Consider the following 112,502-nt stretch of genomic DNA (forward strand, 5'->3'; position numbering starts at 1 on the left):
GCGCTCTCGCTGTTCGGCGCGGGCGCCGTCTCCACCTCCTCGTTCCTGCTGCACGCCGTCATCCACCTGGCCCGGCAGCCCGAGCTGGCCGAGCGGCTGCGCCGGGAGCCCGCGCTGATCGGCCGGGCGGTGGACGAGCTGCTGCGGGTCAACCTGTCGATCGGCGACGCGCTGCCCCGGATCGCGCTGGCGGACGTCCGGGTAGGTGAGGTGCTGGTGAAGGCGGGGGAGCTGGTGCTGGTCCTGGTCGAGGGGGCGAACTACGACCCGGCCGTCTTCCCGGACCCGGAGCGGATCGACTTCGACCGGGTCGACAACCCGCACCTGGCCTTCGGCGCGGGCCGGCACTTCTGCCCCGCCTCGGCACTCGGCCGCACGCACGCCGAGATCGCCATCACGGCGCTGGTCGAGCGCCTGCCGGGCCTGCGGCTGGCCCTGCCGGTCGAGCAGCTGGCGTGGCGGCCCGGTTTCGTCAAGCGCCTGCCGGAGCGGCTCCCGGTGCTCTGGTAGCCGGTGCCGGCCGGGCCGGCGGTGCGGCCAGGCGGCCGTGCGGCCCGCAGGCCCGGCCAGCTTCTGGCCCCTACCGGCCGAACAGCACGGCGCGGGCGCGCTCCCAGCACTCCGGGTCGGCGGCGACCAGCAGGCCCTCCTCGCCGCCCGGGGCCTCCGGCCGGTAGGGCTTGCCGTCGAGCCGGGCGGAGACCCCGCCGGCCTCGGTGACCAGCAGCGAACCGGGCGCGTGGTCCCACGGCAGGGTGCGCCAGTAGAGGATGAAGTCCAGCGCGCCGTCGACGAGGTCCGGGTACTCGATCCCGGCCGCGTTGCGGCCCGGGGTGATCTCGCCGAAGCCGGCCGCGGCGTTCGCCTCCAGCGTCCGGCGCAGCTCCGGCTCCAGGAAGCGGCTCTTCAGCGAGCCGCGCCACTCGGTCGGCGGGCCGGCCGCGAGGGGCCTGGTCAGCCGCTCGCCGTTGCACCAGGCGCCGGAGCCGAGCTCGGCGGTGTAACAGGTGGCGGTGGCCGGCTGCCAGATCCAGGAGGCGACGGTCTGCCCGGACCGGACCAGCGAGGCCATCACGGCGTAGTCGGGGCGGCCGGCGATGAAGTTCGAGGTGCCGTCGACCGGGTCGACCAGCCAGGCGGCGGGCTCCGTGTGCAGGGCCAGCGCGAGCGACGGATCGGCGGACACGGCCTCCTCGCCGACCACCGGGACGGGCAGCAGCTCGCGCAGCCGCCGTTCGATGATCACCTCGGCCTCGCGGTCCGCGATCGTCACGACCTCGCCGGGGGCCTTCTCCATGACCTCGCCGGCTGCCAGCGCGCGGAACCGCGGCTCCACCACCTCGGCGCACGCCTCGGCGAGAATCTCCGCCACCCTGTCCATCAGCACGTTGCGCGCTCCCTTCGCTGGCTACCACTTTCGCACGTCAGTGCGGTGTTGACCTTCGCCAGCCCCCGGAGCGCCCGTCTCGGGCGCCGGGCGCCGGGCCGGGGGACGCGCTCCCGGTCCGCCGCCCGGCCGCCGTCAGCCGTCCTCGCCCAGGTAGTGGAAGCCCGGGCGGGGGTGCATCAGGAATTCGTGGTGCGAGATGTTCCACGCGTAGGCGCCGGCCATCGCGAAGAGCACCCGGTCCGCGGTCCGCAGGCCCCGCGCCGCCGGGGCGGCGTGCGCGAGGACATCCTTCGGGGTGCAGAGCTGCCCGGCCAGGGTGGCCCGGCCGGTGGTGACGGCCGGGCGCGGCCACGGGTGCGGCCAGGCGTCGACCGGCAGCACGGCGAACGGCTGGTCGTGCCCCCGGGTGGCCGGGGTGCGCAGGTGGTGGGTGCCGCCGCGGACCACCGCGAAGTCCGCGCCGTGGCTCTGCTTCACGTCCAGCACCTCGGTGGCGTACCAGCCGCAGTACGCGGTCAGCGCGCGGCCCGGCTCGATCCGCAGGGTCGGCCCCGGGTGGCGCTCCAGCAGCTTCGCCAGGCCCTCGCCGAAGGCCGTCCAGTCGAAGCGGGCCCGGGGGTCCGCGTAGTCGACTGCCATGCCGCCGCCCACGTTGACCTCCGCCAGCGCGAACCCGTGCCGCCGGGCCGTGCGGGCCGACCACTCGACGATCTGCCCGGCGACGGCGAGCTGCTCCGCCGCCGCCAGCCCGCTCGCCAGGTGGGCGTGCACGCCGCGCAGCCTCAGCCGGGGGAGCAGCGGGCCGAAGGGCCCGAGCGGGTCGGTCAGCAGCCGGGCGCAGGCCTCGGCGCGGTCCGGGTCCAGCCCGAACGGGGTCGGGCGGCCGCCCATCGCGAGCGCCACCGTGTCCAGCGCGCCCGCGCCCACCGGCAGGTTGACCCGCAGCAGGACGTCCACCGCGGCGTCCGGCCGGTCGGTCAGGGCGGCGGCGAGCCGGTACAGCTCCTGCTCGCTCTCGACGTGCCAGCGGTGCACCCCGGCGTCCAGGGCGGCCACGATCTCGGCGGGCGTCTTGCCCGGTCCGCCGAAGGCCAGCGGCGCGTCCGGGACGGCCTGCCGCACGTGGTCCAGCTCGCCGCCGCTGGAGACCTCGTAGCCGTCGACGGCGGCCCGCAGCGCGGCCAGCACGGGCGCCTCCGGGTTGGCCTTGGCGGCGTAGTACAGCTCGACGCGGGCGGGCAGCGCGGCCCGGACGGCGGCGGCGTGCGCACGCAGCGCCGCCAGGTCGTAGACGTACGCGGGCAGCGCCTCCGGGGCGAGCGCGGCGACGTGCCGGCGGACGGCGTCGGTCATCGGTGACTCCAGGTGGGGACGGCGGCGGTCGGGCGGCGGGCGGGCCTGCGCCGCACCCGGTCGGCGGTCGGGGGGCGGGCGGGGCTCACCGGCTGCTCCAGGCCGGCGTGCGGGCGGCCGGCAGGCGCAGCCGCGCGGCCTCCGCCAGGACGGAGCCGGCCAGCGGCGAGGGCAGCCGGACGTAGCCCGCCTCGCGGTCGGGGCGGCGCTCCCAGCGGGTGAGCAGATTCGCCTTGGCGGGCAGCGGCACCCCGGCCAGCAGGGCACGCAGCCGGGGCGGGCGGCCGTGCGCGTCGGCGTACTCCTGCAGGGTGTCCCGGACGGCCTCCCACAGGGCGCCCTCCGCCTCCGGGTGGCGGTCGGCGAGCGCGGCCAGCAGCTCGGCGACGTGGTTGACCAGCAGGCAGTAGACCACCCGGTCCCAGCCGCGCTCGGCGTCGTAGGCCATCGGGCCGGCCACCTCCGGCGGCAGCGCGGCGAGCAGCGCGGCATTGCGGTCGGGGACGAGCTTGGTGCCCTCCAGGTCGCGGAAGAGCACCTGGGCGGGCCGCCCGGCGGCGTCGACGCCGATCAGCACGTTCTGCAGGTGCGGTTCCAGCACCACGCCGTGGTCGAAGTAGGCGGCGAGCACCGGCGGGACGAGCAGCCGCAGGTAGTCCGTCCACCAGGCGAGCGCCTCGCGGGCGTCGGCGTCCCCGCCGAGCAGCCGCGAGATGTGCGCGGAGCTGGTCGGGTGCTCGTCGGCGACGGCGGCGGCCAGCAGCGGGGTGACGCCGGGCCGCAGCACCCCGGCGAAGCCCTCGCGGACGATCAGGCCCAAGCCCTCGTACAGGGCCCGGTCGGGGAGGCCGTCCGCGCCCGGCAGGGCCAGCGTGCGGAAGGCCGGTTCGCGCAGCATCGCGGCGTTCGGGTACCGCTCGGCGAGGTCGCCCAGCGCGGGGGCCAGCAGCCGGGTCAGCGCGACGGCGCCGGTCAGCTCGTACGCCGCGTTCTTGCGCAGGCAGTTGGTGATCCGCACGTTGAGGCTGAACTTCAGGAACGCGCCCGCGCCGTGCAGCGTGCGCACCGAGGCGGTCGCGGCGAAGGGCTCACCGCCGGGCCCGAGGTCCACGACGTCCCCGCGCTCCAGGGCGCCGCGCAGCAGCGGGTGGTCGGCGAGGAGTTCGTACTGCCAGGGGTGGACGGGCAGCAGCCGGTAGCCGACCGGGGCCCGGCCCAGGCCGTCCAGCAGCGCCGTCGCCGAGGCGTCCAGCGAGGACTCCGCGATCAGCTCCCGCCGCACGGCGAGGTGCCGCAGCCGGAACGCGGCGCGCGACTCGGGGGCGTAGGCGCGCCAGTCGCCGCGCTCGGCCGAGCGGGACTTGGGCGCGGGGTGGAAGCGGTGGCCGAACAGCAGGGCCTGCTCGGACTCCAGGTAGCGGTCCGGGCCCGGGGCCGGCCGGTTCTCCAGCCCGGCGCGCACGCCCGCGTGACTGGACGCCAGCTGGTCGAGGAACTCCTCGTTCACCGTGCCGGTGCGCAGCTCCAGCTCGTCCTGGACGTGCCCGGCGAGCTCCCGCCAGGCCAACGGGACCCAGCCCGCGGCCCGTTCCTCCTCGACCGGGCCGGTGAAGCGGTGCGCGCCGAGCAGCGAGGTGCGGCGCAGCGCGACCCGGAGCAGGACGCCCCGGCGGGGCAGGCGCAGCAGCAGCCGACCGTCGGTGACCGCGGTCTGGTGTTCCGGTCCCGAGACCTCCCGCAGCAGGCAGTTGAGCAGGGTGTGGGCGACCGCGTCGTCGGGGGTGGGCAGTTCGTGGTCGGTCAGGTCGTGTGTCATCGGCGACTACTCCAGCGGATGCGGGTCGGGAAGACGAGTGTGGCGGCCGCGGTGGCGGCCAGCAGTGCGGCGGCGGTGCCGACCAGCACGGGGGCGGCGGCGCCGAAGCGGCCGTTGGCCAGCGCGGCGACGGCGCCGGCGGCCACCGCGCCGCCCTTGGAGACGAATTCGAGGGTGCCGAACATCCGCCCCGGTGCCCGGCCGCGGGCGGCCTCGGCGGCCAGCACGGAGAGGCAGACCAGGCCGAGGGTGAGCCCGGCCCCGAGCAGCAGCCGGACGGCGACGAACGCCACCAGCGAGTGCGCGGCGGCGTGCCCGGCGAGGCCGAGCGCGACGAAGCCGAAGCCCAGCGCGATGCCGGCGTGCGGGCGGGCGAGGAAGGCGGTGTGCGTACGGGCGGCGAACGCCAGGTAGCACAGGTGCGGCAGGGCGAACAGGATGCCGGTCGTCGTGCCCGAGACCCCGGGCAGCCGCTCCTGCGCCAGGGATATCAGATAGGGGAACGAGATGACGGTGGCGAAGACGAACACGAACTCGAAGGTGTAGAGCAGGCCGATCGGGGCGGGTCGGGCGGCCGCGGCGCTGGGGGCCCGGTCGCTGCCGGTGTCGGTACTGGTGTCGGTGGCCGAACCGCCGCCGCCCCGGGCGGCCGGGTCGGGCTCCGGCAGGAGCGACAGGAACAGGGCCGCGGTCAGCGGCAGGACGGCCATCAGCAGGTACTGCCGGTGCGGGTCGATCCACGGGGAGAGCGCGCCGACCAGGATCGGCGCGGCGACCAGCGCGGCCCGGGCGCTGCCCTGCATCAGGGTCAGCGCGAGGGAGAGCTTCGAGCCGTCCAGGGCGGCCGCCAGGTAGCCGTTGGTGGCGGCGAAGGTGCCGCCGAGGAAGCCCTGGAGGACGAGCGCGAGCGTGAACGCGGGCAGGCTGTCGGCGGCGCCGGCCAGCAGGAACGAGACGGTGAGGCCGAGTTGGGCGCGGAGCAGCAGCCGTTTGCGGCCGAACCGGTCGGCGAGCCGGCCCCAGAGCGGGGCACCGAGGGCGCTGAACACGGTCGGGACGATGTAGAGCACGCCCGCCCAGCGGCCCTGCGGGTCGCCGAGGGCCGGGAGGATGGCCGTCAGGTACGGCGGCAGGCCGAGGGCGGCGAAGGAGGCGACGAAGTAGCAGGCGGCCACCGCGTGCACCTGGCGCCGGCCGAGCCCCTCGGGGCGGGCGGTGCTGCCGGGGTGCTGTGGCAGGGTGTCGACGCTCATCGGGTGGCCCCGGCGCCGCCCGCCGGTGCTGCCGCGACGGCGTCCGGGCGGAGGTAGTTGGGCCCGTCGGTGTAGTGCTTGTTGATGTCGGCGGCGCCCGAGCGCTGCTTGGTGAGCAGGGTCCCGGCGGTCACCATCGCCTTGACCGGCAGTCGCTCGGCGTCCAGCAGGGCGGCGCGCAGAGGTGCGCCGGCCGGACCGATCCGTTCGGTGGCCTCCACCAGCCGTCTGCGCAACAGGTCGAGCAGGTCGCCCAGTTCGGCGCGGCCGTGGGCGGCGAGGCCGAACGCCAGGGAGCCGGTGCAGAGGTGGCCGGTGATGGTGGCGAAGAGGTCGGTCAGCGGCCGGTCGCCGTCGCCGAAGATCCGGGCGTCGTCGAACTCCGCCCGGCCGGGGCCGTGTTCGCCCAGCGTGGCGGCGAGCCGGCCGGCGTGGATCCGCGGCCCGTCGTCGTCCTTGTAGAGCAGCCGCAGGCCGCCGTCCTCGTCGAACACCACCGAGGTGTTCTGCTGGTGGGACTCCAGCGCGATGCCGTAGCCGAAGAGCGTGGCCTGCCAGTCGAGCAGCAGGTCCAGCAGGGCGTCGTAGAGGGCGACCGGGTCGCCGCCGTGGAAGCGGTCGGCCAGGTGGTCGATCACCAGGCGTCCGCCGGGGGCGGGGGCCAGCAGGGCGGCCAGCGGGACGGTCACGGCGCGGTCCAGGCCGGCGTCGGCGGGGTAGCGGCGGAGCAGCACGGCGAGCAGTTCGTGGCCGGCGTGGGCCCAGCTCTGCTCGTCGGCGTGCAGGATCCGGTCGGCGAAGCGGGGTTCGCGGGCCAGCACGGCCTCGATCAGCCGCTGCCCGGCGGCGCCGTCGACCAGCGTCCCCGGCTTGATGGTGCGGCGGTTGAGCCGGCCCAGGGTGGCGGTGGCGAGCGGGAGTTTGAGGTGGTGGCCGGGGTCGTCGGCGACGGCCACGGTGCGCATGGAGAGGGTGGGCACGACGGTCAGGTAGGGCCGGTCGGCGAGGACCGCGCGGCCGTCGAGGCCGGCCGCCCGCAGTGCCCCGGCGAGCGGCTCGCCCACCGTGAGCGGGTGCACGGGCAGGGTGGTCCAGGCGTCGTCACCGCCCGCCAGGTCGAGGCCGAGCCAGCTCGGGGTGGGCCACCAGCTGGGCAGCGGCCGGTCGCCGTGCACGGTGAGGGCACCGGCCGGGACGGCGAGCCAGCGCAGTTCGAAGGCCGGGTGGAACTCCGGTGCGTAGGCGCGCAGCTGCGGCTCGGTGAGACCGGAGCGGCCGCGGGCGGTGGGGTAGACCGGGTGGTCGAGGTGGGCGGCCAGGGCGTCGTGCCCCAGGGCGGCGGCGGGGCCGCTCCAGCGGGCCGGGTCCGCGCCGTAGAGGTCGGTGAGGGCGGTGTGCACCTCGGCCCGGGTGCGCTCGTGCAGCTCCATGGTGGCGAGGGTCTGCCGGCACTCCTCGGTGAACGCCGCCCAGCCGGGCCGGTCCGCCGCCTCGGCGAGGCCGGTCAGGGCCGCCAGGACGGCTTCCAGACCGGTCAGCGGGGCGCCGTCCAGCTCCAGCAGCGGGAGCCGGGCCGCGTACTCGCTCTGGAAGCCCTCGGCGACCACCGGCAGGGCGAGGCCGGCCGGGGCCAGCAGCAGCCAGCGGCCGTCCGCGCGGTCCTGCGGGGTGCTGCGGGTCCGCAGCCCGAGCACGTCCTCGCGCAGCAGCGCGGAGAGTACCCGCAGCGCCAACTGCTCGGCGGCGGTGGGGGTGCCGGGCCCGGCGTCGCACGGCGGGGCGGGGCGGGTGGCGGCGCTCACGGGGTGATCTCCCAGCGGTTGGCCGCGACGAAGCGGGCGACGGCGGCGTCCACGGCCTGCTGGTCGGTGCCGACGGCCCAGATCACGCCGAGGTAGTCGCGGTTGGTGTGGTGGAGCTCGTGGCGCTCACCGAGCGGGCGGACCGGCTGGTAGCTGAGCCGGACGCCGTCGCGCTCCTCGTGGTGCGGGCCGGGCGCGGCGGTGAGGGTGCCGGCCCGGTCCGCGCAGACCGCCTCGTTGCGGGCCCGCTTCGCGGTGGCCGCGCAGTGCTCCGTGAGGCCTTCGGGCAGCTCACGGCCGAGGTGCGCGGCGAGGATGTGCTCGAACAGCGGGATGTCGAGGATCTCGGCGAGCATCAGGTCGCACTGGTCGCCGATGGCACGGTAGTTGACCTCGATGATGCGCGCCCGGCCGTCCGGCTGCACGACGAACTCGGTGTGGCAGGCGCCGAGTCCGACGCCGACGGCGTCCAGCTGCGCGAGGATCTGATCGACCACCGGCCGCGGGTGGTCGGGGACGAACTCCAGCATCTCCTCGATGAAGTGCGGGGGAGCGGAGAGTCTGGTCCGCAGCCCGCCGAGGACGTGCCGCCGCTTCCCGTCGCCGAGCGTCTCCAGGGTGCACAACTGCCCGTCCAGGAACTCCTCGACGACCAGCGCCGCGCCGGGCCGCCGCCGCTGGATCTCGGCGCAGCGCAGCTCCAGCTCCGCGCGGTCGCCGACCAGCGAGACGTCCTCGCTGGCGACGCCCTCGCGCGGTTTCACCACGGCCGGGAAGGGGACGTCGAACTCCCGCAGCGCGGAGGGGTCCTGGCCGGGGTCGAGCTCGAAGGAGCGGACGGCGTCCAGGCCGGCGGCGGTCAGGTGGCGGCGCAGCTCGCCCTTGTTCTTGGCCCGCAGGGCCGCCTTCCAGTCCTTGGCCGGCAGCCCGAAGTACTCGGCGGCCAGGGCGGTCTGGGTCTGCAGGTGGTCGCTGTTGCTGAACACCGCGTCGGGGGCCTCCCGCCGGGAGATCAGCCCGATCACCTCGCGGAAGTCCCGGACGTCGCACTCCACCACCTCCGGCGCGGACGCCAGCGCGGCGTAGGCGTCCCGGTGCGGCTCGGCGTGGTCGGTGAGCACCGTGACGTCGAGCCCGAGCCGTGCGGCGGCCGGGAGGAAGCCCTGGGTGACCGAGTCGGTGGGGTTGAGGGCGAGCAGGTAGAGCCGCATGTCGGGTCTCTCCGTGACGGGGGCGAGGGGCGAGGGGCGAGGGGCGAGGCCTGGGGCCGGGCGGCCGGGCGACCGGGCGGGCGGCCACGCGGGGCGCGTGGCGCGGGGCGGGGCGGTGGGCCCCCGCCCCGCGCACCCGGGGCGGGCGGCTACTTGGGCGCGTCGACGCCGGCGGCCTTGGCGATGTCACCGAGCATGGCCTCGGCGGCCTGGACGCCGATGCCGGACATCCAGGTCTCGTCCGGCACGTTGAACACCTTGGCGTTCTTGACGGCGTTCAGGCCCTGCCAGACCGGCGTGCCCTGGACCTCGCTCTGCTTGGTCTTGGTCGGGTCGTCGGCGACGGTGACGAAGACCAGGTCGGCGTCGGCCTGGTTGATCTGCTCGGCGCTCACCTCGATGATGTTCTGGTCCACGTCCTGGGCGGCCGGGCGGCTCAGGCCGACGTCCTTCAGCACCACGCCGCTGTAGGAGGCCTTGGCGTAGAGGCGGGTCGGGCCGGCCACGAAGCGGACCACCGAGGCGGTCGGCTCGGTGCCGCCGTTCTTGGCCTTGATCGCCTCGCCGAGCCTGGCCGCGCGGGCCTCGTAGTCGGTCAGCGCCTTCTTGGCCTCGGCCTCCTTGCCGAGGGCCTGGGCGTAGAGGGCGAGGTTCTCCTTCCAGGGGAAGCCGGTGGTCTCGGCGAGCACGGTCGGCGCGATGGCGTTGAGCTTGTCGTAGACCTTGGCGTGCCGGACCTTCGAGGAGAGGATCAGGTCGGGCTTGAGGGAGGCGATCAGCTCCAGGTTCGGCTCGGCCATCGGGCCGACGTCCTTGGTGTCCTTGATCTTGTCCTTGAGGTAGTTCGGGAAGCCGCCCTCGGTCTTCATGTGCGGGGACACCGCGCCGACCGGGGTGATGCCGAGCAGGGTGACGTCGTCCAGCTCGCCGCTGTCCAGCACCACGACGCGCTTGGGCTGGGCCTTGATCTCCGCGGTGCCGGCGGCGTGCGTGACACTGCGCGGGAAGCCGGCCGCGGCGGGGGCGGACGCGGCGTCCCCGGCGGGCTCGGCGCTGTCGCCGCCGTTGCTGCCGCAGGCGGCGAGGAGCGTGGTGGAGAGTGCGGCGGCGAGGACGGCGGCGGGGACTCTGCGGGCGCGGGCGGAGCGGGTCATGACGGTTCCTTCTCTTCGGTGCGGGGGTGCCGGACGGTGCCGGCGGGGTGCGGCGGGGCGGCGGCGCGGTCCACGGGTGAGCGGGGCCGGCCGCGGGGTGGTCGGGCGGGTCAGCGGGCGGCGGCCCGCCCGGTCCGGGCTCGCGGGACGACCAGCGGGGTGCCGGTCTCCGGGTCGGGCACGACCTGGCACGGCACCTGGAAGACGGCCTCCACCAGGTCGGCGGTCAGCACCTCGGCGGGCGGTCCGGCGGCGGCCAGCCGGCCGTCCTTGAGGACGACCAGGTGGTCCGCGTAGCGGGCGGCCTGCCCGAGGTCGTGCAGCACCATGACGACGGTGCGGCCGGCCTCGGCGTGCAGGTCGGCGACCAGGTCGAGGACGTCCAGCTGGTGCCGGAGGTCCAGGAAGGTGGTGGGCTCGTCGAGCAGCAGCAGGTCGGTGTCCTGGGCGAGCGCGAGCGCGATCCAGGCGCGCTGGCGCTGGCCGCCGGAGAGCCGGTCCACCTGCTGGTCGCGCAGGTCGGTGGTGCCGGTGCGGGCCAGCGCGTCCTCGACGGCGGCCTGGTCGGCCTTGGACCAGGGGGTGAGCAGCCGCTGGTGCGGGAAGCGGCCGAGCCGGACCAGCGCCTCGACGGTGATCGCCTCGGGGGTGACGGGCTGCTGCGGGAGCAGGCCCATCCGCTTGGCGAGCGCCCGGGCGGACATCCGGTGGATGTCCGAGCCGTCCAGGGTGACGGTGCCGGCGGCCGGGCCGAGCAGCCGGACCAGGCCGCGCAGCAGGGTCGACTTGCCGCAGGCGTTCGGGCCCACGATCGCGGTGACGGCGCCGCCGGGCAGCTCCAGGTCGAGGCCGTCGACGATCACCCGGTTGCCGTAGCGCAGGTGCAGGCCGTGGGCGGCGAGGCGGTTGCCCGCCGGGTCGGGGGCCGTGGAGGGGGTCGCCACGTCGGGGGTCATCGGTCGCTCCTCTGAGGAAGCCGGCCCTGGCGGATCATCAGCGCCAGGAGCCAGGGCGCGCCGAGGGTGGCGGTGACGGCACCGACCGGCAGGCCGTGGACGGGGATCACATGGAGCACCAGGAGGTCGGCGGAGAGCAGCAGCACGGCGCCGGCGAGCGCGGTGAGGCCGAGCGTGCCGAGGGTGGGCGGTCCGGCCAGCAGGCGGACCAGGTGCGGGACGGCGAGCGCCACGAAGGCGACCGGTCCGGTGAGCGCGGCGGCCAGCGAGGCCAGCGCGATGGAGAGCAGCAGCAGGACGAGCCGGTCGCGGTTCGGGTTCAGGCCGAGGCCGCCGGCCGAGTCGTCGCCGAGGTCGAGCACGGCGACCCGTCGCTGGCTGAGCACCACGGCGACGACGGTGAGCGCGATGGCGGTGCCGCCGATCCAGACCTCGGTCCAGTCCCGTCCGTAGAGCGAGCCGGTGGTCCACTGCATCGCCGAGGAGGCCAGCTCGGCGGGGAACCGGACGATCATCAGGTTCACCGCCGCGGCCAGGCCCTGCTGGACCGCCAGGCCGACGAGCACCAGCCGGGTGACGGCCATCCGCGACCGCCAGGCGAAGCCGCCGAGCAGCAGGGCGGCGAGCAGCCCGCCGCCGAGCGCGGCGAGCGGGATCAGCTCCTGCGAGGCGCCGGTGGCGAGCATCAGCACCGCGCCGAACGATGCGCCGCCGGTGACGCCGATGGTGTCGGGGGAGGCCAGGGGGTTGCGGAAGAGCCGTTGCAGCATCGAGCCGGCCACCGCGAGCGCGGCGCCCGCGATCAGGGCGGAGACCACCCGGGGTGCCCGGAACTCCTGCACCACCAGCACGTTCCCGGCGTCGCCGAGCCCGACCAGGGCGCGCAGCGCCTCCCAGACCGACATCTCGACCTGGCCGGTGCCGAGCGCGATCCCGGTCAGCAGGACCAGCAGGGCGGCGGCGAGCAGCGACCAGGCGGCGGTGCGGGCCCGGCGCCGGGCCGCCGTGCCGACGGCGGTGGCGGGCACCGCCGGGGTCAGGACGCTCATCGGGCCACCTTCCGGGCCAGCACCGCGAGCAGCGGCGCGCCGAGGAAGGCCGTCACGATGCCGACCTCGATCTCGGACGGCCGGGCCACCAGCCGGCCCAGCACGTCGGCCGCGAGCAGCAGCAGCGGACCGGTGATCAGGCAGCCCGGCAGCAGCCAGCGGTGGTCGTTTCCGAGCAGCGGCCTGACCAGGTGCGGCGCCGCCAGCCCGACGAAGGCGATCGGTCCGGCGACGGCGACGGCGCTGCCGGCCAGCAGGACGACGGTCAGACCGCCGAGCACCCGGATCCTGGCCACCGGCACGCCGAGCGCCTGGGCGCTCTCGTCGCCGAGGGCGAGCGCGTTGAGCGAGGGGGCCACGGCGAACGCGCCGACCAGCCCGAGCGCCAGGAACGGCAGCAGGGGCGTCAGGGTGTCCAGGTGGCGCCCGGCGATGGAGCCGGCCAGCCAGAACCGCGCCTCGTCCAGCGTGCGGTGACTGGCCAGCATCAGTGCCGAGGTCCAGGAGGTGAGCACCACGGTGAGCACGGTGCCGCCGAGGGCCAGCCGGACGGGGTCGAGGTCGCCGCCCCGGCGGGACATCGCGTAGGCGGCCACCGCGGCGACGGCCGCGCCGGCGAAGGCGAACCAGAGGTACTCGACCGGCCGGGTGAGGCCGAGGGCGTAGATCGCGGCGACCACGGCGAAGCCCGCGCCCGCGTTGATCCCCAGCGTGACGGGTGAGGCGAGCGGGTTGCGGGTGACGCCCTGGGCGACCGCGCCGGCGGCGCCGAGCGCCGCCCCGATCGTCAGCCCGATGACCGTCCGGGGGACCCGAAGGCCCGTCACCACGTCGGCGTCGCCGCCGTGCCCGGCGCCGGTCAGAGCGTCGATCACGGTGGAGAGCGGGATGGAGCGGGAGCCGAGAGCGAGGCTCAGCGCGGCGCACAGCACGAGCGCGCAGACGCCGGCGGCCAGCAGGAGCGGCCGCCGTAGCGTCGGATGTCGGGGGACCGCCGGGGCCGTGGCGGCCGGCGGGTCGGTTCTCAGCACAGGGCGAGATCTTAGGTTAGGCAATCCTTATCTCGTCAAGTCCTGGCGACTTGGTACGGACCAGGCCGAGTTCGGCCCCCGTGGCGCGCGTACCGCGTATAAGGTGAGGCTCACCTTAGCCGATCTCGGGGAGTACCGATGATCTTGGGGGCCACACCCGTGCCCGCCGCCCCATGCGCCCCTTGTCCTCTCTACGCGGACTACCGGCGGCTGCTGGACCTCGCCCCGGCCCTGCGGGTCGACGTGCTCGGCGCGGTCGAGGCCGCGCCCACACGTGCTCAGGGCTGGTACTCCGCCGTCGAGCTGGCGGCGGATCCGACCGCGCTGGCCGACGCGCTGGCCGGTGAGGAGGCCCGGATCGCCGCCGAGCACGGCAAGGCCCCGCGCCCCCACGTCACCGCCTCCCGGCTGCTGCACCACTACCTCTGGTCGGTCTGCGTCCTGATCGCCGGCCCCTGGCACCTCGCCCGCCGGGTCCCCGTCATCGACGGCGCGGACCTCTGGATGCACGCCCCCACGGGTGACTTCGCACTCCGTCCACGCGCTCACAGCACGCTGCCGGGCGACGACGAACTGCGCGCCGAACTGCGCGCCTCCGTCGTCACCCACGTCGAGCCGCTGCTCACCGCCTTCTCGGGCGCCACCCGGCGCGGCACCCGCGCCCTGTGGGGCATGGTGACGGACGATCTGGCCTCCGCCGTCTGGTACCTCGGCCGGATGCTCGGCGAGGAGTCCGCCGCCGTCGCGGCCGCCGGAGCGGTGCTGCCCGGCGGCACCCAGCCGCTGCTCGGCGCCGCCGACTTCCGCCTCCTGCGCGGCGAGGACGGGCGCGGCCACCCGACCCGCACCCGGCTCGGCTGCTGCCTCTACTACGCGATCCGGCCGGACTCCGCCTGTATCACCTGCCCCCGGACGCCGGACGAGGAGCGGCTGCGGCGGCTCTGAGGCGGGCGCCCCCGGCCCCCGGGCTGAGGGGATGTCAGGTGCCCGGATAGGCTCGCCCGATGATCGATTCGACGATGCGGGTGCGGGTCGCCCGCCCCTCCCGGGACCTCGCCGCCGCCGAGCGGTTCTACGTCGACGGCCTGGGGCTCGACGTCCTCTGGCGCACCACCGAGCGGGTGTCCGGCGAGCACGACCTGATCATGGTCGGCCCGGCCGGCGGCAGCTGGCACTTCGAGCTCACCCGCGACCCGGAGCACCCGCTGGAGCCGACGCCGACCGTGGACGACCTCTTCGTCGTCTACCTGGGCGCGCCGGTCGACGAGGCCGCCGTGGCCAGGCTGGAGGCCGCCGGCGGCACCCGGGTCGCCGCGCACAACCCGTACTGGGACGAGTACGGCGTGACCGTCGCAGACCCGGACGGGTACCGGCTGGTGCTCTGCAGCCGGACCTGGGGCGCCTGACCCCGCCTGCCGGGTCCGGGCGTCGCCGCCGGAGTGGGAAGTCGGCCCGGCCGACTTCCCACTCCATGAGCGCCGTTGCTCCCGACTCGCCCCGGCCTCGGCGGCCCGGCCGGTCTCCCCGGGCCCCGGCGGCGGTCAGCCGACGGTGACCCGGACGTCCTTGACCGCCAGCACCTTGCAGGAGGCGGCGTTGCCGGGCTCGCGGCAGGAGGCCCGGTCGACGTAGTGCCAGGTGAGCGTGGTGCTGCCGGCGGCGGTCGCGGTCCAGGTCTGGCGGACGGTGTGGCCGCAGCCCGCGGAGTCGGGCGGGCAGCTGCTCAACTTGGCGTCCGCGTCCCGGTGCAGGACGGCGCGGTCGCCCTCGCCGGTCAGCTGCCAGCCGTGCGGCAGCGGGGCGGAGGTCAGGCTGACGCCGACCGAGCGGCCGACGGCCAGGTGGACGTCGGCCGGTTCGAAGGCCGGCTTGCCGCCGGCCACGGCCTCGGCCTCCAGGTCGGCGGGCAGGGCGAGGACGGTGTCCGGCCGCTCGTCCGACGACGGCCCGCCGGAGGACGAACAGCCGGCCACCGGCGCCAGGGCCAGCAGGGCGGCGGCCGCGAGGGCGAGCGGGCGGCGCGGGGATCGGGCGGTCACCGGGCGTCCGCCTCCCGGGCGTTGCGCCGCAGCTCGATCAGCGCCGCGACCTCCGCCAGCCAGCGCGCGAACAGGTGCTCGCGCCCGAGGTCGGCGCCGCTCGCGGCGGCGGCCTGCAGCCACTCGCGGACGACGGTCCGGCCCGGCTCGCCGATGACCGGCTCGGGCAGCGCGAGGGCCGCCGCGAAGCCGCCGGCGCGGACGTGCTGGGCCAGGAAGCCCAGCGGGTACGCGCCGATGCCCGCCGCCTCGGCGCGGTGGGCGGCCGCGATGGCGGCCTCGGTGAACAGGGCCTGGCGCGGGCCACCGGTGAGCAGCAGGCCACGGGTGATGGCGGCGGCGACGTCGAGGTCCGCCAGTTCGGCGTCGGGGCGGACGTTCGTCATTTCGGCAGCTCCAGCGCGGTCGACTTGTTGAGGGGGTGTTCACCGGGGGTCAGTCCGCCGAGCTGGCTGTTGACGAACTGCTCCTCGGTCACCCAGGAGGTGAAGCCCCAGGGGTTGTAGACCTGCAGCTTGTCACCGTCCCGCCCGATGATCATCATCTGGTGACCCGAGTCGTCGTTCCGCACGGTGATCGGGACGGGCAGGCCCTCGTCGACGGACTTCTCGATCCGCGCCAGCGCCGCCCGCCGGTCCTCGTCGCTCTCCAGCTCGACGTGCTCGTAGTCGGCGCCGGTGGCCTTGCCGAGGTCCTTGTCGGCCAGGTAGGTCTGGGCCTTCGGCCCGAGCCCGCTGTCCACCTGCGGGTAGACCTTCTTGTTCCCGTCGACCCGCTGGCCGTCCTTGTACTCGTTGAGGTACGTGTCCTGCAGCCGCTTCTCGAAGTTCTCCGGGGAGTCGGCGCCGGGGGCGTCCGGGGTGCCGCCGGTGGTCAGCTGGAACATCATCAGCGGGTCCAGCTTGGCCTGGGCGATCACGGTGGAGGCCGCCACGCAGTCGCTGACGTTGCGCTGCGAATAGAGGCCGTAGCCGTCGATGTTGACGTTCTGGCCGCCGTAGGTGACGTCGAGGTTGTCCGAGGACTCCCGGCCGGTGTCGCCGGTGCTGGTGGCCGGCACGAGGTGCTTGGCGAGCCAGGCCGGGTCGTCGCCGTGCGGGTGGATCTGGGCGTCGAACCGCTGGATGTCGGACACCGAGTGCCCGGCCGCCAGCGCCTTCCAGAGGTAGGCCGCCTCCTCGGGGGACTTCGCGCCGGACAGCAGCGCGCGGAACGCCGCCTGGTCGGCGCCGGTCATCACACCGAGGGTCTGGTTGGCCCGGTCGAGCTGGTTGGGCGTGAGGATGTAGCCGCCGTCCTCGCCCGCGCCGGGGTTCTTCTCGGTGGCCAGGACCACCGCGGCCAGCGGGTCGATCGAGCCCATCCCGGCGCGCGAGGCGCGCGCCGCGGAGGCCAGCTGGTTCAGCTTGCTGGCGGTGCTGGTGCCGGTGCTCTCCACCCGCCGGGCCGCCGCGAGCCGGGCGTCGACGCCGGCCAGCGCGGTCGCCATCGCGTCCTGGTCGAAGCCGCCCGGGTCCTGGCGGGCCCGCTCCCCGGCGGACCGCAGCTGTTCGCGGCCCTGGGTGTCGGTCTTCTTCGCCCAGTCCAGCTCGCTCGCCCAGGTGTCCAGCAGGACGGCGGCCTGGGCGAGGGTCTGCTGGGAGGTGGTGGTCTCCTCCGACATCGCGTGGATCGCCTGCGTCGCGTGCTCGGCCACCGAGCCGCTCCAGACCGCGGGCAGCTGGTTGGTGGCGATCCCGGAGAGGTCCTGCGAGGCCTGGCCGAAGGAGGCCGCCGCCTGTCCGTAGTCCTTGGCGCGGGCCTGCACGGCGCTCACGTCGCCGACCGGCTCCGGCACGGCCAGCGCCTGGTCGATCCCCTCCAGCAGGTGGAGGTTGGCGAACATGAAGTTCACCTTCTCGATGGTGTGCCGCGCCTTCTCCAGATCCTTGACCTTGCTCACCGGCCGCCGCCCGCCGGCACCAGCGAGGCCGTGATGGCCTTCTCCGCGTTGCGGTAGTTGGCCGTGGTGGTCGACATCTTCTGGGACAGCTCGTCCAGCGCGCGCTGGGTGACGGTGATCTCCTTCGACCAGGCGCTGTCGAAGGAGGACCACGCGCTGTCCATGCCGAACTCGCCGAAGGCGGTGGCCGCGTAGCAGACCGAGCCCGCGTAGGCGGTCTTGGCCGCGGCGATGTCCGTCGCCGTCTTGTTCAGTTGGTCCGTGACGCCGCTCAGACCGGCCACGCTGACGCCGTATCCGTCCCCGCCGCCGCCCGGCGCTGCTCCGTCGCTCATGCTTCCCCGTTCCCCCGTCTTCCGGTCCGTCGGTCCACCTGCCACCGGTGCCCGCGCGACGGTACGGCGCGGACACCGGGGAGAGAGCCTAACCTGTGGTGGGGGACAGGGTATTACGCCCGGGAGGGCCGGATCGGCTCCTCGCTTTCTTCACGGCCGGCCCGCAACGGCCGCACATTCGGGGCGTTCTGCGCGGTCTTCACCCCACGGGCCGGGGCCGGCTCGACCGCCGGGTCCAGGGTGTCCGCCTTCACCGGTACCGCTGCCGGCAGTGGTACCGCCAGCGCCGAACGGCGCGGGTAGCGGCGGTCGGTGGCCGTCGCGGCGGTGAGCAGCAGGGCGGCCGCCGCGGCGACGACGGTGATCCGGAACGGCGCTTCGGGCGCGAGGTGGTCGGCCGCCCAGCCGCCGAGGAACGTTCCCGCCGACTGGGCCAGGATGATCGCGCTGACCAGCGCCGCCATCGCCTCGCCGAGCCGCGCCGTCGGCACGGTCCGCTCCACCAGGCCGAACATGGTGATCATCTGAGGTGCGACGGCCATGCCCAGGCACCCGACGGCTCCGGCCAGGGCGAGTACGCCGCCGCCGGAGAAGAGCAGCAGGACGGAGGTGGCGAACAGCAGGACCGTTCCGGCCCGCAACCGGGCCGCCAGCTCCCAACGGGCCGGCAGCGCGGCGGTGGCGATGCCCGCGAAGGCACTGGTGAATCCCATGAAGCCGTAGATCAACCCCGCCGCACCGGGCCGGCCCAGCGCGTCCGTGGTGGCGGTGACCCCGACCTGCACCGAGCCGAAGCAGGCGCCCAGCAGCGCCATCCCGGCGAGCAGCAGCACGTACGGAGGGCTCATCAGGGGCTCGGCGGAGCGCCGCCGGGCGTCCGGTCCGGTACCGGGCGGCGCGGTCGGGTGCAGCGCGAACAGGGTGGCGCCGACGCCGACCAGCGCCGCCGCGGTGAGCAGCCCGGCGGCGGGGGAGACCAGGGTGGCGAGCAGACCGACCAGGGCCGGCCCGGTGGTGAAGCTGACCTCGTCCACGATGCCGTCCAGCGAGAGCATCGAGGACGTCAACTCCGCGTCCCCGCCCGCCAGCCGGACCCAGCGGCTGCGTGACAGCGGCCCGACCAGCGGGACCGAGAGGCCGATCAGCGCGGCCGGCGCGATCTGCGCGGCGAGCGGCAGACCGCCCTCGGACGCGGCCACCAGGGCGAGCACCGCGACCGTGTTGACGAGCGCGGTGACCAGGCCGACGGTGCGCTGCCCGCGCCGGTCCGCGAGCCGGCCGACCAGCGGCCCGCCGACCGCCTGACCGAGGGCCAGCGCCCCGGCCACCACCGAGCCGCGCCAGACGCTGCCGGCGTTCCGGGTGACCAGCAGCAGGGTGCCGATCGGGCACATCGCGTTCGGCAGCCGGCCGAGCAGCGACCAGAGCAGCACCCCACCGCCCGTCAGCTGCGCCGCCGAACGGAACCTCGTGACCACGGACATCGTGCTGCACCCCCACGCGGAGCCGGGGTGGGCGCCCGCCTCCCACCACCGGCCCGAGCCGGTACCGGCGGCCCGCGGGTGAGCTCCGACCGTACGACCTGGATGATCACCCGGGTAACCGTACGATCACCCAGCGCAGTCGAGTCGGAGCGTTCGGTCACCTTGGAGGACCGCCCAAGGGCGGCCGGAGGCTCGCCCGGCGCGGCGCGACCCGCCCGGTTCGGTGCGCCGGGTCCGAGGGCGGTCCGAGGGCGGCCGGACCGTGGTGCGGCCGGACCGGCTCAGCCGACCAGCGCGGCGCGGATCCGGTCCAGGATCTGCCCCGCGCCCGTGTAGCCGATGCCGAGCATCCAGAGGCCGTCGTCCACCTGGTAGACCCGCCCGGCGCGTACCGCGTCCAGGTTCTTCCAGAGCGAGCCGTCGACGATCCTCGCCCGGTCCGACTTGGCCGCGTCGCCGTACACCGAGTAGAAGATGACGTCGGCGGCCGCCTGGTCGACCTGCTCGGGGCTGATCTCGATCGAGAAGCCGGGCTTGTCCTGGTTGGCCGGGCGGCCCAGGCCGAGGTCCCTGAAGAGCGAGCCGACGAAGGTGTCGTTGAGGTAGAGCCGGGTGGGCGCGCCGGCCAGGAAGCGGGCCATCTCCACCCGGGTGGCCGCGACGCTCGCCGGGCCGCCGAGGGCGGTGACCAGCTCGGTCACCTTAACCCGGTACGCCGCCTCGGCCGCCTCGGCCTCGGCCCGGCGGCCGAGCGCCTCGGCGTGCAGCCGGGCGTTCTCCTTCCAGGCGGGCCCGGTGGTCTTGGTCAGGACGGTCGGCGCGATCTTGGACAGTTCGTCGTACCGCTTGTCGTCGCGGACCTGGTTGCTCAGGATGAGGTCCGGCCCGAGCGCCGCGATGCTCTCCAGGTTGGGCTGGCCGATGGTGCCGACGGCCTTCGTCCCGGCCAGCCGGTCCGCCGGCAGGTAGCCGGAGAACGGCGCGCCCTCGGCGGCGGTGGTGGCGCCGACCGGGGTGAGGCCGAGGGTGACGACGGAGTCCAGGGCGTCGGTGTCCAGGACGACCACCCGGGCGGCGCGCTGCGGCACGGTGCTCTCGCCGCGCGCGTGCCGCACGACCCGGGTGGCGGCCGCCGTGGCCCCGGAGCCGCCGCCGCCCGAGCCGCTGCCGCCCGAGCCATCGCCGGTCGAGCCGCCGCCGCCCGAGCCGCAGGCGGCGAGTGCGAGCCCGGAGGCGAGGGTGAGCACGGTGCGGCGGGTGAGCGCGGGGAGCATCGGGCGACTCCGATCCGGAAGGCGGCGCGGCGCCCGGATCCCTGCCCGCGGGAGGGTGCGGCTACGCCTGCGCGCGGGGCGTGCCGGGGTCGCCCCGGCCGTCCGCGTCCCGCCGGTCGTCCGCTCCGCCGTCCTGCCGGTCGTCCGTACCGCCGTCCTCCCGCTGCTCCCGGCGCTGGCGCAGCAGCCCGTCGTACTCGGCGTGCACCCGCCGGTCCATGGCCAGGGCGAACTGGGCGTCCGTGACCGTCCGGGCCAGTGGCCGCACCCGGAGGATCTGCTCGGTGAGGCGGGCCGCCTCACCGGGGGGCAGCGGGGTGTCGGCGGCGAGCGGGCCCAGGAGCTGGTCACGGGCCAGCGCGATGAAGATCTCGGCGATCGCGTCCACGTGCTCCTGGGCGCGGCGGCTGGCCTCCAGCACGACCGCGAGCGGCACGCCTTCGGCGACCAGGGCCGTGGTGGCGTCCATCAGCCGGCGGCTGACGTGGGTGATCCCGTCCTCCTCGACCGAGATGTAGCCCTGGGCGACGGACTCGGCGGTGTTCTCCTCGGTGAGCTGGTCGCCGAAGGCGGTCTTCAGCTCGTCCCAGTCGAGGTGGACGGGCGTCTCGTCCGACCAGGGCGCGATGATCGCGGCCTCCAGGCCGATCAGCTCGGCGACGTCCCGGCCGCTCTCCCCGGCGCCGATCAGCTCGGCGATGCCGCCCAGGGTGTGGCCGCGCTCCAGCAGTTCGGCGATCACGCCGAGCCGGTGCAGATGGGCCTCGCCGTACCAGGCGATCCGGCCCTCCTTGCGCGGCGGCTGGAGCAGCTTGCGCTCGCGGTAGAAACGCAGCGTCCGGGTGGTGATGCCGGCCGCCTCGGCCAGCTCCTCCACCCGGTACTCGCGTCGTCCGTCGCCCGCACCCGCTCTGACCTTGTCCACGGCGCTCAGCATAGGACCGGCGATCGCCGAAGTGACGTGGCCGGGCTTCTTCCCCCCGTCGGCGACAGGGGCTACTCTGCCAATCGTGCCAGTGATTGCTGGCATGGTTATCGCGACGGCATGACGGCACGATGGCAGGACGCACGACGGCACGTCGCGGCAGTGCGCACCTCACGGCCCCCACCCTCAGGAGGACGCCGCATGGCATCCAGCACGAAGCGCCCCCGCCCCGACGCGTCCGACCGGGCCCCGCTCGACGCCTCGACCGGCCCGGCCGACACCGCCCCGGACACCACCCCGGCCCCGGAAGCCACCCCGGCCGCACCCGACGCCCCGCACGTCCGGGTGGCCGTCATCGGCTCCGGCTTCGGCGGCATCGGCGCCGGCGTCCGGCTGCGCCGCGCCGGGATCACCGACTTCGTCATCCTGGAGCGCGCCGACTCGGTCGGCGGCACCTGGCGGGACAACAGCTACCCCGGTTGCGCCTGCGACGTCCCCTCCCACCTGTACTCCTTCTCCTTCGCGCCCAACCCCGACTGGCCGCGCAGCTTCTCCGGCCAGCCCGACATCCGCGCCTACCTGGAGAAGGTCACCGACGTCTTCGGCATCCGCCCGCACCTGCGGTTCAACGCCGAGGTCACCGAGGCCCGCTGGGAGGCCGACCGGACCCGCTGGCGGATCACCACCACGGCCGGCCAGTGGACGGCCGACGCCGTGGTCTCCGCCGCCGGGCCGCTCGCCGACCCGCAGATCCCCGACCTGCCGGGCCTGGACTCCTTCACCGGCAAGGTGTTCCACTCCTCCCGCTGGGACCACGACTTCGACCTCGCCGGCAAGCGGGTCGCGATGGTCGGCACCGGCGCCTCCGCCGCCCAGATCATTCCCAACATCCAGCCCGAGGTGGGCCGGCTGACCGTCTTCCAGCGCACCCCGGCCTGGGTCCTGCCGCGCCGCGACCGCGCGATCACCGACGCCGAGAAGTGGCTGCACACCCGGCTGCCCCTCACCGCCAAGCTCCGCCGGGGCACCCTCTTCGCGCTCCGCGAGCTCCAGGTGGACGCGTTCGTCCGCCGGCCCGGCCTGCTGAAGCTCGTCCAGCAGCTCGCCGAGCGGCACATCGCCCAGAGCGTCACCGATCCGGCGCTGCGCGCCAAGCTCACGCCGGACTACCGGATCGGCTGCAAGCGCATCCTGCTCAGTAACACCTACTATCCGGCGCTGGCCGCCGCCAACACCGAGGTGGTCGCCGCCGGCCTGCGCGAGGTGCGCGGCTCGACCCTGGTCGCCTCCGACGGCAGCGAGCACGAAGTCGACGCGATCGTCTTCGGCACCGGCTTCCACGTCACCGACATGCCCATCGGCGCCCGGGTGTTCGGGGCCAACGGCACCAGCCTGGCGGAGGAGTGGAAGGACGGTATGGAGGCGCTGCGCGGCTCCACCGTGCACGGCTTCCCGAACCTGTTCTTCGTGATCGGCCCCAACACCGGCCTCGGCAACAGTTCGATGATCCTCATGATCGAGTCCCAGCTCAACTACCTGGTCGACGCCCTCACCACGCTCGGCTCGGTCGGCGCCACCGCGATGCAGCCGACCGCCCGCGCCCAGCGGCACTGGAACCTCGAACTCCAGCACCGGATGGACCGGACCGTCTGGACCACCGGCGGCTGCCGCAGCTGGTACCTGGACAGCAGCGGCAAGAACACCGTGCTCTGGCCCGGCTCCACCACCTCCTTCCGCCGGGCCACCCGCAAGGTCGACCTCGCCGAGTACGAGCTGATCATGCGGACCGTGCCGGCCGACCGGAGCGCCGGGACGCCCGAGGAGGCGCTGGCATGAGCCCCGCGATCCCCGCCGACTGCGTCCCGCCCGCCCCCGCCGAGGAGTTGGTGATCCGCTCGGCCGACGGGAGCCGGCTGCACGCCGAGATCCACGGGCAGCCCGGCGCCCCGACCGTGGTGCTCGCCCACGGCTGGACCTGCTCGACCGTCTTCTGGGCGCCGGTGATCCACCGGCTCGCCGACCGCTACCGGGTGGTGGCCTACGACCAGCGCGGCCACGGCCGTAGCGAGGTCCCGCCCAGCCGGCTCCGCTACTCGACCCGGGCGCTCGCCGAGGACCTCTCCGCCGTGCTCGCCCGGACCGTTCCGGCGGGGGAGCGGGCCGTCCTGGTCGGCCACAGCATGGGCGGCATGACCGTGATGGCCGCCGCCGGCCGCCCCGAGGTCGCCGAGCGGACCGCCGCCGCGGTGCTGGTCTCCACCGGCCCGGCCGACCTGGTGACCGAGTTGCTCGTGCTGCCGGAGGCGGTGCGCCCGGCACGGCTGCGGCGCTTCCTGCACCGGCAGGGCCTGCGCTCCCGGCTGCCGCTCGGTCCGGTCGGCCCGGTCAGCCGTGCGGTGCTCAAGTACGTCACCATGGGGGCGGGTTCGCCCGCCGACCGGGTCGAGGCGACGGCCCGGGTGGTGCACGCCTGTCCGACCGCCGTCCGGGCCCGCTGGGCCGGCGTCCTGGACTCGCTCGACGTCCGCGCCGGGCTGGCCCGGCTCACCGTGCCGACCGCCGTCGTGGTCGGCACCGACGACCGGCTGACCCCGCCGGCGCACGCGCACCGCATCGTCGCCGCGCTGCCCGACCCGCAGGGGCTGCTCCTGCTGCCCGGGGCCGGCCACATGGTGCCGATCGAGCGGCCCGCCGAGGTCGCCGCCGAGATCGAGCGGCTCGCGACCGCCCACCTGCCCGCCGCCCACCGTCCTTCCCCCCAGAGGAGCCTGACCGCATGAGTGCCACGTTGCCGCTGTCCGCACAGGTCGTCGTCGTCACGGGTGCCGCGCGCGGGGTCGGCGCCGCCCTGGCCCGCAAGCTCACCCTGCAGGGCGCCAAGGTGGCCCTGCTCGGGCTGGAACCGGCCGAGCTCAAGGAGGTCGCCGCACTCTGCGGCCCGGGCGCCACCGCCTGGGAGGCCGACGTCACCGACATCGACGCGCTCACCGAGACCGCCCGCCGGATCAAGGAGCACTACGGCCGGATCGACGTGGTGGTCGCCAACGCGGGCATCGCCATCGGCGGCCCGCTACTGGACAGCGACCACCGGGCGTTCAGCCGGGTGATCGAGGTGAACCTGCTCGGCAGCGTGGCCACCGCGCGGGCCTTCCTGCCGGCCCTCGCCGAGAGCCGCGGCTACCTGCTCCAGATCGCCTCGCTCGCCGCGCTCACGCCCGCCCCGCTGATGAGCGCGTACTGCGCCAGCAAGTCCGGCGTCGAGGCCTTCGCCCACTCGATCCGCGCCGAGGTCGCCCACCAGGGCGTCAAGGTCGGTGTCGGCTACCTGAGTTGGACCGACACCGACATGGTCCGCGGCGCCGACCAGGACGCCGTCCTCAAGCAGATGCGCGACCGCCTGCCCTGGCCGGCCAACAAGACGTACCCGCTCGGCCCGGCCGTGGACCGCCTGGTCGCCGGCATCGCCCGCCGCTCCGCCCACGTCTACGCCCAGCCCTGGCTGCGCGGCATGCAGCCGGTCCGCTGGATCCTGCCCTCGCTGATCGCCGCCGTCGGCTCCCGCGACATCGCCCGGCTCGCCCCGCAGCTGGCCGCCACCGCGGCCTCCCGCCTCCGCCCGGTCGGCGCGGGCGGCGCCGCGGACAGCGCCGCGCACCCCGAGAAGCCCTGACCGCCGGGCCCGGCCGGCCCCGTCCCGCCGGGCCGGCCGGGCCGGGGCACCGCTCAGTTCGCCGGCTTCGCGAGCTGTTTCAGAGTGTCGTACGCCGACTGCACGAAGCGCCCGTCGAGCGCCGGACCGGTGTTGGTGAGGGCGGCCACCGCCGTCGCGGTCTGCGGGCAGAAGCCGACGACGACGGTGAACCCGCGGGTGGCGCCGGAGTGGAAGTAGAGATCGCGGCCGTCCGGCGTCCTGCGCAGGTTCCAGACCAGGCCGATTCGGTCGCCCGATCGGGAGAGCCGAAGCCATGGGCGCTGGACGTCGCGCAGCGCGTGCCCCAACTCGCCTTCCTCCGGCGACAGGTGGGCGCGGAGGAAGCGCAGCACATCGGCGCCGCCGGCCCGGACGGCGCCGGCGCCCGGCAGCCCGGGGATGAGCCACGGCGGGATCGGGCGACCGCGCCGGTGACCGGTGGCGCGGTGCGGGGCGTCGGGGGAGCAGGTGGCGGTGCGCAGGCCGAGGGGGCGGCAGAGGCGGTCGGCGAGCAGCTCGGCGTAGCCGGTGCCGCCCGCCTCGGCGAGCAGCCGGCCGAGCAGGCCGACCCCGTAGTTGGAGTACCCGTAGCGCGTACCGGGCGCGTGGCGCACGCTGGTTCGGGCCACGCCGGCGCGCAGCCGTCGGTCGTCGAAGCCCGCGTACGGATTGCGGGCCCAGCTGGGGAGGGCGGTCGCGAGCAGTCCGGGCGGGAGCTTGGGCAGGCCCGAGGTGTGGGTGGCCAGGTGCAGCAGCCGGATCGGGCCGCCGCGCCGGACGTCCGGCGGGCACCAGTCCGCTGGGAGGTGCCGCTGCAGCGGGTCGTCCAGGGCGACTTCGCCCCGTGCGGTCATGACGGCGAGCAGCAGGGCGGTGAACGTCTTGGTGACGGAGCCGAGTTCGTAGACGGTCTCGGGCGTGCAGGGCTCCCCGTCGAGGGCGGTCCGGCCGTGGCAGTGGACGGCGGTCCGGTCCCCGCGGGCCACGGCCAGCGTCACGGCGGTGGCGTACGGCGCGGCGGCCCGGACGAGGGCGGGGACCTGGTCCGCACCCGGGCCGCTGAAGCCGTGCAGGCCGCCCTCCGCCGCCCGGCGGGCGGCGGAGGGCGGGCCGGTCATCGTGTCCGGGTCGGTCATCGCGTTCAGGCCGCGACCGCGGCGCCGCCGAGTGCCCGCGACAGGGTGACGGTGCCGGCCACCACGGCGACGACGGCGGTGTGCTCGTGGTCGCGGAAGGCCTGCTCGGGGTCGTCCGAGACCGGCTCGGCGCTCTCGCGCGGGATCAGCCCGTCCTCGCGCTGGATCGCGGCCAGCGCCTCCCAGCCCTGCGTGCCGGTGACGGGCTCCCCGATGCACGAGTCGACCACCAGGAGTTCGCCGACGAGGTCCCACTGACCGACCTCCAGCCAGGTGTCGACCCAGACCGGCAGCCAGGTGCGGACGTAGTCGCGCATCGGTTCGGGCATGCCCTCGGGCCGGGCACCCCAGTCGGTGAGGTGGAAGACGGCGTGGGTGATGTGGTAGCCGGTCAGCCAGTCGATGGCCCAGGGTTCCGGTGTCGCGCCGAGCCAGGTCCGGGAGGTGAGGGCGTCCCAGTCGTCGGGCTGATTGCGCAGTCCGATCACCCGGCGCGCGTTGGCGAGGGCGAGCCGCCGGTTGGGCATCATCTCGATGGCCTGGATCCCGCGGACCTTCGTCAGGGACTCCAGGAGCTCCTCCAGCGGGGCGTGCCGGTAGCCGGACCGGGCGAAGTGGACGTACGTCTCCAGCGGGTCGGTCATCACGGGGTAGCGCAGCAGCCGCTCGTACAGGAGGTTCCCCTCCCGCAGTTGGGACCAGCCGAAGTCCAGGAGTTCGCGGGCGATGCGGGCGTCGTGGGGGCCGGTGACGCCGTCGCGCAGGACGAGTGACGCGGCGAGGGCGGACTCGGCGAGCGGCTTGTAGGCGTTGTTCGGATCGGCCAGGTCGATGGTGACGTCGTCGGGGAGTCGGCCGAAGCCGCGCTCGTGGCAGTCGTGCAGCCAGGCCATCGCACGCGATCCCAACTGCTGTGCGGAGGAGAGGAGCTGGTTATCGGTCATGAAGCCGCTCCGCTCAGCAGGTGTTCGGCCACAGCGAGTTCGAGTGCGGTGCGCGCACTGCCGTCACCCACGGCCCGGATCCGGTCCAGCATGGGTTCGACCTCCAGGGGCAGCGGCCGTCCGTCGGCGGCGAGCCAGGCGAGCCATCTGGTCAGCCGGGCGGCGACCCGGTAGTCGCAGCGCAGCAGCGAACGGACGGCGCCGCGGGCCAGGGCGAGACCGTGCTCGCGGGCCGCGTCGTGCACGGGGCCGTCGAGGCCGGGGAGGGCGAGGGCGGACAGCTGGGCCATCCGGACCGACCAGGCCTGCCAGGCGTGGGGCTCCGGCCGCGGGGCGTGACCGGGGTGGGGCACACCGCGGTCGTGCGCCGTGTCGCCGGCCGGTTCGGGGAACAGCAGGTCGGCGGCGGGTCCGGGCGCCCGGGCGAGCAGCACGGTGGTGGCCCAGTCCCGCCACGCGGCGACGAGGACGGCACCGGCCGCCCGGTCGTCGCCGGCGGACCGGGCGGAGACGGGGGACCCCGGTTCGGTGGGCGCCGGAAAGCCGGCGAGGGGGAAGGCCCGGTGGGCTTCGGTCAGCAGCAGGACGGCCTGTTCGTCGGCCCCGGCCACGCCCAGCACCTGCGGTGCGAGCACGTCCGGCCCGAGCACCCGGGCGGCGGCGAGGACCGGACGCGGCGCGGGGCCGGTGTCGGGCGCGGCGGGCGCGACCGCGCCCTCGACGCCACGGAGGGCGTCGAGGGTGCGGCCTGCCAGCCGCTCCACCGCTGCGGCGTATTCGTCGCGGAGCGAGAGATCGGCGGTTGGCATGGTGCGTACTTCTCCTTGAAGAGGGCTTCGCGGTGTCACGGGCCCGCTGTGCGCCCGCGGACTCCGCGCGGTGCCGGGTGCCGTCGGTCCCGGATTACCGGGTCTTCTCCTTCGGCGGCTTCGGCGACAGCAGCAGCGCTCCTGCCAGGAGCAGCAGGGCGGCGGCTTCGGGGCGGTACGTGGGCGCGTCGCTGACGGTCGCCTCGTCCTCCGTGATCAACATGCCTAGTGCGTCGAGCTCGGCCTGGGTGGCGAGCGTCGTCCGCGTGGTCTGAGTAAGCATCTGAGTGCCTCCTCATCGAAGTTCCATCGCCCGGTCCGGCGATGCCCCCTTCATCGACAATAGGAGCACGAACCATCCGGCGCCACCGCAGTACGCTCCGTGACCACCGTCACCGAGAGGTACCTCACGGGCGCGCAGCGAGAGCGCCAGGGGTGTCGCGGATACCCGCGAGTAGATACGGTCGCTGCATGACCACTGCCTTGATCACCGGCGCGACCGCCGGCATCGGAGCCGCGTTCGCCCGCCGGCTCGCCCGGAGCGGCTACCGGCTCGTCCTGGTGGCCCGGGACGCCGAGCGGCTGGAGCGCGCGGCCGCCGACCTGCGGGCGAAGTTCGGCATCGACACCGAGGTGCTCACCGCGGACCTGGCCACCGAGGCCGGTATCGCGGCCGTCGAGACCCGGCTGACCGACCCGGCCCACCCGGTGGACCTGCTCGTGAACAACGCCGGTTTCGGCAACAAGGGCGCCTTCCTGACCGTCCCGCTCCAGGACGAGCTGGACATGCTGAAGGTGCACGTCGAGGCGATCCTGCGGCTCACCACGGCGGCGCTGCCCGGCATGCGCGAGCGCGGCCGCGGCGCGATCGTCAACGTCGCCTCGGTGGCGGCGTTCCTGCCGCGCGGCACGTACGGGGCCAGCAAGGCGTGGGTGGTGAGCTTCACCCAGGGCGTGATGCGCGACCTCGGCGGCACCGGCGTGCGGCTGATGGCGCTCTGCCCGGGCTTCACCCGCACCGAGTTCCACGAGCGGGCCGGCATGGGCACCGGCAACATCCCCTCCTGGGGCTGGCTGTCCGCCGAGCGGGTGGTCGCCGAGGCCATGAGGGACCTGGCGCGCGGCCGCTCGCTGTCCGTGCCGAGCAAGCGCTACAAGCTCGCGGTCGCGATCGCCCGGGTGCTGCCGTCGGGCAAGCTCGGCGGGGTCTCCTCGAAGGCGGCGCGGACGTACCGGACCGACTGACGTACCGGTTCGGCGGGTCGGCGGGCCGGCGGGCGGGGCCGGCGGCGCCGGTCCCCCAGGGGCGGCCATGGGAATAGGAACAGTCTCACTATTAGCTTAGCTAACTATGAGCTATCCTCGCTATGCCGGTGGCCGCCCGACCGCCGTGTCCACCACGCCCGCCACGCCCGCCGCAGCCCCCGGCGGCGCCGTGCCCGCCGCGCGCCCGCGCGTCCGACCCCAGGAGGCCCGCCCTTGAGGCCCGACGGCATCAGCTGGACCCCGCCCGCCCAGGCCGAGGGAGAGCCCCGCCCGCCGGCCCAGTGGCGCCGCATCCTCGCGCTGTTCCGCCCGTACTCCGGCCGGCTCACCGTGGTCGGTGTGCTGGTGGCGGCCTCCGCGGTCGTCTCGGTGGTCACGCCGTTCCTGCTGAAGGCCGTGCTGGACACCGCCATCCCGCAGGGCCGGACCGGCCTGCTCAGCCTGCTCGCGCTCGGCATGATCGCCGCCGCCGTGGTCAACAGCATCTTCAACGTGCTGCAGACGCTGATCTCCACCACCGTCGGCCAGCGCGTGATGCACGACCTGCGCACCGCCGTCTACGGCCACCTCCAGCGGATGTCGCTGGCGTTCTTCACCCGCACCCGCACCGGCGAGGTGCAGTCCAGGATCGCCAACGACATCGGCGGCATGCAGTCCACCGTGACCTCCACCGCCACCTCGCTGGTCTCCAACTTCACCAGCGTGATCGCCTCGGTGGTCGCGATGGTCGCGCTGGACTGGCGGCTCACCGTCGTCTCGCTACTGCTCCTGCCGGTCTTCGTCTGGATCAGCCGCCGGGTCGGCAACGAGCGCAAGAAGATCACCGGTGAGCGGCAGAAGCAGCTCGCCGCGATGAGCTCGGCCGTGCAGGAGTCCCTCTCGGTCAGCGGCATCCTGCTCGGCCGCACCATGGGCCGCTCCGACTCGCTCGCCGCGGACTTCACCGGGCAGTCCGACCGGCTGGCCGAGCTGGAGGTGCGCTCCAGCATGGCCGGGCGCTGGCGGATGAACACCATCCAGATCGTGATGGCCGCGATGCCCGCGGTGATCTACTGGGCGGCCGGACTGGCCTCGGCCGGCGGTTCGCCGATCGTCTCGGTCGGCACCCTGGTCGCCTTCGTCTCGCTCCAGCAGGGCCTGTTCCGCCCGACCATCAGCCTGCTCTCCACCGGTGTCCAGGTGCAGACCTCGCTGGCGCTGTTCCAGCGGATCTTCGAGTACCTCGACCTCCCGGTGGAGATCGCCGAGCCCGAGCGGCCGACCGTCCTGGAGAAGATCCGCGGCGAGGTCCGCTTCGAGGGCGTCGAGTTCCGCTACGACCCCGAGCAGGAGCGGCCCACGCTCGCCGGGGTGGAGCTCAAGGTCCCGGCCGGCAGCTCGCTCGCCGTGGTCGGCGAGACCGGCTCCGGCAAGACCACGCTCAGCTACCTCGTCCCCCGCCTCTACGACGTCACCGGCGGCCGGGTGACGATCGACGGGGTGGACGTCCGCGAGCTCTCCTTCGACTCGCTGTCACGGGCGGTCGGCGTGGTCTCCCAGGAGACGTACCTCTTCCACGCCTCGGTCGCCGACAACCTGCGCTTCGCCAAGCCGGACGCCACCGACGAGGAACTCGTCGCCGCCGCCCGGGCCGCGCAGATCCACGACACCATCGCCGGACTCCCGGACGGCTACGCGACCCTGGTCGGGGAGCGCGGCTACCGCTTCTCGGGAGGGGAGAAGCAGCGTCTCGCGCTGGCCCGGACCGTTCTGCGCAACCCGCCCGTGCTGATCCTGGACGAGGCCACCAGCGCGCTGGACAACCGCACCGAGCAGGCCGTCCAGCAGGCCATCGACACCCTCGCGGCCGACCGCACCACCATCACCATCGCCCACCGGCTCTCCACCGTCCGGGCCGCCGACCGGATCGTCGTGCTGGACCGGGGCGAGGTCGTCGAACAGGGCACCCACGACGAACTGGTCGAGGCCGACGGCCGGTACGCGGCCCTGCTGCGCCGTGAGGCGCCGGTCCCGGTGCTCGAAAAGCGGTAGCCGCCGGGGCGGCCGGTCCGCGGCCCGGGCTCGGGTGACGGTCAGGCGGCCTTGGGGATCTCGTTGTAGGTCTCCGCGATCTCCTGGCCGGACAGCTGCTGGATCGCCCGCATCACCTCGTCGGTGACCTGCCGGCGGGCCTTGAGCGACCGGGCCTGCCCGTGCAGTTCGTCGAAGTGCAGCGGCTCGCCGAAGCGGACCGTCACCTTGCGCAGGCGCGGGACGCGCTTGCCGATCGGCAGGATCTGGTCGGGCCCCTCCAGCGCCACCGGCACCACCGGGACGCCGGCGGTGAGGGCCAGCCAGGCCACGCCGGTCTTGCCGCGGTAGAGGCGGCCGTCGAGCGAGCGGGTGCCCTCGGGGTAGATGCCGAAGGCCTTGCCGTCCTCCAGGATCTCCAGGGCCGACTCCAGCGAGGCCTGCGCGGAGCGGTAGGTGCCGCGCTCGACGGGCACCGCGCCGATCGCCTCGAAGAAGCCCTTGGAGAGCGCGCCCTTCATCCCGGTACCGGTGAAGTACTCGGCCTTGGCCAGGAAGTGCACCCGGCGCGGCGCGGTCAGCGGGATCACCACGCTGTCGATGAAGGAGAGGTGATTGCTGGCCAGGATCACGCCGCCCTTGCGCGGCACGTTCTCCAGGCCCTCGATGGTCGGCCGCCAGATCCCCCGCGCGAGCGGTTTCAGCACCAGCTTGGTGACGAGATCGAGCATGGTCCCTCCCAGGACGAGCGCGCCCGAGACGAGCCCGGGCCTGAACAGACGACGATCGGCGTTCGTTCCCCGGCCGGGCCGGGATCAGACCCGCAGACTACGACACCCACCCCCGAGCCCGTCCACTCCCGGCAGCCGTGGCGCTCACCACGGCCGGGTAGGGTACGGCCGTCGGAAACGCACATCAGCAGTCATGCGGATCATCGCAGGCATGCAGTTCCTCAGGAGGGGCCACCCATGGCAGACGTCGACACCATCCGCGCGGCGTTCGACAAGTACGACGTGAACGGCAACGGCCGGATCACCGCCGTCGAGTACGCGAAGGTCGCCCGCGAGCTCGGCGACCTGACCACGTCGATCTCGATGGCCGAGGCCATCATCAAGCAGATGGACACCAACCACGACGGCGAGCTGACCTTCGACGAGTTCCTCGCCGCGCGTCAGGGCTGAGCCGGCTTCGGGCCGAAGCCGGTACCGGGCCGAGCCCGGTCAGGGCCGAGTCCGTACCGGGCCGAGCCCGCATCGGGCGGGGCTCCGGGATTCCCGGGGTCCCGCCCGCCGCGTTCCCGGGCCGGTCGGTCCGGCCGGCGCCTGCTCGGGCCCGGCCGGCGCCTGCTCAGGCCCGGGTCGGGAACACCCGGCGGACCACCCGCTCGCTCGCCCCGCCGTCGTCCCACGGGCAGAACCGTTCGCGGAACTTCGCCCGCGCCGCCGGCTCCGGGTCGCCGGCCAGCAGCGCCGAGGCCAGTCCGTCGGCATCCACCGTCACCGCGCCCGGCGGCTCCGCGAAGAGGTCGAAGTAGACGCCGCGCACCCGCCGGTACTCCTCCCAGTCCGGCGCGAAGACCACGATCGGCCGGTCCAGCACGGCGTAGTCGAACATCATCGAGGAGTAGTCGGTGACCAGGACGTCCGCCGCCAGGTAGAGGTCCTCCACGGTCGGGTGCGCCGAGACGTCCACGATCGCGGCCGCGTCCTCACCCGCCGCCAAGTCGCCCGGGCCCCCGGTGTGGAAGTAGTGCGTGCGCACCAGCAGCGTGAAGCCGGGGCCCAGCCGCCGGGCCAGCTCGCGGACGTCCAGCAGCGGGACGTACCCGCCCCGGCCCTCGCGGTGCGTCGGCGCGTACAGCACCGCCGTGGTGTCCGGTGCCAGCCCGAACCGTTCGCGCATCGCCGCGACTTCGGCCGGCGGGCTGACGGCCAGCCGGTCGTTGCGCGGGTAGCCGGTGTCCAGCATCTCGTAGCGGCCGGGGAAGGCCCGGGCGAAGTGCTCGCTGGTGTGCGGGTTGGAGGAGACCAGGAAGTCCCAGCGGTCGACGGCCTCCAGCAGCCGGTCGAAGTCCATCCCGTCGGCGGCCACCGGGTGGTCCCGGAGGTCCATCCCCATCGCCTTCAGCGGCGTGCCGTGCTGCGTCTGGACGTGCACCGTCCCCGGCCGCTTCACCATCGTGCGCGGGAAGTTGACGTTGTTCACGAAGTACTTGGCGGTCGCCATCGCCTTCAGGTAGGCCGGTGTGTTGACGATCACGTAGGGCACCCCGGCCGGCAGCGTGGCCGCCTGCTTCCGGTTCTCCACCACCCACACGCCCCGTACGTCCGGGGCGAGTTCCCTGGCCTTCTCGTAGATCGCCGCCGGGCTGCACGCGTAACCCCGGTGCCAGTACGCCGCGTAGACCGCCAGGTGCTCGTCCAGCGGGAGCCGGCGGAACGCGTTGTACGCGGTGAAGCGGGCGCCGCTGCGCACCCCCTTCTTCACCGCCGGGGCGACGGCCCGCGCGCCCCGCTTGAGTTCGCGCGGCAGCCGGCCGGTGCGGCGCAGTTCCGCGTAGGCGACCCGGGCACCGCGCGCCGCCAGGCGGTACTGCACACCGCGCAGGCCGCCGGGGAACTGGTAGCCGGCCGGGCGGTGGCGGGCGAAGTGCTCGGCGATCCGCCGGAAGAAGTCCTTGCGCAGCCCGGCCGGGACCAGCCCGGGGGTGTCGTGGACGGTCAGCGCCTGCTGGACGGTCCGCTCGAAGACGAGGGTGCGCAGGGTGTCCGGCACCGGGCGGCCGGGCCGGTCCGGGCGGTCCAGGAACGCGAAGATCGCGTCGTACTGGGCGAAGGCGTCGGCGTGCTTGGGGGAGGCGGTGCTGGTGATCGCGCCGGGGCGGCCGCGCCGGTAGAAGTAGCAGACCCGGTCGAGGTAGCGCAGCCGTCCGGCGGCCAGCAGGGCCGGGTAGGTGACCGAGATGTCCTCGTAGAAGCCGCGCCCGAAGGAGACGTCGAGGCCGAGCAGGAAGTCGCGGCGGAAGACCTTGTTCCACACCGACATCACGGTCCGGAACAGCGCGGGGTGGTCGGCGAGGGTGCAGCCGTCGACCAGCGGCGAGCCGACCAGGACGTGGCGCCAGGGGTTCGGCTCGGTCCCGCCGTCGGGGTAGACGTGGGTGAAGTCGGTGAGCAGGACGTCGGCCGGGGTCTCGCGGGCGCGTTCCTGCGCGAGCTCGTCGAGGAGCGCGGAGACGGTGCCGTCCGGCAGCCAGTCGTCGCTGTCGACGAACCAGACGTACTCGCCGCGCACCTCGGGGAGGGCGGCGGTCCGGGCACCGCCGAGACCCTGGTTCTCGGTGAGGTGCAGCACGCGCAACCGCGGGTCGCGGGCGGCGTACTCGTCCAGGATCGCGCCGCAGCGATCGGGGGAGAGGTCGTCGACCGCGATCACCTCGAAGCGCGACTCCCCGAGGGGAGTGGCTTCCAGGATCGAGTCGAGGCAGCGGGGCAGGTAGCGCTCGACTCCGTGGACCGGGAGCACGATGCTGAGGAGGACTGGCACGCTGGCCGAGTCTACCGAGCGCCGCCGGGGAGCGGATTCGCGCGGGGTCGGGGCACGGGGTGGGGGTGCGGTGCGCGGTGCCGGGCGGGGGTGCGGTGCGGGGGTGTGAGATGCGTCGCGGGAGCGTGGGGGCGGGCTTCGGTCCGGTGCCTCGCTACCGGGCCGTACCGGAGGCCGTCCGCGGGCCCGGAACCGCCGGTGCCGGGCCCCGTACGGGGCGGCACCGGCAGCCTGGTGGCGGCCCGGCCGACCCTCACGGCCGGCCGCCCGTCCCAGCGCCTCCCGGGCCTGGCCACCGCAGCGTCGAGGTGGCCGGGCAGTGGCTCGGGGGAGCCGGAATTCTTCATCAGTCGAACGCACGATTGAGCGGTACTTGAGCGGGATCCGTGTTCGCGCGGTCGATGAAGATATTGCTTGGAGGTTTCCCCCACGTCAATCCCTCGATTGTGTTCACTTTCTGAACTGTCTCGTCCGAGTGGTCGGTGGCGCTCCGGTGGCGTGCGGGACGACCGCCGGTGGCGTCCGGGCCCCGCCGGTCGTGATCGACGGTGATCCCGCACGCCGGGCGCGTACCTCCCCGGCAAGCGCCGGGCGCGTACCCCCGAGGCACCCGTGACGCGCGGCCGGTCGTGCACCATCATTGATGCTCAGTCGTAACCGCTCCGGGCGGCCCCTGGTGCGGCGTCAGTTGACGCCGCACGATACGGTGGCAGCACACCAGGACGGTTGCGCGAAGGCCGTCTGTCACGGATAGTCTTCGCCTCACGGCCCTGGCGCCTCGTAGGGGTGGGAAAAACTGATGGAACACATGCAAGTGCGGTCCCGGCCCCGCGTGCCGGCGATCCAGTGCGGCGTCGGCGCGACCGGCCGTCGGATCGAGCGTCATCTGGCAGTGCTCGGCGCGCCCGCACTCCCGGCGGTGGACACCGCCGAGGCACTCGGGTTGATAAGGGAACTGACGCCGCGCGGCTCCAGTGCCCCGACCGAGCCGCGTCGCCATGCGCGGGTGTCGCTGCTGGCGCCGCTGCGCCGGCTGCGGCGGAGCCTGTTCGGCGGTCGCGGCTAGGGCCTCCAGCCCTCGCGCCCACCGGCATCCGGCCCGGCGGACCTCAGGGACCGTCGGGTCTTCGGCGTACCCGGGGCCCTTCGGCCGACCTCGGGCTCCTTGGGCCCAAGCCCTTGGGCCCAAACCGGGCCCGGGGCCGGCCGCCCGGTCGGGAGCAGCCCGAACCGTCCACCGTGCGGCCTCCTGCCCCCACCAGCACGGCGAGTCGGCGAGGCGGGCCCCGGTGCCCCCGGCGGTACGTGAGGATGGCGTTCATGGCGGACAACATCCACTCCACGCCCTTCCACACCACCACCTTCGAGATCACCACGGGCAGCCACGAGGTCGCCCTCGACATCACCGACCGCTGCGCCGAGTTCCTGAACGACCGGGCAGCCGGCCGTGACGGCCTGCTCAACGTCTTCGTGCCGCACGCCACGGCCGGAATCGCCGTGCTGGAGACCGGCTCGGGCAGCGACGACGACCTCCTCACGACGCTGCGCGAACTGCTGCCCGCCGACGACCGCTGGCGCCACCGGCACGGCAGCCCGGGTCACGGCCGCGACCACGTCGTCCCGGGCCTGGTCGCCCCGCACGCCACCCTGCCCGTGATCGGCGGCCAACTGGCGCTCGGCGTCTGGCAGTCCGTCGTCCTGATCGACACCAATCGAGACAACCCGCGCCGGACGGTCCGGCTCTCCTTCCTGGGCTGACCGGCCCGTACCCCGGCCGGCCGACCCGCCGGGGCCCGTGGCGTGGCTTCCGGTGGGGTGGCCGGCTGCGGTCGTGGTCGGCGGGTCGGCTATCGGGTGGCTGCGCGGTCGTCGGCCCGGCCGGGTGCGGGGAGGATCGGTGCGGTCGTCGGCCCGGCTGTCCTGCCTGGGGCCTGTGGCGTGGCTGCCCCGGTGGGGGAGGCCGCCGTGGCGACGGCGGCGAGGTAGCGCTCGATGGCCAGGTACTGGCAGAGCACCGCCACCGGGCGGCCGAGCCGCGCGTGCCAGGAGGCGAGCCGGGCGAACGCGGTCACCTCGAACCAGACCTCGCCCGCGGTGTCCATGGTCACCAGGAACGCCTCCTCGCCGCACTCCGGGTGCCCGGGGAGGGTGCCGTAGGCGAAGCCGATCCGGTCCGGCTCGTCCACCGTCCACACCACCCGGCAGGGGATCACCAGCCGGGGCCGCCGCAGCCCGGGCAGGCTCAGCCGCAGCAGGACGGTCGCGCCCTCCTCGGCCGGCGCGTACGGATGGACGGCGAAGCCGCTGCCCAGCTGGCAGCCCCAGCCGAGCACGTACCGCCCGGCCCGCTCCAGGACGTCGGGACCGTGCCCGAGGTGGATCCGCCGCCGCAGCTGGGCGTAGCCCTCGGGGAGCCGGGCCTCGCGGGTGGCGCCCACCTCCGGGTAGGTCGGGGCGGCGGCGCGAGCGGCGAGCAACCGCCGGTGGAGCGAGGCGGGGGAGGCGGAGGAGGCGGGCATGGGCCTCACGGTAACCGGGCCCGGCCGTCGGGACGGGGGTGGGGGTGGGCGGACGGGTCGCCCGTCGCACTCGCGGCGCCTCGGGCCCGTCCGGCCGGGCCTGGGCGGCGCTGGTACTGGTTCGGTAGCTCCGCCCGCCCGGCCGCCGGTGCCTCGGCCTCGCCGGCGGGGCCGCCCGCCCAGCGCTCCGGGCCCGTCCGGCCGGGGCCGGCCTTGCCGAGGGGTGGGGGCGCGGAGTATCAAGGCGGCATGAGCGAAGCGGTGAAGAACGAAACGGACCCGGTCTGCGCACTCGCCCCCGGTGGCGCCGGGCCGGAGGCCGCCCTGACGCACGACCCGGAGCTGACCGGGCCGCGCGCGGACTGCGTGCTGTGCGGGGAGCCGACCGAACTGCCCGCCGACCACCCCGGTGTCACGCTCTGCCCGGTCTGCACCTGGCAGCAGGCGCAGCGGATCGCCTGCTCCGGCTGACGGAGCGCACCCGACCGGGCGCGGCGCGGCCGTGGCGCCCCGGGCCCCGCGGCCCCCGGGCCCCCCCTCAGGCGTCCTCCCGCCCGGCGAGGGCGAGGGTGGAGCCCCGGCGGCCCTTGCGGACCATCAGCTGCGCCGGGATCCGGCTCCTCAGATCGGCGACGTGACTGACGATGCCGACCGCGCGGTCCCGCTCGCGCAGGCCGTCGAGGACGTCCATCACCTCTTCCAGTGCCTGCTCGTCCAGCGTGCCGAAGCCCTCGTCGATGAAGAGCGTGTCCAGCGGCATGCCACCGGCCTCGTCGGTGACCACGTCGGCGAGACCGAGCGCCAGGGCGAGCGAGGCGAAGAAGCTCTCGCCGCCGGAGAGCGTCGAGGTGTCCCGCTCGGTCCCGGTCCAGGCGTCCACCACCCGCAGTGCGAGGCCCGAGCGCTTGTTGCCGGTGCCCCGGCCGTCGCTGTGGACCAGGGTGTACCGGCCGCCCGACATCCGTACCAGGCGGGCGCTCGCCGCCGCCGCCACCTGCTCCAGCCGGGCCGCCAGGACGTACGACTCCAGCCGCATCCGCAGCCGGTTCTCGGTGGAGGTGCCGGCGGCGACGGAGGCCAGCCGGTTGATCCGGGCGTACCGGTCCAGGGCCGGGGCCAGTGATGCGGCCAGCTCCGCCAGCTGCCGCCCGATCCCGGCCAGTGCCGTGCAGCGCGCCTGCGCCGCCTCGTGGCCGGCGTGCGCCCGGCGGAGCCGGTCGGTGGCCGCCAGCAGCTCGGCCTGGGTGCCGGGCAGATCGGCCGGCGGGCGGCCGGCGGCCTCGGCCAGCTCGGGCCGGGCCAGCTCCCGCTCCGCCGCGGCCAGTGCCGAGCGGTGCCGGGTCAGCCGGGCCTCCAGCCGCTCGCGTTCCTCCCGAGGCAGCAGGACGGCCGTCGCCTCCTCCGGGCTCGGGAACCCGGCCGCGACGGCTGCCCTGGCCAGCTCGTCCTCGGCCTTCTTCCGTTGCAGCGCCGCGTCCGTGCAGGCCCGGGCCGCTCCGGCGAGTGCCGCCACGCTCCCGGCGAGGCCGGCCAGCGCCGAGGCCCGGGCGGACACCGACGCCGCGTCGCCCCGGGCCGCGGTCACCCGGCGGGTCAGCTCCTCCTGCTCGCTGCCGAGGGTCTGGATCCGGGCGGTCAGCGCGGCGGTGCGCTCACCGGCGTCGCGCAGTGCGGCGAGCTGGCGGGCCTGGTCCTGGGCCAGGCGTTCCAGCTCCCGGGTGACCGGGTCGAGGCCCTCCGCGGCCCGCAGCGCCTCGCGGTGCTCGCGCTCCAGCGCGCCCAGCGCCTCGGCCAGGGCCGCGACGCTCTCCGGCCCGGCCGCCCCGGCGGCGGTCGCCTCGCTCACCCGCAGGCCCGCCAGCTCCCGCTCGGCGGTGTCGGCCGCCTGCTCGGCCCGCGCCTGGGCGGCCCGGGCGGCGTCCTCCTCCTCCGCGCCGACCTGGCCGCTCGCCGGGAGGGCCGGCTCCGGGTGCTCGGGCGATCCGCAGACCCGGCAGGCCTCGCCCGACCGCAGCTGCGCCGCCAGCTCGGCGGCCATGCCGGTCAGTCGGCGCTCGCGGACGTTCTGGCTGTGCTCGCGGGCGTCGAGCGCCTCGGTGCGCAGGGTGAGCGCCCGGGGCTCGGCCACGGCGATCGATGCCCGCAGCTCGTCCCGGCGGCGGGCGGCGGCCAGCCGCCCGGCGAGCTCGGCCTGCCGGACGTCCAGCTGCTCGACCCGGGCACCCGCGGCCCGGGCGGCGGACTGCTCCTCCTGGAGCGTGGCGAGCCGGCCGTCGAAGTCGGCCAGCCAGTCGGCGGCCTCCTCGGCCAGCTCCTCGGCGCGCCGCCGGTCGGCCTCCAGCGACGCCTGCTCGCGGCGGAACTCCGCGCAGCGCCGCTCCTCGGCCCGGGCCGTCTCCAGCCGGACCACCTCGGCCCGCAGCCGGTGCTCGGCCGCCGCCAGCTCCTCGGCCTCCGCGCGGGCCAGCGCCGGGCCCTCGCCGTCCGGGGCGCCGGCCAGCGCGGCGCGCCGGCGGCGCTCCTCCTCGTGGGCCGCCCGGTGGGCGGCCTCGGCGGCCTCGCGCAGGTGCAGCAGCGACTCCACCCCGACGGCCGCCCGGGCGGCCGTCAGCCTGGCGGAGTCACGCTCCATCGCCGGTGCGCCCTCGGCGAGGCGGGCCGCCTCCAGGGCGGCCTCGCGGTGGCGGCGCTGCCGGCCGGCCAGCTCCTCCGCGTTCCCACGGTCCGCCTGGGCCCGGCGATGGCCGGCCTCGGCGCCGGCCAACGCGGACTCGGCGACGGCGAGCTGCTCGGCGGCGCCGCCGCGCAGGATCGCGGCCCAGCCGAGCACCCCGGCGGTGAGGTCCGCGGCGGGGTGCGCCGACTCCTCCTCGGTGGGCACCCAGCCGGCGGCGGGCTCGGCCTGCGGACCGGCCGCCTGCTCGGCCTTGCTGGCCAAGTCCCGCAGGCGCCGGCGGCCGGTCTGGACGGCGGCCTCCTGGGAGCGCCGCTGCTCGGCCAGCCAGGCCTCGACGTGCTGGAACCGCTCGGTGTCGAACAGCCGCCTGAGCAGCTTGCCGCGCTCCTCGGAGTCGCCGCGCAGGAAGCGGGCGAAGTCCCCCTGCGGGAGCAGCACCACCTGGCAGAACTGCTCCCGGCTCATCCCGATCAGCCGGTGGATCTCCTCCCCGGCCTCCTGGTGCGACTTGCTGACCGCCCGCCAGCCCGGCGTGCCGTCGCCGCTGTCGGCGGCCCACTCGCGCAGCAGCGTCTGGGCGCGTTCGACGGTCGTCCCCCGGCCGACCTTCTTGGGGCGCAGTTGCTCGGGCAGCCGGGTGATCTCCAACCGCCGCCCGCCGAGCGTCAGCTCCAGCCGGACCTGGGTGAGCCGCAGCGGTTCGGCGTGGTCGCTGCGCAGCCGGCTGGCCCGCCTGGCGCCGGGCACCTCGCCGTAGAGGGCGAAGCAGACGGCGTCCAGCACACTGCTCTTGCCCGCGCCGGTGGCCCCGCGCAGCAGGAAGAGACCGCCGGAGGCGAGCGCGTCGAAGTCCACCGTCTCGGTGCCGGCGAACGGTCCGAAGGCGGTGACGGTGAGGCTGTGGAGTCTCATCGCGGCAGCTCCGCCTTGCGGTCGTCGCTCTCCCGGACGGTCTCGAAGCCCTCGCGCAGCCAGCCGAGCTCGTCCGCGTCCGGCTCGGCGCCGGGGCGCACGTGCCGCAGGAAGCCCTCGGCGATCTCCAGGTCCGCCCGGCCGCTGACCCGGGCCGCGTACGAGGGGGAGGCGGCGGCCTCGCTCTCCTCGGGATCGAAGAGCAGCTGCAGGGTGTGCGGGAAGCGCCGGCGCAGCTGCTCCATCGGCTCGGCCGGGCGGCCGGGGTCGGTCAGGGTGGCCTGGACCCAGGACCGCTCGTGCTCGGCGTGCTCCGGGGCGGTCAGCAGCTGGTCGAGGCGGCCGCGCAGGCGGGCCAGCGGTCGCGGCCGCGGGCAGTCGATCCGCTCGGCGGCGACCGAGCCGTCCGCCGCGAGGTCGACCAGCCACATGGTCTTGCGGTGGGTGGCCTCGGAGAAGGAGTAGGCGAGCGGCGAGCCGCTGTAGCGCAGGTGCGGGGCGAGCGTCTGGCAGCCGTGCAGGTGGCCCAGCGCGGCGTAGTCCACACCGTCGAAGACGGACGCGGGGACGGAGGCGACTCCGCCGACCGCGATGTCCCGCTCGCTGTCGCTGGGTGCGCCGCCGGTGACGAAGGCGTGGGCCAGCACCACCGACCTGGTGCCCGCGGGGCGGCTCGCGAGGTCGGCCCGGACGGCGTCCATCGCCGCGCCGAGCACCGCCGCGTGGCCGCCGCGCGCCAGCCCGAAGCGCTCCCGGACCAGCGTCGGCTCCAGGTAGGGCAGACCGTAGACGGCGACCGGCCCGTGCTCGTCGGCCAGCAGGACCGGCACCGCGCACTCGCCCGGGTCGGTCCGCAGGTGGACGCCGGCCCGGCCGATCAGGCCCGCGCCCACCCCGAGCCGGCGGGCCGAGTCGTGGTTGCCGCTGATGAACACCGTCGGCACGCCCAGGTCGGCCAGCCGGTGCAGCACGTCGTCGAACAGGGCGACCGCCTCCAGACCGGGCAGCGCGCGGTCGTACACGTCGCCGGCGACGAGCACGGCGTCGACGCGCTCGGCCCGGACCACCGCCACGAGGTGGTCCAGGAAGGCGCGCTGGGCGTCGTGCAGGCTCTCCCGGTGGAAGGAGCGCCCGAGATGCCAGTCGGAGGTATGCAGCAGTCGCATGGTCCCCGACCATAACGTCCGGCACTGACAACGCGGGCCGGATCGGACGTCACACCCGTCCTCGGGGGCTCCGGCCGATCGCTCAGGGTGCGTTGTCGGTGACGGTGTGTATGTTCTCGATCGCCGGCCGCTCCGAGCCCGGGGCGGCGGCACGAGCCCCTGGGAGGGCCCATGTCCGTGCAGTCCCCGAACGTCGACGGCCGCCGCGCGGTCGGGTCCGTCGTGCCCGGGTCCGTGCCCGTGCCTGTCGTGTCGGCGTCCGCCGTGCCTGAGCCGGTCGGGCGGGACCGGCGCGGGCGCCCGGCGGCTGCGGGAGCGCCGCCGCCGGCGCGTGTCCGGTCCGGGCCGGGGCCGGGCGGCCCGTTCGCCGGCGGCCCGCCCGGTGGTCCCTCCGGCGGCCCGCCGGGTGGCCCCTCGTCGGGCGGCCGGGGCGGTGGCCGCGGCCCGGGGGGTCGGGCGGCCGGTGGGGGAGGCGGGGCCGGGCCGGGCGGCCCCGGCGTCCGGGCGCGGCAGCGGGGCGGCTCGCGCGGTGTGCCGCCGCAGCCGGTGGCGCTGGCGCTGGCCGTCCACGCCGCCGACTTCGCCGAGCTGGCCCGGCTCGGGCTGTTCGGCCCGCTCGGCTTCCGGGACTACCTGTGGCGGACGCAGGCCCGGCTCCGGGCCCTGCGCGGGCAGGGCATCGAGGTGCACCTGAGGGTGTTCGAGCCGGCCGACTACCGGGACTACTGCGAGGCCTTCGGCCTCGACCCGGGATCGGCGGCGGCACGCGTCGCCTACGCGGCCGACCCCGAGCTGGCCGGCGAGCCCTTCGTCTACGGCGGGGAGCAGCTGAGCGAGCTGCTCCCGGTCCTGGTCGACGACCACCTGGCCCGGGTGCGGATCTCGATCGCCTGCGCCGCGTTGCTGGACGCGGTCGGCGACGGCCCGTCCGGGCAGTCGCGGCTGGTGGCGGTGATGCACCACGTCACCGGGGTGTACCTGGCGCTGGCCGAGGGCGCCGGGGAGGGCGGCCACCTGCTGACCCTGCGCTGCCACGGCCCGGAGGACGGCGAGCACCTCACCGCCGCGGCGGACGTGCGCGGCGACGGCGGGCGGGTCCTCCTCGGCGGCCGGGACGCCGAGGCGTTCTGCGCCACCCTGGCGGCGGGGGTGGCACTCGGCGGCGCGGGCGCCCTCCTGCTGCACGGGGACCCTGCGGCGCCCGGTGGTCCGGTGGTGCGCGGCTGGGCCCTGGCGGCCGGCCGGCTGAGGCCGATGACCGCCCGGGAGGTGGTCGACGCGCTCGCCGACGATGCCGCGCTGGGGGTTCCGTTCCCGCCCGGAGCCGTACCGCTGCCCGGCTTCCCGCTGCCCGCCGCGCCGCCGCCGGGGGCCGCGCCGCCCTCCGGCGCGCCGCCGTGGCCCGGCGGGGCGTCGGACCCCGGCGACCGGGGTCCGGAGGGGGGTGGGCCGCTGGGCTGACCACCCGGGTGAGGCCTCCGTGTCCACCAAGCGGCGCTGGGGACTGTTCATCGACCGCCTGTTCGGGGAAGATTTCGGGGAAGATCAACAGGAGAAGCGCGCGGTGCCCCACACCGCCGCCTCCGCCGCTCCGCCCTGTACCGCGCACGCAGGTCCTCCCCGCGCACCGTCGGTCCGGCGAGCCCGACACCGAAAGGGGGACGCATGAGCCGGATCGAGTACAGCGCGGAGATCGCCGAGCTGCTGGGCAAGGTGCGGCGGCGTCCCACGGCGGGCTGGCCGTGGCGGCCGGGCGAGCGGGTGCCGGCCGGGCTGTCGGTGAAGCAGTCGTGGGGCTGGCTCTTCGCGCCCGACGGCCGGGTGCTGACCCTGGTCAACCCCAAGGACGGCATCGTCTCGCTCCCCGGCGGTTCGCTGGAGCCCGAGGACGACGGCGACCCGGGCTCCGCCCTGGCCCGCGAGGCGGCCGAGGAGGCCCAGGCGGTGATCGGCACGCCCCACTACCTCGGCTACCTCTACGACCGGGTCGGCTCGGCGAACGGTGGCCACGAGTGCGCCCGGGTCCGGATGGCGGCCGCTTTGCGGGCCGTCGGTCCCAGTGCGGCGGACCCGGCGTCGGGGCGGCACTACCGGCGGTTGCTCGTCGCGCCCGGTCTCGCGGTCGAGCTGCTCGGCTGGGGTGAACCGGGGCTGCGCCAGGCGCGGGCGGCGGTCGCGGCGGGCGTCCGGTGGCTCGGGGTGCCCTCGGCCGCCAACGAGGCGATCGAGGAGCTGCCGGCCGAGGGCTGCGAGGTCTTCCCCGGCGCCGCCCACCCGGGCCCGGCGCCCCTCCGGCTGAGCGCCGCCACGGGTGACCCGGGCCCGGGCTCGGGCCCCGGCGCGGGCCCACGCCCCGGTGCCGGAGCCGCCCCCGCCGACGCCCCCGGCCCCGGCCCCGACGCCCCCCGCCCCGCCTCTCCCGCCTCCGGCCGTCGTGCGAGCGGGGGGGTGACCGAGTGACGGTGCCGCATCCGGCAGGGCTCTTCCACCACGTCGAGCTCTGGGTGGACGACCTCGCCGCCGCCGAGGCGCAGTGGTCCCCGGTGCTGCTCGCCCTCGGCTGCGAGCCGTTCCAGCAGTGGCCCCGGGGCCGCAGCTGGCGTCTGGGCACCGCCTACCTGGTGATCGAGCAGTCGACCGCGCTGCTCCCCGGCGGTCATCAGCGCCTGCGCGCCGGGCTCAACCACCTCGCCGTGCACGGCTCGCGCGCGGCGGTGGCCGCCGCCCTCGCGGCCGGGTGGACGGTCCGGGTGGACACCGGCGAGGCGGTGCACCTGATCAACGGTCAGGGCTTCGAGCTGGAGATCGTCTGCGCCTAGCGGCAGGCCTCGGTGTCCGCTCCCGCGCGGCGTCCGGCGGCCGTCCGCCCCGGATTCCCGGCCCCGGCACCGGCGGGTGAGTGCGCGACGGCCTCGTGACTGTCCCTCGATCGGGGTACCCCGACACCGGCGCCGCCGACGGCGCCGCCGGGGCCTGACCAGCGCACTTGCCGTATCCCGCCGCCGAGTTCACTCCACCGTCGTCAGACTTCCCGTCAATTGTCTTGGCATGACCACTTACCGAGCACCCTACTGCCTGGTATCACAGATGTGACTCACGTCACTCCCTGGAGGTGTCATGCTACGCCCCACCCGTGCCATGTCCATGGCCGCCCTCGCGGCTCTCCTCACGATGACCACCCTCTTCGCAGCCTCGTCCGCCCACGCGGCCGGCGTGAACTACGCCGCCCTCGGCGACTCCTACGCCTCCGGCCTCGGCTCCGGCAGCTACACGAGCGAGAGCGGCAGCTGCAAGCGCAGCACCAACGCCTACGCCTACCTCTGGAAGAACGCGCACGCGCCCTCGTCCTTCTCCTTCGTCGCCTGTTCCGGTGCCAGAACCGGTGACGTCCTCAACAACCAGCTCTCGGTCCTGAACTCCGGCACGACGCTCGTCAGCATCAGCGTCGGCGGCAACGACGCGGGCTTCGCCAGCACCATGCAGACCTGCGTGCTGGACTCGGAGAGCGCCTGCCTCAACGCCGTCGCCGCCGCGAAGACCTACGCCAACAACACCCTGCCCGGCCAGCTCGACCAGGTCTACGCGGCCATCCACGCCAAGGCGCCCAACGCCCGCGTGGTGGTGCTGGGCTACCCGCACCTCTACAAGGTCGGCGGCAGCTGCATCTTCGGCATCGGCGACACCAAGCGCGCCGCCATCAACAGCGCGGCGGACGTCCTCGACGGTGTCATCGCCAAGCGGGCGGCCGACGCCGGCTTCGCTTTCGGTGACGTCCGGAGCGCCTTCACCGGGCACGAGATCTGCGCTTCCGGCACCACCTGGCTGAACAGCACGACCCTGCCCATCGAGGAGAGCTACCACCCGAAGGCCGCCGGGCAGTCGGGCGGCTACCTCCCGGTGTTCTCCGCACAGGTCTAGCCGGCGCGGCAGCCGGTGTGCCGGCCGGTCCCGCCCACCTCCGGGGCGGGACCGGCCGGCGCCTCGCTCAACACACCGGCTCAGCGCACCGGCTCAGCGCACCTGCTCAGCGCACCTGCTCACCGCCCCCCCGGCTCACCGCCCCGGTGGGAAAGGGATGCCGGCGAGCACCGGCAGCAGCTCCCGCTCCTCGTGGTCCAGGTGCGCCTCCAGCTCGGCCGACATCCGGGCCAGCTCCGCCCGGAACCGCTCGGGTTCGGCCACCCCGATCCCGGCGAGCAGCTTCACCAGCCCGTCCTTGATCCGGCCGACCGAACGGTGCTCCTCGCCCAGCCGGGCGAGCGTCTCCCGCAGGTGCGGGTGGCTCCGCGCCAGCGCGGGGAAGATCGCGGCGTCCTCCCCGGTGTGGTGGTGGGTCAGCCCGGCGCAGAGCGCGAGGCAGTGCTGCCGGATCTGCAGCCCGAGGCCCGGCGGCCGGCCGTCACCGGCGGGCCCGGCCGCGAAGTGGGCCTCCGTCTCGGCCCGGACGTGCCGCAGCTGGGCACGCAGCCAGGTGTGCACCTCCAGCAGTTTTCCCGCCAGGTCGGCCACCTCGCGCGGCTCGGCCCCGGACCGTTCCAGTGCCACCACCGGCAGCACCCGTGCGGTGTGCGCCTGGTAGTCGCCGTACCCGGGGGCCGCCCGGACCACCGCCTCGAACAGTCGGTCCCGCCGGGCGCCCTCGGCCGGCACCGCTACGGCCTCGAACACCTCGGTGCCGAGCTCCACCCGGACCACGGGGTGGGCGAGCAGATTGCGGTACCACTGGGGGTGGTCCGGCGCCCCGGCCGCCGAGGCGACGACCAGCAGCTGACCGTCCGCGCGGACGTACCCGAGCGGCACGGTGTGGTCCTGTCCGGTCCGTGCGCCGGTGGTGGTGAGCAGCAGCAGGTCGCCGCCCTCGAAGGGGCCGCCGACCTCGCCGCCGTTGGTTCGGAATTCCTCGATGATCGCTTGGTTGAAAGACATGGGCATACGCCTGTGGAGTCTCCGGTGCATGGGGAGTGGAGGCCACGGCGCCGCATCGCACGAGCGCAACGGACCGAAGCGGGCGTGCGGGCAGCGCCGCGGCCGCTTGGGTCAGATCAGGGAAGCGGAGTGAGAACTCATCGCGCATCGTCCCTCGGTCGAAGGTGCCCGCCCGGTCGCCGGCCGGCCCAGTTCTCTTTGGCCGACACCGCGCTGCACGCCCCCCATTACAGTCACCCGCCCACCCCGTGTCAACGAGCTCGATCAGGATCGAGGGCGGCGCGCGCCGCCGCTCCTCCCCCGGGGGAGCGGCGACGCGGGCTCGGGGCTACCGCAGGTAGGAGGCCAGGCCGGCCGGCTTCAGCCCGGCGGTGGCGGCGGCGGCGAGGGCGCGCTGGAGGTCTCCGGCGAGGGTGTCGGTCCAGTGCATCAGGACGACGTCGCCGGGGGACAGGGTGCCCTCGTGCCAGATGTTGGAGGCACCCCAGCTGAAGTCGGCGTCGGCGGTCAGCACGTGCTGGATGCCGCAGTTGGCGGCGGCCTGCAGGGTGTCGGCGTTCCAGGCGAAGAACGGCGGGCGGAAGACGGTCGGGGCGGTGCCGAAGGTGCGGACCTGGGCGTCGCGGGCGTCGCAGATCTCGACCTGCTGCTCGGCCGGGCTGAGCGTGGTCAGATCCGGGTGGGAGACGCTGTGATCCTGGATGGAGGAGCCGGGCACGGCGGTGACGCGGCGGAAGAAGTCGGGGTCGGTGGCGGCCGGCATGGGCAGCGGGAACGCGGTGATCGGCAGCTGGTGGTCGGCGATGAACCGCTCCGCCTCGGGGGTGCGCTGCCAGCCGTCGTCCACGGTGAAGAAGACGACCCGGTCGCTGGTCGGCACCGAGCCGGCGGCGGTGGCCGGAGCGGGCGCCGGACCGTCCACCCGGACGTCGTCGACGGCGAACGGACCCTGCTGGTACCAGCCGTGGACGTACAGCCGGACGGTGCGCGCGTCGGGACCGGTGGTGAACCGGGTGGTCAGCTTCTGCCAGCCGCCGTTGGTGGTCGCCGTCCAGGCCGGGGCGACATCGCGCCCGGTGCCGGTGACGCCGAGGTGGACGAAGGCGCCGCGGACCCAGGCCGAGGCGGTGTACGTGGTGCCGGGCCGGACGGAGACGGTCTGCGCGCACTCGCCGTTGGAGTCGTCGTTCGCCGGGGTGACGGCGAGGGCGGAGCCGCCGGAGTGCGGGGCGGTGGTGGTGGCGGACGCCTCGGCGGGGCCGCCGGTGCAGCGCCAGCCGGGGACGCTGCCCCAGTCGGCGAGCGAGGAGGCGGGGATCTCGAAGCCCGGGTTGGTGGCCAGATTGACGGCGGGCGCCGCGGCCCCGGCGGGTCCGGCGGAATCGGCCGAGGTAGAGGTCGAGGCCGACGCCGGGGCCGCGAGACCGCAGACGGCGAGCAGCGTGCAGGCGGCGAGCGCCGACAGGCGTGAGGACATGGACACGTGTGGACTCCTGCGTGGGGGCAGTGGAGGACACGCCCGTGGGGAGGGCGTGTGGAACGGGGTGGAGCGCTCCCCGAGGGGCGGGAGCCGTGGGCGTGCCGCACTCAGACCGAGGCAAAACAATGGACTGGACCACTCGGATCGTCAAGGGAGTGACGTGCCGTGAGCCCGCTGTCATCCGTACCGCGAAGGGGACGAGACGGACCGTCAGGAGCTGTACAGCTCGTCGATGTCCGGCCGGTAGTACTCCGTGATCGCCGCCCGGCGCAGCTTCAGCGAGGGCGTCATCAGGCCCTGGTCGACGCCGAACTCGCGCGGCAGCAGCCGGAACGCGCGGATCGACTCGGCGCGGGAGACGGCGGTGTTCGCCGCGGCCACCGCCCGCTGGATCTCCGCGTGCAACTGCTCGTCGGAGAGCACCGCCCACGGGTCCAACTGCTCCCGGCCGTGCGACTTCAGCCAGTGCGCCAGGGCGGCCGGGTCGAGCGTGATCAGCGCGGCCACGTACGGGCGGTCGTCGCCGACCACCAGGCACTGCGAGACCAGCGGATGCGCCTGCACCCGCTCCTCCAGCGTGGCCGGGGCGAGGTTCTTGCCACTGCTGGTGACGATCAGGTCCTTCTTGCGCCCGGTGAGGGTGAGGTAGCCGTCCTCGTCCAGCCGGCCGAGGTCGCCGGTGCCGAACCAGCCGTCGTACAGCGACTCCTCGGTGCAGCTCGGGTGGTTGAGGTAGCCGCCGAAGACGCCGGAGCCGCGCACCCACACCTCGCCGTCGTCGGCGATGGCCACCGAGGCCCCCGGGACGGGGCGGCCGACCGTGCCGAGCTTCTGCCGGCCGGCCGGGTTGGCGGTGATCGCGGCGGAGGTCTCGGTGAGGCCGTAACCCTCGTACAGGCTGAGGCCGATGCCGGTGAAGAAGAGGGCGAGCTCCCGGTTGAGGGCCGAGCCGCCGCACATCACGCCGCGCACCCGGCCGCCGAGCACGGCTCGCAGTCGCGGGTAGACGGTCCGCTCGTACGCCAGGTGGCGCAGCCGCAGCCGGGGGCCCGGTCCGGGGCCGTGGCCCAGCGCGCGCTGCTCGCGGGCGGTGGCCCACTCGACGGCCACCTGCCGGGCCTGCTCGAAGAGTTCGCCCCGCCCGGCCTCCTCGGCCGCCCGCCGGGCCTGCTGGAACACCTTCTCGAAGACGTAGGGGACGAGGTGCAGGAAGGTCGGCCGGTACGCGGCGAGCGCGGGCAGCAGGGCCTCGGTGGAGACCTCGGGGATGTGCCCGATCCGGAAGCCGCCGCGGATCGCCGCGATCTGCACCATCCGGCCGTAGACGTGCGCCAGCGGGAGGAAGAGCAGGGTGGACGGCTGGCCGCCGCCGGTGTCCGCGAAGACCTCGGCCCAGCCGTCCAGCAGGGCGTCGGCCGCCGAGGCCAGGTTGGCGTGGGTGAGCATGCAGCCCTTGGGGCGGCCGGTCGTCCCGGAGGTGTAGACGATGGTGGCGACGTTCTCGGCCGCGACGCCGAGCCGCTGGCGGTGGACGAGCGAGTCGGGTACCCCGCGGCCGTCCTCGGTGATCGAGTCGACGCAGCCCCGGTCCAACTGCCAGATGCCGGTGAGGTCGGGGAGCGCGTCGCAGACCGCGCCGACCGTCATGGCGTGGTCCTCGTCCTCGACCAGGCAGGCCACCGCCTGGGTCTCGGCGAGGATCCAGCGGACCTGCTCGGGCGCCGCGGTCGGGTAGATCGGGACGGTGATCGCGCCGATCGACCAGAGCGCGTAGTCGAACAGCGTCCACTCGTAGCGGGTGCGGGACATCAGCGCGACCCGGTCGCCGTACCGGACGCCCCGGGTCAGCAGGCCCTTGGCGAGCGCCAGCACCTCGTCCCGGAAGGCGGTCGCGGTGACCTCGTGCCACTGCGGGTCGCCGTCCGTCCGGCGGGCCAGCTGGACCAGGCCGGACCTGCGTTCGGCGGTGTCGTAGAGCGAGTCGGCCAGCCCGCCGGTGGCCGGTGGTCCGGTCGGTGCGGGGGAGCTGAACTCGCGCACATTGCCCCCGATCCCGTTGTGGCCCCTGCCTGCCGGGCCCGTACGGGCGTCCGGATCGGCGGCGCGCTGAACGGTCGGGCAGGTGGAGCGAAACTATCGGATTGCTCTGTCACTGCCCAGGGGTGTGACCGTGACGCGACGAGATCGGCACCGGCCCGTAGGGAAAGTGCCGCGGCGGGGGATGGCCGGGGCTGGGCGGCCGAGGGGTGAATCCAGGATGACAGGGATCATTCGGACATCATCGGGCCGGGGGTCGGGAGAGGGCGGGTTCGACCCTCGAACGAGTGGTCAGGGCGTAGTAGGCTCTCGCAGACCTGCGGCCGAGGCCTCGCCGACCGGCCTGGTCCGACCGCCGGAAACCAGGACGAAAGCCCTGGTTGACAGCCGTGAGCCACCCTGGTCCACAGCCCCGAACAACGACCCCGAACGACAGCCCCACCCGAAGGCCTCGCCCTAGGTCGCGCACCACCCCGCACCACCGCCGCCGTACCGTCACCGCCAGCCCGCCTCTGCCGACCGCCCCTTCGAACCGCTCCCCGTCCGCGCCTGGCACTTCCCGACCGAGGACTCCATGCGTCTGCGCAGCAGCTCGATCCGCGCGAAGATCATCGCGCTGCTCCTGGTGCCCATCGTCGCGCTCACCGCCCTGTGGGTGTACGCGACGCTCGCCACCACCGGTGACGTCTGGAGCCAGTTGGCGGTCAGCAGTACGTACAAGGAGTTCGGCAAGCCGGTCGACCAGTACGCGTACGACCTGCAGAACGAGCGCCGCGCCGCCGTCCAGCGGCTGGCCGACCCGAGCTCGCGGGCCGCCCGGGACGCCTTCGAGCAGGCCCAGGCCGTCACCGACCGGGACCTCGTGACGCTGCGGCTGAAGAAGACCGACGACGGGGGCAAGCTCGACGCGGCGCAGCGCGGCCGGTACCTGCAGATCCTCGCGGCCGCCGACCAGCTGACCCCGCTCCGCAGCCAGATCAACCGCTCCTCGCTCAACTGGGAGTTCGCGCTCGGGCAGTACAGCGACCTCGTCAAGCCCACCTTCGGCTTCCGGTCCGCCTTCGTCGCCCGCCAGAGCGGCCAGCTGCCGCGCCAGGGGACGATCCTGATCGAGCTGGCCCGGGCCCGCGAGTACCTCTCCCAGGAGGACGCGGCGATGGAGGGCCTGAGCACCGCCTCCGGTCGGCCCACCGCCGAGCAGTACCAGGTCGCGATCGACGCCCTGCACAACCAGCAGGCGCTGTTCACCGTCTACATCGCCGAGCTCGACCCGGCCGACCAGAGCGACTACATCGCGCTGCGCGGCGGCGAGGCCTGGGCGGCGCTGTCCCGCGCCGAGGCCGACTTCGTGGGCGCGGGCGGGCCGGAGCGGGTGGTCCAGGCGATCAACGGCGACTCCTGGCGGGAGACCGCCGACCGCGCGCTGGGGGACCTCGCCGCCATCAACACCCGGCTGGCCGGGGCGATCGGCGACCGGGAGCGCTCGTACGCGATCGGGCTGCTCTGGCGCGGCGGCATCGCCGGTGCGATCGGCCTGGTCGCGGTGGTGCTGTCGGTGATGATCTCCTACCGAATAGGCCGGGGCCTGGCCCGCGAGCTGATCGGCCTGCGCAACGCGGCCAACGAGCTGGCCGGCACCCGGCTGCCCTCGGTGATGCTGCGGCTGCGCAAGGGCGAGGCGGTGGACGTCGCGACCGAGGCGCCGGAGCTGCAGTTCGGCTCGGCCGAGATCGGCCAGGTCGGGCGGGCGATCAACGCCGTCCAGCGGGCCGCCGTCGAGGCCGCCGTCGAACAGGCGGACCTGCGGCGCGGCGTCTCCGCGGTCTTCGTCAACCTGGCCCGCCGCAGCCAGGTGCTGCTGCACCGCCAGCTGACGCTGCTGGACACCATGGAGCGCCGCACCGAGGACCCGGCGGAGCTGGAGGACCTCTTCAAGGTCGACCACCTCACCACCCGCATGCGCCGCCACGCCGAGGGCCTGATCATCCTGGCCGGCGGCTCCCCGGGCCGGGCCTGGCGCAAGCCGGTGCGGATGGTGGACGTCGTCCGTGCCGCCGTCGGCGAGGTCGAGGACTACGCGCGGGTGATCGTCCGGCCGTTCCCCGGCACCGGGCTGCTCGGCAGCGCGGTCGCGGACGTCACCCACCTGATCGCCGAGCTGGTCGAGAACGCCGCGGTGTACTCCCCGCCGAGCACCCAGGTGACCGTTCAGGGCGAGGTGGTGGCCCACGGCTTCGCGCTGGAGATCGACGACCGGGGGCTCGGGCTGAGCGAACTCGCGCTCGCCGAGATCAACGAGCGCCTCGCGGTGGAGCAGGAGTTCGACCTCGCGGACACCGACCGCCTGGGCCTCTTCGTGGTCAGCCGGCTGGCCCGCCGGCACGGCATCCGGGTCCACCTGCGGCCGTCGCCGTACGGCGGGACGACCGCGGTGGTGCTGATCCCGCGCGAGCTGCTGGCGGAGGCGTCGGACGGGCCGCCGGCCGGGGCGGCTCCCGGCCGGCGTGCGGTGCCGGCCGGGCAGGGCGAGCGCGATCTGGTCGTGGTGCCGCCGCCGGGCGGCGCGGGTACGGCGGGCGGTGCGAGCGGCGCGGCCGACGGCGGGCCGGGGCCGGAGGCCGGTCGGGCCGCCGGGACCGCGTCCGACCAGGGCGGACGCCACCGGGGGAGCGGCGGCCCGCGGCCGTCGGCGCCCGACACCACCCGTACCCCGGGCGGTCTGCCGCGGCGGGCGCGGAACAGGACCGGGCCGACGCTGGTCACGGCCTCGCCGGACGAGGCGGTCCGGGGCCCGGGCCGTCACCGCCGGGAGGGCCTGGCCGCGCCGGAGGGCGCCGAGGCCGGACCGCGGGACGCCGGTGCCGCCGGTGGGCCGGACCGCACGCCGGTCGGGCAGCAGCCGCCGGCCGCCTTCCCCTCCGCCAGGCTCTCCTCGGTCGGTCGGCCCCCGGTCGTGCGGCCGGAAGCCGGGCTGCCCGAGGCCGGGCGATCCATGGCAGCGCAGCCCCCGGCGGAGCAGCCCTCCGCCGGGCAGGCGGCCGACGGTCCTCCCGCCGGCGGACCCGGTCCGCTGCCGCGCCGCGTCCGGCAGGCCAGCCTCGCGCCCCAGCTCCGGGAGCGCGCCGTCCAGGAGCCCGGGCGGTCGGCCGCCGAGACCGCCCGCGAGCGCTCGCCGGAGGAGGCGCGGGCGACGTTCGCCTCCTTCCAGCGCGGCTTCACCCGGGGCCGCGGTTCGGCCGCCCCCGTCCCGCCCGCCCGGCCGGCCGCCGTGCCCGCGTGGCAGCCGCCGGATCCGAACCGGCGCGCGATCGCACCGGCCCCGGCCCCGGCGGCCCTGCCCGCCCCGCCGCCCGGCGACCGGGCTCCGCTCGCCCGCTGGGTACCGGGCGCGTCGCCCGCCCCGCGCTCCGCACAGACAGCACCCTCGACACCCGCGGTACCGGCACCACCTGCAGCATCCGCAGTGAAGGCACCACCCGCAGTGAAGGCACCACCCGCACCACCCGCTCCAGCGGAAGGAAGAGATTCATGACCACTTCGACGCAGTCGTCCGGGGACCTCAACTGGCTTCTCGACGATCTCGTGGGGCGCGTCGCGGCCCTGCGGCACGCGGTGATCCTGTCCAGTGACGGGCTGGCCACCGGGGCCTCCCGCGACCTCGACCGCGAGGACGCCGAGCACCTGGCCGCCGTCGCGGCCGGCTTCCACAGCCTGGCCAAGGGCGCCGGCGGGCACTTCAAGGTCGGCGGCGTCCGCCAGACCATGGTCGAGCTGGACGAGGCCTTCCTCTTCATCACCGCGGCCGGCGACGGCAGTTGCCTGGCGGTGCTGAGCGAGGCCGAGGCCGACATCGGCCAGATCGCCTACGAGATGGCCCTGCTGGTCAAGCGGGTCGGCGAGCACATGGCCGCCGAGCCGCGCACCGAAGCCGCCCCGCCGGGGAGATGAGCGGCCCGATGGCGGAGGAGGAGCCCGAGCTGGAACAGGACGACCCGGCCGGGGACGAGTCCGGGGTCGACCTGTTCCAGCCGCGCACCCCGGTCGACGACCGGTGGTTCGACGACGAGGCCGGTCCGGTGGTGCGGCTGTACTCGATGACCCGGGGCCGTACCCGCCCGGTCGAGGACGGCCTGTTCGACCTGATCTCGCTGATCACCGTCGCCGAACCCGGGCCCCGGGCCGGGGCGGTGCCCGCGCTGGTGCTCGACCCGGAGCACCAGACCATCCTGACCTGGTGCCGCCGCGAGCCGCTGTCCGTCGCCGAGCTCGGCTCCTACACCGACCTGCCGGTCAGTGTGGTTCGTGTGCTGCTCGGCGACCTCTACGACGCCGAGCTGATCAGCGTCACCCGACCCGTTCCGCTCGCCGAGCTGCCGGACGAGCGCCTGCTGCGAGACGTGATCAATGGACTCCGTGCGCTCTGACCACCACGAGAACGCCGCCGCCGGTGCCACGGCCAACGACCCGCCCTGGCGGGGTGGTCCGGCGGTCGCGGTGAAGATCCTGGTCGCGGGCGGCTTCGGCGCGGGCAAGACCACGCTGGTCGGCTCGGTCAGCGAGATCCGCCCGCTGCGCACCGAGGAGGAGCTGAGCGAACTCGGCCGCCCGGTGGACGACACCGCGGGGGTGGAGGCCAAGCGGACCACCACCGTGGCGATGGACTTCGGCCGGATCGACCTGCGCGCCGGGCTGGCGCTCTACCTGTTCGGCACCCCGGGGCAGGACCGGTTCTGGTTCGTCTGGGACGAACTGGCGCGCGGTGCGCTCGGTGCGGTGGTGCTCGCCGACACCCGCCGACTGGCGGACTGCTTCCCCTCGGTGGACTTCTTCGAGCAGCGCGGCATCCCCTTCGTGGTGGCCGTCAACTGCTTCGACGGCACCGAGCTGTTCGCCGCCGAGGAGGTCCGGGACGCGCTCGACCTGGACCCGGGGATCCCGGTGCTGCTCTGCGACGCCCGCCGACGCGAGGACGGCAAGGACGTGCTGGTCGCCCTGGTCGAGCACGTCGGCGCACAGCGAAGGGGCGGCGCGGGCCGGTCCTGACCGGTGCTCTGCCGATCAGGCCCGGCGCAGACGCCGGGGAGCCCGGGCGGTCGCCGGCGGCCGCCCGGAGCCGTCGTCTCATTCGGGCGTCCGCATGCCGGACGTCCACCGGTCGGAAGGTTGCCTAGACCGGGTCCGGCGTGGAAGGCTCTGGACGAAGGCCGCCCGGCCCTGCGGTTCGGGATGCCTCGGAGCACACCGGAACGCCGCGGGAAGCCCGGCGGCGCACCACGACGCACCGCTCACGCGACCGCGTCCAGGACCAGGGGGAGGGCAGTACCGTGACCGTCGACCACCGCCGCGCCGCGGCCGCGCCGGCCCCGGTCTCGCCGGCCCTGACGATCCGCCGGTACATCGACCACGCGCTGATCTGCAGCGCCTGCTGTCGGTGACGGACCGGCCGGCCTCCCGGTAGCCCGACGGGCTTCGCGGCCCACCCGGTCGTGAAGCGCGCCTCTGACGCTTCGTCAATCCGTAGGCCCAGCCGCACCGGACGCCGGTGTCCGGCCGTGCCGCCGTTTCCCATGCCCGCTCTCGCGGAGACCACCAGTGAACCTCGCCAGCCCCATCACCACCCCTGCTGCCGCCGTGACCGTCGGCGTGCCGGGAGCGTCGCACCGCGTGCGGTGCAACGGTCCGTTCACATGGTTGAATGGGCGCATGAGCAACGTCGTGGACAGCAGCCGAGGTCACCTCGACCTTGAGCCGTTCTGGCCGTCCCGGCAGCCGCACCTGTTCGACCAGACGTGTCCGGGCTCGCCCAGCGCGTCCCGGCCCGCCGTCCGCTGACCTCGGTTCAGCCCCCGGCAGTACACCCGGTCGACGCGCAGACGACTCCACCCCGTCCGTCACGCGCGAAATGAGCGGCACCATGTCTTCCTCCTCCACGGCCACCCTTCCCCTTCCCGCCGTGACCCCGCACCTGCGCGCGGTCCGCTCCGTCCCGTCGAGCGCCGAACGATGGCACGGCGCCACGATCCCGCCGCACCCCGCCGCCCCCCAGCACCAGTCGGGGCCGCACCACCAGGTCGGCCAGGCGCCGTCGCACTTCGTGGCGCCCGCCCCGGTCGCGGCCCCGGCGCCGCAGGGCGGCCAGGTCGCGCAGGCCCTGCTCGCCGCGCTGCCGGAGGGGGCCACCGTCGTCGCCGCGCTCCCGCAGGGGGCGCTGCCGCAGGCCCTGCTCGCCCAGTACGGCGCGCAGTTCGGCGCCTCGGCCGGCCATCCGATGGTCGGCTACCTGGTGCTGGTGCCCGCCGAGGGCGGCGCGCCGCTGGGCGCCGCCGCCGCGGTCGGCCCCGGTCAGCACGTCCAGGGCGCCCCGCTCCTCGCCGCGCAGGCGCCGGACCCGACCCAGCCCCGCGCTCAGGTCCAGCCGCAGGCCGCCCGCCCGGTCCGGCCCGCCGGTCACGGCATCTCGGTCGACACCGAGCGGCGCAACGCCTACGTCGACGGGCGGTTGCTCGACCTCACCTACCTGGAGTTCGAGCTGCTGGCGCACCTGACCGAGCACCCGCAGCGGGTGCACACCCGTGACCACCTGGTCTCCGCCGTCTGGGGCTACGGCCACGTGGGCGACGGCCGCACGGTGGACGTGCACGTGGCGCGCCTGCGCCGCAAGCTCGGCGCGGCCTACCGCGACAGCATCGTCACGGTCCGCCGGGTCGGCTACAAGTACACCCCGGTGGCGTGACCCGCTGCTGAATCCCGTCGTCACGGGCCGGGCGTTCCTTCGAACGCCCGGCCCGTGACGCATGAATGACGACCGATCAGGCTCGCTGGTCGGGCGGCAGCAGCAGGACGGCCAGTGCGGCGGCGCAGGTCCGCGCGTGCCCCAGGAACCAGTCCAGCCGGTCGTCGGTCAGGTGCGCCGGAGTCGAGCGGACGGCCAGTGCGAACCGGGCCTGCCCGGCGCCGTCCAGTACCGGGACGGCCACGGTGCGGACCCCGGCCGCCGACTCGCCGTCGTTGAGCGCGTAGCCGGCGGCCCGTACCTTCGCCAACTCCACGTCCAGCCGGGCGGGTTCGGTGATGGTCCGGTCGGTGAACGGCAGCAGCGGGCCGATCGTCGAAGGCTGCGGCTCGCCGGGGCGCGGCCAGCCCAGCAGGACCTTGCCCAGTGCCGTCGAGTGCAGCGGGCGCCGCAGTCCGAGCCCGGTGTCCGGGCGCACGGAGGCGCCGACCAGGATGACCGCGTGCGGGCCGCTGCGGATCGCGAGGTCCGCGGTGGCCCCGGTGCGCTTGGCGAGCAGGTCCAGTTCGGGTGCTGCCAGGTGCAGCCCCCGCTGGTGGAAGCTGAGTTGGCCGAGTTCGGCGACGGCCGGGCCGAGCCGGTACCGGGCGGTCTGCTCGTCCTGCTCCAGGAAGCCGGCGCTGACCAGGGTGCGGGCCAGTCGGTGCGCGGTGGAGACCGAGAGGTCCATCCGGCGGGCCAGGTCCGAGGCGCTCAGGTCGGGGCCGTTGTCGTGGAAGCAGTGCAGGAGCCCGAGGGCCCGCTGGACGGCCTGTGCACCGGCCGGCGGGCTCTGGACGGCGGTGGCGGCCTCGGCCATGGCACCTCGCGTTCGGTCCGGCGCCCCGGCGGGTCCACCGGGGTCGGTTCCAGACTATGGCAGCCGCTGCTGCGGAATTGTGTCGGTGGCATTGCAATGGGATGGCCTTGATGAACAAGTGATCCCACGATGTGGCAAAAGCTTGCTTCGCGCTCCCTCGCCGTGGAACGCTCGGCACATCGCCCCGGACGGCCCCGTCCGGAGCCCGAGTTGTCGCCCGGGCCACCCAACCGGCAGGAAGGAGCAGCGCCGTGACGACCCACCGGAGCTCCGCCCCCTGCACCTGTTGTCGCTGACCCGCCGTAGCCCCCGAGCCGGTCGAACCGCCGCACCGCGCCCCGGGCCCTCCCAGGTCGGTGCCCTCCCGCACCGCCATGGGCCCGTCGCCCGGCCGCGTCACGGCCGGACCGCCCGCCCGCTCCCCACCCGCTTCCCCGGTCGGCCCCCGTGCAGCCCGCTGCTCAGCCCTCCGCTCAACCCTCTCCCTCCGACCGACCACGTCCGGTGCCGCGCCCCGCCGCTGCCCGCATCCGCCCAGCCAGAGGACCCGCCACCGTGCCCAGCCACGCCCGCTCCACCGCCGATGCCGCCCCCTCCGACGCCGCACCCGCCGCGGCGGCCGGTGTCGCAGCCGACGCCCCGGACACGCTCTGGTTCACCCGCTGCCCCGTCCCCACCGCCACCGGCATCGCCGCCGACCAGGGCCGCTTCGCCCGGGAGTTCGCCGCCGACGGCATCACCGTCCGCTCGCTCCAGGACGCCCCGCCGGAGGTGGCCGCCGACCACCACTACACCCACGCCCTCACCGGCCTGTTCCGCGAAGGCGGCAACGTGCCCGCGCTCTGGGCCCGTTCGCGCGGCGAGCGGACCCGGCTGATCGGTCTCACCTGGATCGAGGAGCGTCAGGTCGTCCTGGTCCGGGCCGGCAGCGGGATCGACTCGCCCGGGCAGCTGCGCGGGCTGCGACTGGCCGTCCCACGCCATGGGATCGGCATCGACTTCTGGCGGGCGATGGCCCTGGCCGGTCTGCACGGCGCCCTCGCCACGGCCGGACTCACCCTGGACGACGCCGAGTTGGTCGACGTCCCGGCCGCCCCGGGCGGTGGGCAGTGGGCCGCCGAACTGGCCGCGCTGCGCGACGGCGTGGTGGACGCGGTGTACGTCAAGGGTGCGCTGGCCGTCGAGGCGGCCCGCCGGTTCGGCGCCGAGGTCGCGATCGAGCTGGACGCCGTGCCGGACCGCCGCCGCCGGGTCAACAACGGCACACCGCGCCCGGTCACCGTCCACCAGCGACTGCTGGACGAGCGTCCGGACCTGGTCGTCCGCTTCCTGGCCGTCCTGCTGGAGGCCGCCGACTGGGCCGCCGGGAACCCCGCCGAGGTGGCCCGGATCCTGCGGGCCGAGACCGGCGCCGGCGCCGAGGGCGTCGCCGGGGCCTACGCGGCGGGCGGTCACCGCACCCTGCACCTCGACCTCTCGCAGGAGCGCCTCGGCCTGTTGGAGCAGCAGGAGCGCTTCCTGCGCCACCAGGGCTTCCTCGCCGCCCCCGTCGACGTCGCCGCCTGGGCGGACCCCGAGCCGCTGCGCGCCGCCCGCGCCCTGCTCGCCGCCCGCCGCGCCGCGGCCGGGCCGGCCTGAGGCCGCTCACCCCACGCTGCCGCCCCGCCCGCCGCGCCGCTCTGTCCGCGTCGCTGTCCTGCCCCCCGCCGCCCCTGCCGCTGTCCTGCCCTCTGCCGCGCCCGCCGGCCTGCCGATTCCCCTGGAGCTGACCGTGAAGACCCGCCGCCTCGCCCTCGCCGCCACCGCGTTGCTCACCACCACCGCCCTGGCCGCCTGCGGTTCGTCCGCCGGTGGCGCCAAGGCCTCCGCCGACGGGGGAGGCAGGGCCGAGGTGGTGCTGCGCCTGCCGGACCCGGGCAACAGCGGCTTCCTCGCCCTGGGCAAGAAGGACGGCTCGCTCGACCGGGCCCTCGCCGCCGTCCACGCCAAGGTCGCCTGGACGGGGAGCGCCGGCCCGTTCGCCCCCGCCGCCCAGGCGCTCTCCGCCGACCAGCTCGACGTCGCGCTGGGGTCGATCACCTCGGCCGTCGCCGCCCTGGCGCAGAAGCCAGGCTTCAAGCTGTTCGCCCAGACGGCGCCGGACGGCGTGGGCGAGGGCATCCTGGTGAAGAACGACTCGCCCATCAAGTCCGTCCAGGACCTGGCCGGCCGGAAGGTCGCGGTGAGCCAGGGCGGCACCAGCGAGTACCTGTTGCTCAAGGCCCTGGAGAAGAGCGGCGTGCCGGCCGATCGGGTCGAACGCGTCTACCTGCGCGCCGACCAGACCTCGGGCGTCTTCAACTCCGGCCAGGTGGACGCCTGGGCGACCTGGAACACCTTCTCCACCCCGTCGATCGCCAACTCCGGCGCGCACTTCCTGGTCAACGGCAAGGAGGTCGGCTCCGACAACTACGCGGTCTGGGCGGTGCGCAACGGCTTCGCCGAGAAGCACCCGGAGGTGGTCAAGGTCTTCTACGCCTACCTGCACGAGGGCGGCCTGAAGGAGAAGGCGGACCCGGCGGGCTACCTCAACGTGTTCACCGACTCCGGGCCGACCGCCGTCACCCCCGCCGAGAAGGAGATCGCGGTCGCCGTCACCCGGCAGAGCGCCACCGCCGACGTCATCACCGAGGCCGACACCGCCCGTTTCGCCACGGTGGCGGCGTTCTTCGCCGACCAGAAGGTCACCAAGCAGCTGGTCGACGTCAAGCCGTACCTGATCGACATCGCCACCCTCGCGGACGGTGTCAAGTGAGCACCGTGACCGACGCGCCCGCCGTCACCCGGGAAGCCACCGGGGACGCCACCGTAGGCGCCACCGAGGACGCCGCCACCGGGGCCGCCACCGCCGACGACGGCACCGTCGCAGCCCTCGAAGCCGGTCTGGTCGCCCCGCGCACCCGGCTGCCCGCGCCCCGCGCCCGCGCCGTCGCGCTGATCCTGCGCACCATCGGCCCGCTCGCCCTGCTCGGCGGCTGGGCGCTGGCCTCCGCCACCGGGGCGCTCACCCAGGACGTGCTCGCCTCGCCCGCCCAGGTCGCCGACGCGGTCGGCGAGCTCTGGGGCAACGGCCAGCTCACCGACGCGCTCACCGTCTCGCTCACCCGGGCCGGCCTCGGCCTGGTCTTCGGGGCCGGCGCCGGGCTGGTGCTCGGCGTCGTCACCGGGTTCTTCCGGCTGGGCGAGGAGCTGCTGGACTCCGCGGTGCAGGTCCTGCGCACGGTGCCGTTCCTCGCCCTGGTCCCGCTCTTCATGGTCTGGTTCGGCATCACCGAGACGGCGAAGATCGCCCTGATCGGGGTCGCGACCAGCTTCCCGATGTACGTCTCCACCTCCGGGGGCGTGCGCAACACCGACCGCAAGCTGATCGAGGCGATGCGCAGCTTCGGTCTCGGCCGCTGGGCGATCGTCCGGACCGTGGTGCTGCCCGGTGCGCTGCCCTCGCTGCTCTCCGGGCTGCGGCTCTCGATGACGCTCAGTGTGATCGCGCTGATCGCCGCCGAGGAGATCAACTCCACCGAGGGCATCGGCTATCTGATGGCCCAGGCGCAGAACTTCTCGCGCACCGACGTCCTCGCCGTCTGCATCCTGATCTACGGGCTGCTCGGCCTCACCGCGGACGGTGTGGTCCGCCTCCTGGAGCGCTTCCTGATGCCCTGGCGCAAGGCCACCCAAGGAGCAGGCCGATGAGCACCCCGACCACCACCGCGACCCCGACCGTCGCCGCCGGGCCCCCGACCACCGGCGCCGTCGCGGCCGGGGACGGCGCCCCCGCCGTCCACCTGCGCGGCCTGCGCCGGGTCTTCGGCACCCGGGCCGTCCTCGACGGGGTGGACCTGTCCATCGCCCGGGGCGAGTTCGTCGCCCTGCTCGGCGCCAGCGGAACCGGCAAGACCACCCTGCTGCGGATCCTCGGCGCCCTGGACAGGGCCGACGCCGGTACGGTGCTCGTTCCGCCGGTCCGCACGGTGGTCTTCCAGGAGCCCCGCCTGGTGCCGTCCAAGCGGGTGCTCGCCAACGTCACCGTCGGGCTGCCGCGCGGCGCCGCGACCCGGGAGACCGCCCTGCGGGCACTCGCCGAGGTCGGGCTGGAGAAGCACGCCGACGCCTGGCCGGCCACCCTCTCCGGCGGTGAGGCGCAGCGGGCGGCGCTCGCCCGGGCGCTCGTCCGGGAGCCGCAACTCCTTCTCCTGGACGAGCCGTTCGCCGCCCTGGACGCACTCACCCGGCTACGGATGCAGGACCTGGTCGGTGACCTCGTCCGCCGCCACCGCCCGGCCGTCCTGCTGGTCACCCATGACGTGGAGGAGGCCGTCCGGCTCGCCGACCGGGTCGCCGTCCTGCGGGACGGCAGGCTGGTCCGCGACGAGCGGGTCGCCGTCGAGCGCCCCCGGGACCCGGCCGACCCGGCCTTCGCCGAGCTGCGCCGTCGCCTGCTCGCCGACCTCGGCGTCCACTGACCCCGTACTCCGCATTCCCCACCCCCCAAGTCCCCGCCATTACACCGGAGATCACCATGGCCATCACCCTCGGCGTCCATGCCAGCAACCCCTCGCTCTACTACCTCTCCCGGCTGGACCACCTGGCCGAGGAGCTGGCCCCGCTCGGTGAGACCGGCGTCTTCCACCACTACGCCGACGGCACCCGTACGGGCGCCCTGCTGGCCGACGGCACCATCGACTTCGGCGGCACCGGCTCCACCCCGCCGGTCACCGCCCAGGCCGCCGGCCACGACCTGGTGTACGCGGCGGTCTCCGCTCCCCGCCCCGACCACGGTGCGCTGCTGGTGCTCGCCGACGGCCCGGTGGCCTCCGTCGCCGACCTGAGGGGCGGCACCGTCGTGCTGGCCGTCGGCTCCTGGCAGACCCACCTGCTGGCCAAGGCGCTGCACGCCGAGGGCCTCTCCTACGCGACCGACATCACCCCGGTCCGCCCGGCCGCCGACGAGGACCAGGCGCAGCGGCTGCGCGACGGCGAGATCCTCGGCTGGATCGCCCAGGGCGCCGAACTGGCCGCCGCCCGCCGGAGCGGGCGGTTCCGCGAGCTGATCCGCACCGGTGACGTCATCACCGACCGCTCGGTGTTCTTCACCCGCCGGGACTTCGCCACCGAGCGCCCCGAGGTGGTGGCGGCGATCGCGGCCGCGCTGCGCCGGGCCGATGCCTGGGTGGCCGCCCATCCGGCCGAGGCGGCCGCGATCGCCGCCGCCGACCTGGGCGGGGCGGTGGAGGACTGGGAGCAGGCGCTGACCGCCCTGCCGTGGCGGCTGGAGCCCGCCACCGCCGGGTTCGTCGCCGAGCAGCAGGAGGCCGCGGACATCTTCCACGGCGTCGGCTTCATCGACCGCGCGCTGACCGTCGCCGACGCCCATCTGCCCGCGCTGGAGGCCCCGGTGGCCGCCGCACTCGCCAAGGCGGTCTGACCCGATGGCCTCCGAAGTCCTCTGGTACATCATCCCGCGCGAGGGCCACTACCCCTGGGAACCGGCCGGCCGACGCCCGGTCGACCTCCGCTACCTCCAGCAACTCGCGGGCAGCGTCGAGCGCCTGGGCTACACCGGCGCGCTGCTGGCGACCGACCTCTACGACGTCTGGGACCTCGGCAACGCGCTGGCCGCCGCCACCACCCCCGCGTTCAAGCCGCTGCTGGCCGTCCACCCCGGGCTCATCTCGCCCACCCTGCTGGCGAAGATGGCGCTCAGCTTCGACCACCTGCACGGCGGCCGGCTCCGGTTCAACGTCGTGAACGGCTCCACCGCGCAGCTGCGCGAGTACGGCCTGGACGTCGAGCACGACGACCGGTACCGGCTGAGCGCCGAGTACTGGTCGATCGTCCGGCGCCTCACCTCCGGTGAAGTCTTCGACCACAAAGGCGAGTTCTACGACCTGAAGAACGCCGGCGCGAGCCTGCGCGAACTCGCTCCGGTCCAGCCGGGCGGCATCCCGCTCTGGTTCGGCGGCAGTTCGGCGGCCGGCATCGAGATGGCCGCCGAGCACGTGGACGTCTACCTGACCTGGGGCGAACCGCCCCAGCAGCTCCGGGAGAAGCTGGACCTGGTCCGCGAGCGTGCCGCCGCGTACGGCCGCACCCTGCGGATCGGCCTGCGGCTGCACCTGATCGTCCGCGACACCGAGGACGAGGCCTGGGCCGCCGCCGACCGGCTGCTCGACGTCACCAGCGAGGCCACCTACGCCCGGCAGCTCGGCGGGGCGACGGGTGAGGACGGGGTCGGCTGGCAGCGCCAGTTCCGCCAGCACGGGGGCCGAGTGCCCGCGCGGGCAAGGGAGTTGGAGAGCCACCCGAACCTGTGGCCCGGGATGAGCCTGTTCCGCCCGGGCCCCGGTACGGCGGTGGTCGGTTCGACCGCCCAGGTGGTCGAGCGTCTCCAGGAGTTCGAGTCGCTCGGTGTGGACACCTTCATCCTCTCCGGCAACCCGCTGCTCGAGGAGGCGCACCGGGTCGCCGAGACGGTGCTACCCGCGCTCGGCGTGGGCCGCCGCTAGCGGAGGGGCGAAGGTGCCCGGCAGCACGGGGAACGGCACCGGCGAGGTCAGTGCCAGCTGTCGGGCGAAGCGCGCGAGAGTGCGCAGGAGGAGCGTCCGCACGGGGACTCCAGGGTCTCGAAGGACGTGTGCGGACGGTACAACGCCCGAAGTCCCGGCAGGTCACGCGGTGTCGCCCGAGGAAGCTCGGGGCAGCACTGTACGGACTGCCGGGACTTCGGGCCGCCCGGATCAGGCGGCCGGGACGGCTCAGCGGCTGAGCGCGTCGATCTCCGCGAGGTCCTCGGCGGTCAGCGGGCCGCCGTTCAGCGCGTCGATGTTCTGGTCGAGCTGGGCGACGCTGCTCGCGCCGATGATCACCGATGCCACCCGGTCGTCGCGGAGCACCCAGGACAGCGCCAGCTGGGCGAGGGTCTGCCCGCGCCGCTCGGCGACCTTGTTCAGCGAGCGCAGCTGCTCCAGCTTCGGGCCGGTCAGCGCCTCCTTGTTCAGGAACCGCCCGACCGACATCCGCGACCCGGCGGGCACCTCACCGGAGAGGTAGCGGTCCGTCAGCAGCCCCTGGGCGAGCGGGGAGTAGGCGATCAGGCTGGTCCGGGTGTCGCCGACCGCGTCCAGCACCCCCTCCTCCACGGAGCGGTCGAGGATCGAGTAGGCGGACTGGTTCAGCAGAGCCGGGGTGCCCAGCTCGCGCAGGATCGCGACGGCCTCCCGGTGCTGCTCGGCCGGGTAGTTGGAGATCCCCGCGTACAGGGCCTTCCCCGAGCGGACGGCCGAGTCCAGCGCGCCCATCGTCTCTTCGAGCGGGGTGTCCGGGTCGTGGCGGTGCGAGTAGAAGACGTCCACGTAGTCCAGGCCCATCCGGCCCAGCGACTGGTCCAGGCTAGCCAGCAGGTACTTGCGGCTGCCGCCGTCGCCGTACGGGCCGGGCCACATGTCCCAGCCCGCCTTGCTGGCGATGAACATCTCGTCCCGGTACGGGCGGAAGTCCTGCGCGAACAGGTAGCCGAAGTTGCGCTCGGCGCTGCCGTACGGCGGGCCGTAGTTGTTCGCCAGGTCGAAGTGGGTGACGCCCCGGTCGAAGGCGCGGCGCAGCACCGCCCGCTGCACCTCCAGCGGCTGGGCGTCACCGAAGTTGTGCCACAGGCCGAGCGAGACGGCGGGCAGCTGGACGCCACTGCGGCCGGCCCGGCGGTAGGTCATCGAGGCATAGCGGTCATCCGCGGCGAGGTACGTCATGCCGGACATCCTGCCAGGACCGTCGCCCCGATCAAGCTCTTGCCCCGCCCCTGACCGGTGCATATGCTCGCGGTGGATCGTGTGGGTGCGAGGCGAAGGGGAGCCGGTATGACCATCTGCGCAGCTCTCCCGCGCTGTTGTCGCCCCGTCCGCGGCTCGCGCTGACGCCGCCGCCGCCCAAGCTCCCCTCCCGTCCCGCCGCCGCTCCCGTGTGAGCGCGATCGGCCCCTGGGTGCGGGGCCGCCGGGGCCCGGGTGCGCCGCGCCGCCGTTCCCCCCGGGATCCCCGTTCCTCCCGGATCCCCGGTTCCCTCCGGATCCCCGGACCTCCCCGGTGGATCCCCGCCGAGCGCCGGCGCACCCCGCCGAGCGACCACCGAACGCCCCACAAGGAGACCGCCATGCGGTTCACCGTCTCGTCCCTCGTCTCCAACGGACCCGACCCCGTCACCGGAGTGCGGCGCACGACCTACGAGAAGCTGCACAACGTCATCGACCAGGCCGTCACCGCCGAACGGCTCGGTTACGACGGCTACGGCGTGGGGGAGCGGCACGGCGAACCGTTCCTCTCCCCGGCGCCCCCCGTGCTGCTCAGCGCCATCGCCGCCCGTACCTCCACGATCCGGCTCTTCACCACCGTCACGGTGCTCAGCATCCTGGACCCGGTCCGGGTCGCGGAGGACTACGCGGTGCTCGACCAACTCTCCGGCGGCCGCCTCGAACTGATCATCGGCAAGGGCAACGACCCGCGCCACTTCGACCTGTTCGGGCTGCCGGAGGACCGCCAGTGGGACGCGCTGGCCGAGAACTACGGACTGCTGCACCGGCTCTGGCGGGAGGAGAAGGTCAGCTGGGAGGGGAGCACCCGCCCGCCGCTCAGGGAGGTCACCACCTCGCCGCGTCCGTACCAGGACCCGATCCCGGTCTGGCACGGCAGCGCGACCAGCGAACAGTCCACCGACCTCGCCGCCCGCTTCGGGGACCCGCTGTTCTCCGCCAACTCCTTCCATCCGCTGGCCAAGTACAAGGCGCTGGTCGACCACTACCGCGAGCGCTGGGAGCACTACGGCCGCGACCCCAAGGACGCCCGGGTCGGGACGAGCTTCGGCGGCCTGTTCGTCGCCAGGCGCTCGCAGGACGCGATCGAGGGCTTCCGCCCGTACTGGGACGCCCTGCTCGGCTCGGCGGCCGGCAGGCACAACAACTCGCCGTTCGAGTCGCTGGAGGACGCGCTGGAGCGCGGCTCGGCGCTGGTCGGCAGCCCGCAGCAGGTGATCGAGAAGATCCACCGCTATCACGAGGCGTTCGGCAACGAGGTGGTGGGCATCGGCGTGGACGCCCTCACCGAGGACGTCCAGCACGAGCAGCTGGAGCTGTTCGCCGCCGAGGTCGCCCCGGTGATCCGCCGCGAGCTGCCGTGACCGGCGACCCCGCGCGCACCACCGTCACCCGGTGAGGCTCCCGCTTCCCGGACTCCGGCAGCCGCCCTCGCGACTCTGTACCTACTGGTATGTACATTGAACGTACCAGTAGGTACAGTCGCCGCATGGCAACGGCAACCCGGCCGACACCGCCGCGGCCGTGGTCGCCGTCGTCCAGGGCGGCTACGTGCTCGCCCGCGCCGCCGGTACGGCCGGGCCGTTCGACCGGGCCGTCCGGGACGCGCTCGGGCTGCTCGCCGCGTACCGCACCGGCCGAGGCCGCCTACCGGCCGAGGTGAGCCGCCCCGCCCTGTCCGAAGCCCCACCAGGAGCCCGACGTGCACGCCATGCAGTACGAGATCACCCTCCCCGCCGACTACGACACGGGGATCATCCACCGGCGGGTCGCCGAGAAGGGCCACCTGCTCGACGCTTACCCCGGCCTCGGCCTCAAGGCGTACCTGGTGCGCGAGCGCGGCCGCGACGACTCGCCCGTCAACCAGTACGCCCCGCTCTACCTCTGGCGGACCGCCGAGGGCATGAACAGCTTCCTCTGGGGCCCGGGCTTCCGGGGCCTGAGTGCCGACTTCGGCCGTCCGGCCGTCCGGCACTGGCTCGGCGCCGGTCTGCGCCACGGAGGTCCGCGCCGGGACGGACCGCCGCGCGGCGGTCTGCTGCGCGGCGACGCGGACGGGTCCGCCGGCTTCGCCAGCCGCCACCTCGAACCCCTCCCGGACGACGCCGACCCGGCCGAGGCCGTCGAGGCCGCCCTCGCGTCCCTGCCCGACCACCCGGCGCTGCACACGGCGGCCGTCGCCGTCGACCCCGACCGCTGGGAACTGCTGCGCATCGCGCTCTGGAGCGGCCCGGTCCCGGAGGACGCCCCGGGCACCCGCTACCGGGTGCTGCACCTGTCGACCCCCGAACTCGACCGGCTGCCCGCCGGCCGCCACTGGTGAAAGGACCACACCCCGTGAACCCCGCCGACCTCGTCCCCGCCCCGCTCGACCGCGCCGCCGGCTACGCGCTCCTGGACGAACTCGCCGGGCCGCAGACCCAGGCCGCCACCCTGACCGGCCTGGACGCGCTGGCGCCCGGCTTCGCCGACTGGATCGTCACCAGCCTTTTCGGCGGCACCTACCAGCGGCCCGGGCTGGCGCTGCGCGACCGCCAGGTGGCCAACCTGGCCGCGCTCACCGCCCTCGGCGGGGTGGAGCCGCAGCTCGCCGACCACGTCCGCAACAGCCTGCGGGTCGGGCTGAGCAGAGAGGAGATCACCGAGGTGCTGGTCCACCTCGCGCCCTACGTCGGCGTGCCCAAGGCCCTGGCCGCCCTGCGGGTGGCGAAGACCGCCTTCGCCGAGGCGGAGACCGGGGGCCGGGCCGCGTGAGTGCTTCTGTCGACAGTGCCGCCGAGGTTGCCGCCGGCGCCGGGGGCGGTGCCGTCCGCACCGTTCTGGGTGACCTCGACCCGGCCGAGTTCGGCGTCTGTGACGCCCACGACCACCTGTTCCTGCGCAGCCCCCGGCTGCCCGGCGAGGAACTGGACGACCCGGCGGCCGCCGAGCGGGTGCTGCGCGACTTCGCGGCGGCCGGCGGCCGGGCGATGGTCCAGTGGACCCCGCACGGCATGGGCCGCGGCGCCTTCGCGCTCCCCGGTCTCGCCCGCGCGACCGGCGTCCACCTGGTCGCGGCCACCGGCCTGCACCAGGACGTCCACTACGACCCGCAGTGGCTGGCCGAGCGCTACGAAGGGCTCGCCGAGCTGTTCACCGCCGAGCTGACCACCGGTCTGCGCGCCGCGCCCGCGGGCGTCCGGGCCGGACTGATCAAGGTGGCGGGCGACTACCACGGCCTCGGCCCGCACACCCGCCGGGTGATGGCGGCGGCGGCCGAGGCGCACCACGCCACCGGCGCGCCGATCGCCGTCCACCACGAACTCGGGACCGCCGCCTCGGACGTCCTCGACCTGCTCTGCGGGCAGCACGGCGTGCCGGCCCACCGGGTCATCCTCGGCCACCTCAACCGGCTGCCCGACCTGCGGCTGCACCGGCACCTCGCCGCCTCCGGCGCCTACCTGGCCCTGGACGGTCCCTCCCGAACCCATCACGCCACCGACCACCACCTGTTCGACACCGTCGCCGCGCTGGTCGAGGCCGGCCACGCCGACCGGCTGCTCCTCGGCGGTGACACCACCACCCGCACCGCCCGGCACAGCCCTGGACCCACCCACCTGCTCACGGCCCTCGCTCCGCGCCTGGACCGCGAGTTCGGCCCGGACCTGGCCCGACGCCTCCTCGTCACCAACCCCGCCCAGGCCCTGACCGTCCGCTGGGCGCCCCACTGAGCGCCCCACTGAGCGCCCCACTGAGCGCTCTGCGCCGCCGGGCCGCAGTGGCCGCCACCCCGCCGGGGTGGGGCGGTCCGAGCCGATGACAGGTGCACCGGCTGTGCCGCGGGCTGCTCCCCGACCCGCTGCGTTGCCTGCCCGGCGGGGCCGCTCGACCGGGACTCGGGTGGGCTGCCCGATGGCCGGGCGAACCCATACCGGTCGCGGCGAGCGCGGCGGGCGGCTCGTGGGCGTTCGTCGAGGGCTCGTGCTGCCGGGCCGGTGGGGTCGGCGCGTTTGGCACAGCCGTCCGCAGCGTCGAGCCGTTCGCCGGGGTGGAGTGCGGTCCGAGTAGGCCGGTCAGGGCTGCGGAGAGGGTACTGGTCGTCCCGTCGGCCCTCTGCTGCGGGCCACGCGGCGCCGCGTTGCCGTGCGACCGCCCGGCCGGGGCCGAGTGCTCGGAGGATCGGCCGGCCCGATGTGCCGAGCCGGTGGGCCGAGGAGGAGAAGGCGGAGAGCGGCTCGGCGGACCGGTACGGGCTGCGCCGTCCCCGGACCGACCGCTGAGGACCGGGCGGCCCGCGTTGGCGTGCGACCGCCCGGCCGGGGGCCGGGTCAGCCGCCGAGTGCCCGGAGGATCGGCTGTCCCAGTGCGCCGAGCCAGCCCGCCAGGGCCGAGAGGGGCCCGAGCAGGCCGGTACCGGCGGCGACGAGTGCACCGGCCGAGCCGAGCAGGCGGGTGATCCTGGTGAGCCGGCCCGCGACCGCCTCGCGGTCGGGCTCCGGTCGCGCGACCTCCGTGTCCAGCGCGTCGAGCTCGGTCCGGACCTCGGGGGCGACCGCCGGGGGAAGCTGCGCCCGCTCGGCGGCGGAGCGGAGTTCGCCGACCAGCGCGCGGACGTCCTGCCCGGCCGCCGTGAAGTGGCCCGTCTGGCCGCCCCGGACCGTCTGGTCACCGGCGACGTTGTTGATCACGCCGCCCTGCTGGTTGCCGATGTTGAAGACCATGGCGTCCCTCCGGGGAGTCGGTCCTTGGACGCTGGGGAGTCTCAGCGGGGCGGTGGCGCCTGGAGCCGCTGCGCTTCCGCCGACTCGAAGCGCCGCCGACGGGAGGTGACCACGATGTGCAGGACGATTCCGACGAGGATCAGAACACTGCCGATCGCGGCCACCCCGAAGCCGATGGCGCCCACCGGCATACCGCCGATCTCCGGGCCGAGGACATTGGGCACGGTCAGGTCGGGGCTGTCGGTGTTGGCCGCGTCGTTGGTCTCGGCGATGAAGCGGATGATCGCCCAGCCGTAGACCGCGCCGCCGACCACGAAGAGCAGGAAGCCCGCCACCACCAGGTGCCGTGCCCTGGTCCGGGTGGCCGCGATCTCGCGGAAGAAGCTCTCCCGCCGGGCCTGCGTGACGTAGTTGTACTGGTCGCCCGCGACGTTGCTGAGGTTGCCCGCCTGCTGCTGCCCCACCTCGAACCTGCGCTCCGCCCCGTACGGCGGTGCCGCCGGGCGGTCGGGCGGCCCGGGCGGTGGCGGGCGGCGGCCCGGCGGGGGCGGCCGCCCCGACGGGTACTGCGGCGGCGGAGGGTACTGCTGTGGTGGGTACTGCTGCTGCGGCGCCGACGGCGGCACGAGCGGACCCCGCAGCCCGCGCGGCTGCTCCTGCGGTTGCCGGTACTCCTGGCGTTCCTGGTACTCCTGGCGCTCCGACGGCTCCGGCTGGAGCGGCAGCGCGGCGGTCCGGGTGACATCGGCGGGCCGCTCCGCCGGCCTCTGCGCCGGGTCCCCCGTGCCGGGGCCGGGAAGGATGGCGGTGGCGGCCTCCCACGGGTCCTCGTAGTGCACCTCGAAGGGGCCGAAGTCCAGGACGTCCCCGGCGTGCAGCTCCTCCTGTCCGTGCACCGGGTGGCCGTTGAGCCGGGTGCCGTTGGTGGAGGCCAGGTCCTCGACGGTGGTGTGACCGGCCGACCGCTGCACCACGGCGTGGCGCCGGCTGACGCCGGGCTCGCCCACCCGGATCTGGCAGGTGGCGTCCCGGCCGACGAGCAGCGGCCGGTCGGTCAGTTCGAAGACCTCGCCCCGGAGCCGGCCGGGGGTGTCGACGACCAGACGGGGTAAGGCTTGTTCCCGCGACGGTGAGCTCATGGCACGGCCTCCTGCCGGGCGGGCTGCTGAACCACCGGCGGCGGCGACACGGTGCGGCGTCCGTCCGCCGGCTCGGGTGCCCTCACCTCCAGTAAAGGCCACCTCGGCGCCCCGGGACAGCCCCCGGGGCCCACCGGGTCGGCCAGCCGCCCGGTCGGGGTCACATGTGGGTGCCGCCGTCGATCCGGATCTCGGTGCCGGTGACGAAGGCGCCATCGTCCGAGGCCAGCATGGCGATCACGCCGGCCACCGTCTCCGGCCCGGCGAAGCCCTGGCCGAGCGCGGGGGAGAGCTTGGCGAGCAGGCTGAAGTCGGCGTCGGCGGGCAGGCCCGGGTTGTTGGTCATGCCGCTGTCGATGCTGCCCGGGGCGACGCAGACCGCGCGCAGTCCCCGCTTGGCGTACTCCGAGGCGATCGCGTGGGTGAACGACTGGATGCCGCCCTTGGTCGCGGCGTACGCGGCCATGTAGGGGTGCGCGAAGGTCGCGGAGGTGGAGCTGAAGTTCACCACCACGCCCCGCCCGTCGGCGAGCAGGGCCGGCAGCGCCTCGCGGGTCATCAGAAAGGTGCCGGTCAGGTTGACCGCGATCAGCGTGTTCCAGAACTCCAGGCTGGTCTCGTGGGTGTGCGAGGAGCGCAGGATCCCGGCCGCGTTGACCAGGACGTCGAGCCCGCCGAGTCCGGCCACCGCCTCGGCCACGCCCGCGCGGACGGCGTCCTCGTCCGAGATGTCCACGACCGAGGTCGTCAGCCGGTCGGCGGTCCCGTCACCGGTCGCCCGGTCCAGGGTGGCCTTCAGGCCGTCCTCATTGACGTCGACCGCGACGACCCGCCCGCCCTCGGCGAGGATCCGGTGCACGGTGGCCTGGCCGATCCCCGAGCCGCCGCCGGTGATCAGGACGTTCCGCCCGCTGAAGCGCTCCATGGTGGTTCTCCGTTCGTTCGTGGTCTCGCGACCTCGATTGACACGGTACGACGAAGTGGCACATCGTGCCAATAAGTCGCGTCGGGCCAAAGTGGCACGATGTGCCATACAGATTCGGTTGGACGTCATACCGCTGACGCCCGCCCGGCGCGGAACGCCGCCGAGGCACGCCGCGCCACCCGGGCGTGTCGCGCCACCCCGGCACAACACGCCACCCCGACACGCCGCGCCACCCGGGCGTGTCACGCCACCCCGACATGCCGCGCCATCCAGGCGTGTCACGCCACCCCGGCACAACACGCCATCCCGGCACAACGCGCCACCCCGGCATATCGCGCCACCGCGTGCGTCGGTCCGCGTACGCTGAGTGCTGTGATCGGACGCCCCACCCTGAACCAACGCCGCCGTGACACCACCCGGCTGGAGATCGCCCGTACCGCCGCCGCGCTCTTCGCCGAGCGCGGGGCCGAGGCGACCACCGCCGAGGAGATCGCGCTCGCCTCCGGCATCTCGGTGCGCACCTTCTACCGCTACTTCTCCGTGAAGGAGGACGCCGTCGCCCCGCTGCTGGCGGCCGGCGGCCGGCGGTGGGTGCTGCTCTTCGCGGAGAGCTCGGCCGATCTGCCGGTCCGCGAGGCGCTGGAGCGTTCGGCGGTCGAGTCGCTGACGCCCACCGACACCCCGGGCGTGGAGGCCATGCACTGGACCCGCGACCTGCTTCGCGATCCCCGGCTCGACTCGGTCTGGCAGCGCGTGCACGCCGACTCGGAGGAGCGGCTGCGCGCGGTGCTCACCGCCCGCTGCCCCCGGGGTACCGACGAGCTGGAGATCCGGCTCGCGGCCGCCGCCGCGACCACCGCCATCCGGGTGGCCCTGGAGGAGTGGGCCTTCTCCGACGCCCCCGCCGCCGGGCCGGGCTCGCCCCAGGAGCTGGGCGCCCGGTGCATGCGCGAACTGACGGCCGGCCTGCGCCTCTGGAGCAGCGTCAGCTGACGCGAGGTCAGCCCGGGCCGCCCGTCGCATCGCCCGCCACACCGCCCGCCACACCGCTCGTCACACTGCCCGTCACTCCGCTCGTGCCAGCCCGCTCTCCCGCGGTCCCGGCAGCGCCCCGGCCGCCATACCCGCTGGTCGGCGGGTCCACGGGGGCCCGGCGGGCCGCTAGGGTTGTTGATCGCGCCTCGGTGGTGGCTTCCGTGGTGGACGGGGGAACCGGGGCGGCCGTTCCGGTTGTCCTGACAGTTGTCCTGACAACGGGGACGGGGGAGTTCGAGGCGTGGGAGCAAGTAGGACATGGGTCTGACGAGCCACAAGGTGCTGGCGCTGACCGTATTGATCGCCGTCGTGATGATGGCCGGCACGGTCTGGCTGTGGCCGAGACTGTCGAAGACGACCTGGCAGGCGGTGCTCGGCCGGATCGGCGCGCTGCTCGCCACCCAGCTCACCGTGCTCGCCGCGCTGGGCCTGGTGGCCAACAACTACTTCGCCTTCTACAGCAGCTGGGACGATCTGCTCGGCACCGGCGACAGCGGCCCGGTCGTCATCCAGAACAAGGCGGACGCCTCCGGGCGCCTCCAGGTGGAGACCATCGGGCACGCGTCGGTCCAGGGCGGCGGGGCGCTCGGTCGCGACCCCAAGCAGTCCGGCGAGATCCGCGAGGTCCGGATCGACGGCGCCGGCACCCGGCTCTCCACCGACGGGTACGTCTACCTGCCGCCGCAGTACTTCCAGCCGGAGTACGCGCAGAGGCAGTTCCCGGCGGTGATCGTGAGCACCGGCTTCCCCGGGATCGCCAAGAACCTGGTGACCCGGCTGAACTACCCGGGCGCGGCGCTCAAGCTGCTCCAGGAGGGTCGGATGCAGCCGACCGTGATGGTGCTGATGCGCCCCTCGCCCGCCCTCCCTCAGGACACCGAGTGCGAGGACATCCCGGGCGGCGCGCAGTCGGAGACGTATTTCACCAAGGACGTCCCGGCCGCGATCCAGGCGACCTACCGGGTCTCCTCGGATCCGCAGGCCTGGGGCTTCATGGGCAACTCGACCGGCGGCTACTGCGCCCTCAAGCTCGCCATGCGGCACCCGGAGGTCTTCCCGACCGCCGTCTCGCTCTCCGGCTACTACCAGGCCGCCGACGACCCGACCACCGGCGACCTCTTCCGGGGCAGCCAGCAGCGTCGCAACGAGGCGGACCTGATGTGGCGGCTGAAGAACCTGCCGCAGCCCGAGGTGTCCGTCCTGCTGGCCGGGACCAGGGAGGGCGACGGCGACTACCGCCGGGACACCGAGGCCTTCGTGGCCGCCGCGCACGCGCCCATGAAGGTCTCCTACAGCATGATGAAGACCGGCGGCCACAACTTCGAGACCTGGAGCAGGCTGCTGCCGTCCTCGCTGGAGTGGCTCTCCCAGCACCTCAAGGTGCCGAGCCACACGGTCTGACCACCACCGGGCCCGCCCGCCCGGCCAGAACGCCCGGATACCAGCGCGCCCGGTCACCAGGACGCCAGGACACTGGCGCCCCGGACCGGTCTCAGGCCACCGGCTCCAGCGTCCCGGTGTGTAGCTCGCCGACCCGGCCGCCCTCGCCCTCGTACGTCCAGAACGCGCGCACCGTCAGCCTGCCGAGGTCCATCACGTGGCTGACGGTGATGCCGCTCTGCTCGGTCCAGCTGACGAAGTACAGCTCCGGCCCGATCTCGGCGATGTGCAGCGCGACGTCCTCCCACTGGCCCGCCGACTCGCCGAGGCCCTCCCAGCGCAGCCGCTTGCCGTCGGGCGAGTAGGCGTTGCGGAAGGCCGCGCCGTTGTCGACCTGGAAGAGGTAGGTACGGCCGGCGAAGGCGGGCAGGGGCGCGGTCATGGCGGAGCGGGTCCTCGTCTCTCGTCTGTGCGGTACGGCTGGACTCCCAACCTATCCGACCGGCCGACCTTCGCGGCGGACATGCGGGCACCCGGCCCCGGAGCGGACACCGGGCCGGCGCCGCGCCCACCCCGGCCGGACCTCCGCCACCCGCTCGCCGGCCCGCCGCCGATCCCGTCGGCCGCCCCGCGCCCGCCCCGCGCCCGCCCCACGCCCCGCCTCGTCTCCAACTGATCAACTTCCCCGGTGACTTGATCCACTCCGGACGGCTCGCACTGTGAGCTGCGCGACAACACCCCCCGTCGGCTTGTCGACATTCGAGCGGCCTGCCTAGCCTGCACGAGTCCGTCTTCGCGGACCCCGCCGTCGGGACGCCGAGTCCTGTCCACCCGCCGGTCGGCAGTCGAGCACCGCAGCGGACGGGAGCGGGGGACCCAGGTCAGCGCCCGGCCCACGCGCTCGCGCGTGCGGACCGAGGCTAGGGGTGAAGCCGCTCCCACAGGCGGCCGGGCAACCTCAGCCCGAACCCGACAGCTCACCTCGCAGGCGTCTACAGAGGACTCCGCCATGCAGAAGCCTGCCCGGCGCGCGACCCCGCGCCACGCCCGCCCCTCCCACCGAGGCCGCAAGGCCGCCTTCGCCGCCACCGGAGCGCTCGCCATCAGCGGCGCCGGCCTGCTCGGCGTCCCGGCGCTCACCGGCGCCCAGGCGGCCACCGCGCCGACCGTCACCCAGGACAGGCTCGCCCCGGCCACCATGGTCGCGGGCAAGGCCACCACGGCCGCGCTGACCGTCCACTCCTCGTCCTGCTTCACGGCCAAGACCGTCGGCGTCGGCGTCCGCGACGCGGCCGGGCGCAACCTCGACTTCCCCGGCAACGTCTCCAACGCGCAGATCTGCCCCAGCGGCCTGTCGATCACCACCGGTGCCCGCACCCTGCCCGCCGGGACGTACACCCAGTTCGGCTTCTGGCAGGACCTCGGCGGTGCCTGGCACAACCTGCCCTCGCGCCAGCTCGCGGTCTCCGACGCGACCGTCGCCCCCGCCCCGAACCCGACCGCCACCCCCAAGCCCACCCCGACGCCGTCGCCCACCGCGACCGCCACGCCGTCGCCCACCGCCCCGGCCCCCACCGCGCCGGCGACCGGCGCCCCGGTCGCCGGGAAGTCGCTGACCTGGTCGGACGAGTTCAACGGCCCGATCGCCTACGGCTCGCGCTGGACGGGTGACAAGAGCAGCGCCTACCACTACGGCAACCACAACCCGGACGACAACAAGCTGGACTGGCTGAACAAGAACAACGTCTCGGTGGCCGACGGCGTCGCCACGTTCACCGCCAAGCCGGGCGCCAACACGCTGGAGAACGGCAAGAAGTCCTGGGACACCGGGCTGCTCACCACCGAGTACTCCAGCGAGGGCTTCCAGGTGAAGACCGGCGACTACGCCGAGACCCGGGTCAAGCTCCCGGCCGGCACGGGGGCCTGGCCGGCCCTGTGGACCTGGAAGAACGGCAACGGGGAGATCGACTCCTTCGAGTACCACCCCGACAACCCGAACCTGCTGGAGCTGACCAACCACGTCAACCCGGGCCACCTGTACTACACCGACGCCAAGGCGATCGCGAAGGACGGCTGGGTCACCATCGGCACCCACTACGGCGCCACCTCGGTCGACTGGTACGTCAACGGTACGAAGGTGTTCTCGGACGGCAAGGGCGTCGGCGCCAACTGGTCCGCGTACCTGATCCTCAACCTGTCCCTGAGCGCCGGGCAGTACCACGCCGCGCCGACGGGCACGACTCCGATCACCTTCGCCGCGGACTACGTCCGGGTCTACCGTTAGGAAGCCACGCGCGGGGGCCGCCTGGACGGGATCCGGGCGACCCCCACGCGGCTCCGGTGGCCCCGCTCAGCCGCGGGTGCTCTCCACGACGTGGACCGTGAACGGCTGGCGGTTGTTCGCCTCGTTCCGGTCGTCGTCGCTGCGCACCGCCACGTAGCCGCCGTCCAGATCGCCGAGGGGGACGGTGGAGGCCACCCGGAGCGGGATCAGTGCGGTCGCGGTCCGGTACCGCTTCAGCCCGGCCGGGAAGGTGCAGCGCACCCGGTGGCCGTTCTGGAACTCGTAGCAGTTGTCCGGGAAGAACGGGGCCTCGGCCGTCACGCCCTCCGGCAGGGTGATCACCACGGTGAACGCGGAGGCGGTCCGGTCCGGGCCGTCGTTGGCGATGAAGGCGTGCAGCGTCGTGGTACCGCCGGGCGCGACGGGGTCCGGGTCCAGCCGGATCACCTCCAGGTCGGAGTCGGACGGCTTCGCCGCCGCGACCGCCGGTTCGGCGCTCGGTGCGGGGTCGTCGGTCGGACACGCCAGGGCGGTCCCGCCGACCATCGCCACCAGGGCGCATCCCACCGTCAGTGACCTGCCCAGAATTCCCCGTACGGACGTACTACGCGACATCGCGCTCACCCTGCCCTTGTCTTCCGGCGCCCCGCACCGTCGCGGGGCGCGCACGGACTCAGCGTGAGCGATCGGTCCTCCCAGGCAGGTCCGACCCGCCCTCGGGCCGCCCGAACGGGCGAACTCCGGGCGAGCCGCGCCGGTGTCCCTTGCGGGGCGGTGGTGATGACGCCGCGTCAGGGGGCGAGGACCTGCCCCAGCCGGGCCGCGATCTGGTGCATCACGGGGACGAGCGAGGCCGCGCCGGCCTGCTCCTCCAGTGCCCGGATCCGGGCCTCCGGGCCGGAGACGGAGAGCGCCGTCGGGGTCGGCGCGCCGGGCACCGCGAGCGCAATGCAGCGCACCCCGATCTCCTGCTCCTGGTCGTCCACCACGTAGCCGCGCTCACGCGCCTGCGCCAACTGGACCAGCAGCTCCTGCGGGTCGGTCACGGTGTAGGAGGTGTGCGCCGGCAGCGGGTTCGGGCCGAGCACGGCCCGCGCCTCCTCCTCGGGCAGCTGGGCCAGCAGCGCCTTGCCGACGCCCGTGCAGTGCGGCTGCACCCGGCGGCCGACCTCGGTGAACATCCGCATCGAGCGCCGCGACTGCACCTGTCCGACGTACACCACCTCGCCGCCCTCCAGCACGGCCAGGTTCGCCGTCTCGCCGGTGGCCTCCATCAGTTCGGCCAGGTAGGGGCGGGCCCAGCTGCCGAGCAGTCGCCCGGCCGTCTCACCGAGCCGGATCAGCCGGGGGCCCAGGGTGTAGCGGCGCGCGGTGTCCTGGCGGACATAGCCCTGCTGCACGAGGGTACGAACCAGGCGGTGGATGGTGGGCATCGGCAGCCCGGAGGAGGTGGAGAGCTCACTGAGCGTCGCCACGCCGCCGGAGTCGGCCAGCGCCTCCAGCAGCAGGAAGGCGCGCTCGACGGACTGCACGCCGCCGCTCGCGCGGTCCGGACCCGTCGTCGATGCTGTGTCGGGGGTCGCAACCACCGGCGTTCCCTTCGCTGTCGGGGGAGGAGTAGAGTCCCAGCGATCACCTCAACAAACCGTTGAAATTCTGTATCGCGGAAACTAGTCTCCACCTTACAGAATCGAACCCTCCGACAGGTGGGGTTTCCCCTCGGTTCAGATCAAGGACGTTCCCACCGGAACTGCCTTCGCCATGCTCAACCGTCTTAGGAGTGTCCTGCTCATGGCTACAGATCAGGGACCCGCCGGCGCCTCCCCCGCCGCTCCGGTCGTCACTGTCGCCGGTCCGCGAGTCCACCGGGCCGAGGAGGTGCTCACTCCGGAGGCGGTCGCCTTCGTCGTCGGCCTCCACCGCGCGTTCGAGGACCGCCGGCAGGAGCTCCTGGTGCGCCGCAGGACCCGCCGTGCCGAGATCGCCGAGACCGGCACCCTGGACTTCCTCCCCGAGACGGCCGCCGTGCGGGCGGGCGACTGGACGGTGGCCGAGGCCCCCCGCGCCCTCCAGGACCGCCGGGTCGAGATCACCGGCCCCACCGACCGCAAGATGGTCATCAACGCCCTCAACTCCGGCGCCCGGGTCTGGCTGGCGGACTTCGAGGACGCCACCTCGCCGACCTGGGAGAACGTGGTCGGCGGCCAGATCAACCTGATCGACGCCTTCGAGGGCCGGATCGACTTCACCTCCTCGGCCGGCAAGGCCTACACCCTCAGGCCGGCCGCCGAGCTGGCCACCGTGGTGGTCCGCCCGCGCGGCTGGCACCTGGACGAGAACCACCTGCTGGTCGACGGCCGGCCGGTCGCCGGGGCCTTCCTCGACTTCGGCCTCTACTTCTTCCACAACGCGGCGCGGCTGCTCGCGCGCGGCGCGGAGGACCCGAACTCCGGCCCCTACTTCTACCTCCCGAAGACGGAGAGCCACCTGGAGGCCCGGCTCTGGAACGACGTCTTCACCCACGCCCAGGCGGCGCTCGGCATCCCGCACGGCACCGTCCGGGCCACCGTGCTGATCGAGACCATCACCGCGGCGTTCGAGATGGAGGAGATCCTCTACGAGCTGCGGGACCACGCCGCCGGGCTCAACGCCGGCCGCTGGGACTACCTGTTCTCGATCGTCAAGAACTTCCGCGACGCCGGCGAGCACTACATCCTGCCGGACCGCAACTCCGTCACCATGGCCTCCCCGTTCATGGCCGCCTACACCCGGCTGCTGGTGCAGACCTGCCACCGGCGCGGCGCGCACGCGATCGGCGGGATGGCCGCCTTCATCCCCAGCCGCCGCGACCCCGAGGTCAACGCGGCCGCCCTGGAGAAGGTCAGGGCCGACAAGGACCGCGAGGCCGGCAACGGTTTCGACGGCTCCTGGGTCGCCCACCCGGACCTCGTCCCGGTCGCCCGTGCCTGCTTCGACGCCGTCCTCGGCGAGCGCCCGAACCAGAAGGACGACCCGGGCCCGGCCGAGCCCGTCACGCCCGCCCAGCTGCTCGACATCGCCGGCGCCGGCGGCCACTGCACCCACGCCGGCCTGCACAACGCCGTCCAGGTCGGGGTCCGCTACATCGAGGCGTGGCTGCGCGGCCTCGGTGCCGTCGCCATCTTCAACATGATGGAGGACGCCGCCACCGCCGAGATCTCCCGCTCGCAGATCTGGCAGTGGATCCACAACGGCGTGGTGCTCTCCGACACGGGCGAGAAGGCCACCGCCGACCTGGTGCGCCGTCTGGTGGCCGAGGAGCTCGCCGCGCTCCGGGCCGAGCTGGGCGACGAGGCCTACGCCGGTGGGCGCTGGCGCGAGGCCGCCAAGCTCTTCGAACAGGTCGCCCTGGCCGAGGAGTTCGCGGACTTCCTGACCCTGCCCGCGCTGCCCCTGCTGGGCTGAGTCCAATCTATCCGCGCGTGTGCCCGCTGCCGCCTGCCGGCTTGTAGCAGTCGCCGCGCCCCATTGCTCCGTTCCGTACGGCGACGAATCCAGCTGTCCTCATCGTCGCCGTGCGGAACGGCCGTTTCCGGAGGCATCGATCCCCGTGGCACGCATCTTCTTCAACGGCCAGGCCATGGTCGGCGGCCCCTTCCACCCCTCGGTGGCCGACGCGCTGGTCGGCCCGGTCCGCACCGCGCCGGGCTACCGCTTCTTCTCCATCGGGGACGTCTGCCCCGGACTGCTCGCCGACCCGTCCGTCGACACCGCCATCGAGGGCGAGCTGTACGACATCACCCTCGAACACCTGCGTGACGTGATCCTCCCCGGCGAGCCCCGTGAGCTCGAACTCGGCGTCATCACGCTGGCCGACGGCTCGCCCTGCCTCTCCATGCTGCTCGCCCGCGGCGAGGCCGACCGCGGCGTCCACCGCGAGATCACCCGCTACGGCGGCTGGCGCCGCTACCTCGCCACCCTGGGCCGCACGGCCTGACACCCCACCACGCCCGGAGGGCCTGCGCCGACCGGCGCAGGCCCTCCGTCGTGTCCGGATCCCGATCGGGCCGGGCCGCCGACGCGGAGGGGCCGCCTCCGCCCGGGCACGCCACAGCCCCGGACCCTCGCCGTGGGTCCGGGGCTGGGGTCCGTGCGCCGTCCTGAGCGGTGGCGCACGGAGTCCGGGTGACGCACCGTCCCTGGGCGGCCCGGAGTTCAGGGGGGTTACACGGGGCGGGCGGCGAGCTCCTTGGCGGCGCGGGCGCAGGCCTGCGCGATCCGGTCCTCGTTCACCGTGGTCAGCTGCCCCTTCTCCACGACGGCGTTGCCGTTGACGAAGAGGGCGGCCAGCGGCGGCAGGGCGCCGAGGGTGAGCGCGGCGACCGGGTCGGCGATCGAGGAATGCATGATGCCGTCGATCTTCCACAGCGCGAGGTCGGCCAGCTTGCCGGCCTCGATCGAGCCGATCTCGTTCTGCCGGCCGAGCACCCGGGCGCCGCCCATGGTGCCGAGGCGTAGCGCCTGGCGGCCGGTGAGCGCGGTCGGGTAGCCGTGCAGGCGGTTGATCAGCAGGGCGTTGCGCAGCTCGGTGCCCAGCTCGCCGGACTCGTTGGAGGCGGTGCCGTCCACCCCGAGGCCGACCGGGACGCCGGCCTTCAGCATGTCGGGGACCCGGGCGATGCCGGCGGCGAGGCGGGCGTTGGAGGACGGGCAGTGCGCGACACCGGTGCCGGTCTCGGCGAACTTGGCGATGTCCGAGTCGTTCATGTGGACGCAGTGCGCCATCCAGACGTCCTCGCCGAGCCAGCCCACCGACTCGAAGTAGTCGGTCGGGCCCATCCCGAACAGCTCCTTGCAGAACGCCTCCTCCTCGGCGGTCTCGGAGCCGTGGGTGTGCAGCCGGACGCCCTTGCGGCGGGCCAGCAGGGCGGCCTCGCGCATCAGCTCGGTGGAGACCGAGAAGGGCGAGCAGGGCGCGATGGCGATCTGCAGCATCGCGTCGGAGGAGGCGTCGTGGTACTTGTCCACGGCCGCCTCGGAGGCGATCAGGATCTCCTCGGTGTTCTCGACCGCGTGGTCCGGCGGCAGGCCGCCGTCCTTCTTGCTGCGGTCCATGGAGCCGCGCAGCGCGGTGAAGCGCATGCCGAGCTCCTGGACGGCCTCGATCTCGGCGCCGAGGATGTCGCCGCCGTCCTTCGGGAAGACGTAGTGGTGGTCGGCGGCGGTGGTGCAGCCGGACTTGAGCAGTGCGGCGGCCGAGCCCTGGGCGGCGGCGTGCACGAGCTTGTCGTCGATCCGGGCCCAGGTCGGGTAGAGGGCGACCAGCCAGTCGAAGAGGATGTCGTCCTGGGCGAGCCCGCGGGTGATCCACTGGTAGAAGTGGTGGTGGGTGTTGACCAGTCCGGGGGTGACGAGGTGGCCCTCGCCGTTGATCCGGCGTACCACGTTGTCCAGCCACTGCGGGGCGGGGCCGTCGCCGACCGACTCGATCCTGTTGCCGAGGACGACCACGTGGCCGCGGGCGTACTCGGTGTCGTTGGCGTCGACCGTCGCGATCGCGACGTTCTCGATCACGATCCGCTGGTCGGCGGGTGGGGGCTGGACTGCCATGGTGTTACTCCTATGGGGGGAGGGTTGACGAGGAGCGCGCGATGAGCGGCACGCGCCCCCCGTCAACCGGTCAGGACGGTGTCGCCGTCGGCACCGTCGTGGCGGGGTTCCCGTCGGCCGGCGACCGGCGGGCGACCCCGACGTGGTGGAAGAGCAGGTTGAGCAGGACGGCCATCACGCTGCCGGCCGATATCCCGGAGTGCAGCAGGGTGCGGACGGCCTCCGGGAAAGCGTCGTAGAAGGTCGGTACCGCGATCGGTATGATCCCGACCCCGAGCGCGACCGACACCAGGATGGTGTTCGAGCTGGACTCCATGCCGGCCTCCGCGAGGGTGCGGATGCCGCTCGCCGCGACCGTGCCGAAGAGCACGATCCCGGCGCCGCCCAGGACGGGCTGCGGCACCAGCGAGACGACCGACCCGAGCACCGGGAAGAGCCCGAGAAGGATCAGGATCCCGCCGCCGGCCGCGACCACGAAGCGGCTGCGGATCTTCGTCAGCGCCACCAGCCCGATGTTCTGGGCGAAGGCACTGGCGGCGAAGCCGTTGAAGACCGGGCTCAGCGCGGTGGCCAGGCCGTCCGCCCGCAGGCCGGCGGCGAGGGTGGCCTCGTCGGCCTGACGGTCGACGATCTTGCCGAGCGCCAGCATGTCGGCGGTGGACTCGGTCATCGAGACCACCATGACGATGCAGAGCGAGACGATCGCGGCCGCGTCGAACACGGGGGCGCCGAAGTGGAACGGGGAGGGGAGCGCGAAGACCTTCGCGTCCTGTACCGCGCCGAAGTCGGCCAGGCCCAGCGGGAAGGCGAGCAGGGTGCCGAACGCCAGTCCGACGAGCAGCGAGAGCTGCTGCCAGAAGCCGCGCAGCAGCCGGTTGCAGAGCACCACCGCGAGGAGGGTGACCGCGGCGAGGCCGATGGCCCGCATGGAACCGAATCCCGGGGCGCCCGGCGATCCGCCGCGCGCCCAGTTCACCGCCACCGGCAGCAGGGACACCCCGATGAGGGTGATCACGGTGCCCTGGACGACCGGTGGGAAGAACCTGATCAGCTTGCAGAAGTACGGCGCCGCGAGGAAGCACAGGAGCCCCGCGACGATCACCGCTCCGAAGATCACCGGGAGGGCGTCCTTCGGTCCGTGCTCCTTGGCTATGGCGATCATGGGCGCGACGCCCGCGAACGACACGCCGTTCACGAACGGGAGCCGCGCGCCGATCTTCCAGATGCCGAGGGTCTGCAGGAGGGTGGCCAGTCCGGCGGTGAACAGGCTGGCCGAGATGAGCAGGGCGAGTTCGGTGGGGGAGAGCCCCACGCCGGCGCCGACGATGAGTGGAGGAGCTACGACTCCCGCGTACATCGCGGCGACGTGCTGCAGACCGGTGGAGACCAGCTTCACCGTCGGCAGCATCTCGTCCACGGGGTGGACTCCCGGCCCGGAAGGGGTGTCGGGGAGGTGGGTTGACACACCGTCCGGACCGGGTGGTCTTTCTGGGGTGGAACCGCCGTCTGTGGTGCGGGTGGAACGGAGTGCCATGTCGAGCCCCTCTTGTGCCCTGGCTCTCGGCGCGCCCGCGGCGCTGGAGATCCCCCGAGGGCGGGACGGCGGAGCAAGGATCCCTCGGGACGCTTCTCCAGTACCCCGGGCCGGCCGCCGTGAGGCGGGCACGATCTCCGGTGGGTGGGGGGTGGAGAAACTGCTGGTGCAGGAGTTGCGGGTACTGCGAACCGCCCGGTGCCGGCCGGCCGTGGGAGGCCGGGGGGTGCGGTGGTGCCGGGCGGGGTCCATGGGTGGGGAACGGTCAGGCGACCGGGATCACCGGGACGACGCCCTCGCGGTGCACGGTGCCCTCGATCAGGCCGTACATCCGGTCGGCGGCGTAGTAGACCTCGTTGTCGTTCTTGAGGCCGAACGGCTCCAGGTCGACCAGGAAGTGGTGCTTGTTGGGCAGCTCCAGGCGGACCTCGTCCACCTCGGCGCGGTTGTTCAGGACCCGGGTGCCCATCGAGTGCAGGGTCTGCTGCAGCGAGTAGGAGTAGGTCTCGGCGAAGGCCTCCAGGAGGTGGCGCCGCACATGGGTGTAGGAGCGGTTCCAGTTGGGCTGGGGCTCCTCGTCCCGGCCGTCGAAGCCGTACTTCCAGCGGGCCGTCACCTGGGTGGCGAGGATCCGGTCGTACGCCTCCTGGAGGGTGGTGTACTTGTCCTTGATGTAGCCCCAGAACTCCGAGTTGGTGGAGTTCATCACCACGAGGTCCTTGAGGCCCGAGATCACCTGGACGGTCTCACCGTCGTAGACGACCTCGCAGGTGCGGGTCTCGCCGCCGTTGCGGACGAACGAGTGGCCGACTTCCTCCGAGCCGATGAAGCGGGCGGAGTTGTCCGGGGTCTTGATCCGGTCCCAGGTGTACTCCTCGATCCGGATCCGGGCCCGGTGGATCGGCTCGTTGTTGTCCACGAAGTGCTTCGCCAGCGTGATGCCGAACTGCTCCGCGGACTCGATCCCGTACTCCTTCGCGAAGGCGAAGACGGTGTTCTTGGTGGTGTCGGTGGGCAGGCAGTTGGCGTTGGAGCCGGTGAGGTGGACGTCGTCGAGGTCACCGGAGAGGGCGACCGAGACGTTCAGGTCCTTGATCTCGTGACGGGTGCTGTCACGGTAGACGCGGACGATGCGGTTCTCCGCCTTGCCGTACTGGTTCTGACCGAGCACGTGGGCCATGACAGGCTCCCAATCAATCAAGCGGTCTAGCTTCCGCGGTAGACCGAGTATCCGAACGGGTTCAGCAGCAGCGGCACGTGGTAGTGGTGCTGCGCGGGCGCGACCGTGAAGACGATCGCGACCTCGGGGAAGAACGGCGGCTCCGCGGAGGTGCGCGCGTAGTACGCGGCGGTGTCGAAGAGCAGCCGGACGACCGAGCCCGCCTCCGCGGCCGGCAGGTCCTTGGCCCGGCCGTCGGAGTCCGTGGCGGAGGTGCCGAGCACCTTCCAGCCACCCTCGGTGTGCAGTGCGAGCTCGACCGGGACACCCTCGGCCGGGCGGCCGAGGCTGGTGTCGAGCACGTGGGTGGAGATGCCAGTCATGGGTGAAGTGACCTTACTGATGGCAGATGTGACGGTACGTCGGTACGTCGAAGGTAACTGACGACGGGTCAGTTCTCGTCGAGCAGTCGGTTGATCCGAATGTCGTTGATCTTGCGCAGCTCGCCCCGGACGATCTCCGCCTCGGTGGCGGCGTCGTTCGGGAAGCGCTCCCGCAGGGCGGCGAGCATGGTGTCCGCGGTGCGGCCGGTCGCGCAGATCAGGAACACATGGCCGAACTTGGCCTCGTAGGCGGTGTTGGCCCGGTGCAGTTCGTCGAGGAGTGCGGTGTCCACTCCCCGGATGCCGGCCTGTTCGCGCTCGGAGGTGGCGTCACCCGCCTTGGGCGTGCCGATCCGGGCGTGGCCGGCCATCGCGTCGTGCAGGTCGGCGGCCGTCAGTGCGGCCATGGCCGCCGCGTTGGCGTCGAGCAGGGCCGCGCGGTCCGGCCAGGGCCGGGCCGATGCCACGGCGTCGGCCCAGGTGGGGCTGGAGCAGACCTCCAGCAGGAGCTCTCTCAGCTCGGCGGCGTCGGCCGCCGCAAGGGCGTCAAGGGTGTGGGGGTGGTTGGTCACGGGTGGACCTCCTGAAGAGTGGTGCCACCCGCACAAGCTAGATCCACCCAACCGGGCCGTCAACACTTTGTTGAACGGTTGGTGGTTACGTTTTGAACCGGCCCCGGTTGCCGGGCCGTTTCGTGTGCGATGAGACAAGTGTGCCCCGCCGGGGGCTGATGAAGACTGGCCGGGCCGGCGGGGCACACCCGGTCGGCCGACGCGGCCGACCGGGGTGTCGCAGGCTCAGCCGGACTTCGTGCCGTCCTGGCGGTTGAGGTAGTTGTACACGGTGAAGCGGCTCACGCCGAGCGCCGAGGCGACCGTCTCCACCCCGTGGCGGACGGTGAAGGCGCCCCGCTCCTCCAGGAGGGCGACCACGCGCTGCTTCTCCCAGCGGTCCAGCTCGGCCAGCGGCCGGCCGTCGAACTGGCGGGCCATCTCGGTCAGCAGCCGGTCCAGCGCACTGCTCAGGTGGGGCAGCCGGACGGCCAGGGCCGGGGTGCCCTCCCACTCCAGCAGGACGTCCTCGGCCTTCGCCTCCGCCAGCGGCACGGGCGTCGCGCCGACGGCCTCCAGCAGCGGCTTTATCGCGGCGGCGAGGGGGTGGTCCACGTGCTCGGTCACGGCGTACCGCCCTCCTCGCCCAGCACGCTGACCTGGACCGAGATCCGGGTCGCGCCGGCGTCCAGGGTCTCCCGGAGCAGCTTGGTCACGGCGGCCAGGACCTGGTCGGCCTCGCCCTCCGCGCCGGTTCCGAAGGGGCCGACCGCGACGGCCAGGCCGGCCTCGTCGACCACCTTCCGGGCCGCCACGGCGTGCTCCGGGAACGTGTCCAGTTCGAACGGTTCTGTCGTGAACTCCACCATCAATCGCACCCGCTCACTGTAGCGAGCGGGAGCGCGGCCGGTCATCGGGCGGTGGGCCGCCGGGGGGCGGCTGGTCGATCGAACAGCGCGGGCCCGGGGTGGGGGATCGGTTTCGGCCTCTTCAACAAATTGTTGCGACGGTCTTGACACTCGCTCGGCGCGGCGGACATGCTTCCACCAAGCAGAATCCCTCTTCCGGATCGTGGAAGTTGCGGATAGACGGAAGAGAGATGAGAGGTGATTGACGTGACTGCCGCCTCCGCGCACAGCTTCACCGTCAACCTGTCGATCCTGTTCGGCGAGCTCCCGCTCCTGGAGCGCCCGGCCGCTGCCGCCGCCGCCGGCTTCACCGCCGCCGAGCTGTGGTGGCCGTTCGGCGCGGAGCACGCCCCGTCCGAGGCCGAGCTGGACGCGCTCCGCAAGGCCTTCGGCGACGCCGGCGTGCGGCTGACCGGTCTCAACTTCCTGGACGACCTCAGCAAGGGCGCCCGCGGCACCGTCTCGGTCCCGGCCGAGAAGGAGCGCTTCCGGGCCAACGTGCCGGTCGCCGCCGGGCTGGCCGCCTCGCTCGGCACCACGGCGCTCAACGCGCTCTACGGCAACCGGATCGAGGGCGTGGACCCGGCCGAGCAGGACGCGCTCGCGCTGGAGAACCTCGTCGTCGCCGCGCGGGCCGCCCACGAGATCGGCGCCGTCCTGCTGATCGAGGCGCTGAACAAGCCCGAGTCCCCGGACTACCCGCTGGTCTCCGCGGCCGCCGCGGTCGAGGTGGTCGACAAGGTCAACGCCGCGACCGGCCTGGGCAACGCCAAGTTCCTCTGCGACCTCTACCACCTGGCCATGAACGGCGAGGACCTGGCGGCCGTGATCGACACCTACGCCGACCGCTTCGGCCACGTGCAGATCGCCGACAACCCCGGCCGCAACGAGCCGGGCACCGGCGGGCTGGACTTCGAGGACCTCTTCGCCCGGCTGACCGCCGCCGGCTACACCGGCCGGATCGGCCTGGAGTACCGCCCGGCGGGCGGCGTCAGCGCCGACAGCTTCGAGTGGCTCCCGCGCGAGCACCGCGCCGGCTAGCGCACCGCGCTCCGGCAGCCACCGCACCCCACCCCACCACGGACAAAGGAACGACGCGATGAGCCGCAAGATCGCCTTCATCGGCCTCGGCATCATGGGCAGCCCGATGGCCGCCAACCTCGTCAAGGCCGGCCACCACGTCACCGGCTACAACCTCACCCAGCCGCAGATCGACGCGCTGGTCGCGGTCGGCGGCCACGGTGCGAGCAGCATCGCGGACGCGGTGAAGGACGCCGAGGTCGTCATCACCATGGTCCCGGCCGACCCGCACGTCGAGCAGGCCGTCCTGGGCGAGGGCGGGGTGCTGGAGAACGTGCGGCCCGGCACGCTCGTCATCGACATGTCGAGCATCACCCCGCAGACCTCGATCAAGGTCGAGGCCGCCGCCAAGGAGAAGGGCGTCCGCACCCTGGACGCGCCGGTCTCCGGCGGCGAGGCCGGGGCCGTCGAGGCGGTGCTGTCGATCATGGTCGGCGGCGCGGCCGAGGACTTCGCCGAGGCGAAGCCGCTGTTCGACGTGCTGGGCACCACGGTCGTCCACGTCGGCCCGGCCGGCGCCGGCCAGACCGTCAAGGCCGCCAACCAGCTCATCGTCGCCGTCAACATCCAGGTGCTGGCCGAGGCCGTGGTGTTCCTGGAGAACGCCGGCGTCGACCTCGCGGCCGCGCTGGACGTGCTCGGCGGCGGCCTGGCCGGCTCGACGGTGCTGAACCGCAAGAAGGCGAACATGCTGAACCGCGAGTTCGCGCCGGGCTTCCGGATCGACCTGCACCACAAGGACATGGGCATCGTCACCGACGCCGCCCGCGCCGTGGGTGCCGCGCTGCCGGTCGGTGCGGTGGTGGCCCAGCTGGTCGCCTCCGCCCGCGCCAACGGCGACGGTTCGCTGGACCACTCGGCGCTGCTGCGCGGCGTCGAGCGGCTCTCCGGCCGCGAGCTCGCGTGACGCTCGCGGGACCGGCGGTACCCCCGCGGTACCTCTGAGACTCCTCCTGGTGGCGTGTACCTCACCGGTCGTGCCCGCGCCACCAGGAGGCCAGACCCGATCGGCAGGCGGGCCGGGGCTCATCCGCCTCCTGCCGATCGACCAAACCGGCGGCGCGCACTCCCTGTCGGGGGCACTTCGGTCGTGCCCGCGCGCCGCCCGGCCCCCTCCCTCGCCGAGGGGAGCCCCTCGTACGTCGGAAGCGGGACGAGGGGAACGGCGGGGAGGGGGCCGCACCCCGCGTCCCGGCCTCCCGGGGCACATGCTTGACGAACCAGCGCCAGAACCGTCCGGAAGTGAGGCCCGCACCATGCCCGCCACCCCCACCCAGGGCCATGTGGTCGTAGCTCCCGACAAGTTCAAGGGCACCCTGGAGGGCGCCGAGGTCGCCGCCCAGATCGCCGCCGGCATCCGCCGTGCCGCGCCCGGTGTCGAGGTCCGCGAACTGCCCGTCGCCGACGGCGGCGAGGGCACCCTGGCCGCCGCGCTGGCCGCCGGGTTCAGCAGGATCCCGGCCAAGGTGGCCGGCCCCACCGGCCTGCCGGTGGACGCCGCGCTCGCCGTCCGGGGCGACACCGCCGTGGTCGAGCTGGCGCAGTCCTCCGGGCTCGCCAGGCTCCCCGGCGGCCGGACCGCCCCGCTCGCGGCCGGCTCCTACGGGGTCGGCCAGCTGATCGGCCGGGCGGTGAGCCTGGGGGCCAAGCGGATCGTGCTCGGCCTGGGCGGCAGCGCCTGCACCGACGGCGGCGCGGGCATGGTCCAGGCGCTCGGCGCCGGGCTGCGGGACGCCGACGGCGCCGAACTGCCGCCGGGCGGCGCCGCACTGCGCAAGCTGGCCCGGCTCGACCTCGGACCGCTGGCCGACGTGCTCACCGGCGTCGAGGTCGTGGTGGCCTGCGACGTGGACAACCCACTGCTCGGCCCGCGCGGCGCGACCGCCGTCTACGGGCCGCAGAAGGGCGCCGACGGTGACGACCTGGTCGTACTGGAGGAGGGGCTGACCCGCTTCGCCGACGTGGTCGGCGAAGCGGTCGGCCGCGACGTCCGGGAGGCTCCCGGCGCCGGGGCCGCGGGCGGGGTGGGCTTCGCCGCCCTCGCCCTGCTCGGCGCCACCATGCGACCCGGCATCGAGTTGATGCTCGAACTGCTGGGTTTCGACGAGGCCGTGCGTGGGGCACGCCTCGTCGTGACCGGCGAGGGCTGCCTGGACGCTCAGACGCTCCACGGCAAGGCGCCCGCCGGAGTTGCCGCGGCGGCCGCCCGGGCGGGGGTTCGGGTGGCCGCTGTGGCCGGACGGCTGGAGCTGTCGGAGCGCGAGTGGCGGGCGGCCGGCTTCACCGCGGCCTACGCGCTCACGGACCTGGCGGAACAGCCGGGGGACAGCATGACCCGGGCCGGGGAGCTGGCCGAGGTCGCGGGGGAGCGCCTCGCGAGGGCGCTGCTGCGCGGCTGAGCGGGCCGTCCGGCTCTCGTACCTTCCTACATTGACGTTTTGTTGAAGGCGGCCCTAGGCTCCGGGCATTCCTTCGGCACACCCCACTCGTACCCAGGTTTTCGGAGGTCCCCCATGCCCCCCAGCGAGGCGTCCTTCAGCGAGACGGCGGTGATCCGCTCCCGCCGGGTCGTGCTGCCGGACGGCGAACGTCCCGCTGACGTGCTGATCCGCAACGGCACGATCGAGCGGATCGCCGGGCACGGCGCGCTCACGGCCGGCGGCGGCGGACTCACCGACCTCGGCGACACCGCCCTGCTCCCCGGTCTGGTCGACACCCACGTGCACGTCAACGAGCCCGGCCGGACCGAGTGGGAGGGGTTCGCCACCGCCACCCGGGCCGCCGCCGCCGGCGGGGTCACCACGATCATCGACATGCCGCTCAACTCCATCCCGCCCACCACCACGGTGGACGGCCTGGAGGCCAAGCGGAAGACCGCCGAGGGCCAGGCCTGGGTCGACCTCGGGTTCTGGGGCGGGGCCGTCCCCGGCAACGTGCCGGACCTCGAACCGCTGCACCGCGCGGGCGTGTTCGGCTTCAAGAGCTTCCTGGCGCCGTCCGGCGTGGACGAGTTCCCGCACGTCGAGCAGGCCGACCTGGAGGCCGCGCTGGCCGAGCAGGCCCGGATCGGCGCGCTGGCCATCATCCACGCCGAGGACCCGGCCGTGCTCGCCGCGGCCCCGCAGCAACCCGGCGTGCACTACCGCGACTTCCTCGCCTCCCGGCCCGCCGACGCGGAGACCGCGGCCGTCGCCCGGCTGCTCGACACCGCCCGCCGGACCGGCGCCCGGGTGCACATCCTGCACGTCTCCTCCGCCGCGGTGCTGCCGCTGCTGCGGCAGGCCCGCGCGGACGGCGTCCGGGTGACCGCCGAGACCTGCCCGCACTACCTCACGCTGGCCGCCGAGGAGGTGCCGGACGGCGACACCGCGTTCAAGTGCTGTCCGCCGATCCGCGACGAGGCCAACCGCGACGCGCTCTGGGCCGCGCTGGCCGCCGGCGAGTTCATCGCGATCGTCTCCGACCACTCGCCGTCCACCCCGGACCTCAAGCTGCTGCCCGAGTTCGGCGGCAGCGGCGACTTCGCGGCGGCCTGGGGCGGCATCGCCTCCCTCCAGCTCGGCCTGCCGGCGATCTGGACCGAGGCCCGCCGCCGCGGCCACACGCTGTCCGACGTGGTCCGCTGGATGGCGAGCGGGCCGGCCGCCCTGGTCGGCCTCACCGGCACCAAGGGCGCCATCGCCGTCGGCCACGACGCCGACCTGGTGGCCTTCGACCCGGACGGCGCGTTCGCGGTGCACGCCGCCGAGCTGCACCACCGCAATCCCGTCACCCCCTACGCGGGCCGCACGCTGACCGGCGCCGTCCGCACCACCTGGCTGCGCGGCCGGGTGGTCGACACCGCCGCCGAGCCCCACGGCCGCCGGATCACCCGTCACCAGGAGACCCAGTGAGCACCGTCAACACCCCGAGCGCTCCGTTCACCGAGCTGGTCGACCTGGCCTCCCGGCGGCTCGGCGCGGGCGTCGTCGCCACCAACGAGGACACCTTCGCGGACGCGGAGAACCTGCTGGTCGCCAAGCCCTCGGAGTTCCGCGCGCACACCTTCGGCCACAAGGGCCAGATCATGGACGGCTGGGAGTCCAGGCGCCGCCGCGGCGCCGGCCCCGAGCAGCCGCACCCCACCGACGAGGACCACGACTGGGCGGTCGTCCGGCTCGGCGTCGGCGGAGTGATCCGCGGCCTCGTCGTGGACACCGCCCACTTCACCGGCAACTACCCGGAGAGCGCCTCGGTCGAGGCCGCCGCCGTTCCCGGGCACCCGTCGCCGGCGGAGCTCGCGGCCGCCGAGTGGGTCGAACTGCTGCCGCGCACCCCGCTCCGGGGCGACACCGCGCACGAGTTCGCGATAGCCGACGGCACCCGCTACACCCACGTACGCCTCAACATCTTCCCGGACGGCGGGGTCGCCCGGCTGCGGGTGCACGGCGAGGTGCTGCCCGACCCGCGCGAGCTGGACGGCCTCACCTTCGACCTGGCCGCCCAGGAGTTCGGCGGCGTGGCCGAGGCGGCGTCCGACCGCTACTTCTCCTCCCCGCACAACCTGAACGCTCCCGGCCGCGCCACCGTCATGGGCGAGGGCTGGGAGACCCGGCGTCGGCGCGACAAGGCCAACGACTGGGTGCAGATCGCCCTGGCCGGGGGCGGCGAGGTCCTTGCCGCCGAGGTGGATACCACCCACTTCGTCGCCAACGCCCCCGGCTGGGCCGACCTGACCGGCTACGACGCCACCGACGGCGGGGACCCGGCCACCGACCCCGACGGCTGGTTCGAGATCCTGCCCCGCACCCGCCTCCAGCCCGACACCCGGCACCGCCTGCGGCTCGACGTCGGCCGCCCGGCGACCCACGTCCGGATCAACGTGTACCCGGACGGCGGCCTCGCCCGGCTGCGCCTCACCGGCCGGCTGACCGAGTCGGGCCGTGCGGCCCTCGCCCTGCGCTGGTTCAACGCCGTTCCCGCCGCCGAGGCCGCCGCCGCGCTCACCGAGGCCGGTCTCACCGGCGCGGAGGCCGCCGACCTGGCCGCCGCCCGCCCGCTGGCGGACCGGGCCGCGGCCACCGCCGCCGTCGCCGCGCTGCGGCCGGGTGACGGCCCGGACGGCGAGCACTCCTCCCGCCGCCGCTCGGCCGTCTGGCGCCTGCTCGGCGTCTGAGACGCCGTCAACCTCCTCTCCACGCACGTCTTTGTCGACCCTGAAGGACCCTCCATGTCCAAGATCCTGACCACGGAGTCGGGCGCGCCCGTCGCCGACAACCAGAACTCGGCCTCGGCCGGCGAGTACGGCCCGCTGCTCATCCAGGACCAGCAGCTCCTGGAGAAGCTGGCCCGGTTCAACCGCGAGCGCATCCCGGAGCGCGTCGTGCACGCCCGGGGCTCCGGCGCCTACGGGTACTTCGAGGTCACCGACGAGGTGTCGCAGTACACCCGGGCGGCCTTCCTCTCCGAGGTCGGCAAGCGCACCGAACTGTTCCTGCGCTTCTCCACCGTGGCGGGCAACCTGGGTGCCAGCGACGCGGTGCGCGACCCGCGCGGCTTCGCGGTGAAGTTCTACACCGAGGAGGGCAACTACGACCTCGTCGGCAACAACACCCCGGTGTTCTTCATCAAGGACCCGATCAAGTTCCCGGACTTCATCCACTCGCAGAAGCGCGACCCGTACACGGGCGTCCAGGAGGCCGACAACGTCTGGGACTTCTGGGCCCACTCGCCGGCCTCCACCCACCAGATCACCTGGCTCTTCGGCGACCGCGGCATCCCGGCCTCGTACCGCCACATGAACGGCTACGGCTCGCACACCTACCAGTGGGTCAACGAGCAGGGCGACGCCTTCTGGGTGAAGTACCACTTCAAGACCAACCAGGGCATCCGCTCGCTGGACGGCGGCCAGTCCGCCGAGGTGCTCGGCGCCGACGCCGACAGCCACCAGCGCGACCTGCACCAGGCCATCGAGCGCGGCGTGTTCCCGAGCTGGACGCTGTACGTCCAGCTGATGCCGGTCGCCGAGGCCGCGGACTACCGCTTCAACCCCTTCGACCTGACCAAGGTGTGGCCGCACGCCGACTACCCGCTGGTCAAGGTCGGCCGCCTGGTGCTGAACAAGAACCCGGAGAACGTCTTCGCCGAGGTCGAGCAGTCGGCGTTCTCGCCGAACAACTTCGTGCCCGGCATCGGCCCGTCCCCGGACAAGATGCTCCAGGGCCGGCTGTTCGCCTACGCGGACGCCCAGCGCTACCGCCTCGGCGTCAACCACACGCTGCTCGCCGTCAACGCCCCCCGGGCGACCGAGGCGAACAACTACGGCCGCGACGGCTTCGCCGCCGTCAACAAGTCCGGCCGCGGCAAGAACTACGAGCCCAACTCGTACGACGGCCCGGCCCAGACCGACAACGCGCTCGCCGCGCCGGTCGCGCTGAACGGCCACACCGGCACCTACACCACGCCGGCGCACACCAAGGACGACGACTTCTTCCAGGCCGGTGAGCTCTACCGGCTGATGTCGGCCGGCGAGAAGACCCGCCTGATCGACAACATCGCGGGCTTCCTGGCGCAGGTGACGCGCGACGACATCGTCGAGAAGAACCTCGCCCACTTCCACGCGGCCGACGAGGAGTACGGCAGCCGGCTGGAGGCCGCCGTGGCCAAGCTCCGCGCCGGCGACGAGGGCTGACCCGGCGTCCCTCCGGTCCGCTGTGAACCACCCTCACCGGCCGCCGGGGCCCGCACCCCGGCGGCCGTACACCGAGCCTCTCCCCCCAGGGCAGTGGGGGAGGGGCCGTTGTGCTGTCCGCACAGAGCACCCGACACCGGCGCCGGTCAAGTTCTTTACCGTACCTGCACGAATATCCGCGGAGCGGCACCGGCCGACGTCCCGGGGTGGTTAGGCTGGAGAACACCCGCGGGTAACTCCCTGGGGGACATCGGAAGGGGACGACATGTCGACACCAGCCCCGGGTCGCCACGCCATGCTGGACGAGGGCGTGCCCGGTCCGTTCACCTCCCTGCAGCACGCCCTCAGACTGCTGGAGGCCGTCGACCGGCACCCCGGCGGTGCCACCCTGGTCTCCCTCGCCCGGGAGACGTCCCTGGCCCTGCCGACCGTCCGCCGGCTGGCCGAGATCCTGGAGATCGAGGGCTATCTCCAGTGCCAGGACGGCGGTTGGGTGCTCGGCGGCACCTTCGCGCTGCTCGGGCAGTACAACCGGGAGCAGCTGGTCCGGGCCCGGCTGGACCGCAAACTCGCGGAGCTGCGGGACGAGTTGGGCGCGGCGGTGTACTTCACCCGGTACCACGACGGCGAGCTGTCGGTCGAGGCGGTGGCGGCCGCCGAGCACGCCCCGGCGGTGCAGGAGTGGGTGGACTTCCGGGCCACCGCGCACGCCAGCGCGATCGGCAAGTGCCTGCTCAGCCAGCTCGACCACGACGCCCGCCGGGACCACCTGTCCCGCCACCCGGTGGCCCGGCTCACCTCGCGGACGGTCGTCGACGCCGACCAGTTGATGCACCGGCTGGAGCGCCAGCCGGCCACCGTGCCGGTGCTGGACATCCAGGAGTACGCGCTCGGCACCGTCTGCGCCGCCGTGCCGGTGACGGCGGGGAGCACGGTCGGCTGCCTGGCCACCTCGATGCCGCTCGACAACGTGCACCGGCTCAAGGCGGCCGCCGAGCTGCTGGCCGCCCGGGCCGCACCGCTGATGCTCGCGATGGCGGTCTGACCCTTCGGGGCCGCCCCCCCGTCCACGAGCCCCGCCGGATCCCGGCGGGGCTCGCGTGTTTCCAGGGCCGCCGTCCGGTGCACATCACCTATTAGACTCGATGTCGATAAGGGTTGCCGAAACCCTTGTAGCAGGCGCTACCCGCGAGTAAGTTGCCTGGTGCCGCGCGAGCCGAGCCGCCCCGCCCCCAGGTCAGGAGGGCCTCATGCCCCGCACCACCACACCCGTTCCCGCCGTCGCCGCCCCGGCCGCCCGGGTCCACGACAGCCTCGTCCTGGAGCCCCGGGACGTCCGCTTCGACTGGTCCGGGCTGCCGCTGCACTGGATCCCCGACGAGCCGATGGCCACCCACGTCATCAACGTCCTGCACCTGCTGCTCCCGGAGGGCGAGCGCTGGTTCGTCAAGGTGTTCAAGGAGGCGCTGCCGCTGATCCGGGACGACCGGCTGCGCGAGGAGGTGCTGGGCTTCATCGGCCAGGAGGCCATCCACGCCGAGGCCCACCAGGAGGTGCTGGACCACCTGCTCGGCCAGGGCCTCGACCCGCGTCCCTACGTCCGCCAGGTCACCTGGCTGTTCCAGCGCGTCCTCGGGGACAAGCCCGGCCTCCCGCCCGTCCGGCGGCGCGAGAACATCGTCGAGCGGGTCGCCTTCGTCGCCGCGATCGAGCACTTCACCGCCTTCCTCGGCGACTGGGCGCTGAACTCCCCCGGCCTGGACCGGGCGAAGGCCGACCCGACGATGCTGGACCTGCTGCGCTGGCACGGCGCCGAGGAGGTCGAGCACCGCAGCGTCGCCTACGACCTGATGGTCCACCTCGACCCCGGCTACGCCCGCCGGATCCGCGGCATGGCCGTCTCCGGGCCGCTGCTGGTCCACCTCTGGGTGCGCGGCGCCCGCTTCCTGCTGGCCGCCGACCCCACCCTGGACGGCCGGATCCGGCCCAGCTGGCGGGAGGCCCGGCGGCTCGCCCGGCGCGGCCTGCTGCCCGACCCGGTCCGCTCGCTCCGCTCCGGCCTGCGCTACCTGCGCCCCGGCTACCACCCCACCCAGGAGGGCTCCTCCAGCCAGGCCCTCGGCTACCTCGCCACCTCCCCGGCCGCCCGCGCCGCCGCCCACTGACGCCAGGAGAGTCGCCCGGATGGACCTGCACAACCCGCCCCCGGACCTCTACGGCCGCCCCCGCGCGGACCGGTTCATGCGAGGCCTGACCGCCTTCGGCGACCGCTACACCCCCGCGCTGGGCGGCCCGCTGCTGCGTCGCAGCCCCCGGCGCCCGTTCGGCCGCCCCACCCCGGCGCTGCAGCTGGTGGTGACCGCCCGTCGGACGATCGCCACCGACGTCGTCGAGCTGCTGCTCGGCGACCCCTCCGGCGGGGCGCTCCCGCCCTGGCAGCCCGGCGCGCACCTGCGCCTCGCGCTGCCCTCGGGCCGCGAGCGGCACTACTCGCTCTGCGGCGACCCGGGCGACCGGCGGGCCTACCGGATCGCGGTCCGCCGGCTGCCCGGGGGAGGCGGCGGGTCGGAGGAGATCCACCGCGAGCTGCACCCCGGCACCCGGCTGACCGCCCGCCGCCCGCGCAACGGCTTCGCCTTCTGCGCCGAGCCGGCCGTCCTGCTGCTGGCCGGCGGCATCGGGATCACCCCGCTGCTGCCGATGGTCCACGAGGCCCGGCGGCACGGCCTGGACTGGCACCTCGTCCACGTCGGCCGCAGCGCCGACACCCTCCCCTACGCGGAGCTGCTGCGCGGCCTCGACCCGGGCCGGGTCCACCTGCGCACCGACGACGAGCACGGCGGGGTGCCCACCGGCGCCGAGCTGCTGGCCCACGCCCCGCGCGGCGCCGCCGTCTACTGCTGCGGCCCGGCCCCCATGCTGACCGCCGTCCAGCGCGCGCTGGACGGATCGCCGGCCCGGGCCCTGCACTTCGAGCGGTTCGGCGCCGCCCCGGTCACCGGCGGCGAGCCGTTCGCCGTCCAGCTCGGCACGGACGGCCCGGTGCTGGACGTCCCCGCCGACCGGTCCGCCCTGGACGTGCTCCGCGAGGCCCGTCCGGACCTGCCGTACTCCTGCCACCAGGGCTTCTGCGGCACCTGCGAGGTCCGGCTGGTGGCCGGCGCCGCGGACCACCGCGACCGCCGCCTCACCCCCGAGCAGCGCGCCGCCGGCGCCCTGCTGCCCTGCGTCTCCCGGGCCGCCGGGGGCGAGACCCTCGTCCTGGACCTCTAGCACTGGAGCCCGCCGTGCTGCTTCGCCCCCCGGCCGTGCCCCGCACCCCGGCCTTCCCGTTCACCGACCACGACCTGGACCGCTTCCGCGAGGTCCAGCAACTCGCCTACCACTGCGCCGAACAGGTCGCCGCCTGGATCGAACCGGGGGTGACCGAGCGGCAGGCCACCGCCGAGCTGCGCCGGTGCCTGGTCGCCGCCGGCGTGCAGGACTTCTTCCACGTCCCCTTCGCCTGGTTCGGCGACCGCACCGCCTTCCGGCACTTCCGCACCCCGTTGCAGTTCTTCGCCGGCGACCGCCGGCTGGAGGACGGCATGCCGTACGTCCTGGACTGCGCGCCGATCGTGGACGGCTACACCGCCGACATCGGCTACGGCGGCAAGGTCGGCGAGAACCCGGTCTGGGACCGGCTGGCCGCCGACCTCCGGGTCTACCGCGAGCTGATCCTCGCCGAGGTCCGCGCCCGCCGCCCGCTCGACGAGGTGTACGCGGCGGTGGACGCGCAGATCGCCGCGCACGGCTACGACAACCGCCACCGGGTCTACCCGGGCCGGGTGATCGGCCACCAGGTCACCCGGACCACCAGCCGCGGCCCGGCCGGGGTGAACGTCCTCGGCTTCGGGGTGCGTACACTCCAGACGCTCGGCCGCGAGCTGATCGGCGAGCGCCTCCAGGGCCGTTCCCCGCTCTGGGCGGACGGCCGGTCCTCCCGGCACGCGCCGACCCCGGGCCTGTGGGCGGTGGAGCCGCACATCGGGTTCCGCGCGGTGGGCATCAAGTTCGAGGAGCTGCTGGTGGTCACCGGGGACGACGCGTACTGGCTCGACGACGACCTGCCGCACGTGCGGCGCTGGACCGCTGCCCACGCCGAGGCGACCGCCCAGGAGGCGACCCGATGACCACCACCCGCCGCCGCACCGTCCACTCCGGCGGGCTGCCGCTCGCCGTCTTCGAGGACGGCGACCCCGACGCGCCCACCGTCCTGCTGGTGCACGGCTACCCGGACACCCACGTGGTCTGGGACGACATCGCCGCCGACCTCGCCCGCGACCACCACGTGGTCCGCTACGACGTACGCGGCGCCGGCGAGTCCGGAGCGCCCGCCTCGCGCGAGGGCTACCGGCTGGAGCACCTGGCCGCCGACCTCTTCGCGGTCGCCGACGCGGTCAGCCCGGACCGCCCGGTGCACGTGGTCGCCCACGACTGGGGCTCGCTGCAGTCCTGGGAGGCCGTCACCTCGCCCGGCGCCGAGCGGCGGCTCGCCTCCTACACCACGATGTCCGGCCCCTGCCTGGACCACATCGGCCACTGGATGCGCGAGCGCTACCGCCGCCCCACCCCGCGCCACCTGCGGCAACTGCTCGCGCAGGGCGTGCACTCCTGGTACATCACGGCCTTCCACCTGCCCTACCTCGCCCCCGGCATCTGGCGGCTCGGCCTGGCCCGCGCCTGGCCCCGGGTGCTGCGCGACCTGGAGGCCGTCACCCCGCGGCCCGGCCACCCGCAGCCCACCCTGCGGCGGGACGCGGTGCGCGGCATCGAGCTCTACCGGGCCAACATGCGCCCCACCCTGCGCAATCCGCGCGAGCGGCCCACCGAGGTGCCGGTCCAGCTGATCACCCTCACCCGGGACCACTACGTCGGCGAGTACCTCTCCGAGGGGCTGGAGCGCTGGGTGCCCAGGCTGACCCGCCGCTCCCTGCACGCCACCCACTGGTCCGCCCTCCTGGAGAAGGGAACCGCCGTGGCCGGGATGGTCCGCGAGTTCACCGCCGGTGTCGACGCCGGACAGGCCCCCGACCCGGCCGGCGACGGCCCGCTGGTCGTCATCACCGGCGGCGGCAGCGGCATCGGCCGGGCCACCGCGCTCGCCTTCGCCGAGGAGGGCGCCCGGGTGGTGGTCTGCGACCTCGACCACGACGCCGCCCGGCGCACCGCCGAACTCGCCTCCCTGCTCGGCCCCCAGGCGCACGCCTACCGGGTCGACGTCAGCGACGGTGCCGCCGTCGACGCCTTCGCCGAGGCGGTCGCCGCCGCGCACGGCGTCCCCGACGTGGTGGTCAACAACGCGGGCATCGGCCACTCCGGGACGTTCCTGGAGACCACCGAGAAGGAGTGGCAGCGCGTCCTGGACGTCAACCTCTGGGGCGTGATCCACGGCTGCCGCGCCTTCGGCTCGCTGATGGCCGACCGCGGCCGGGGCGGGCACATCGTCAACCTCGCCTCGGCCGCCGCCTACCTGCCGTCCAAGGCGCTCACCGCCTACGCCACCAGCAAGGCGGCCGTGTTCATGCTCTCCGACTGCCTGCGCGCCGAACTCGCCGGGCACGGCATCGGCGTCTCGACCATCTGCCCCGGCATCGTCAACACCAACATCACCCGCACCTCCACCTTCTCCGCCACCAGCGCCGACCAGCAGGCGGCCAAGCAGGCCCGCGCCGCGAAGCTCTACGCCCGCCGGGGCTTCCCGCCGGAGAAGGTCGCCACCGCGATCCTGCACGCCGTCCGCACCGGCAAGCCGGTCGTCCCGGTCACCCCCGAGGCCAAGGCCGCCCGCTTCCTCAGCCGCCTCTCCCCGGGCCTGCTGCGCCTGGCGGCCCGCCTCAACGTGACCTGAGGGACCGGCCGGTGGGCCTGTGATATCGGGTAGGCTGGAAATCGATATCACAGGCCCAGCTCGCTCGGGAGGCCCGCCATGGCTCGCACCGTGATAGACGTCAACGACACGCTCCTCGCCGAGGCCGCGGAGATCTTCGGGACGACCACCAAGGTCGCCACGGTCAACGCGGCCCTGGAGGACGCGATCAAGCGCCGCAAGCGCGAGTCCTTCTTCACCTGGCTCTCCGAGGGCGGACTGCCCGACCTCACCGGCCAGGCGCACCCGGGTGAGTAAGCGCTTCCTGATCGACAAGTCGGCCTTCGCCCGGTACCCGAAACCTGCCGTACGCGCCGCGATCGAGCCGCTGCACAACGCCGGACTCCTCGCCGTCTGCGGGGCCGTCGAGCTGGAGGTCATGCACAGCGCCCGCTCGAAGGCCGATGCCGAGCGCATTCGCGAAGGAATGCGCGGCTTCGACTGGCTTCCGACGCCGGACGAGGTCTGGGACCGGGCGATCGAGGTGCAGGCACGACTGACGGCCGCCGGCAACTGGCGGGCCCTGTCGGTCGCGGACCTCGTCATCGCCGCCACGGCCGAGCGTCACGGCGCGACCGTCCTGCACTACGACGGTGACTACGACATGATCGCCGCCGTGACCGGTCAATCCACCCGCTGGGTCGTTCCGCCGGGTACGGCCGACTGACCCGCCCCCCGCGGCGCCGGGAGCCTGCCGCGTGCGCTCGTACGTCGTCGCGGGTGGCCGCATCGACGGGCCGGCGGCGAAGACATGATGCCGCCGCCCGACGGCACGGCGCGGTAAGTCCCGGATTCCCGGGGCAGCATCCATGGTGTCGGAGGAAGCACGAGCGAAGGACGGGACATGGCACAGCCGCTCACGGGCAAGGTCGCCCTGGTCGCCGGGGCGACCCGGGGGGCCGGGCGGGGGATCGCGGTGCAGCTGGGGGCCGCCGGGGCGACGGTCTACGCGACCGGGCGCAGTGCCGGCGGGCACCGCTCGGAGTACGGGCGGGCGGAGACCCTGGAGGAGACGGCGGCACTGGTCACCGCGGCCGGCGGCCGGGGGATCGCGGTCCGCGCGGACCACCTCGTCCCCGCCGAGGTCGAGGCCGTGGCGCGGCGGATCGAGGCCGAGCAGGGCGGGCTCGACGTCCTGGTGAACGACATCTGGGGCGGCGAGAACCTCTTCGAGTGGGAGAGCCCGGTCTGGGAGCACGACCTGGACAACGGGCTGCGCCTGCTGCGCCTGGCCGTCGAGACGCACGTGATCACCAACCACCACCTGCTGCCGCTGCTGCTGCGCCGCCCGGGCGGTCTGGTGGTGGAGATGACCGACGGCACCGCCGACTACAACGCCACCCGTTACCGGAACTCGCTCTGCTACGACCTCGCCAAGTCCGCGGTGCTGCGGATGGCCTTCGCGCTGGGCCACGAGCTGGCCCCGCGCGGGGCGACGGCGGTCGCGCTGACCCCCGGCTGGATGCGCTCCGAGATGATGCTGGAGCACTTCGGCGTCACCGAGGAGAACTGGCGCGACGCGACCGCGAAGCAGCCCGGTTTCGGCGTCTCGGAGTCGCCCGGCTACGTCGGCCGCGCCGTGGTGGCGCTGGCCTGCGACCCCGGGGTGGCGCGCTTCAACGGCAGCTCGCTCTCCAGCGGCGCCCTGGCGAAGGAGTACGGCTTCACCGACCTGGACGGCAGCCGCCCGGACGCCTGGCGCTACCTGGTCGACCAGGAGACGGCGGACGGCCCGCTGGACCCGGCCGGCTACCGCTGAGCGAGGCCGCGGCGCGCGGCCGGGCGCGCCGTGGCCGCTCCGGGCCGGGCATTTGGTACCCAGGAGTTCCATCACCCAGCGGAAGCGAGGGAACCCCCATGGCCACCGGCACCGTGCAGTCCTACCACGCCGACCACGGCTACGGCCTGATCACCCCCGACGAGGACGGCCCCGCCCTCTACGTCTACTTCGACTCGATCCTGGCCGAGGGCGACCGCGTCCTCACCGAGGGGCGGCGGGTGGAGTACGAGCCGATGGAGCAGGAGGGGCGCTGGGTGGCCGAGCGGGTGCGCCCGCTCTGACCCGCGGTCGGCCCGCTCCGGCCGGCCGAGGCCCTACGATCAAGGCCCATGGAGATGACGACCGCCCTGTGGTCCTTCGCCCTCGTGGTGGGACTGCTCACGCTCACGCCCGGGATCGACACCGCGCTGGTGCTGCGCACCTCCGCCCTGGGGGAGCGCCGGCAGGCCTGGGGCGTGGTGCTCGGCATCCAGACCGGGACCCTGATCTGGGGCACCCTCACCTCGGCCGGGGTGACCGCCCTGCTGACCGCCTCCCACCTGGCGTACGAGGTCCTGCGCTGGACCGGGGCCGCGTACCTGGTCTGGATGGGGATCGGCCTGCTGCGCAACCGGGGCGGCGGGGCCGAACCGGAGCGGCTGCCGACCGGCGGCGGGGTCCGGTCCGGCTGGCGGCGCGGCACGCTCACCAATCTGCTCAATCCCAAGGTCGGCGTCTTCTACGTCGCCGTGCTGCCGCAGTTCATCCCCGCGGGGGCCCCGCACTTCGCCGCCGGGGTGGCCCTGACCTGCGTCCACGTCGTGGAGGGCCTGCTCTGGTCGGCCGTGCTGGTGGGCTTCGCCAGGGCGGTGCGCGGCTGGCTGAGCCGGCCCGCCGCGCGCCGGCTGCTGGACCGGGTGACGGGTGCGGTGGTGGTGGGCTTCGGGGTGCGGCTGGCGCTCTCGGAGTAGCCCGCCCGGCGCGCTGCCCGACGTCACCCGGGTGGTGGCGCCGGATGGCCGGGCGGGCGGGGGCGGGGCTGCATGGGAGGCGACGGAGCCCATCCGACGGGAGCAGCGCATGGCCATCATCGTGATGTTCGAATTCCCCGGTACCACCCGGGACCAGTACGAGGAGGCGGTGGACCGGCTGACCGGCGGCACCGGGCTGAACGCGCCCTCGGACTGGCCGGTGCGCGGGCTGGTCCTGCACGTGTCCGGTCCGACGCCGGGCGGCGGCTGGCACGTCACCGAAGTGTGGGAGTCCCGGGAGGCCTTCGAGCACTTCTCGGCGGTGCTGCTGCCGATCCTCCAGGAGGTCGGCATCCCGGCCGCACCGCCGCTGATCCGCGAGGTCCACGACGTCGTGCGGTGACGGCGGGGCCGGGCCGCGCCGCGGTCAGGCCGCGTGGGACCGCGCGTCCCCGGTGGCCGGACCGGCCGCCCGCGCCAGGTCGTGGTGGATCGGCCCCTCGCCGCGGCTCAACGGCAGGCAGCTGCCGCCGCGCCGGTGGGCGACGATCTCGGCGGCGACCGAGACGGCGGTCTCCTCGGGGGTCCGGGCACCGAGGTCCAGGCCGATCGGCGAGCGCAGCCGGCCGATCTCGGCGTCGGTCAGGCCGACCTCGCGCAGCCGGGTGTCGCGGTCCCGGTGGGTGCGGCGCGAGCCCATCGCGCCGATGTAGCCGACCGGCAGCCGCAGCGCGCGCTCCAGCAGGGGGATGTCGAACTTGGCGTCGTGGGTGAGGACGCAGAGCACCGTCCGCCCGTCGATCCGGTCCAGCTGGGAGTCCAGGTAGCGGTGCGGCCAGTCGACCACCACCTGGTCGGCGTCGGGGAAGCGCCGCTCGGTGGCGAAGACCGGCCGGGCGTCGCAGACGGTGACGTGGTAGCCGAGGAACTTGCCGATCCGCACCACGGCGGCGGCGAAGTCGATCGCCCCGAAGACGATCATCCGCGGCGCGGGGACGTAGGACTCGACGAAGAAGGTGACGGTGCCCTGCTCCCGGTCGTCGCAGGGGCGTCCGTCGAGGGCGAGGACCAGGCGGCCGGTGCGCCCGGCGTCCAGCATGGCGCGGGCCTCGGCGACCACGGCGCGCTCCAGCGGGGCCACGGTGGTGGGCGCGGGGGAGAGAGCCCCGTGGTGGGTGTCGGCGGTGACGGCGACGGTGGCGCCAACCAGCGCGGCGGGGCCGTCGATCACCCGGGCCAGGGCGACCGGGGTGCCGGAGGCGAGGTAGGTGATGCCGGCGTCGAGTGCGGGGTCGGTGCCGGGGACGACCGGCTGGACGAAGACGTCCAGCACGCCGCCGCAGGTCAGGCCGACCGCGAAGGCGTCCTCGTCGCTGTAGCCGAAGCGTTCCAGCACCGGCCGGCCGGACTCGATGGCGACCTGGCAGAGCTCGTAGACGGCTCCCTCGACGCAGCCGCCGGAGACGCTGCCGATCGCCTCGCCGGCCGCGTCGACGGCGAGCGCGGCACCCGGGTCGCGCGGCGCGCTGCCGGAGACCCCGACCACCGTGGCCACGGCGAAGGAACGCCCGGACGCGTGCCAGGCCTGCAGCTGCTCGGCGATGTCGTGCATGTCGGGGAGCTCCTTAACACCTCGGAAGACGGAACGGGAGGTGCCGCCGTACGGGAAACGATTCCCGTACGGCGGCGGTGCTGCTAGTGGACGCCCAGCCAGGACTTGATCGGAGTGAGCGCGAAGTAGACCACGAACACGCCGGTGAGGATCCACATCAGCGGGCCGGGCTCGCGCCACTTGCCGGTGCCGGCCTTGATGACGGTGTACGAGATGACGCCCGCGGCGACACCGGCGGTGATGCTGTAGGTGAACGGCATCAGGGTGCAGGTGAGGAAGGCCGGGATGGCGACCTCGCGGTCCGACCAGTCGATGTGCCGGGCCTGGCTCATCATCATCGAGCCGATGACGACCAGGGCCGCGGAGGCGACCTCGGTGGGGACGATCGCGGCGAGCGGCGAGAAGAACAGCATGAGGGCGAACACGCCGCCGGTGACGGTCGAGGCGAGGCCGGTCCGGGCGCCGTCGCCGACGCCGGTGGCCGACTCGACGAACACGGTCTGGCCGGAGGAGCCCGCGACACCGCCGATGGCACCGCCGGCGCCGTCGATGAACAGCGCCTTGGACAGGCCGGGCATCCGGCCCTGCTTGTCGGCCAGGCCCGCCTCGGTGCCGACGCCGATGATGGTGGCCATCGCGTCGAAGAAGCCGGCCAGGACCAGGGTGAAGACGGCGACCGAGGCGCTGATCGCGCCGAGGCCGTGGCTGCCGAAGGCCCCGAAGACGTCGATGTGACCGAAGAGGCCGAAGTCGGGTGTGGAGACCGGGCCGCCGCTCGGCCACACCGGGGCGGAGCTGACCCAGGTCTTCGCCGGGAGGTCGGCGACCGCGTTGATGACGAAGGCCACCACGGTGCCGCCGGCGATGCCGATCAGGATCGCGCCGCGGACGTTGCGGGCCAGCAGGACGAAGATCGTCAGCACCGTGAGGCAGAAGACCAGCACGGGCCAGCCGGCGAGTTCGCCGAAGGGGCCGAGCGCGAGCGGGGTGGGACCGCCGGTGTGCACGAAGCCGGCCTTGACCAGGCCGATCAGCGAGACGAAGAGGCCGATGCCGATGGTGATGGCGTGCTTGAGCGGCAGGGGGATGCCGTTCATGATCTTCTCGCGCAGTCCGGAGACCACCAGCAGGACGATCAGCAGGCCGTAGACGACGCAGAGGCCCATCGCCTGGGGCCAGGTGGTGTGCGGTACCACCAGGGCGGATATCACGCCGGAGACGGAGAGGCCGGCGGCGACCGCGAGGGGGACGTTGCCGACCACGCCCATCAGGATCGTGGTGACGGCGGCGGCGAGCGCGGTGGCGGTCGTGAGCTGGGCGTGGTCCAGCTTGAGGCCGTTGACGTCGGCGCCGCTCAGGATGATCGGGTTGAGCAGGACGATGTAGGCCATCGCCATGAAGGTGGTGAGGCCACCGCGGATCTCGTTGCCGAAGGTCGATCCCCGGGCCGTGATCTTGAAGTACGCGTCCATGGCGTTCTTCGGCGGTGTGACCGGGGCCGACGTGGGGGTGTCGTCCTCGGTGGGTCTGTCTTCAGTGGTGCCGGGCTCCGTGGGGATCCTGGTCATGTCCACTCCCAAGTGTCAAAGGGGGTTGGGGTGGGCGAGCCGACCTGACAGCCAGTCAACGAAGTTGGCACAGGGGGACGATTCGACTCACTGGGCGCACTCTGTGGCAGTGCTGCGGTGCAGTGCGTTCCACCGGCCGTCGGCCGGGGGTGGGTGGTGCGCACCGCTGCAGAACCCCGGCGTGGGAGAGGCAGCGGGAGGATGCGTTCGCTTTGCTTCGGCTGGTGCATGTGTGGTGCCCGTACTTCGGGGTGGAACTGCCCCGGGGCGGCGGGGAAGACGGTCGCCGCCCCGGGGAGGTGCGGGGGAGACCCGGTGGCTACGTCGGTCCGGGGGCCTCGGTGGTCAGGTGCTCGGGCCGGACGGGGATCCGGTTGAGCGCCAGACCGGTGGCGTTGCGGATGGCGGCCACGATCGACGGCGTCGCGGAGACGGTCGGGGCCTCGCCCACCCCGCGCAGCCCGTACGGGGCGTGCGGGTCGGGGAGTTCGAGGATCTCCACCGGGATCGGCGGGGTGTCCAGGATGGTGGGGATCAGGTAGTCGGTGAAGGACGCGTTGCGGACCTTCCCGTCCTTGACGATGATCTCCTCCATCACGGCCAGGCCGAGCGCCTGGGTGCAGCCGCCCTGGATCTGGCCCACCACCGAGAGCGGGTTGAGCGCCTTGCCGACGTCCTGGACGGCGGTCAGCTCGACCACCTTGACCAGGCCCAGCTCGACGTCCACGTCGACCACGGCGCGGTTGGCGCAGAAGGTGTACTGGACGTGGCCGAAGCCCTGCCCGGTCTCCTTGTCGAACGGGACGGTCGGGCGGTGGTGGTGCTCGCGGGTGAGGTCGATCGCCTCGTCGCCGAGCAGGTCGACCATGGAGACCAGGGCGCCCGTCGACGGCGAGACCACCTTGCCGCCGGCCAGCGTCAGGTCGTGCTGGGTCCAGCCGTAGCGCCGGCGGCCCTTCTCGATCAGCGCCTGCTTGACGGCCTCGGCGGCGAGCTTCACCGCACCGCCCGTCATGTAGGTCTGCCGGGAGGCCGAGGTCGAACCGGCCGAGCCGACCTCGGTGTTGGCCGGGTGGATGGTGACCTGCTCGACGCCCAGCTCGGTGCGCGCGATCTGGGCGTGCACGGTGACGCCGCCCTGGCCGACCTCGGCCATCGCGGTGTGCACCATGGCGACCGGCTCGCCGCCGATCACCTCCAGGCGCACCCGGGCGGTGGAGTAGTCGTCGAAGCCCTCGGAGAAGCCGACGTTCTTGATGCCGACCGAGTAGCCGACGCCGCGCACGATGCCCTCGCCGTGCGAGGTGTTGGAGAGCGCGCCGGGCAGCTGGCGGACGTCCAGCTGTTCGGTGTCCAGCGGCGGCGGGAGCGGCATGTCCTTGACCCGGCGCAGGAGTTCGGCGACGGGGGCGGGCGAGTCGATCTGCTGGCCGGTGGGCATGAAGTCGCCCTCCGACATCGCGTTCAGCTGGCGCAGCTCGACCGGGTCCATGCCCAGCTCGGCGGCGAGCCGGTCCATCTGGGTCTCGTAGCCGAACGCGGCCTGGACCGCGCCGAAGCCGCGCATCGCCCCGCAGGACGGGTTGTTGCTGTACAGCGCGATGGCGTGCATCTTGACGTTCGGGATCACGTACGGGCCGTGGCCGAGTGAGGCCGCGTTGCCGACCACGGCCGGCGAGGCGGAGGCGTACGCGCCGCCGTCCAGCACGATCCGGCAGTCGGCGAAGACCAGCTTGCCGTCCCGGGTGGCGCCGTGCTCGTAGGTCATCCTCGCCGGGTGGCGGTGCACGTGGCCGTAGAAGGACTCGTCACGGGCGTAGACGATCTTGACCGGCTTGCCGGTGTGCTGGGCGAGCAGGCAGGCGTGGATCTGCATCGAGATGTCCTCGCGGCCGCCGAAGGCGCCGCCGACACCGGCCAGCGTGAGGCGGACCTTCTCCTCCGGCAGGGCCAGCACGGGGGCCATCTGCTGGCGGTCCACGTGCAGCCACTGGGTGGCGATGTAGAGGTCGATGCCGCCGTCCTCGGCCGGCACGGCCAGGCCGGACTCCGGGCCGAGGAAGGCCTGGTCCTGCATGCCGACCTCGTAGCTGCCCTTGACGATGACGTCCGCCAGGGCCCGCACCTCGTCGGTCACGCCGAGGCCGGAGACCAGCTTCTGCTCGTGGCAGATGTTGCCGTAGCCGTGCGACTTGAACTCGTGCGGCTCGTGCACGTAGCCGTGGGTCTCCGGGTCGAGGCACTGCTCCTCGGTGGTGATCGGGGTGAGCACCTCGTACTCGACCTTGATCTTCTTCACCGCGCGGCGGGCCGTCTCCGGGTGGTCGGCCGCGACCAGCGCGATGGCCTCACCGTGGTAGCGGACCTTGTCGATCGCCAGGGCCGGCTGGTCCTGGATCTCCAGGCCGTAGTACTTGGTGCCGGGGATGTCCTCGTGCGTGAGGACGGCGTACACGCCGGGGACCTTCAACGCGTCGGCGATGTCCACCGAGAGGATGTTCGCCCGGGGGTGCGGCGAGCGCAGCGCCATACCCCAGAGCATGTCCTCGTGCCACAGGTCGGACGAGTAGGCGAACTCGCCCTTGACCTTCAGGTTGCCGTCCGGGCGCAGCGGCGAGCCGCCGATGCCGTCCTTGCTGGCCTGGTTGATGTTCTGCAGGTTCTTCTGACCCTGGATGGTGCGGGTACTCATTCCGACGTCGCCCTCTCGCACGTGCGGGCGGAAGCCAGCCGCACCGCGTCCATGATCTTCTCGTAGCCGGTGCAGCGGCAGAGGTTGCCCGACAGCGCCTCACGGATGTCGTTGTCACTCGGCTGGGCGTCCTTCGCCAGCAGCGCGTCGGTCTGCACCAGCAGGCCGGGCGTGCAGAAGCCGCACTGGACGGCACCGGCGTCGATGAAGGCCTGCTGGACCAGGCCCAGCTCGCCCTGCTCGTCGCTCAGGCCCTCGACGGTGCGGACCTCGCGGTCCTGCACCTGGCCGGCCGCGACCAGACACGAACAGACCGGGACGCCGTCCAGGTAGACCGTGCAGGAGCCGCACTCGCCCTGCTCGCAGGCGTTCTTCGAGCCCGGGAGGCCGACCCGCTCGCGCAGCACGTAGAGCAGGCTCTCGCCCTCCCAGACGTCGTCGGCCTCGACCGGCTTGCCGTTGGCGGTGAAAGTGACCCTCATGCCGCGCTCCTGATCTGCTTGCTGTAGTCGTTCCACGTCCAGGTGAGCGTGCGGCGCGCCATCACGGCCAGCGAGTGCCGCCGGTAGTCGGCGGTGCCGCGGACGTCGTCGATGGGCGAGGCGGCGGCCTTCACCAGCTCGCCGAACCGCTGGATCACCTCGGCGCCCAGCAGCTCGCCGGACTCCCACAGGCCGCGCTCGGCGAGCACGCCCCGCAGGTACTCCTCGGCCTCGACGGCGCGGCGCGGCGTGGGGGCGGCCGAGCCGATCCCGGTGCCGACGGTGCCGTTCTTCGGGTGCAGCGCGAAGCCGAAGGCGCAGACCGCGATCACCATGGCGTTGCGGGTGCCGATCTTGGAGAACTGCTGCGGGCCGTCCGCGACGGGGATGTGCACGGCCCTGATCAGCTCGTCGGCCGCCAGGCTGTTGCGCTTGACGCCGACGTAGAACTCGTCGATCGGGATCATCCGGGTGCCGCGCACGGAGTCCGCCTCGACGAACACGTCGCGGCCGGCGGCCAGCAGCGCGGGGTGCGCGTCGCCGGCCGGGGAAGCACCGCCGAGGTTGCCGCCGACGCCGCCGCGGTTGCGGATCTGCGGCGAGCCGACGGTGTGGGCCGCCAGCGCGAGGCCGGGCAGCGGACCGGACAGCTCGTCGATGATCCGGGAGTAGGGGACGGAGGCGCCGAGCCGGACGACGTCGCCGTCGTTCGACCATTCGGTGAGCTCGGTGATGCGGTTCAGGTCGAGAATCGCGGATGGCCGGTGCACGTCGAAGTTCATCTCGACCATGACGTCCGTACCGCCCGAGATGGGCAGCGCGGTCGGGTACTCAGCCTTCGCCGCGAGTGCCTCGTCCCAGGTAGCGGGCCGAAGGAACTCCATGCGGGTGTCTCCTCAAGTCGTTGCCGGCCGGACGGGTGGGCACAGTGCCCGGAACTCGGTGTTCGGACCGCGCTGTCCGCTTCGTCGCCTCCGCGTCGGGTCCTGGTCACCGGGGTGTGTCCGGCGGCGTGTGGCCAGTGAACCTCTGTGACGGGGCCCACTGGCAGTCACCGATGGCATGAAGCCCCGGCTGTGGTCCCGCCCGGCATCCTGTACGTTCCTCTAAGGACGAGAATCTCGCAGCCCAGCTGATTTCCGGGTGCTGCCTACGACCGTAATCCGGCCGTGATTCCCGAGCTATGACCCCGTGATCCGGGCGTCCGTTGGGACGTAACACCGAGCACGGATGTTCGGGCACACTGTGACCCCCGGACCGCGCGCTCGGGCCCCCCACCCCCACCCCAAGCCCGTAAGGAGTCCCGGATGCGTGTCCGCGACCTGCTCGCCCCCGGAGCCCCGAGACTGCGCCTGCTCGCGGCCGAGGAAGAGCTCGACCGGCAGGTCAGCGGCGTGATGACCACGGACCTGCACGACCCGGGCCGCTACCTGCACGGCGGCGAGCTGGTGCTCACCGGCATGCTCTGGCGCACCGGGCCGGCCGACTCCGAACGCTTCGTGCGGACCATCGTGGCCGGTGGCGCGGTCGCCCTCGCGGCCGGCGAGGCCGAGGTCGGCCCCGTCCCCGAGGACCTCGTCGACGCGTGTCGCCGGCACCGGATGCCCCTGTTGGCGGTACCCGACGACATCGCTTTCGGCACCGTCACCGAGTTCATCGGCCGACAGGTCTCCGCCGACCGCGCCGCCGACCTGGCCGCCCTGGTCGACCGCCACCGGCTGCTGGTCTCCGCGGCCGGCGGCGGCGGACTGGACGCCGTCCTCGACCTCCTCGGCGGCGACCTCGACCTCGACTGCTGGGTGCTCACGCCCACCGGCGCGGTGATCGCCGGCCCGGCCGACCGGCTCTCCGCCGAGGACCGCGACCAGCTGGTCCGCGCCCACCTCGGCGCCCAGCGCCAGCGCCGCCGCCCCCCGCACCGGGCCCGGCTGGCCAACGGCTCCTACTCGCTGCTGCCCGCCCCGGCCCTCGACGACGTCCAGGCGCCGCTCGCCGACTGGGTGCTCGCGGTGGCCGGCGACGTCACCGAATGGACCACCAAGCGCCAGCAGCTCGCCGAGAACCTGGCCCGGCTGGTCGCCGCCGAGCGGCACCGCCGCGACGAGGGCCGCCGGCTGCGCCGCCGCCTCGCCGACGAGGTGCTGACGCTGCTCCAGCGCGACGCCGACCCGGGCGAGATCAGCCGCACCCTGTACGCCTCCTCGGCGATGGCCGCCCGGTACGAGAACCCCGAGCCCAAGCCGCAGTCGCCGGACGGCTCCTGGCTGGTGCTCAGCGCCGAGGGCACCGGCCTGCCCGAGGGCGCGGTGCGGCTGATCCTGGAGGAAGCTCTCAACGGCACCACCGACCGCGCCCTGGTCGCGGGGGCGGGCACCGGCGCGGTGGTGGTGCTGCCCGCGCTGGACAGCGCGGTGCCCGCCGACACCCTGCGGGAGCTGCTCGCCCCGCTGGAGGCGGGCCTCGGCTCGGAGGGCCGGATCACCCTCGGCGTGTCGGCCCCCGCCTCCGAGGCGGGCGGCCTGCGCGGCGCGCTGGAGGAGGCCCGGCACGCCCGCCGGATCGCCGCCGCCCGGGTCGGCCGGGTCTGCGTGGCCGGCCCGGAGGAGCTGGC

General features: G+C 74.2%; 104 protein-coding genes and 1 riboswitch (2 of these 105 running past the window's edge). Of the genes, 55 read left to right on the forward strand and 49 right to left on the reverse strand.

The genetic code is table 11. From position 1 onward, the window contains the following. A protein-coding gene (locus ABZ497_RS10220) for a cytochrome P450 (RefSeq protein WP_359804258.1) crosses the window boundary here: on the forward strand, window positions 1-510 show its end. It extends 678 nt beyond the left edge of the window; 510 of the gene's 1,188 nt are visible here — the last part of the coding sequence; its start codon lies beyond the left edge, outside the window; the stop codon is at window positions 508-510. 70 nt (window positions 511-580) lie between these two features. On the opposite strand, the gene ABZ497_RS10225 is transcribed toward ABZ497_RS10220, so the two are convergent. From ABZ497_RS10225 to ABZ497_RS10270, 10 genes are all read right to left on the reverse strand, one after another. Then, a complete protein-coding gene (locus ABZ497_RS10225; RefSeq protein WP_329492330.1) occupies window positions 581-1,381 on the reverse strand; it encodes an inositol monophosphatase in 801 nt (266 codons plus the stop codon). Window positions 1,382-1,522: 141 nt separating this feature from the next. Next, window positions 1,523-2,743, reverse strand: coding sequence for a type III PLP-dependent enzyme (locus tag ABZ497_RS10230; protein ID WP_359804259.1), 1,221 nt, complete (start codon window positions 2,741-2,743; stop codon window positions 1,523-1,525). 85 nt (window positions 2,744-2,828) lie between these two features. Next, complete coding sequence (locus tag ABZ497_RS10235) at window positions 2,829-4,559, reverse strand: IucA/IucC family protein (protein WP_359804260.1); 1,731 nt, start codon at window positions 4,557-4,559, stop codon at window positions 2,829-2,831. Beyond that, a complete protein-coding gene (locus tag ABZ497_RS10240; protein ID WP_359804261.1) occupies window positions 4,556-5,812 on the reverse strand; it encodes an MFS transporter in 1,257 nt (418 codons plus the stop codon). Before ABZ497_RS10240 ends, ABZ497_RS10235 begins: the two co-directional genes overlap by 4 nt. Continuing rightward, the gene (locus ABZ497_RS10245; RefSeq protein ID WP_359804337.1) at window positions 5,809-7,545 is read right to left on the reverse strand and encodes an IucA/IucC family protein; all 1,737 of its coding nucleotides are present in this window, start codon (window positions 7,543-7,545) and stop codon (window positions 5,809-5,811) included. Before ABZ497_RS10245 ends, ABZ497_RS10240 begins: the two co-directional genes overlap by 4 nt. 65 nt (window positions 7,546-7,610) lie before the next feature. Continuing rightward, window positions 7,611-8,825 carry an ATP-grasp domain-containing protein gene (locus tag ABZ497_RS10250; protein WP_359804262.1) on the reverse strand — a complete coding sequence of 405 codons (1,215 nt, stop codon included), beginning with the start codon at window positions 8,823-8,825 and terminating at the stop codon, window positions 7,611-7,613. 149 nt (window positions 8,826-8,974) lie between these two features. Further along, window positions 8,975-9,979 carry an iron-siderophore ABC transporter substrate-binding protein gene (locus ABZ497_RS10255; RefSeq protein WP_359804263.1) on the reverse strand — a complete coding sequence of 335 codons (1,005 nt, stop codon included), beginning with the start codon at window positions 9,977-9,979 and terminating at the stop codon, window positions 8,975-8,977. A 110-nt stretch (window positions 9,980-10,089) separates the two neighbouring features. Continuing rightward, entirely contained in the window at window positions 10,090-10,935 is an 846-nt protein-coding gene (locus tag ABZ497_RS10260) for an ABC transporter ATP-binding protein (RefSeq protein ID WP_359804264.1), read from the reverse strand. Then, window positions 10,932-11,984, reverse strand: coding sequence for an iron ABC transporter permease (locus tag ABZ497_RS10265; RefSeq protein WP_359804265.1), 1,053 nt, complete (start codon window positions 11,982-11,984; stop codon window positions 10,932-10,934). The genes ABZ497_RS10260 and ABZ497_RS10265 overlap by 4 nt, the downstream gene beginning before the upstream one ends. Continuing rightward, the gene (locus tag ABZ497_RS10270; protein ID WP_329492333.1) at window positions 11,981-12,943 is read right to left on the reverse strand and encodes an iron ABC transporter permease; all 963 of its coding nucleotides are present in this window, start codon (window positions 12,941-12,943) and stop codon (window positions 11,981-11,983) included. Before ABZ497_RS10270 ends, ABZ497_RS10265 begins: the two co-directional genes overlap by 4 nt. Before the next feature lie 210 nt (window positions 12,944-13,153). On the opposite strand from ABZ497_RS10270, the gene ABZ497_RS10275 reads away from it, so the two are divergent. After that, window positions 13,154-13,960, forward strand: coding sequence for a (2Fe-2S)-binding protein (locus ABZ497_RS10275; protein ID WP_359804266.1), 807 nt, complete (start codon window positions 13,154-13,156; stop codon window positions 13,958-13,960). Between the two features lie 59 nt (window positions 13,961-14,019). After that, a complete protein-coding gene (locus ABZ497_RS10280) occupies window positions 14,020-14,421 on the forward strand; it encodes a VOC family protein (RefSeq protein ID WP_329490531.1) in 402 nt (133 codons plus the stop codon). 135 nt (window positions 14,422-14,556) lie between these two features. Here ABZ497_RS10280 and ABZ497_RS10285 read toward each other — a convergent pair whose 3' ends face one another. The 7 genes from ABZ497_RS10285 to ABZ497_RS10315 all read right to left on the reverse strand — a co-directional run bounded on the left by ABZ497_RS10285 (window position 14,557) and on the right by ABZ497_RS10315 (window position 21,014). Beyond that, window positions 14,557-15,054, reverse strand: a complete 498-nt coding sequence (locus ABZ497_RS10285) for a hypothetical protein (RefSeq protein WP_359804267.1) — start codon at window positions 15,052-15,054, stop codon at window positions 14,557-14,559. Continuing rightward, window positions 15,051-15,440, reverse strand: a complete 390-nt coding sequence (locus ABZ497_RS10290) for a hypothetical protein (protein ID WP_329490533.1) — start codon at window positions 15,438-15,440, stop codon at window positions 15,051-15,053. The genes ABZ497_RS10285 and ABZ497_RS10290 overlap by 4 nt, the downstream gene beginning before the upstream one ends. After that, entirely contained in the window at window positions 15,437-16,996 is a 1,560-nt protein-coding gene (locus ABZ497_RS10295) for a hypothetical protein (protein WP_329490534.1), read from the reverse strand. Before ABZ497_RS10295 ends, ABZ497_RS10290 begins: the two co-directional genes overlap by 4 nt. Continuing rightward, a complete protein-coding gene (locus ABZ497_RS10300) occupies window positions 16,993-17,331 on the reverse strand; it encodes a type VII secretion target (RefSeq protein WP_329490535.1) in 339 nt (112 codons plus the stop codon). Before ABZ497_RS10300 ends, ABZ497_RS10295 begins: the two co-directional genes overlap by 4 nt. Before the next feature lie 113 nt (window positions 17,332-17,444). After that, window positions 17,445-18,815, reverse strand: a complete 1,371-nt coding sequence (locus ABZ497_RS10305) for an MFS transporter (RefSeq protein ID WP_359804268.1) — start codon at window positions 18,813-18,815, stop codon at window positions 17,445-17,447. Window positions 18,816-19,096: 281 nt separating this feature from the next. Beyond that, complete coding sequence (locus tag ABZ497_RS10310; protein ID WP_359804269.1) at window positions 19,097-20,089, reverse strand: iron-siderophore ABC transporter substrate-binding protein; 993 nt, start codon at window positions 20,087-20,089, stop codon at window positions 19,097-19,099. Window positions 20,090-20,150: 61 nt separating this feature from the next. Continuing rightward, window positions 20,151-21,014, reverse strand: coding sequence for a MerR family transcriptional regulator (locus ABZ497_RS10315; protein WP_359804270.1), 864 nt, complete (start codon window positions 21,012-21,014; stop codon window positions 20,151-20,153). A gap of 201 nt (window positions 21,015-21,215) precedes the next feature. Here ABZ497_RS10315 and ABZ497_RS10320 point away from each other — a divergent pair, with 201 nt between their 5' ends. From ABZ497_RS10320 to ABZ497_RS10330, 3 genes are read left to right on the forward strand one after another with little or no spacing between them, the layout of a single operon-like run. Continuing rightward, window positions 21,216-22,850 (forward strand): NAD(P)/FAD-dependent oxidoreductase, encoded by a 1,635-nt coding sequence (locus ABZ497_RS10320; RefSeq protein ID WP_359804271.1) that lies wholly within the window; start codon window positions 21,216-21,218, stop codon window positions 22,848-22,850. Next, complete coding sequence (locus ABZ497_RS10325; RefSeq protein WP_359804272.1) at window positions 22,847-23,794, forward strand: alpha/beta hydrolase; 948 nt, start codon at window positions 22,847-22,849, stop codon at window positions 23,792-23,794. Before ABZ497_RS10320 ends, ABZ497_RS10325 begins: the two co-directional genes overlap by 4 nt. Beyond that, window positions 23,791-24,684 carry an SDR family oxidoreductase gene (locus ABZ497_RS10330; RefSeq protein WP_329490541.1) on the forward strand — a complete coding sequence of 298 codons (894 nt, stop codon included), beginning with the start codon at window positions 23,791-23,793 and terminating at the stop codon, window positions 24,682-24,684. Before ABZ497_RS10325 ends, ABZ497_RS10330 begins: the two co-directional genes overlap by 4 nt. 53 nt (window positions 24,685-24,737) lie before the next feature. On the opposite strand, the gene ABZ497_RS10335 is transcribed toward ABZ497_RS10330, so the two are convergent. The 4 genes from ABZ497_RS10335 to ABZ497_RS10350 all read right to left on the reverse strand — a co-directional run bounded on the left by ABZ497_RS10335 (window position 24,738) and on the right by ABZ497_RS10350 (window position 27,877). Further along, window positions 24,738-25,841, reverse strand: a complete 1,104-nt coding sequence (locus ABZ497_RS10335) for a serine hydrolase domain-containing protein (RefSeq protein WP_359804273.1) — start codon at window positions 25,839-25,841, stop codon at window positions 24,738-24,740. A 5-nt stretch (window positions 25,842-25,846) separates the two neighbouring features. Further along, window positions 25,847-26,785, reverse strand: a complete 939-nt coding sequence (locus ABZ497_RS10340) for a hypothetical protein (RefSeq protein ID WP_359804274.1) — start codon at window positions 26,783-26,785, stop codon at window positions 25,847-25,849. Beyond that, window positions 26,782-27,594, reverse strand: coding sequence for a hypothetical protein (locus ABZ497_RS10345; RefSeq protein ID WP_359804275.1), 813 nt, complete (start codon window positions 27,592-27,594; stop codon window positions 26,782-26,784). The genes ABZ497_RS10340 and ABZ497_RS10345 overlap by 4 nt, the downstream gene beginning before the upstream one ends. 94 nt (window positions 27,595-27,688) lie before the next feature. Further along, entirely contained in the window at window positions 27,689-27,877 is a 189-nt protein-coding gene (locus ABZ497_RS10350) for a hypothetical protein (RefSeq protein WP_329490545.1), read from the reverse strand. Between the two features lie 188 nt (window positions 27,878-28,065). On the opposite strand from ABZ497_RS10350, the gene ABZ497_RS10355 reads away from it, so the two are divergent. Then, on the forward strand, window positions 28,066-28,839 hold the full coding sequence (locus ABZ497_RS10355) for an SDR family oxidoreductase (RefSeq protein ID WP_359804276.1): 774 nt from the start codon (window positions 28,066-28,068) through the stop codon (window positions 28,837-28,839). Window positions 28,840-29,073: 234 nt separating this feature from the next. Further along, window positions 29,074-30,891: an ABC transporter ATP-binding protein gene (locus ABZ497_RS10360; protein WP_329490547.1), complete on the forward strand. Its 1,818-nt coding sequence runs from the start codon at window positions 29,074-29,076 to the stop codon at window positions 30,889-30,891. A gap of 41 nt (window positions 30,892-30,932) precedes the next feature. Here the strand turns inward: ABZ497_RS10360 and ABZ497_RS10365 are convergent, their stop codons facing one another. Further along, window positions 30,933-31,601, reverse strand: a complete 669-nt coding sequence (locus ABZ497_RS10365; protein ID WP_359804277.1) for a lysophospholipid acyltransferase family protein — start codon at window positions 31,599-31,601, stop codon at window positions 30,933-30,935. A 237-nt stretch (window positions 31,602-31,838) separates the two neighbouring features. Here ABZ497_RS10365 and ABZ497_RS10370 point away from each other — a divergent pair, with 237 nt between their 5' ends. Further along, window positions 31,839-32,051 (forward strand): EF-hand domain-containing protein, encoded by a 213-nt coding sequence (locus tag ABZ497_RS10370; protein WP_329490549.1) that lies wholly within the window; start codon window positions 31,839-31,841, stop codon window positions 32,049-32,051. Between the two features lie 166 nt (window positions 32,052-32,217). Here ABZ497_RS10370 and ABZ497_RS10375 read toward each other — a convergent pair whose 3' ends face one another. Then, window positions 32,218-34,416 (reverse strand): bifunctional glycosyltransferase family 2 protein/CDP-glycerol:glycerophosphate glycerophosphotransferase, encoded by a 2,199-nt coding sequence (locus ABZ497_RS10375; RefSeq protein ID WP_359804278.1) that lies wholly within the window; start codon window positions 34,414-34,416, stop codon window positions 32,218-32,220. Between the two features lie 799 nt (window positions 34,417-35,215). Between ABZ497_RS10375 and ABZ497_RS10380 the strand changes: the two genes are divergently transcribed. Together ABZ497_RS10380 and ABZ497_RS10385 are read left to right on the forward strand one after the other, a co-directional pair. Further along, entirely contained in the window at window positions 35,216-35,482 is a 267-nt protein-coding gene (locus tag ABZ497_RS10380) for a hypothetical protein (protein WP_329490551.1), read from the forward strand. A gap of 254 nt (window positions 35,483-35,736) precedes the next feature. Further along, complete coding sequence (locus tag ABZ497_RS10385) at window positions 35,737-36,174, forward strand: YjbQ family protein (RefSeq protein WP_329490552.1); 438 nt, start codon at window positions 35,737-35,739, stop codon at window positions 36,172-36,174. 89 nt (window positions 36,175-36,263) lie between these two features. On the opposite strand, the gene ABZ497_RS10390 is transcribed toward ABZ497_RS10385, so the two are convergent. Continuing rightward, on the reverse strand, window positions 36,264-36,935 hold the full coding sequence (locus ABZ497_RS10390) for a DUF1990 domain-containing protein (RefSeq protein WP_359804279.1): 672 nt from the start codon (window positions 36,933-36,935) through the stop codon (window positions 36,264-36,266). 249 nt (window positions 36,936-37,184) lie between these two features. Here ABZ497_RS10390 and ABZ497_RS10395 point away from each other — a divergent pair, with 249 nt between their 5' ends. Continuing rightward, window positions 37,185-37,406 carry a hypothetical protein gene (locus ABZ497_RS10395; protein ID WP_352291126.1) on the forward strand — a complete coding sequence of 74 codons (222 nt, stop codon included), beginning with the start codon at window positions 37,185-37,187 and terminating at the stop codon, window positions 37,404-37,406. Window positions 37,407-37,473: 67 nt separating this feature from the next. Here ABZ497_RS10395 and ABZ497_RS10400 read toward each other — a convergent pair whose 3' ends face one another. Together ABZ497_RS10400 and ABZ497_RS10405 are read right to left on the reverse strand one after the other, a co-directional pair. Further along, window positions 37,474-40,524 carry an SMC family ATPase gene (locus ABZ497_RS10400; RefSeq protein WP_359804280.1) on the reverse strand — a complete coding sequence of 1,017 codons (3,051 nt, stop codon included), beginning with the start codon at window positions 40,522-40,524 and terminating at the stop codon, window positions 37,474-37,476. Beyond that, a complete protein-coding gene (locus tag ABZ497_RS10405; RefSeq protein ID WP_359804281.1) occupies window positions 40,521-41,690 on the reverse strand; it encodes an exonuclease SbcCD subunit D in 1,170 nt (389 codons plus the stop codon). Before ABZ497_RS10405 ends, ABZ497_RS10400 begins: the two co-directional genes overlap by 4 nt. A 531-nt stretch (window positions 41,691-42,221) precedes the next feature. Here ABZ497_RS10405 and ABZ497_RS10410 point away from each other — a divergent pair. The 4 genes from ABZ497_RS10410 (at window position 42,222) to ABZ497_RS10425 (ending at window position 45,608) form a co-directional block, all read left to right on the forward strand. Then, entirely contained in the window at window positions 42,222-43,151 is a 930-nt protein-coding gene (locus ABZ497_RS10410) for a hypothetical protein (protein ID WP_359804282.1), read from the forward strand. A gap of 204 nt (window positions 43,152-43,355) precedes the next feature. Then, a complete protein-coding gene (locus ABZ497_RS10415) occupies window positions 43,356-44,150 on the forward strand; it encodes a hypothetical protein (protein ID WP_359804283.1) in 795 nt (264 codons plus the stop codon). Then, window positions 44,147-44,509 carry a glyoxalase gene (locus tag ABZ497_RS10420; RefSeq protein WP_359804284.1) on the forward strand — a complete coding sequence of 121 codons (363 nt, stop codon included), beginning with the start codon at window positions 44,147-44,149 and terminating at the stop codon, window positions 44,507-44,509. The genes ABZ497_RS10415 and ABZ497_RS10420 overlap by 4 nt, the downstream gene beginning before the upstream one ends. Before the next feature lie 319 nt (window positions 44,510-44,828). Continuing rightward, a complete protein-coding gene (locus ABZ497_RS10425) occupies window positions 44,829-45,608 on the forward strand; it encodes an SGNH/GDSL hydrolase family protein (RefSeq protein WP_359804338.1) in 780 nt (259 codons plus the stop codon). A 135-nt stretch (window positions 45,609-45,743) separates the two neighbouring features. Here ABZ497_RS10425 and ABZ497_RS10430 read toward each other — a convergent pair whose 3' ends face one another. From ABZ497_RS10430 to ABZ497_RS10440, 3 genes are all read right to left on the reverse strand, one after another. Next, entirely contained in the window at window positions 45,744-46,622 is an 879-nt protein-coding gene (locus tag ABZ497_RS10430) for a nitroreductase/quinone reductase family protein (RefSeq protein WP_359804285.1), read from the reverse strand. A 322-nt stretch (window positions 46,623-46,944) separates the two neighbouring features. Further along, window positions 46,945-48,093 (reverse strand): polysaccharide deacetylase family protein, encoded by a 1,149-nt coding sequence (locus ABZ497_RS10435; RefSeq protein WP_359804286.1) that lies wholly within the window; start codon window positions 48,091-48,093, stop codon window positions 46,945-46,947. A gap of 213 nt (window positions 48,094-48,306) precedes the next feature. Next, window positions 48,307-50,136 (reverse strand): AMP-dependent synthetase/ligase, encoded by a 1,830-nt coding sequence (locus tag ABZ497_RS10440; RefSeq protein ID WP_359804287.1) that lies wholly within the window; start codon window positions 50,134-50,136, stop codon window positions 48,307-48,309. Window positions 50,137-50,707: 571 nt separating this feature from the next. Here ABZ497_RS10440 and ABZ497_RS10445 point away from each other — a divergent pair. The 6 genes from ABZ497_RS10445 to ABZ497_RS10470 all read left to right on the forward strand — a co-directional run bounded on the left by ABZ497_RS10445 (window position 50,708) and on the right by ABZ497_RS10470 (window position 56,866). Continuing rightward, window positions 50,708-53,665, forward strand: coding sequence for a nitrate- and nitrite sensing domain-containing protein (locus ABZ497_RS10445; RefSeq protein WP_359804288.1), 2,958 nt, complete (start codon window positions 50,708-50,710; stop codon window positions 53,663-53,665). Beyond that, complete coding sequence (locus ABZ497_RS10450) at window positions 53,662-54,081, forward strand: roadblock/LC7 domain-containing protein (RefSeq protein ID WP_329490565.1); 420 nt, start codon at window positions 53,662-53,664, stop codon at window positions 54,079-54,081. The genes ABZ497_RS10445 and ABZ497_RS10450 overlap by 4 nt, the downstream gene beginning before the upstream one ends. A 146-nt stretch (window positions 54,082-54,227) precedes the next feature. Beyond that, entirely contained in the window at window positions 54,228-54,557 is a 330-nt protein-coding gene (locus tag ABZ497_RS10455) for a DUF742 domain-containing protein (protein ID WP_329492335.1), read from the forward strand. Window positions 54,558-54,627: 70 nt separating this feature from the next. Further along, complete coding sequence (locus tag ABZ497_RS10460; protein ID WP_329492336.1) at window positions 54,628-55,176, forward strand: ATP/GTP-binding protein; 549 nt, start codon at window positions 54,628-54,630, stop codon at window positions 55,174-55,176. A gap of 660 nt (window positions 55,177-55,836) precedes the next feature. Beyond that, entirely contained in the window at window positions 55,837-55,965 is a 129-nt protein-coding gene (locus ABZ497_RS10465) for a hypothetical protein (protein ID WP_329490566.1), read from the forward strand. An 82-nt stretch (window positions 55,966-56,047) separates the two neighbouring features. Then, window positions 56,048-56,866, forward strand: a complete 819-nt coding sequence (locus tag ABZ497_RS10470; protein WP_359804289.1) for a winged helix-turn-helix domain-containing protein — start codon at window positions 56,048-56,050, stop codon at window positions 56,864-56,866. A 76-nt stretch (window positions 56,867-56,942) separates the two neighbouring features. Here ABZ497_RS10470 and ABZ497_RS10475 read toward each other — a convergent pair whose 3' ends face one another. Beyond that, window positions 56,943-57,725, reverse strand: coding sequence for an IclR family transcriptional regulator (locus ABZ497_RS10475; protein ID WP_359804290.1), 783 nt, complete (start codon window positions 57,723-57,725; stop codon window positions 56,943-56,945). 555 nt (window positions 57,726-58,280) lie between these two features. Between ABZ497_RS10475 and ABZ497_RS10480 the strand changes: the two genes are divergently transcribed. The 6 genes from ABZ497_RS10480 to ABZ497_RS10505 all read left to right on the forward strand — a co-directional run bounded on the left by ABZ497_RS10480 (window position 58,281) and on the right by ABZ497_RS10505 (window position 64,267). Next, complete coding sequence (locus ABZ497_RS10480) at window positions 58,281-59,363, forward strand: ABC transporter substrate-binding protein (RefSeq protein WP_359804291.1); 1,083 nt, start codon at window positions 58,281-58,283, stop codon at window positions 59,361-59,363. A 133-nt stretch (window positions 59,364-59,496) separates the two neighbouring features. Next, entirely contained in the window at window positions 59,497-60,519 is a 1,023-nt protein-coding gene (locus ABZ497_RS10485) for an ABC transporter substrate-binding protein (protein WP_359804292.1), read from the forward strand. Window positions 60,520-60,647: 128 nt separating this feature from the next. Then, window positions 60,648-61,454: an ABC transporter permease gene (locus tag ABZ497_RS10490; RefSeq protein ID WP_359804339.1), complete on the forward strand. Its 807-nt coding sequence runs from the start codon at window positions 60,648-60,650 to the stop codon at window positions 61,452-61,454. Then, on the forward strand, window positions 61,451-62,224 hold the full coding sequence (locus ABZ497_RS10495; RefSeq protein ID WP_359804293.1) for an ABC transporter ATP-binding protein: 774 nt from the start codon (window positions 61,451-61,453) through the stop codon (window positions 62,222-62,224). Before ABZ497_RS10490 ends, ABZ497_RS10495 begins: the two co-directional genes overlap by 4 nt. Window positions 62,225-62,280: 56 nt before the next feature. Further along, window positions 62,281-63,186 (forward strand): ABC transporter substrate-binding protein, encoded by a 906-nt coding sequence (locus ABZ497_RS10500; protein ID WP_352291142.1) that lies wholly within the window; start codon window positions 62,281-62,283, stop codon window positions 63,184-63,186. A gap of 4 nt (window positions 63,187-63,190) precedes the next feature. Continuing rightward, the gene (locus ABZ497_RS10505; RefSeq protein WP_329490573.1) at window positions 63,191-64,267 is read left to right on the forward strand and encodes an LLM class flavin-dependent oxidoreductase; all 1,077 of its coding nucleotides are present in this window, start codon (window positions 63,191-63,193) and stop codon (window positions 64,265-64,267) included. 249 nt (window positions 64,268-64,516) lie between these two features. Here the strand turns inward: ABZ497_RS10505 and ABZ497_RS10510 are convergent, their stop codons facing one another. Continuing rightward, window positions 64,517-65,506, reverse strand: coding sequence for an aldo/keto reductase (locus ABZ497_RS10510; protein WP_359804294.1), 990 nt, complete (start codon window positions 65,504-65,506; stop codon window positions 64,517-64,519). Between the two features lie 400 nt (window positions 65,507-65,906). Here ABZ497_RS10510 and ABZ497_RS10515 point away from each other — a divergent pair, with 400 nt between their 5' ends. The 4 genes from ABZ497_RS10515 (at window position 65,907) to ABZ497_RS10530 (ending at window position 69,272) form a co-directional block, all read left to right on the forward strand. Further along, the gene (locus tag ABZ497_RS10515; RefSeq protein WP_359804295.1) at window positions 65,907-66,926 is read left to right on the forward strand and encodes an LLM class flavin-dependent oxidoreductase; all 1,020 of its coding nucleotides are present in this window, start codon (window positions 65,907-65,909) and stop codon (window positions 66,924-66,926) included. Window positions 66,927-67,264: 338 nt separating this feature from the next. Next, window positions 67,265-67,885 carry a DUF4865 family protein gene (locus ABZ497_RS10520; protein WP_359804296.1) on the forward strand — a complete coding sequence of 207 codons (621 nt, stop codon included), beginning with the start codon at window positions 67,265-67,267 and terminating at the stop codon, window positions 67,883-67,885. Window positions 67,886-67,899: 14 nt separating this feature from the next. After that, a complete protein-coding gene (locus tag ABZ497_RS10525) occupies window positions 67,900-68,316 on the forward strand; it encodes a carboxymuconolactone decarboxylase family protein (protein ID WP_359804297.1) in 417 nt (138 codons plus the stop codon). Continuing rightward, window positions 68,313-69,272, forward strand: a complete 960-nt coding sequence (locus ABZ497_RS10530) for a phosphotriesterase (RefSeq protein ID WP_359804298.1) — start codon at window positions 68,313-68,315, stop codon at window positions 69,270-69,272. Before ABZ497_RS10525 ends, ABZ497_RS10530 begins: the two co-directional genes overlap by 4 nt. Window positions 69,273-69,869: 597 nt before the next feature. On the opposite strand, the gene ABZ497_RS10535 is transcribed toward ABZ497_RS10530, so the two are convergent. From ABZ497_RS10535 to ABZ497_RS10545, 3 genes are all read right to left on the reverse strand, one after another. Next, window positions 69,870-70,262: a hypothetical protein gene (locus ABZ497_RS10535; protein WP_329490579.1), complete on the reverse strand. Its 393-nt coding sequence runs from the start codon at window positions 70,260-70,262 to the stop codon at window positions 69,870-69,872. A 41-nt stretch (window positions 70,263-70,303) separates the two neighbouring features. Next, window positions 70,304-71,401, reverse strand: coding sequence for an FHA domain-containing protein (locus ABZ497_RS10540; protein ID WP_359804299.1), 1,098 nt, complete (start codon window positions 71,399-71,401; stop codon window positions 70,304-70,306). A 160-nt stretch (window positions 71,402-71,561) separates the two neighbouring features. After that, window positions 71,562-72,326, reverse strand: coding sequence for an SDR family NAD(P)-dependent oxidoreductase (locus ABZ497_RS10545; RefSeq protein WP_359804300.1), 765 nt, complete (start codon window positions 72,324-72,326; stop codon window positions 71,562-71,564). Between the two features lie 372 nt (window positions 72,327-72,698). Here ABZ497_RS10545 and ABZ497_RS10550 point away from each other — a divergent pair, with 372 nt between their 5' ends. Together ABZ497_RS10550 and ABZ497_RS10555 are read left to right on the forward strand one after the other, a co-directional pair. Then, entirely contained in the window at window positions 72,699-73,319 is a 621-nt protein-coding gene (locus ABZ497_RS10550) for a TetR family transcriptional regulator (protein ID WP_329490582.1), read from the forward strand. A gap of 300 nt (window positions 73,320-73,619) precedes the next feature. After that, window positions 73,620-74,762 (forward strand): alpha/beta hydrolase-fold protein, encoded by a 1,143-nt coding sequence (locus ABZ497_RS10555; RefSeq protein ID WP_359804301.1) that lies wholly within the window; start codon window positions 73,620-73,622, stop codon window positions 74,760-74,762. A 91-nt stretch (window positions 74,763-74,853) separates the two neighbouring features. On the opposite strand, the gene ABZ497_RS10560 is transcribed toward ABZ497_RS10555, so the two are convergent. Beyond that, window positions 74,854-75,183, reverse strand: a complete 330-nt coding sequence (locus ABZ497_RS10560; RefSeq protein ID WP_329490584.1) for a hypothetical protein — start codon at window positions 75,181-75,183, stop codon at window positions 74,854-74,856. Window positions 75,184-75,622: 439 nt separating this feature from the next. Continuing rightward, a riboswitch (cyclic di-AMP (ydaO/yuaA leader) is annotated at window positions 75,623-75,746 on the forward strand. 4 nt (window positions 75,747-75,750) lie between these two features. Between ABZ497_RS10560 and ABZ497_RS10565 the strand changes: the two genes are divergently transcribed. Continuing rightward, window positions 75,751-77,025: a glycoside hydrolase family 16 protein gene (locus ABZ497_RS10565; protein WP_359804302.1), complete on the forward strand. Its 1,275-nt coding sequence runs from the start codon at window positions 75,751-75,753 to the stop codon at window positions 77,023-77,025. A 66-nt stretch (window positions 77,026-77,091) separates the two neighbouring features. Here the strand turns inward: ABZ497_RS10565 and ABZ497_RS10570 are convergent, their stop codons facing one another. Both ABZ497_RS10570 and ABZ497_RS10575 read right to left on the reverse strand, forming a co-directional pair. Continuing rightward, entirely contained in the window at window positions 77,092-77,592 is a 501-nt protein-coding gene (locus ABZ497_RS10570; RefSeq protein ID WP_359804303.1) for a hypothetical protein, read from the reverse strand. 224 nt (window positions 77,593-77,816) lie between these two features. Then, the gene (locus ABZ497_RS10575) at window positions 77,817-78,614 is read right to left on the reverse strand and encodes an IclR family transcriptional regulator (RefSeq protein ID WP_329490588.1); all 798 of its coding nucleotides are present in this window, start codon (window positions 78,612-78,614) and stop codon (window positions 77,817-77,819) included. A gap of 202 nt (window positions 78,615-78,816) precedes the next feature. On the opposite strand from ABZ497_RS10575, the gene aceB reads away from it, so the two are divergent. Together aceB and ABZ497_RS10585 are read left to right on the forward strand one after the other, a co-directional pair. After that, window positions 78,817-80,469 (forward strand): malate synthase A, encoded by a 1,653-nt coding sequence (aceB, locus tag ABZ497_RS10580; RefSeq protein WP_359804304.1) that lies wholly within the window; start codon window positions 78,817-78,819, stop codon window positions 80,467-80,469. Between the two features lie 145 nt (window positions 80,470-80,614). After that, a complete protein-coding gene (locus ABZ497_RS10585) occupies window positions 80,615-81,001 on the forward strand; it encodes a gamma-glutamylcyclotransferase (protein ID WP_329490590.1) in 387 nt (128 codons plus the stop codon). Window positions 81,002-81,228: 227 nt separating this feature from the next. On the opposite strand, the gene ABZ497_RS10590 is transcribed toward ABZ497_RS10585, so the two are convergent. The 7 genes from ABZ497_RS10590 to ABZ497_RS10620 all read right to left on the reverse strand — a co-directional run bounded on the left by ABZ497_RS10590 (window position 81,229) and on the right by ABZ497_RS10620 (window position 87,119). Further along, window positions 81,229-82,614 (reverse strand): 8-oxoguanine deaminase, encoded by a 1,386-nt coding sequence (locus ABZ497_RS10590; RefSeq protein WP_359804305.1) that lies wholly within the window; start codon window positions 82,612-82,614, stop codon window positions 81,229-81,231. Between the two features lie 70 nt (window positions 82,615-82,684). Then, window positions 82,685-84,022: a nucleobase:cation symporter-2 family protein gene (locus ABZ497_RS10595; RefSeq protein ID WP_359804340.1), complete on the reverse strand. Its 1,338-nt coding sequence runs from the start codon at window positions 84,020-84,022 to the stop codon at window positions 82,685-82,687. A 391-nt stretch (window positions 84,023-84,413) separates the two neighbouring features. Further along, complete coding sequence (gene pucL, locus ABZ497_RS10600; RefSeq protein WP_329490592.1) at window positions 84,414-85,328, reverse strand: factor-independent urate hydroxylase; 915 nt, start codon at window positions 85,326-85,328, stop codon at window positions 84,414-84,416. Between the two features lie 26 nt (window positions 85,329-85,354). Beyond that, a complete protein-coding gene (gene uraH, locus ABZ497_RS10605) occupies window positions 85,355-85,690 on the reverse strand; it encodes a hydroxyisourate hydrolase (RefSeq protein WP_329490593.1) in 336 nt (111 codons plus the stop codon). A 68-nt stretch (window positions 85,691-85,758) separates the two neighbouring features. Then, window positions 85,759-86,262, reverse strand: a complete 504-nt coding sequence (gene uraD / locus ABZ497_RS10610) for a 2-oxo-4-hydroxy-4-carboxy-5-ureidoimidazoline decarboxylase (RefSeq protein WP_359804306.1) — start codon at window positions 86,260-86,262, stop codon at window positions 85,759-85,761. A gap of 225 nt (window positions 86,263-86,487) precedes the next feature. After that, window positions 86,488-86,868 carry a helix-turn-helix domain-containing protein gene (locus ABZ497_RS10615; RefSeq protein WP_329490595.1) on the reverse strand — a complete coding sequence of 127 codons (381 nt, stop codon included), beginning with the start codon at window positions 86,866-86,868 and terminating at the stop codon, window positions 86,488-86,490. Next, a complete protein-coding gene (locus tag ABZ497_RS10620; RefSeq protein WP_329490596.1) occupies window positions 86,865-87,119 on the reverse strand; it encodes a thiamine-binding protein in 255 nt (84 codons plus the stop codon). The genes ABZ497_RS10615 and ABZ497_RS10620 overlap by 4 nt, the downstream gene beginning before the upstream one ends. A 228-nt stretch (window positions 87,120-87,347) precedes the next feature. Here ABZ497_RS10620 and ABZ497_RS10625 point away from each other — a divergent pair, with 228 nt between their 5' ends. From ABZ497_RS10625 to ABZ497_RS10705, 17 genes are all read left to right on the forward strand, one after another. Beyond that, a complete protein-coding gene (locus ABZ497_RS10625; protein WP_359804307.1) occupies window positions 87,348-88,190 on the forward strand; it encodes a TIM barrel protein in 843 nt (280 codons plus the stop codon). Between the two features lie 58 nt (window positions 88,191-88,248). Next, window positions 88,249-89,136 (forward strand): 2-hydroxy-3-oxopropionate reductase, encoded by an 888-nt coding sequence (locus ABZ497_RS10630; RefSeq protein WP_329490598.1) that lies wholly within the window; start codon window positions 88,249-88,251, stop codon window positions 89,134-89,136. 349 nt (window positions 89,137-89,485) lie between these two features. Further along, window positions 89,486-90,628 (forward strand): glycerate kinase, encoded by a 1,143-nt coding sequence (locus ABZ497_RS10635; RefSeq protein WP_359804308.1) that lies wholly within the window; start codon window positions 89,486-89,488, stop codon window positions 90,626-90,628. Window positions 90,629-90,742: 114 nt separating this feature from the next. Next, window positions 90,743-92,122, forward strand: a complete 1,380-nt coding sequence (gene allB / locus ABZ497_RS10640; RefSeq protein WP_359804309.1) for an allantoinase AllB — start codon at window positions 90,743-90,745, stop codon at window positions 92,120-92,122. Beyond that, window positions 92,119-93,384, forward strand: a complete 1,266-nt coding sequence (gene alc, locus ABZ497_RS10645) for an allantoicase (RefSeq protein WP_359804310.1) — start codon at window positions 92,119-92,121, stop codon at window positions 93,382-93,384. The genes allB and alc overlap by 4 nt, the downstream gene beginning before the upstream one ends. Before the next feature lie 54 nt (window positions 93,385-93,438). Then, window positions 93,439-94,899: a catalase gene (locus ABZ497_RS10650; protein WP_359804311.1), complete on the forward strand. Its 1,461-nt coding sequence runs from the start codon at window positions 93,439-93,441 to the stop codon at window positions 94,897-94,899. 265 nt (window positions 94,900-95,164) lie between these two features. Then, complete coding sequence (locus tag ABZ497_RS10655; RefSeq protein ID WP_329490603.1) at window positions 95,165-95,944, forward strand: IclR family transcriptional regulator C-terminal domain-containing protein; 780 nt, start codon at window positions 95,165-95,167, stop codon at window positions 95,942-95,944. A gap of 205 nt (window positions 95,945-96,149) precedes the next feature. Then, window positions 96,150-97,064, forward strand: a complete 915-nt coding sequence (locus tag ABZ497_RS10660) for a metal-dependent hydrolase (RefSeq protein WP_329490604.1) — start codon at window positions 96,150-96,152, stop codon at window positions 97,062-97,064. A gap of 19 nt (window positions 97,065-97,083) precedes the next feature. After that, window positions 97,084-98,172 (forward strand): PDR/VanB family oxidoreductase, encoded by a 1,089-nt coding sequence (locus tag ABZ497_RS10665; RefSeq protein ID WP_359804312.1) that lies wholly within the window; start codon window positions 97,084-97,086, stop codon window positions 98,170-98,172. 14 nt (window positions 98,173-98,186) lie between these two features. Then, entirely contained in the window at window positions 98,187-99,071 is an 885-nt protein-coding gene (locus tag ABZ497_RS10670; RefSeq protein WP_359804313.1) for a M24 family metallopeptidase, read from the forward strand. Next, a complete protein-coding gene (locus tag ABZ497_RS10675; protein ID WP_359804314.1) occupies window positions 99,068-100,789 on the forward strand; it encodes an SDR family oxidoreductase in 1,722 nt (573 codons plus the stop codon). The genes ABZ497_RS10670 and ABZ497_RS10675 overlap by 4 nt, the downstream gene beginning before the upstream one ends. Window positions 100,790-100,867: 78 nt before the next feature. Continuing rightward, window positions 100,868-101,065 (forward strand): type II toxin-antitoxin system VapB family antitoxin, encoded by a 198-nt coding sequence (locus ABZ497_RS10680; protein WP_359804315.1) that lies wholly within the window; start codon window positions 100,868-100,870, stop codon window positions 101,063-101,065. Further along, window positions 101,058-101,474, forward strand: coding sequence for a PIN domain nuclease (locus ABZ497_RS10685; protein ID WP_359804316.1), 417 nt, complete (start codon window positions 101,058-101,060; stop codon window positions 101,472-101,474). Before ABZ497_RS10680 ends, ABZ497_RS10685 begins: the two co-directional genes overlap by 8 nt. A gap of 177 nt (window positions 101,475-101,651) precedes the next feature. Then, on the forward strand, window positions 101,652-102,566 hold the full coding sequence (locus tag ABZ497_RS10690) for an SDR family oxidoreductase (protein WP_359804317.1): 915 nt from the start codon (window positions 101,652-101,654) through the stop codon (window positions 102,564-102,566). Between the two features lie 98 nt (window positions 102,567-102,664). Continuing rightward, window positions 102,665-102,868 carry a cold shock domain-containing protein gene (locus ABZ497_RS10695; RefSeq protein ID WP_359804318.1) on the forward strand — a complete coding sequence of 68 codons (204 nt, stop codon included), beginning with the start codon at window positions 102,665-102,667 and terminating at the stop codon, window positions 102,866-102,868. Between the two features lie 48 nt (window positions 102,869-102,916). Next, window positions 102,917-103,537 carry a LysE family translocator gene (locus ABZ497_RS10700; RefSeq protein ID WP_329490612.1) on the forward strand — a complete coding sequence of 207 codons (621 nt, stop codon included), beginning with the start codon at window positions 102,917-102,919 and terminating at the stop codon, window positions 103,535-103,537. A gap of 109 nt (window positions 103,538-103,646) precedes the next feature. Further along, entirely contained in the window at window positions 103,647-103,940 is a 294-nt protein-coding gene (locus ABZ497_RS10705; protein ID WP_329490613.1) for a hypothetical protein, read from the forward strand. Window positions 103,941-103,964: 24 nt separating this feature from the next. Here the strand turns inward: ABZ497_RS10705 and ABZ497_RS10710 are convergent, their stop codons facing one another. The 5 genes from ABZ497_RS10710 to ABZ497_RS10730 form a co-directional block, all read right to left on the reverse strand. Beyond that, window positions 103,965-105,149 (reverse strand): XdhC/CoxI family protein, encoded by a 1,185-nt coding sequence (locus tag ABZ497_RS10710; RefSeq protein ID WP_359804319.1) that lies wholly within the window; start codon window positions 105,147-105,149, stop codon window positions 103,965-103,967. 83 nt (window positions 105,150-105,232) lie between these two features. Continuing rightward, complete coding sequence (locus ABZ497_RS10715; protein WP_359804320.1) at window positions 105,233-106,717, reverse strand: NCS2 family permease; 1,485 nt, start codon at window positions 106,715-106,717, stop codon at window positions 105,233-105,235. 319 nt (window positions 106,718-107,036) lie between these two features. Then, window positions 107,037-109,409 (reverse strand): xanthine dehydrogenase subunit D, encoded by a 2,373-nt coding sequence (gene pucD, locus ABZ497_RS10720; RefSeq protein ID WP_359804321.1) that lies wholly within the window; start codon window positions 109,407-109,409, stop codon window positions 107,037-107,039. Next, window positions 109,406-109,891 (reverse strand): (2Fe-2S)-binding protein, encoded by a 486-nt coding sequence (locus ABZ497_RS10725; RefSeq protein WP_359804322.1) that lies wholly within the window; start codon window positions 109,889-109,891, stop codon window positions 109,406-109,408. Before ABZ497_RS10725 ends, pucD begins: the two co-directional genes overlap by 4 nt. Then, entirely contained in the window at window positions 109,888-110,775 is an 888-nt protein-coding gene (locus tag ABZ497_RS10730; RefSeq protein WP_329490618.1) for an FAD binding domain-containing protein, read from the reverse strand. The genes ABZ497_RS10725 and ABZ497_RS10730 overlap by 4 nt, the downstream gene beginning before the upstream one ends. 423 nt (window positions 110,776-111,198) lie before the next feature. Between ABZ497_RS10730 and ABZ497_RS10735 the strand changes: the two genes are divergently transcribed. Further along, window positions 111,199-112,502, forward strand: the 5' portion of a protein-coding gene (locus tag ABZ497_RS10735) for a helix-turn-helix domain-containing protein (RefSeq protein ID WP_352295142.1). 289 nt of this gene lie beyond the right edge of the window; only the first 1,304 of its 1,593 coding nucleotides appear in the window; the start codon lies at window positions 111,199-111,201; its stop codon lies beyond the right edge, outside the window.

Source organism: Kitasatospora sp. NPDC005751 (genome assembly GCF_040630835.1).
Classification (GTDB): Bacteria; Actinomycetota; Actinomycetes; order Streptomycetales; family Streptomycetaceae; genus Kitasatospora.

Bases quoted from the DNA above. Each gene is read 5' to 3' on its own strand.
- ABZ497_RS10300 (WP_329490535.1), bottom strand. From the start codon at position 17,331: ATGAGCGACGGAGCAGCGCCGGGCGGCGGCGGGGACGGATACGGCGTC.
- ABZ497_RS10385 (WP_329490552.1), top strand. From the start codon at position 35,737: ATGGCGGACAACATCCACTCCACGCCCTTCCACACCACCACCTTCGAG.
- ABZ497_RS10495 (WP_359804293.1), top strand. From the start codon at position 61,451: ATGAGCACCCCGACCACCACCGCGACCCCGACCGTCGCCGCCGGGCCC.
- ABZ497_RS10505 (WP_329490573.1), top strand. From the start codon at position 63,191: ATGGCCTCCGAAGTCCTCTGGTACATCATCCCGCGCGAGGGCCACTAC.
- ABZ497_RS10435 (WP_359804286.1), bottom strand. From the start codon at position 48,093: ATGTCCTCACGCCTGTCGGCGCTCGCCGCCTGCACGCTGCTCGCCGTC.
- ABZ497_RS10690 (WP_359804317.1), top strand. From the start codon at position 101,652: ATGGCACAGCCGCTCACGGGCAAGGTCGCCCTGGTCGCCGGGGCGACC.
- ABZ497_RS10425 (WP_359804338.1), top strand. From the start codon at position 44,829: ATGTCCATGGCCGCCCTCGCGGCTCTCCTCACGATGACCACCCTCTTC.
- ABZ497_RS10540 (WP_359804299.1), bottom strand. From the start codon at position 71,401: ATGAGCTCACCGTCGCGGGAACAAGCCTTACCCCGTCTGGTCGTCGAC.
- ABZ497_RS10310 (WP_359804269.1), bottom strand. From the start codon at position 20,089: ATGCTCCCCGCGCTCACCCGCCGCACCGTGCTCACCCTCGCCTCCGGG.
- ABZ497_RS10330 (WP_329490541.1), top strand. From the start codon at position 23,791: ATGAGTGCCACGTTGCCGCTGTCCGCACAGGTCGTCGTCGTCACGGGT.
- ABZ497_RS10335 (WP_359804273.1), bottom strand. From the start codon at position 25,841: ATGACCGACCCGGACACGATGACCGGCCCGCCCTCCGCCGCCCGCCGG.
- ABZ497_RS10320 (WP_359804271.1), top strand. From the start codon at position 21,216: ATGGCATCCAGCACGAAGCGCCCCCGCCCCGACGCGTCCGACCGGGCC.
- ABZ497_RS10415 (WP_359804283.1), top strand. From the start codon at position 43,356: ATGAGCCGGATCGAGTACAGCGCGGAGATCGCCGAGCTGCTGGGCAAG.
- ABZ497_RS10280 (WP_329490531.1), top strand. From the start codon at position 14,020: ATGATCGATTCGACGATGCGGGTGCGGGTCGCCCGCCCCTCCCGGGAC.
- ABZ497_RS10225 (WP_329492330.1), bottom strand. From the start codon at position 1,381: ATGGACAGGGTGGCGGAGATTCTCGCCGAGGCGTGCGCCGAGGTGGTG.
- ABZ497_RS10395 (WP_352291126.1), top strand. From the start codon at position 37,185: ATGAGCGAAGCGGTGAAGAACGAAACGGACCCGGTCTGCGCACTCGCC.
- ABZ497_RS10655 (WP_329490603.1), top strand. From the start codon at position 95,165: ATGTCGACACCAGCCCCGGGTCGCCACGCCATGCTGGACGAGGGCGTG.
- ABZ497_RS10255 (WP_359804263.1), bottom strand. From the start codon at position 9,979: ATGACCCGCTCCGCCCGCGCCCGCAGAGTCCCCGCCGCCGTCCTCGCC.
- ABZ497_RS10430 (WP_359804285.1), bottom strand. From the start codon at position 46,622: ATGCCCATGTCTTTCAACCAAGCGATCATCGAGGAATTCCGAACCAAC.
- ABZ497_RS10725 (WP_359804322.1), bottom strand. From the start codon at position 109,891: ATGAGGGTCACTTTCACCGCCAACGGCAAGCCGGTCGAGGCCGACGAC.
- ABZ497_RS10475 (WP_359804290.1), bottom strand. From the start codon at position 57,725: ATGGCCGAGGCCGCCACCGCCGTCCAGAGCCCGCCGGCCGGTGCACAG.
- ABZ497_RS10230 (WP_359804259.1), bottom strand. From the start codon at position 2,743: ATGACCGACGCCGTCCGCCGGCACGTCGCCGCGCTCGCCCCGGAGGCG.
- ABZ497_RS10265 (WP_359804265.1), bottom strand. From the start codon at position 11,984: ATGAGCGTCCTGACCCCGGCGGTGCCCGCCACCGCCGTCGGCACGGCG.
- ABZ497_RS10545 (WP_359804300.1), bottom strand. From the start codon at position 72,326: ATGGAGCGCTTCAGCGGGCGGAACGTCCTGATCACCGGCGGCGGCTCG.
- ABZ497_RS10355 (WP_359804276.1), top strand. From the start codon at position 28,066: ATGACCACTGCCTTGATCACCGGCGCGACCGCCGGCATCGGAGCCGCG.
- ABZ497_RS10465 (WP_329490566.1), top strand. From the start codon at position 55,837: ATGAGCAACGTCGTGGACAGCAGCCGAGGTCACCTCGACCTTGAGCCG.
- uraH (WP_329490593.1), bottom strand. From the start codon at position 85,690: ATGACTGGCATCTCCACCCACGTGCTCGACACCAGCCTCGGCCGCCCG.
- ABZ497_RS10370 (WP_329490549.1), top strand. From the start codon at position 31,839: ATGGCAGACGTCGACACCATCCGCGCGGCGTTCGACAAGTACGACGTG.
- ABZ497_RS10715 (WP_359804320.1), bottom strand. From the start codon at position 106,717: ATGACCAGGATCCCCACGGAGCCCGGCACCACTGAAGACAGACCCACC.
- ABZ497_RS10710 (WP_359804319.1), bottom strand. From the start codon at position 105,149: ATGCACGACATCGCCGAGCAGCTGCAGGCCTGGCACGCGTCCGGGCGT.
- ABZ497_RS10675 (WP_359804314.1), top strand. From the start codon at position 99,068: ATGACCACCACCCGCCGCCGCACCGTCCACTCCGGCGGGCTGCCGCTC.
- aceB (WP_359804304.1), top strand. From the start codon at position 78,817: ATGGCTACAGATCAGGGACCCGCCGGCGCCTCCCCCGCCGCTCCGGTC.
- ABZ497_RS10340 (WP_359804274.1), bottom strand. From the start codon at position 26,785: ATGACCGATAACCAGCTCCTCTCCTCCGCACAGCAGTTGGGATCGCGT.
- ABZ497_RS10650 (WP_359804311.1), top strand. From the start codon at position 93,439: ATGTCCAAGATCCTGACCACGGAGTCGGGCGCGCCCGTCGCCGACAAC.
- ABZ497_RS10380 (WP_329490551.1), top strand. From the start codon at position 35,216: ATGGAACACATGCAAGTGCGGTCCCGGCCCCGCGTGCCGGCGATCCAG.
- ABZ497_RS10405 (WP_359804281.1), bottom strand. From the start codon at position 41,690: ATGCGACTGCTGCATACCTCCGACTGGCATCTCGGGCGCTCCTTCCAC.
- ABZ497_RS10260 (WP_359804264.1), bottom strand. From the start codon at position 10,935: ATGACCCCCGACGTGGCGACCCCCTCCACGGCCCCCGACCCGGCGGGC.
- ABZ497_RS10705 (WP_329490613.1), top strand. From the start codon at position 103,647: ATGGCCATCATCGTGATGTTCGAATTCCCCGGTACCACCCGGGACCAG.
- ABZ497_RS10660 (WP_329490604.1), top strand. From the start codon at position 96,150: ATGCCCCGCACCACCACACCCGTTCCCGCCGTCGCCGCCCCGGCCGCC.
- ABZ497_RS10510 (WP_359804294.1), bottom strand. From the start codon at position 65,506: ATGACGTACCTCGCCGCGGATGACCGCTATGCCTCGATGACCTACCGC.
- ABZ497_RS10565 (WP_359804302.1), top strand. From the start codon at position 75,751: ATGCAGAAGCCTGCCCGGCGCGCGACCCCGCGCCACGCCCGCCCCTCC.
- ABZ497_RS10665 (WP_359804312.1), top strand. From the start codon at position 97,084: ATGGACCTGCACAACCCGCCCCCGGACCTCTACGGCCGCCCCCGCGCG.
- ABZ497_RS10390 (WP_359804279.1), bottom strand. From the start codon at position 36,935: ATGCCCGCCTCCTCCGCCTCCCCCGCCTCGCTCCACCGGCGGTTGCTC.
- ABZ497_RS10555 (WP_359804301.1), top strand. From the start codon at position 73,620: ATGGGTCTGACGAGCCACAAGGTGCTGGCGCTGACCGTATTGATCGCC.
- ABZ497_RS10515 (WP_359804295.1), top strand. From the start codon at position 65,907: ATGCGGTTCACCGTCTCGTCCCTCGTCTCCAACGGACCCGACCCCGTC.
- ABZ497_RS10275 (WP_359804266.1), top strand. From the start codon at position 13,154: ATGATCTTGGGGGCCACACCCGTGCCCGCCGCCCCATGCGCCCCTTGT.
- ABZ497_RS10365 (WP_359804277.1), bottom strand. From the start codon at position 31,601: ATGCTCGATCTCGTCACCAAGCTGGTGCTGAAACCGCTCGCGCGGGGG.
- ABZ497_RS10400 (WP_359804280.1), bottom strand. From the start codon at position 40,524: ATGAGACTCCACAGCCTCACCGTCACCGCCTTCGGACCGTTCGCCGGC.
- ABZ497_RS10250 (WP_359804262.1), bottom strand. From the start codon at position 8,825: ATGCGGCTCTACCTGCTCGCCCTCAACCCCACCGACTCGGTCACCCAG.
- ABZ497_RS10635 (WP_359804308.1), top strand. From the start codon at position 89,486: ATGCCCGCCACCCCCACCCAGGGCCATGTGGTCGTAGCTCCCGACAAG.
- allB (WP_359804309.1), top strand. From the start codon at position 90,743: ATGCCCCCCAGCGAGGCGTCCTTCAGCGAGACGGCGGTGATCCGCTCC.
- ABZ497_RS10455 (WP_329492335.1), top strand. From the start codon at position 54,228: ATGACCCGGGGCCGTACCCGCCCGGTCGAGGACGGCCTGTTCGACCTG.
- ABZ497_RS10350 (WP_329490545.1), bottom strand. From the start codon at position 27,877: ATGCTTACTCAGACCACGCGGACGACGCTCGCCACCCAGGCCGAGCTC.
- ABZ497_RS10680 (WP_359804315.1), top strand. From the start codon at position 100,868: ATGGCTCGCACCGTGATAGACGTCAACGACACGCTCCTCGCCGAGGCC.
- ABZ497_RS10445 (WP_359804288.1), top strand. From the start codon at position 50,708: ATGCGTCTGCGCAGCAGCTCGATCCGCGCGAAGATCATCGCGCTGCTC.
- ABZ497_RS10700 (WP_329490612.1), top strand. From the start codon at position 102,917: ATGGAGATGACGACCGCCCTGTGGTCCTTCGCCCTCGTGGTGGGACTG.
- ABZ497_RS10500 (WP_352291142.1), top strand. From the start codon at position 62,281: ATGGCCATCACCCTCGGCGTCCATGCCAGCAACCCCTCGCTCTACTAC.
- ABZ497_RS10470 (WP_359804289.1), top strand. From the start codon at position 56,048: ATGTCTTCCTCCTCCACGGCCACCCTTCCCCTTCCCGCCGTGACCCCG.
- ABZ497_RS10590 (WP_359804305.1), bottom strand. From the start codon at position 82,614: ATGGCAGTCCAGCCCCCACCCGCCGACCAGCGGATCGTGATCGAGAAC.
- pucD (WP_359804321.1), bottom strand. From the start codon at position 109,409: ATGAGTACCCGCACCATCCAGGGTCAGAAGAACCTGCAGAACATCAAC.
- pucL (WP_329490592.1), bottom strand. From the start codon at position 85,328: ATGGCCCACGTGCTCGGTCAGAACCAGTACGGCAAGGCGGAGAACCGC.
- ABZ497_RS10730 (WP_329490618.1), bottom strand. From the start codon at position 110,775: ATGGAGTTCCTTCGGCCCGCTACCTGGGACGAGGCACTCGCGGCGAAG.
- ABZ497_RS10325 (WP_359804272.1), top strand. From the start codon at position 22,847: ATGAGCCCCGCGATCCCCGCCGACTGCGTCCCGCCCGCCCCCGCCGAG.
- ABZ497_RS10560 (WP_329490584.1), bottom strand. From the start codon at position 75,183: ATGACCGCGCCCCTGCCCGCCTTCGCCGGCCGTACCTACCTCTTCCAG.
- ABZ497_RS10290 (WP_329490533.1), bottom strand. From the start codon at position 15,440: ATGACGAACGTCCGCCCCGACGCCGAACTGGCGGACCTCGACGTCGCC.
- ABZ497_RS10345 (WP_359804275.1), bottom strand. From the start codon at position 27,594: ATGCCAACCGCCGATCTCTCGCTCCGCGACGAATACGCCGCAGCGGTG.
- ABZ497_RS10240 (WP_359804261.1), bottom strand. From the start codon at position 5,812: ATGAGCGTCGACACCCTGCCACAGCACCCCGGCAGCACCGCCCGCCCC.
- ABZ497_RS10630 (WP_329490598.1), top strand. From the start codon at position 88,249: ATGAGCCGCAAGATCGCCTTCATCGGCCTCGGCATCATGGGCAGCCCG.
- ABZ497_RS10535 (WP_329490579.1), bottom strand. From the start codon at position 70,262: ATGGTCTTCAACATCGGCAACCAGCAGGGCGGCGTGATCAACAACGTC.
- ABZ497_RS10305 (WP_359804268.1), bottom strand. From the start codon at position 18,815: ATGTCCGTGGTCACGAGGTTCCGTTCGGCGGCGCAGCTGACGGGCGGT.
- ABZ497_RS10235 (WP_359804260.1), bottom strand. From the start codon at position 4,559: ATGACACACGACCTGACCGACCACGAACTGCCCACCCCCGACGACGCG.
- ABZ497_RS10450 (WP_329490565.1), top strand. From the start codon at position 53,662: ATGACCACTTCGACGCAGTCGTCCGGGGACCTCAACTGGCTTCTCGAC.
- ABZ497_RS10695 (WP_359804318.1), top strand. From the start codon at position 102,665: ATGGCCACCGGCACCGTGCAGTCCTACCACGCCGACCACGGCTACGGC.
- ABZ497_RS10595 (WP_359804340.1), bottom strand. From the start codon at position 84,022: ATGCTGCCGACGGTGAAGCTGGTCTCCACCGGTCTGCAGCACGTCGCC.